The organism is Amycolatopsis sp. FBCC-B4732 (genome assembly GCF_023008405.1).
GTDB lineage: Bacteria > Actinomycetota > Actinomycetes > Mycobacteriales > Pseudonocardiaceae > Amycolatopsis > Amycolatopsis pretoriensis_A.
Window position 1 is genome coordinate 981,374 of sequence record NZ_CP095376.1, and the last position, 110,177, is coordinate 1,091,550.

The window sequence follows — 110,177 nt, forward strand, 5'->3', positions numbered from 1 at the left end:
ATGTTGGACGCGACGATGAAGTCGTCGCCGAACGTGTCGACGGTCCAGCGGATCGCTTCGTCGGCGGTGGCGTCCGCGAGCTCCTTGGACGCGCGCTCGGCGAGGGTCTTGTAGTCGGCGGTGGCGGTCATCGGGAAACCTCCGGGAGGGACAGGCCGAGGAACTTCACCGAGAAAACCCGGCGACAGGCCGAACACAGCCAGCCGCCGTTCTCTTCCGGCCGCAGATCCTCGTCACCGCAGTACGGGCAGTAGTACGGAGCCGCTCGCTCGGTCACTGGAGGGCGCTTTCCTCGGCGCGCAACGCCCACTGCGCGAACCGCTCGCCGGGTTCGCGCCCGGCCACGTAGTTGCGGACGACGCGCTCGACGTACCCGGTCAGCTCGCCCGAGGTCACCTTGTGCCCGCGCAGCTTCCGGCCGAACCCGGCGTCGAGGCCGAGGCCGCCGCCCAGGTGCACCTGGAAGCCTTCGACCTGGTTGCCCTCGGCGTCGGTGACGATCTGGCCCTTGAGGCCGATGTCCGCGGTCTGGATCCGCGCGCAGGAATTGGGGCAGCCGTTGAGGTGCACGCTGACCGGCGTGTCGAGGTCCTTCTGGATGTCCGCCAAGGACTTCTCGAGGTCCGCGACCAGCTGCTGCGCCCGCGCCTTCGTCTCGACGATGGCGAGCTTGCAGAACTCCAGCCCGGTGCAGGCCATCACGCCGCGCCGCCACGGCGACGGCTTCGTCTCCAGCCCCAGTTCGCTCAGCTCGGCCTCGAGCGTGGCGACCTGGGCCTCGGGGACGTCGAGCACGACGAGCTTCTGCTGCGGGGTGAGCCGCACGCGGGCCGACCCGGCGCGCTCGGCGGCCTTGGCGACGGCGACGAGCGTGCCGCCCGATGACCGGCCGGCGATCGGCGCGGCGCCGACGTAGAAGTTGCCGTCGACCTGCGGGTGCACCCCGACGTGGTCGAGCGGGGCGGCGGGTTCGGCCGGCGCCGGGCCGTCGATCAGCTCGCGCTTGAGGTACTCGTCCTGCAGCACCTGGCGGAACTTCTCCGCGCCCCAGTCCTTGACCAGGAACTTGATCCGGGCGCGGGAGCGCAGCCGCCGGTAGCCGTAGTCGCGGAAGATCGAGATGACGCCTTCCCAGACGTCGGGGACCTCGTCCAGCGGCACCCACGCGCCGAGGCGCTGCCCGAGCATCGGGTTGGTCGACAGGCCGCCGCCGACCCAGACGTCGAAGCCGGGGCCGTGCTCGGGGTGGTCGACGCCGACGAAGGCGATGTCGTGGATCTCGTGCGCGACGTCGGGCTGGCCGGAGACCGCGGTCTTGAACTTGCGCGGCAGGTTCGCGAACTCGGGCTTGCCGATGTAGCGGCGCTTGATCTCGTCGATCGCCGGCGTGCCGTCGATCACTTCGTCGGCCGCGATGCCGGCGACCGGCGAGCCGAGGATGACGCGCGGGCTGTCGCCGCACGCCTCCATCGTCGTCATGCCGGACTGCTCGAGCTTGTCCCAGATCGCGGGGACGTCCTCGATCCGGATCCAGTGGTACTGGATGTTCTGCCGGTCGGTGATGTCGGCGGTGTCGCGGGCGTACTGCTGCGAGATCTCGCCGAGCACGGTGAGCTGCCGGGTGGTCAGCGCGCCGCCGTCGAGGCGGACCCGCAGCATGAAGTAGCTGTCGTCGAGCTCTTCGGGCTCCAGCGTCGCGGTGCGGCCGCCGTCGATCCCCGGCTTGCGCTGGGTGTAGAGGCCGAACCAGCGGAACCGGCCGCGCAGGTCACCCGGGTCGATCGCGTCGAACCCGCGGTGGGCGTAGATGTTTTCGATCCGCGCCCGCACGTTGAGCGGGTGATCGTCCTTCTTCGACCGCTCGTTCGGGTTCAGCGGCTCCCGGTAACCGAGCGCCCACTGCCCTTCGCCGCGCTTCTGCTTCGCGCGGGTGGGTCGGGCGGGGGTCTGACGCGTGGGCGTGGCCATGGCGGCGTCCTCCGAGGGGGCTGTCCGATTTCGTGGCAGGTGGTGGCGACGGCAGTCAGCGAACGGGTGCGCAGAGGGCGCTGGCGACCCGCAGGAGGTCGACGTGGCGGCGGGCCACGAGGAAGTCACCGGCATGAGTCACGACGTGAGCGTGCCACGCGTCCACAATGTGGTCCAGGCCTGACCGCATGCTGGGAGAAGGGTCACTCACCTGCGAAAATCGTGTCAACCATGCTGCGTGCGGACTCTTGCGCCATTCAAACCACTACAGGTAGAGTACTTCGGACACAGTGGTTTGAAGAGGGGAACTGGATGCAGGTCAAGGGTTTCGGGGCGGGGTACCTGGTCGACGACGTCGCCGCGACCACCCGCTTCTACGCCGACGTGCTCGGGCTGACGGTCACCGTCGAGCTGGACTGGTTCGCCAGCGTCAACGCCGGCGCGCCGGGCTACGAGATCAGCTTCGTGCAGCGCGGGCACGCGTCGGTGCCGGCGGGGTACCGGGCGGCCGAGACGACCGGCGTGATGTTCGGGCTCGTCGTCGAAGACGCGGCGGCCGAGGCGAAGCGGCTGGCGGAGGCGGGGGTGGACCTCGTCGTGCCCCTCGTCGACGAGGTGTACGGGCAGCGGCACTTCTACGTCGCGGACCCGGACGGCGTGCTGCTCGACGTCATCGAAATGATCCCCGTCGACCCCGAGTGGGCGGCGGCGAACCTCCCGGCCTCGTAGGGGACAATCGGGGTGTGCCCGAGCTGCGTCCCGACCCCGCCACCCCGATCGATCCGGCGTTGCCGGAAAGCGCGCTGGACGGCCTCGGCAGCAGAGCGTTCGGGGTCTACGTGCACGTCCCGTTCTGCGCGACGCGCTGCGGTTACTGCGACTTCAACACCTACACCGCGGGTGAGCTGGACTCCGGCTCGTCGCCCCAGTCCTGGCTCGAGGGGCTGCGGCGCGAGCTGGAGCTGGCCGCCCGCGTGCTGGTCGTGCCGCCGGCCGCCGACACCGTGTTCGTCGGCGGCGGCACGCCTTCGCTGCTCGGCGCGGACGGCCTGGCTTCGGTGCTCGACGCCGTCCGCGACGTCTTCGGGCTCGCCCCGGGCGCCGAGGTGACGACGGAGTCGAACCCGGAGTCGACGTCGCCGGAGTTCTTCGCCGGGATCCGCGAGGCCGGCTACACCCGCGTTTCGCTGGGCATGCAGTCGGCCGCGCCGCACGTGCTGAAGATCCTCGACCGCGTGCACACGCCGGGCCGGCCGGGGCAGGCCGCCGCCGAAGCGCGCGCCGCCGGGTTCGACCACGTGAACCTCGACGTGATCTACGGCACGCCGGGAGAACGCCCGGACGACCTCCTCGCCACCCTCGACGCCGTGCTGGCCGCCGGCGTCGACCACGTGTCCGCGTACGCGCTGATCGTCGAGGAGGGCACCGCGCTGGCTCGCCGCGTGCGCCGCGGCGAGCTGCCCGCGCCCGACGACGACGTGCTGGCCGCGGACTACGAGATGATCGACGCGGCGCTCGCGGCGGCCGGGCTGCGCTGGTACGAGGTGTCGAACTGGGCGGCCTCCGACGCGGCCCGCTGCCGCCACAACCTCGGCTACTGGCGCGGCGACGACTGGTGGGGCGCCGGCCCGGGCGCGCACAGCCACGTCGGCGGGGTGCGCTGGTGGAACGTCAAGCACCCGGCGCGCTACGCCGCGCTGCTGGCCGGCGGCGATTCGCCGGCGGGCGGGCGCGAAGTGCTCACCGACGACGACCAGCACCTCGAGCGGATCATGCTCGAGCTCCGCGTCGCCGAAGGGCTGCCGCTCGACGCCCTCGACGAGCCCGGGCTCGCCGAAGCCCGCGCGGCCGCGGCGGAGGGCCTGCTCGACCCGTCCGCTTTGGACACGCGGGGCCGCGCGGTGCTCACCGACCGCGGGCGGCTGCTCGCCGACGGCGTCGTCCGGCGGCTCGCGGGCTGAGCCGGGAATTATTCCGGCCGCCCCGGTCGTTGCTTGTATTGAGCAACGACTTCCGGGAGGCCTCATGGCGCGCGCGATCAAGTTCGACGAGTACGGCGACGTGGAGGTCCTCCGGGTCGAGGACGTCCCCTTGCCGATCGCCGGACCGGGGCAGGTGCTCGTCGAGGTGCGGGCCGCCGGGATCAACCCGGGCGAGGCGGCCATCCGGCGGGGCTTCCTGCACGAGCGCTACCCGGCGACGTTCCCGTCCGGTCAGGGCAGCGACTTCGCCGGCGTCGTGGCCGAGCTCGGCCAAGGCGTCGAGGAGATCGCCGTCGGCGACGAGGTGATCGGGTTCGTCGACACCCGCTCCAGCCACGCCGACTTCGTCGTCGCGGAAGCGGAGAACCTGACGCCGAAGCCCGCCGACCTGCCGTGGGAGGTCGCCGGCTCGCTGTTCGTGGCCGGCACGACCGCGTACGCCGCGGTGGGAGCGGTGTGCCCGCGCGAAGGGGAGACGGTCGTCGTTTCGGGCGCGGCGGGCGGTGTGGGTTCGCTCGCGGTGCAGCTGGCGAAGCTGGCCGGCGCCGAGGTGATCGGCCTCGCCGGCGAAGCGAACCACGAGTGGCTGCGCGAGCTCGGCGTCGTCCCGGTTTCCTACGGGGATGGCGTTCTCGGGCGGATCAGGGAAGCGGCGCCGGACGGCGTCCACGCCTTCGTCGACACCTTCGGTTCCGGGTACGTGGAACTGGCGCTGCACCTGGGGATCCACCCCGGGCGGATCGACACGATCATCGACTTCGAGGCGGCCGCGAAGTACAACGTCAAGACCGACGGCAACGCGGCCGGCGCGTCCGCCGACATCCTGCGCGAGCTGGGCCTGTTGCTGGACAAGGGGTTGCTGACCCTGCCGGTCGCCCGCGTCTACCCGCTGGACGAGGTGCGCGACGCCTACCGCGAGCTGGAGCAGCGGCACACGCGCGGCAAGATCGTGCTGCGGCCCTAGTTTTTCGCGGCCAGCACCTTGAGGCCGGCGAGGTAGGTGTCGAGGGCGAACTCGAGGCGTTCGGTGGCCGTCTCGGCGGAGAAGAACTCGCCGATGCGCAGCATGTTCGGGAACGACTCGGCGGGCAGCGAGCGCATGTAGGCGACCATCTGCTCGCCGCGTTTCGCCGTCTCGGCCTGGTCGATGTCGCCCCAGGTCCAGCCGCTGGCTTCGTACGCGTACGCCTTGGCGTAGAGGGAAAGCGCGTCGCCCGCGAACGTCGCCTGCTTGAGCCCGAGGCCGCCGGCGCGCAGCAGGGCGAGCATCGCCTCGCCCTGCTGCAGCGAACTCGGCGTGACCGGCACGGCGATGTCCCACGCCACGCGCGCGATGCCGGGGTGGGCGACCATCACCCGGATCTGCGCGCGGACGAGGTCCTTGACCTGCGCGTCCCAGCGGGCCGGGTCCGGCTCCGGCAGCGGCACGTCGGCGAGCACGGCGTCGAGCATCAGCTCCGCCAGTTCGTCCTTGTTGGACACGTGCGCGTAGAGCGACGCGGGCCCGGTGTCGAGTTCCTGCGCGACCCGCCGCATGGTGACCGCCTCGAACCCCTCCTTCGCCAGGATTTCCAGCCCCGTCTTCACGACGAGTTCCTGGGACAGGACGGGTTTCGCGGCGCGGCGGCGCGGGGCGCTGCGCCACGGCGGCGGGGGAACGGTCACGCGAACACTGTACTTGACGCGAACGGCGTTCGTCGATAGAACAGTGTTCGTCAAACGAACAGCGTTCGTGAAGGGGATCCTATGACCACGACCACCGCCGAAGCCGACGTCCGCGCCGTGCTCGGCAAGCTCACGCAGGCCTGGAACGACGGGGACGCGACCGCGTACGGGCGGCTCTTCACCGAAGACGCGGACTACGTAACGTTCTTCGGGGCGAACTTCGCCGGCCGCGCCGGGATCGAGAGCTCGCACCGCGCGCTCTTCGAAGGACCGCTCAAGGGGATCAAGCTGACCGGGCGGCCCGACGCGGCGGCGAAGGTGCGGTTCGTCCGCCCGGACGTCGCCGTCGCCGTCGTGGGTGGCGGCTCGTCGGTGACCGGTTCGGACACGACGGACGAAGGCCGTGAATCGACCGTCACCTTCGTGCTCGTCCGCGAAGACGGCGAGTGGCTGATCACGGCATTCCAGAACACGCGCGTTTCGGATCCTCGCTCGTGAAAGCGCTTGCGGAGGCTTCGGGGGTCGTCGCGCGGCCACCCGGGGAGGTGTTCGACCGGTTGCGGGGCCTGCTGAGCGGCGGCCACCCGATGCGGATGGACGTCGACCGCGAACGCGGGTTCGTCGCGGTCCAGGGCGGCTGGTGGTACCGCGGGGAGTACCGCGTCACGCCGGATCCGGCCGGCGCCCGCGTCGAGCACCGGGTGGTCAACGCGGCTTCGCGCGGGCGGTGGGGCGTGCCGGCGGCGAACCGGTTCTTCATCGGGTTCCGGGCGCGGACCGCCGCCGGGTTCGCGCGGCTGCTCGAAGAACTGAGTACACCTGGGTAGGCACGGGCCCGATCCGGCGCGTAGGCTGACTTAGGTAAGCCTTAGTATTGGAGTGGTCGATGGCTGAAGCACCCCGGCGGTCCGGGCGTCCCGCGGTGCGCCTGCGGGTCCTGCGCACCGAGCGGCTGACGCCGCACATGATCCGGATCGTCGCGGGCGGTGACGGCATCGCCGCCTTCTCGCCGAACGAGTTCACCGACGCCTACGTGAAGGTGCTGTTCAAGGTGCCCGGCGTCGAGTACCCGGAGCCGTTCGACGTCCAGGAGTGCCGCGCGACGCTGCCGCGGGAACACTGGCCGCGGCAGCGTTCCTACACCGTCCGGGCGTTCGACCCGCAGGCCGGCGAGCTGGTCATCGACTTCGTCCACCACGGCGACGAGGGCATCGCCGGCCCGTGGGCGGCCGCCGCCCAGCCGGGCGACGAGCTGCTGCTGTCCGGTCCCGGCGGCGCCTACGCGCCGGGCACCGAGGCGGACTGGCACCTGCTGGCCGGGGACGAAAGCGCGTTGCCGGCCATCGCGGCGTCGCTCGAAGCGCTCCCGGCCGGGGCCCCGGCGCACGCGGTGATCCTCGTCGAGAACGCGGCCGAGGAGCAGCCGCTGGTCACCAAGGGGGACGTGCAGATCACCTGGCTGCACCGGGCTTCCGGCGGCGACGTCGCCGCGGCGGTGCGCGAGCTGCCGTGGCGCGACGGCGTCGTGCAGGCGTTCGTGCACGGCGAGGCGGGCTTCGTGCGGGACCTGCGGCGGTACCTGCTCGACGAGCGCGGGGTGCGGCGCGAGCTGCTGTCGATCTCGGGCTACTGGCGCGTGGGCAAGAACGACGAAGCCTGGCGCGAAGAGAAAGCGGCCGAACGGGCGCGCGAGAAGTAGCCTCGCGGCATGGCAGAACTCAAGGTGGAAGTCGACCCGGCCGAAGCCGGGTTCGACGTGGACCGGCTGACCAGGCTCGACGCGCACTTCGACCGGTACGTCGAGGACGGGCGGTTACCGGGCTGGCTCGCGGTGGTGAGCAGGCACGGCCGCATCGTCCACGTCGGCCGCGGCGGGCACCGCGACGTCGAAGCGGACCTCCCGGTGGAGACCGACACGCTCTGGCGCATCTTCTCGATGACCAAGCCGATCACCTCGGTGGCGGCGATGATGCTGGCCGAAGAGGGCTTGCTGGAGCTGGACGACCCGATTTCACGCTGGTTGCCCGAGTTCGCTTCGCCACGCGTGTTCGTCAAGGGGTCGGCGCTGTCGCCGCTCACCGAGCCGGCGACGTCGCCGATCCGGGTGTGGCACCTGCTGACGCACACGGCGGGCCTGACGTACGGCTTCCACCACGGCCACCCGGTGGACGCGATCTACCGGGCGGCGGGCTTCGAGTGGAGCACCCCGCCGGGCCTCGACCTGGCGGCGTGCTGCGAGCAGTGGGCGAAGCTGCCGCTGGTGTTCCAGCCGGGCGCGGAGTGGAACTACTCGATCGCGTCCGACGTGCTCGGGCGCTTGGTCGAAGTGGTGTCGGGCCTGCCACTGGACGAGTTCTTCTCGTCGCGGATCTTCACGCCGCTGGGCATGACGGACACGGCGTTCGTGGCTCCTTCCCTGCCGCGGCTGGCCGCGATGTACGTGCGCGACCCGGCATCGGGCCGCGCGGTCCGCAACGACGCGTTCGGCCGCGCGGGCACGTCCCGCCCGGACTGCCTGTCCGGCGGCGGCGGACTGGTGTCGTCGGCGGGCGACTACTGGCGTTTCACGGAGATGCTGCTGCGCGGCGGCGAACTCGACGGAGTTCGGCTGCTGTCCCCGCGGACGGTGTCGCTGATGGCTTCGAACCACCTGCCGGGGCGAGTGGACTTGGAGGCGTTCGGGCGCCCGCTGTTCGCGGAGATGCCATTCGACGGCCACGGTTTCGGGCTGGGGTTCTCGGTGCTGGAGGACCCGGTGAAGGCCCGGACGTTGTCATCGGCGGGGGAGTTCGCTTGGGGCGGGGCGGCTTCGACGGCGTTCTGGGTGGATCCGGATGAGGATCTGACGGTCGGGTTTTACACGCAGCTGTTGCCTTCGAGCACTTACCGGCTGCGACCGCAGTTGCGGCAGCTGGTCTATCAGGCGCTGGTGGACTGAGCTTCCGGAGGAGTTCCGGCTTGCTGTGGTGCATCTGGCTCTTCGGTCATTCGTGCCCAATCGCCCTTCGTCGCCGATCGAGGCGCCGAAGTCACTTCGGTGAGCCGGAACCCCTTGGGTGGGAACCTGGTGCGCTGCACTGAAGGAGCAACGTCCGTCCGGACCCATGGACTGCCCGCGAACTTCGCGTGACTCTCGCTTTTGACCCGGCGGAAGGTGAACTCCGCGTTGAACCTGGCTTGCTCGAAACCGGCGGTAGCGGCGAAACTGCATCCGCCGAACAGTGCTCGCCCGTTGAATCGCACGCCGTCGAACCGGGCCGTTCGGTTGAAGTGGGCATCGCCGAAATCCGCCGAGGAGGCGAAGTGGGCGCCTTGAGCCAAGACGTCGTCAAGGAAAACAGCCTCCCGGAAGGCCGCCGCTCCCTGGATCTGTGCTTGCCGGAGGTCTGTCGTTCCTCCGAAGCTGGATGAGCCGAAGTCCATGAACCCACGGGACTTGATCTCCCGGAAGTCGGCGTCCGAGGTGATCACTACGCCGCTGAACGACGCTTTCTTCTCGAGGTGGCAATGGGTGAACTTCGCCATCCCGCCGAACTGCGATCCGTCGAAATCGACGGTGTCGCGGAAATTCGCCCGGGAGAAGTCGGCGGCGACCGGGAACCGAGCGTCGCGAAACGATGTAGTGCCTTGGAACTCGGCATCCGAGAAGTCGGCGACGTCGTCTGCCGCGATGGCGGACAGGTCCGAGCTCCCGGTGAGCCGCGCACCGTGGACCGTGATCGAACGAGGGTGGCAGCCACTCAGGTCGAGGTCGACAAGTGTCGCACCGGTGAGATCGACATCGATCTCACGCCAGTACGACTGTGCGGTGCGCCCAGCGGGATCGCGCTCCTTCAAATGCCGCGCGAGGATGCGTTGCGCTTGTAGCCGTATCTGTGCCTCGCCGACCTGGACACCGTCAGGCCGGTCGTCGGCGCGATCACCGGAGGGCGTGGCCGTGGCTTCCGGTGGCATGCGCAAATAGGCGCACACCACGTTCACAATGGTCTGCCGTTGGTGCGCGTTGTCGTCGGCGAGTCGTTCGAGCGCGTACAGCCCGGCCAGTCTCACCGCCGCTTTCTCGGACCCCAACTGCTCGGCTGACTTGGTGTACAACTCCGTGATGCGGCGCGACTCGGCATCACGAGCGGTCTCCAACGTGGTGAACTCCTGGTGCCACTGCCTGCGAACGGCCAGCAGCAAAGCGAAGATCCCGCCGGTTCCCGCGGCCACTCCGAGGCCGGTCTTCACCGCGTCCACCCGTGCCGCAGCGCGATCGTTCGCACGATCGGCTTCGTTGAGGAGAACGCTGGTCGCGATCCACGTGACGGTGGCGACAACGGCGACCGCGCCGGCCAGCATCCACCACGTCAACGGCGGCACATCACGACGGGTGTCGCGATGCCGGTGATCGGTGAGGGCGCGGACGACGGCAAGCGAGATGAGCACTGCGGCGACGGTGAAAGTCGTCAGCGGAACCACATGGCCCGACACCCAGGCCCAGACGGACTTCCACTCGACCCAGCCGGTCAGCGAGGTGGCTCCGACGAGCGCGGCGAAAGCTCCTGCGGACCCCGGCGGGATCGCCGACTTCTTCCTGCCGCTGCTCGAGGAGACCATGACCGACAGTATTGCAGGCGGGGCTTCCCGATCGAGTCGCACGGCCGTGACGTCGCTTCTACTTCTGTTGCTGCCGAGCGAACGGCCCCCGGTCCGGTGCGCAGACCGTGCCCCGCGCGGGTACCGAACCGGTGGCGAAGTAGCGGTCGAGCGACGCGTCCACGCACGCGCTCTTGCCCCTCGACCCGTGTCCGTACGTGTCGAGCGTCAGCAGGCGCGCGTCGGCCAGCAGCTTCTCGGTCCGCTGGGCTCCGGCGTACGGCGTTTCGAGGTCGCCCTGGCGGTTGGCGAGCAGCAGGATCGGCGCCGTCGGGCGGTTCCACGGACCCGCGTAGCGGCCGGTGTCCGAGACGTCCCAGGTGGCGCAGGGCAGCGTCTTGTAGACGTCGTACGGCCCGAAGCCGCGGCCCACCCGGTCGGCCTTCCGCGCGTAGTCCCACCACACGGCCGGATCGCGCGGGTTCGCCGCGTCCGAGCACAGCGTCGCGCCGCCGCCCAGCAGGGAGTCGACGTCCGGCGGGCCGCCCGCTGACGCCGGGGCGCGCGACGCCGGGTCCGCCAGTGCCTGGAGGAACGCCGCCAGTTGCGGTGCGGCTTGGGCGTCGGTCAGGTAGTTGTGGATCGTGGCGATCGCGCTCTGGTAGGTGACGGCGACCTGCCTGCCCGCGGTGTCCGTCACCGTGATCGGGCCCGTCGTCAGCCGGTCCAGGATCGCGTCGTAGTCGGACGTGCAGCGGGAAGCACACGCGTCCAAAAAGGACTTCAGCGCGCGTGGGCCGTCTTCGTAGCCCTGAAGCCGGTAGCTCATCGGGCCGGTGCCGGTCGACCAGCGCACCGGGTCGTCGACCGCGTCGAGCGCCAGGGAACCCACCCGGCCGGGGAACAGGCTGGCGTACGTCTCGCCGAGGTAGGTGCCGTACGACTTCCCGTAGTAGCGCAGTTTCGGCTCGCCGAACGCCGCTCGCAGCCGGTCCAGGTCGCGCGCGATCGTCCCGGTGGAGAGGTGGTTCGCCAGCGGGCCGGCGTTCTGTGCGCAGAGATCGGTGACCGTGCGGGTGTCCGCGATCTGCTGCTGCTCGGCGGCCCGGGTGAGCGGGAAGGTGCCGAGCGCCCGTTGGAGCACTTCGAGCTGCGAAGGATCGGTGAAGCAGTGGATCTTCGAGCTGGCGCCGACGCCGCGCGGGTCGAACCCGACGATGTCGAAGCGCTCGTGCAGGAACGGCGTCAACGCGGGTGCGAAACGGCCGGACGAACCCGGGCCGCCGGGGTTGTAGAAGATCGTGCCCAGCTTGTGGGCCCGGTCGGTGGCGGGCAACCGGCCGACGGCGATCGACACGGTGCCGGCCGACGAGTCCTGATAGGACAGGGGGACGTCGAGGTGGCCGCATTGGTACCCGGTGGCGCACGCGGATTCCCAGACGATTCCGGTGGGGCTCGCCGCGGCCGCGGGCGCACTCAAGGCGACCGCACCCACGACGGCCCCCAGAGCCAGCGCAACACGGAGTTTCGGAGAATTCATGGCCCCGATCGTCCCGGCACCGGGACCGGGGGCGCGCTGGTGCGCACCCCCGGAACCGGGGTAGGGCGGGCCCTACGCGGTGAGCTTCGGGATGATCTGCGAGCCGTACGACGCCAGCGTTGCCTCGCGGTCGTCGTGCATCAGGTACAGCGAGAACTGGTCCACGCCCAGCTCGGCCAGCTCCTGCAGCCGTTCGACGTGGGCCGGCGCGGGGCCCAGCAGGCAGAACCGGTCGACGATCTCGTCCGGGACGAACTCCGTCGACGGGTTGCCCGCCTTGCCGTGGTGGCTGTAGTCGTAGCCCTCCCGCTCGCGGATGTAGTCGGTCAGCTCGCGAGGCACCGCGCTCGAAGACCCGTAGCGGGCCACCAGGTCGGCGACGTGGTTGCCGACCATCCCGCCGAACCAGCGCAGCTGTTCGCGCTGGTGCGCCACGTCGTCCCCGACGTACGCCGGGGCCGCGACGCAGATCGTGATGCCGCCGGGATCGCGGCCGGCCGCCCGCGCGGCGTCGCGCACCGCGCCGATCGTCCAGCGCGCGATCGCCGGGTCCGCGCACTGCAGGATGAAGCCGTCGGCGTGCTCGCCGACCGTCTGCAGCGCCTTCGGCCCGTACCCGGCCATCCACATCTCGAGCCTGCCGTTGCGGATCCACGGGATCTGCACGGTCTTGTCGTTCATCTCCACCGCGCGGCCTTCGGCGAGGTCCTTGACCACGCGCATGCAGTCGCGCACGGTGGCCAAAGTGGACGGTGGCTTGCCGACGACGCGGTGCGCGGAGTCGCCGCGGCCGATGCCGCAGACCGTCCGGTTGCCGTACATGTCGTTGAGCGTGGCGAACGTCGACGCCATCACCGACCAGTCCCGCGTGCCGGGGCTGGTCACCATCGGCCCCACGACCAGCGACGACGTCGCCGCGAGGATCGCCGAGTAGATGACGAACGGCTCCTGCCACAGCACGCAGGAGTCGAACGTCCAGCCGTAGCGGAACCCGGCGTCCTCGGCGTCCTTCATGAGCCGCACGACGTCCCGTGCGGGTGGGTCCGTCTGCAGCACGATCCCGAAGTCCATGCTCACCTCAGTTCAGGTACTGGTTCAGCGAGCGCGACAGGAACTTGCCGTGCGACGTGCTCCCCGAGAAGCCGGAAGGCGACACGACGACGCGCCCGCGGGAGAGCACGGTGTGCACGCGACCGGTGATCTCGAACCCTTCGTACGCCGAGTAGTCCACGTTCATGTGGTGCGTCTCGGCCGACAGGGTCTGCGTCGCCGACGGGTCGTAGATCACGATGTCCGCGTCCGAGCCCGCCGCGATGACGCCCTTGCGCGGGTACAGCCCGAACATCCGCGCCGGCGTCGCCGAGCACGTCTCGACCCAGCGCCCGAGCGTCAGCTCACCCGCGACGACACCCTGGTGCAGCAGGTCCATCCGGTGCTCGACACCCGGCATCCCGTTCGGGATGGCCCGGAAGTCCGCGCGCCCCAGCTCTTTCTGGTCCTTGAAGCAGAACGGGCAGTGGTCGGTGGACACCACGGACAGGTCGTTCGTCCGCAGGCCCCGCCACAGGTCGGCTTGGTGCGACTTCTCCCGCAGCGGCGGCGAAGCGACGTACTTGGCGCCCTCGAAGTCCGGCTTGGCCAAGTCCTCGATGGACAGGTAGAGGTACTGCGGGCACGTCTCGGCGAAGACGTTCTGGCCGTCGTTGCGCGCCTCCGCGACCGCCGCGAGTGCCTGCGACGCCGACAGGTGCACGATGTACAACGGCGAACCGGTGACCTTCGCGAGCTGGATCGCCCGTGACGTCGCCTCGCCTTCCAGCTCCGGCGGACGCGTCAGACCGTGCTGGACGGGGTCGGTGTTCCCGGCCGCCACCGCCTGCGCGGCCAGCTGGTCGATCGCGATGCCGTTCTCCGCGTGCATCATGATCGTGGCGCCGATCTCGCGCGCCTTCTGCATGGCCAGCAGGATCTCGCCGTCCGTGGAGTAGAACACCCCCGGGTAGGCCATGAACATCTTGAAGCTGCCGACGCCGCCGTCGACGCAGGCTTCCATCTCCTTCAGCGACTGGTCGTTGACGTCGCTGACGATCATGTGGAAGCCGTAGTCGATCGCGCAGTTGCCGTCCGCTTTGGCGTGCCACTTGTCCAAAGTGGACAGCAAAGACGTTCCCTTGGCCTGCACGGCGAAGTCGATGATCGTCGTCGTGCCGCCCCAGGCCGCCGCCGTGGTGCCGGTCGAGAAGCTGTCGACGGAGTGCGTCCCGCCGAAGGGCATCTCCATGTGCGTGTGCGCGTCGATGCCGCCGGGCAGCACGTACTTGCCGGTGGCGTCGATCGTCTCGTCGCCGGAGAGCGTGCCGGGCGCCCCGACGGCGGCGATGGTCTCGCCGTCGACCAGGACGTCCGCGAGCAGCGCGCCCGACGGCGAAACGACTTGGCCGCCCTTGATGAGCGTGGTCATCAGGCCTCCGTGAGGGGGCCGTAGGTGTCCGGGCGGCGGTCGCGGTAGAACGCCCACAGATCCCGGACCTCGTCGAGCAGCGTCATGTCCAGGTCGCGGATGACGACCTCGTCGTCGGTGTCGGACGCGGCGTCGCCGATCAGCTGCCCGCGCGGGTCGGCGAAGTACGTCTGGCCGTAGAAGTCGTTGTCGCCCAGGGGTTCCACGCCGACGCGGTTGATCGCGCCGACGAAGTACTCGTTGGCCACCGCGGCCGCCGGCTGCTCCAGCTTCCACAGGTACTGCGAGAGGCCGCGGCTGGTCGCCGACGGGTTGAACACGATCTTCGCCCCGGCCAGGCCCAGCGCACGCCAGCCCTCCGGGAAGTGCCGCTCGTAGCAGATGTAGACGCCGATGCGGCCCACGGCGGTGTCGAACACCGGGTAGCCCATGTTGCCGGGCCGGAAGTAGAACTTCTCCCAGAAACCCTTGACCTGCGGGATGTGGTTCTTGCGGTGCTTGCCGAGGTAGGTGCCGTCGGCGTCGATCACCGCGGCGGTGTTGTAGTAGACGCCGGGCTGCTCGACCTCGTACATCGGCACGATCAGCACGACGCCGTGGCGCTCGGCGACCTCCTGCATGAGCTTGGTCGTCGGCCCGTCCGGGATGCCCTCGGTGTAGGAGTAGAACTCGGTGTCCTGCACCTGGCAGAAGTAGGGCCCGTAGAACAGTTCCTGCAGGCAGACGACCTGGGCGCCCTGCGAGGCGGCGGTGGCGATGTGGTCGACCGCCGCCTTGATCATGGACTCCTTGTCACCCGTCCACCGCTGCTGGATCAATCCGGCTCGGACGACGCTCACTGAACTCCTCCTTCTGCGTTGCGGACACGGACAGGGCGGCGAAGACGACGAACGCGCCGACGAAGCCGACCACCCAGTTGTAGTCGTAAAGGGGCTTGAGGAACGGGATCAGGCCGCCGTCGGGGAAGGGGCCGCCATAGGCTCCGCCGACCGCCAGCACGGCTCCGACCAGCGTCGCGACCAGCGCGCGCCAGTTCCAGCCGCCGCTGAACCAATACACCCCATCGGGTGTGTAGAGGTCCTTCAGCTTGAGCTTGGTGCGGGCGATCACCCAGTAGCCCGCGACGAGCACCCCGGCGACCGCGCCGAGCAGGCCGCCGTAGAAGCCGAGCCACGCGAAGATGTAGATGTTCGGGTCGGAGTAGAGCCGCCACGGCTGGATCAGGACGCCGATGACGCCGGTGATGCCGCCGCCGACCGCGAACGTGATCTTCTTCGGGAAGGCGTTCGAGAAGTCATAGGACGGGCTGACGACGTTGGCCGCCAGGTTCGCCGAGATCGTCGCCAGCACCAGTGCGACCAGCGCGACGACGACCACGACCGGGCTGGTGAACTTGTCGGCCAGCTGCGCCGGGTCCCAGATGTCCTCGCCGTAGAGGACGTGGCCGCCCGACGTCGTCAGGATGGCCACGATCGCGATGAACGTCATCGTGGTGGGCAGGCCGAGGATCTGGCCGCGGACCTGCTTGCGCTGGCTGCCGCCGAACCGCGTGAAGTCCGGCATGTTCAGCGACAGCGTCGACCAGAACGCGATCATCGCCATCAGCGACGGCGCGAACACCTTCCAGAAGTCCGGTCCCCAGCCGAGCTTCCCGCCGTCGGACAGGATCGGGCCGAGCCCGCCCGCCTTGACCAGCACGTACCCGAGCATGATGAGGAAGCCGACGGACACCAGCGGCGCCGTCCAGTTCTCGAACCGGCGGACCGCCTCCATACCGCGCCAGATGATGAGCATCTGGCCGATCCAGAAGACCACGAAGGACAGCCACAGCGTCCAGTGCTGCCCGGCGATCACCGGCGAGTCGCGCCACCACGAGCCGAGCAGGCGCCCGAGGATGACGTAGATGGCCTCGCCGCCGACCCACGTCTGGATGCCGAACCAGCCGCACGCGATGAACGCGCGCAGCAGCGCGGCCAGGTTGGCGCCGCGCAGGCCGTAGAACGCGCGGGCGAACACCGGGAACGGGATGCCGTACTTCGTGCCGGCGTGGCTGTTGAGCAGCATCGGCGCGAGCACGATCAGGTTGCCGATGGTGATCGTGAGCAGCGCCTGCACCCAGTTCATGCCGAGGGCGATCAGCGACGCGGCCAGTGCGTAGCTGGGGATGTTGTGCGCCATCCCCATCCAGAGCGCGAAGTAGTTGTAAGTGGTCCAGGTTCGTTTTTCGACGGGGACGGGGGCCAGCTCCTCGTTGAAGAACCGGCTGCCTTCGAGAGACCCGGCGGCGGCGGTGTCGAGCTCGACCCGGCCGTCGTCGTGCACGCGCTGGTCTGCGGGTGTCGGCGCCATTGCGGCATCCTGCGCGCCTGGTCATCGCCGGGGCAACGGCAGAGTGTTCACTCTTCCACGGCCTGGAGTGCAGTCTGTCGATTGCGCGAACGGGCTCCCGAGTGCATGACCTGCGTCACACATCTCGCCGTCACGAACCGGCAAAGCGGGTGAAACGTCTCCACAGGATCTCCACACTTCACGCGGACCGTCTCCACCGGGGGTGCATAGGGTCGTGGCCATGGAACTGGGTGGGCGGCGGGTGCTGGTGGTCGAGGACGACCTCACGATCGCCGCGTCGATCGCGGCCCGGCTGCGGGCCGAAGGGTTCAGTGTGGACGTCGCCCACGACGGGCCGGCCGCGGTCGAAGCCGACGCCGCGGCGGAGCCGGACCTCGTCGTGCTGGACGTGATGCTGCCGGGGTTCGACGGCCTGGAGGTCTGCCGCCGGATCCAGGGGCGCCGTCCGGTGCCGGTGCTCATGCTGACCGCGCGCGCCGACGAGACGGACATGCTGGTCGGGCTCGGCGTCGGTGCCGACGACTACCTGACGAAGCCGTTCTCGATGCGGGTCTTGACCGCGCGGGTGCACGCGCTGCTGCGACGGGTGGAGCGGTCTTCCGCCGGCCCTTCGGGGACCCGGATCGTGCTGGGCGACCTCGAGATCGACGTCGACCAGCGGCGGGTCGCGCGGGCGGGGGTGGCGGCGCAGCTGACGCCGATCGAGTTCGACCTGCTGGTGCACTTCGCGCGGCGGCCGCGGGTGGTGCAGCCGCGGGAACGGCTGCTGTCGGAGGTGTGGGACTGGGACGTGCACGGCACGTCCGCGGCGACGCGCGCGGTGGACAGCCACATCAAGGCGCTGCGGCGGAAGCTCGGGGCGGACCTGATCCGCACGGTGCACGGCGTCGGGTACGCGCTGGAGGCGGGATCGTGAACCTCGTACCGCGGCCGCTGGACCGGATCCGGTCGATCAAGCTGAAGCTGGCGATCCTGATGGTCGCGTCCGGCGGGGTCGCGTTCGCGTTCTTCAACTGGCAGATCGGCTGGCTGCCGCCGAAGACGACGATCACGGCGATGGTGCTGGCGCTGGTGCTCTCGCAGCTGCTGGCCCACGGCATGACGCGCCCGCTGCGCGAGATGACGGCGGCCGCGCGGGCGATGGCCAAGGGCGACTACACCCGCCGCATCAGGGCGACGACCCGCGACGAGGTGGGCTCGCTGGCTTCGGCGTTCAACCAGATGGCGGGCGACCTCGGCGACGCGGACCGGCAGCGGCGCGAGCTGATCGCGAACGTGTCGCACGAGCTGCGGACGCCGATCACGGCGTTGAACGGGGTGCTGGAGAACCTGGTCGACGGCGTCGAAGAGCCGGACCCGGGGACGCTGAAGACGGCGCTGCAGCAGACCGAGCGCCTGGCGACGCTGGTGGACGAGCTCCTCGACCTGTCGCGGCTGGACGCGGGGGCGATCCCGCTGCACAGGACGTCGTTTTCGCTGTCGGAGCTGCTTTCCGAGGCGGTCTCGGAAGCGGCGCTGGTCCGCGGGGTGCGATTTTCGGTGTCGGCGCCGGACGTGCTGGTGACCGCGGACCGCGGGCGGCTGTTCCAGGTGGTGGCGAACCTGCTGGAGAACGCGGTCCGCCACGGGCCCGCGGGCGGGTCGGTGCAGGTGCTGGCCGAGGTCCGGGGGGACGAGGTGCGCATCGACGTGTGCGACGAAGGGCCGGGGATCGCTCCTGCCGATCGGGTGCGGGTGTTCGAGCGGTTCACGCGGGGGGAGCGGTCGACCGGCGGGGGGACGGGCCTCGGGCTGGCGATCGCGCGGTGGGCGGTGGAGCTGCACGGGGGGACGATCGGGGTGGTGGATCCGGCGCCGGGGACCGGGAGCCGGATCCGGGTGACGTTGCCGGTGGGCTGACTTCGGGGGCCCGCGGATGACTCATTCGCGACCTTGAGGAGTTTCTGGCCCGGGGTATTTGCAAACGTGAACGTGAGGAGTGGGTGGGATGCCGAAGAGCAGCATGGGTGGGCCGGGGAAACCTGGTGACGGGCGAGGTGTGCCGCGGGGCAAGCGGCAGACGATCGCGGACGGCGGAGGGGCGGCGGGTGCGACAGGCGGGCGAGCTGGCGGCACTGACGCGGCGGGGCCCGCGGGCGGCGGTATCGGCGAGGCGGGGCCCGGGGTCGGCGGTGCTCGGACGACGGGTGGGGGCGGCGAGGCGGGGCCAGGGGGCGATGGTGCTCGGGCAGCGGGTGGTGTCGGAGCGGCAGGGCTCGAGGCCAGTGGCGGTGAGGCGGCGGGCAGTGCCGGCGCGGCGGGACCTGTTGGTGGCCGTGTCGGCGCGAGGTCAAAGGGTGTCGGTGCTCGAAAGACGGGTGGTTTCGGCGAGGCGGGGCTTTGGGCCGGTGGTGGTGAGGCAGCGGGTGGTGCCGGCGCGGCAGGGCCCGGGGCCGGTGGTGGTGAGGCAGCGGGTAGTGCGGCTGGCGGCCGAGCCGGTGGCACCGGCTCGGCGAGGCCTGCGACCAGCGGCGCTCGGGCGGCGGGCGGCGCGAGTGCAGCGGGTGGCAGGCATGGCGCGGCTTCTGCGATGCGCGGCGACGCGGGTTGGCGCGCGCCAAGCCCTGGTGCCGGCGGCGTAGCCGTCGCGGCTCCGCCCGTGCTCCTCCGCCAGCTCCCACCGCCGAAGTCCGCAACCGTCCCCCTACCGCCGGCCGTCCTCCCCGCTGCCGCCATCGCCGGAGTCGCCGGAGCGCTCGTGCTCCCCGTGGACCGCCCCGGGATCGGGTGGCTCCTCGCCGGACTAGCCGTAGCCGTCGCCGTGACCGTGGCCAACCGGGATCGCTTCACCGCAGCCAGTGTGGGCTGGGCCGTCCTCGGGCTCGCCCTCCTCGGCGTAGGCACCTTCCGGGCCTCCGGCTGGCTCTTCGCCCTCTGCGTGCCCGCCGCCGTCGTGGCCGGGTCGCTGGCCGTTGTCGGGCCGCGGACCGTCCACAGTGTCCTCTACGACATGGTCGCCCTCCCGCTCGAAGCCCTCCGCGCCGTTCCGTGGGCCGGCCGGGGGCTCGGGCGCTTCGCCGCACGGCGGGACGGTGTCGCCCGGCGGATCGCGCTCGCCGTGCTCGGGGCCGCCGTGCTCGTGGCGGTCTTCGTGCCGCTGCTCGCCAGTGCCGACGCCGCCTTCGCCGCCGTCGTCAGCGCCGTGGTCCCCGATCTCAGTCCCGCTGTCCTCGTGCGGTGGTGCGTGGTCTTCGCCGTCGTCGCGCTGCTCGTCGCCGGAGCGAGTTACTTCTTGGCCGCGCCGGCACCGGAAGCAGAACGAGAAAGTCCGAAGAGGACCAAATACGGTCTGGAATGGACGGTCCCGCTCGTCGTCCTCATCGTGCTGTTCAGCGTCTTCGTCGCCGTCCGGCTGGTCGTGCTCTTCGGCGGCACCGGATACGTCCTGCGCACCAGCGGCCTGACGTCGGCGGAGTACGCCCGGAGCGGTTTCTGGCAGCTCTGCGCCGTCACCGTCCTCACGCTCGCCATCGTCTCCGCCGCCCTGCGCTGGGCGCCGAACACGACGAAGGCCGATCGGCTCCGGCAGCGCGTGCTGCTCGGTGCGCTGAGCGCGTTGAGCCTCGTGCTCGTCGGCTCCGCGCTCAGCCGGATGGGGACCTACCAGGAGGCGTACGGCTTCACCGTGCTGCGGCTGCTGGTCGAGGTCTGCGAACTCTGGTTCGGCGCGGTCTTCGTCCTGGTGCTGATTTCGCTGGTCCGGCTGCGCTCGTCGTGGCTGCCGCGCGCCGCGATCGGGACGGCCGCCGTCGCGCTGCTCGTGCTCGCCGTGCTCGATCCGGAACGGCTCATCGCCGGGGCCAACCTCGATCGGGCCGCCGCCGGGAAGCCGCTGGACCACCGGTACCTGGCCGGGTTCTCCGCCGACGTCGTGCCGGTGGTCGAGGCGCGGCTGCCGGAACCGTTGCGCACCTGCGTGCTGCGGCAGGTGCTGACCGGCGACGCCGCGGACGGCTGGCCCGCCTGGAACCTCGCGCGCGCCTCGGCACGTGACGTACCTCTCGGCCGCTGCGGCTGAACCGGACCGGGCGGTCAGGCGTGTTTGACGACGTGCGCGGGAGCCACCGGGCCGTCGTGGGGGCGGTCCGGCGGCTTCCGCGCGCTGCTCAGAAGGCGAAAACGTCGTCCGAGTCGCGGTCGGCGGCGCAGCGGTTCGGGTACGTCGCGCGGAACGACACCGGCTTGCCGCGCCAGGAGCCGACCACCGTGACGTCGACCGGGGCGTAGATCAGCGTGCACGCCTGGTGGCGCGCGTTGATCCGCGAGAAGTCGCCGTTCACGCCGGAGAGCACCTGGCACGCCTTGTCGCGCTTCGGGTGCGTGCCGCCGGCCGGGTCGCACGTGAGCACCACCGAGCCGATCCGGTTCGCGGTGTCGTGGGTGGTCAGCTGCAGCGTCGACGCCGGCGGCTGCGCGGGCGCGAGGCAGCTCAAGCTCATCAGGCAGGCAGCGAAGGGGAGTAGGGCCATATCGGTGTCATCGGCAGCCCCGGGGCGATCACTGTGCTCCACGTCCGGGTGAGTCTTCCTCGCTCGGACGGGTGAGGTCCGACGCCAGCAAGGCGACGTAGAGCGAGAGCATCGACTCCGGGTCTTCCAGCCGCACGCCGAGGACTTGCTCGATCCGCGCGAGCTGCTGGTAGTACGCCGTCCGGGAGGTGTGCGCGGCGGCCGCCGCCGCCGACTTGTTGCCGCCCTGCTCGCAGTAGTGCCGCAGAGCCTGGACGAGCCGGCTGCCCGAAGCGGCGTCGCGCTGCAGCAGCGGGCCCAGCTCCCGGTGCGCGAACGCCGTCACCCGCTCGTCGCCCGCCAGCAGGTGCAGCAGGCCGCGCAGGCGGACGTCGGACAGCCGGTGCAGGACGCGCTCGTCGCCCGACCCCAGCGCGGCCGCCGCGACGTGCGCGGCCTCCTGCAGCGTCCGGCGCGCTTCGGCGGGGGACGACACCGTCGTGCCGACCGCGAGCACGCCCGGCGCGCTGCCCCGGGCCTCGTGGACGTCGGTGGCGAGCCGCTGCAGCACGGCGTCGGCGTTCGCCTCCCGCGACAGCGCGAGCAGCGCCCGCACCCCGAGGTCGTCGGTGGCGACCAGCGCCGACACCTTCGCGCGGCGCGCCGCCAGCACCGTCGCCTCGGCCAGCTCGCGCAGCACCGGCGGCGTCGACAGCGCGGGGCGGTGGCCGGCCAGCCGCGGCCGGACCGCCAGCCCGACCAGCTGCCGCCCGGTCAGCGGCACGGCGAGCGCCGACGCCCGCGCAAGCAGCTCCGAGGACGGCGCGGGCGAGGCGAGCAGCTCGGTGAGCACCGCGCGGTGGGCCTGCCGCTCGAGACCGTCGGAGTCCTTGGCGACCAGCCGGTGCACGGCCAGCGCGGACGCGGCCCGCTCGCTGACCACCCGGTGGCGGTGCGGCGGCTGGTCGGCGCAGACGAGCACCAGCCGGCCCCAGTCGTGCCCGCGCGCGCCGACGACGGTGACCAGCCAGCCCGAGGCGGGGTGGTAGCCGGTCCGCTCGCCGACCTGGACCACCCGCGAGCGCGACGGCCAGCCGGCGAGCAGCTCGGCCGGGTCCGTGCCGGCCGCGTCGTAGGCGAGCACCTCGTGCGACAGCGTCTCCAGCACCACCGGCTGCTCGGTGAGCCGGGCGACCTCGCCCAGCACGACGCCGGGTTCGGCGCCCGCGACCGTCAGCGCGGTGAACGTCTCGTGCACGCGCTCGGCGGCGCGCAGCTCGGCGACCTGGGCGTCGACGATCTGGCCGTTGACCGCCTCGGTGACGCTCACGAACCGCGTCTCGCGCGAGAGCGTGACCAGCGGCAGCCCGTGTTCCTCGGCCGCCTCGACCAGCGCGGCGGGCAGCTTGTCGCTCCAGTGCCGGACCAGTTCGATCACGACGCCGGCGGCGCCGACCCCGGCCAGGTCGGCGACGTAGCGGGCCAGCGCCGGGCCGTCGTCGGGCAGCGCGACCCCGGTGGTCAGCACCAGCTCGCCGCCGCGCAGCAGGTGCGCGATGTCGGCGACCTCGGCGACGTGCGCCCAGCGCACCGGCGCGTCGAGCCCGGCCGCGCCGGCGACGACGTGCGGGCGGCCCTGGCGCAGCACCGGCAGGGCGAGCGCCTCGGCGACGGTGGGGTACATGGCTCCTCGGGGTTACCAATCCGGCCAAAAGTAGGCCGCCCCCCGAGCAGCACGTAACCGGAGGTACGACGTCATGCAGCCGTGACTGTGGTCGGATTGGTAACCATTAGCCACAGCATCGGCAGGGACAGACTGTACGGCCGAGGGGCAACTGGCGTACACGTTGCCGATGGTGCCCGCGTGGCGCCCGCCCGGAGACTCGGGTGGACGTCCCCCGAGCGAAGGAGCGCACCGCCGTGAGCGACCGCATCAGCCACTGGATCGACGGCAAGCCGTTCACCGCGACCCCCGCGCGCACCGGCGACGTGTTCGACCCCGCCACCGGCCAGGTCCGCGCGCAGGTCGACTTCGCGGGCGACGCCGAGGTCGAGGCCGCCGTCGCCGCGGCCAAAGCGGCGCTGCCGGGCTGGCGCGGGACGTCGCTGGCCGGGCGGACGCGGGTGCTGTTCGCCTTCCGCGAGCTGCTGTCGGCCCGCAAGCACGACCTGGCGAAGATCATCACGAGCGAGCACGGCAAGGTCGAGTCGGACGCGGCGGGGGAGATCGCCCGCGCGATCGAGAACGTCGAGTACGCGTGCGGCGCCGCCCAGCTGCTCAAGGGCGGCTTCAGCGAGAACGCCTCCACCGGCGTCGACGTCTACTCGATCGCCCAGCCGCTCGGCGTGGTCGGTGTGATCTCGCCGTTCAACTTCCCGGCCATGGTGCCGCTGTGGTTCGTCCCGAACGCGCTCGCCTGCGGCAACACCGTCGTGCTCAAGCCGAGTGAGAAGGACCCGTCGGCGGCGGTGTTCATCGCCGAGCTGTTCGCCGAAGCCGGGCTGCCCGCGGGCGCGCTCAACGTGCTGCACGGCGACAAGGCCGCGGTCGACGGCCTGCTGGAGCACGCCGACGTCAAGGCGATCTCCTTCGTCGGGTCGACGCCGATCGCCCGCTACGTCTACGAAACCGGCACCCGGCACGGCAAGCGCGTCCAGGCGCTCGGCGGGGCCAAGAACCACATGGTCGTGCTGCCCGACGCCGACCTCGACCTCGCCGCCGACGCCGCGGTGTCGGCCGGGTTCGGCTCCGCGGGGGAGCGCTGCATGGCGGTGTCGGTGGTCGTCGCGGTCGACCCGATCGGCGACGAACTGGTCGCGAAGATCGCCGAGCGGATGGCGCGGCTGCGCGTCGGCGACGGCCGCGATCCCGAGTCCGAGATGGGGCCGCTGGTCACCAAGGCGCACCACGAGCGCGTGGCGTCCTATGTGGACGCCGGCGTGGCGTCGGGCGCGGCGCTGGTCGTGGACGGCCGGGGCATCGAGGTGCCCGGCGACGGCTTCTGGCTGGGCCCGACGCTGTTCGACCACGTCCGCCCGGAAATGTCGATCTACACCGACGAGATCTTCGGCCCGGTGCTTTCGGTGGCGCGCGCGGCTTCCTACGACGACGCGCTGGACCTGATCAACGCGAACCCCTACGGCAACGGCACGGCGATCTTCACCGGCGACGGCGCGGCCGCGCGGAAGTTCCAGAACGAGGTCGAGGTCGGCATGGTCGGCGTCAACGTGCCGATCCCGGTCCCGGTCGGCTACTACTCCTTCGGCGGCTGGAAGGACTCGCTGTTCGGCGACAGCCACGCGTACGGGCCGGAAGGCTTCCACTTCTTCACCCGGACGAAGGTCGTGACGTCGCGGTGGCCGAACCGCTCGCACGCCGGGGTGAACCTGGGCTTCCCGCGCAACTCCTGAGCTACGCGCGGGCGGCGAGCGCTTCCCGGCTCTCGTCGTCCGCGGGGCGGCCGATCATCAGCCGCTGGCCGGTGTCCCGCAGCGGCGCGAGGACCTCGAAGTCCACGGCGATCACCCCGGCACCGGGGTGGCGCAGCACCTTGCTCCCGCCCCCGGTGCCCCGGACGTCCCGTTGGGCCCATAGCCGCGCGAACTCCGCGTTGCCGCCGGTGCATTCGGCGATGAGCGCGGTCAGCACCGGGTCGTCCGGGTGCGCGGCCCACGCGGCGCGCAGGTGGGCGATCCCTTCCCTCACGACGCGTTCGCGGTCGACGTAGTACTCGCGGATCTCCGGGTGCAGCAGGCACAGCCACATCGCGTTCCGCTGTGCGGGCGGCAGGGTGCCGAAATCCAGCAGCAGCCGCGCCATCCCGCTGTTCCAGGCGAGGATGTCGAAGCGGTGGTTCAGCAGCATCGCGGGCAGCGGCGACAGGTCCTCGACCAGCCGGGCGAGCGACGGCACCGCGGTGGTGGCGGGCTCCCCGGTGGCGCGGGGGCGCTGCTCGGTCAGGTCGAAGAAGTAGGCGCGCTCGGCGGCGGTCAGGCGCAACGCCCCGGACAGCGCTTCCACCACGGCCGCCGACGGCCGCAACCCCCGTGCCTGCTCCAGCCGCACGACGTAGTCGACGCTGACCCCGGCCAGTTCGGCGACCTCTTCGCGGCGCAGGCCCGGCGTCCGCCGCGACCGGCGCACGGGCAGGTCGAAGTCACGCGGGTCCAGGCGTTCCCGCCGCGTCCGCAGGAACGCGGCCAGCTCCACGGTGGCGGTGCTCATGCCGGGTCCAACCGGCAGGGTGGGACCGCTGTTCCCAGGAAGGTCCTTCCCTTACCTCCGGTGCGCCGCGGACAGAGGCTGGTGCTCGGAGACGATCACCGACACAGGAGGATCCCGATGGCGCTCACCCTCGACACCTACCGGCTGCTGGGCCGGTCCGGGCTGCGGGTCTCGCCGCTGGCGCTGGGCACGGCGACCTTCGGCACCGAGTGGGGCTGGGGCGCGGAAGAAGCCGACGCGCGCAAGCTGTTCGACACCTACGTCGAGCGCGGCGGCAACTTCGTCGACACCGCACCGACGTACACCGACGGCAGCGCCGAGCGGCTGCTCGGCGAATTCGCCCGCGACCACCGCGAAAGCCTGGTGCTGGCGACCAAGTACACGACGCTGCGCCGCCCCGGGGACCCGAATTCCGGCGGCCCGCACCGCAAGAGCCTGTACGCGTCGGTGGAGGCCAGCCTGCGGCAGCTGGGCACCGACTACCTCGACCTGCTCCTCCTGCACGTGTGGGACTTCACGACGCCGGTCGAGGAGATCCTGCGCGGCCTCGACGACCTCGTCCGCCAGGGCAAGGTCCGGTACGTGGGCATGTCCAACGTCCCGGCCTGGGAGGTCTCGCGGATGCAGGCGATCGCCGACCTGCGGGGCTGGACTCCGCTGATCGCGCTGCAGGTCGAGTACAGCCTGATCCGGCGCGACGCCGAACGCGACCTGATCCCGATGGCGCGGGAGCTGGGGCTCGGGGTGACGCCGTACTCACCGCTGGGCGGCGGCGTGCTGTCGGGCAAGTACCGCGCCGCCGCCACTGACGAGAGCACCCGCCGAAGCTTCAACGCCGGCCTGGGCATGGTCACCGACCGCACGCTCGCGATCGCCGACGTCGTGTCCGAGGTCGCGGCCGAGGCCGGGCACACGCCCGCGCAGGTCGCGCTGGCCTGGACCCTGCGGAACCCGGGCGTGACCGCGCCCGTCGTCGGCGCCCGCACGCTCGCCCAGCTCGAAGGCAACCTGGGGGCCCTCGACGTCGAGTTCACCCCGGACCAGCTGGCCCGCCTCGACGGGGTGAGCGCGCTCGACCTCGGCTACCCGCACGACCTGCTCGGCAGCGGGCACATCCGCGCGGTCACCCGCGGCGACCTCGAGATCGAGCCCCGGGCTACGCCGGCAGGACGGTGATCAGCAGCCGGGCCCGCGGGGTGAGCAGGACGGTGTTGTTCCGGTCCGGCTGGATCCGCAGGTCCATCGTCCGGTAGAGCTGGAACTCCTTGCCGCCCGCCTTGAGGTAGTGGTGCTCGTTCATGCCCTTGCTGAGCCGGGTGGAGAGCACGATCGGGTACTCGCGGTCCGGCCGCTGCCTGCCGAAGTCGTGGGTCCAGCCGGTGATCGCGACCAGCCGTCCGTCCCGCACGTCGGCCAGCCGGCGCCCGCAGACGAACGCCAGCCAGGCGGCCAGCACGAGGAGGGGGAGCGCCGTGCCGAGGGCCGCGGCCACCGTGGCGCCGGTGAGCCGGGCGCCGAACCGGGTGTCGATCGCCGAGACCGGCACGACGACCGCGACGACGAGCGCCGCGACCGCGACGACCGCGGCCACCCAGAACGAGCCGTCGAGCACCTTCCCCCGCTGCGCGGGGTGGAGCCGGCCCTGCCGGTTGGCCAGCTCCACCTCCGCCTGCCCGGCCGTCGTCACTCGCCTTCACCCTCCGGGTGTTCCTTTTCGTAGGCTTCTCGGCCTTCGCGGTAGCGGTCGATCTGCTCGTTCTCCTGGCGGCGGGCTTCGGCGCCGACACCGACGCCGTCCGCGAGGTTGAAGCCGGGGACCTTGCCGCCGCCTTCGCGCCACTCCTTCTGGCTGAGGAAGCTGCGGCCGTCGTCGGAGAGCTTGTCGCCGAGTCCCTCGACCTTCTCGCGGCCGGGCACGTGCTCCTTGGCGGCGTCACTCCACCCCTTGGCCGTCTCCTCGGCGGACTTCGCCTCCTTGCCCGCCTGCTTCAGCTCGTTGGCCTTCCGCTCGATGCTCGCGGCCGTGTCGACGCTCTTGTCCACGATCTTGTCGACACCCTTGCCGACCTTCTTGAGGGCGTTCGCCGCGCCTTCGAGCGCCGCCTTCGACTTGCCGGCGCCCTTGGCCAGGCTCTCGAGCTTCTCGACGATCTTCGTGATCCGCGTGCTGATCTTCTCGGCGAGGACCCCGCCCTCGACGACGGTGTCGGCGATGAACGCCGCGATCGTGCCGCCGAAGGTGCACCACGACGCCGCCAGCGCGGCCAGCGCCTTGACGATCAGCTCGCCCACGAACGACGAGATCATGTCGCGGATCAGCCCGCGCTCGGTGCCGACCAGCGCCGCGCCGACGTTCATCGCCGTCGACGCGCTGTCGGCGTGCGAAGCCGCTCCGCGCAGGACGCCGACGTAGCTCTCCGCCGTCCTCTGGTAGGCCTCGGCGGAGCCGCAGTCGCTGAAGGACTGCTGGACCTTCTTGGCCTGCTGCTCGTACTGCTCGGCGGTCTCGGTGAGCTGCTTCGAGATGTTCGTCCAGGTCACGGCCTTGGCGGTGACGGCTTCGGGCTTGCCGGCGAGCTTGTCGAGCCCGTCCTTGAGGAAGCTGATGTGCTCGATCAGCCAGCCGACGCCGGCGCTCGCCAGCGTGCCGAGCGGGTCCATCGCCGCGCCGAGCAGGTCGAGGGCGTCGGTGCCGACGTCCAGCGCGAGGTTGCCCCAGTCGCCGTTGCGGGCGTCGGTGAGCGTGGACGCGGCGTCGCTGAAGATGCCCGCGCCGCCGGTCTGGGCGTTGACGTTGTCGAGTTCGCCCTTCGACCCCTCGCCCATGCCGCTCCAGAAGCCGCTGCTCGGTTCGGCCGTCGCGACCAGCGGGTTCTCCTGCGTCTCGGTCATGCCGGCAGCTCCTTGCCGATGCCCTCGATCAGGCACTTCGTCGTCTGTTCGTGCTCGGTGAAGGCGCCGTGGGCGGTCTTCACCCGGTCGGCGACCTCGTGCCCGGCGTCGACGGCCGACCGGAGGAACTCCTCGGCCTGGCTCGTCCAGATCTGGATCGGCGCCGCGAAGACCTGCCCGACCAGCCCGAAGGCATCGAAGTCGAGCGCCTGCGCGCTGCCCGCGGCGTCGAGGGCCTGCTGGACCTTGTCCGCGATCTCGCGGATCTCGTCCTCGTGCCCGCCGAGGACGTCGAAGTCGACCTTCATCGCCATCAGAGCCCCCGGCGCAGGATCGGGCCGCCGAAGTCTTCGTCGTCGTCCGGCCGCGGCGGCCGGGCCGGACGCACGGGCGGCGGCGGTGTCTCGGGTTCGGCCGCGAATTCCCACCGCGGTGCTTTTTCTGCTTCTTCGGGCAATTCGGGCGCGGGGATCTGTTCCTGGAGGAAATGCATCGCGTCGGAGTCGGTGCCGATCACCGGCGCCATGATCGCGGTCAGCTGCTGTGCGGCATCGACCTGCGCACGCTTGGCGGCGGCGAGGACGGCCTGGGCGAGCCGGGCCCGCGGCAGCTCGTCGGCACGCGAGCCGAAGGTGAGTTCCTGCAGCGCACCGCTGGTGTTGACAGTGACCGTGACGGCCCCATCAGGACTCGAGGCGGTCGCCGAGACCCGCTCGAGCCGGGCTTTCGCCTCGGCCGCGCGCCGGGCGATTTCGGGCATTCCACCCGAATCTGGTGCAATGTGGTTCACGGCGACCTCGGAAGTCGGGAAGGGCATGCGGATGAGAGGCAGCAAACCGCTTTTCGGTTCCCCCTTCAAGCCGGGAATTCGATTCGAGAACAGCGCATGGGAATTGATTTGGACGCCCTTTACTCGGCCGGGACGACCGGGCTTGAGCACGATCGGCTCGGCTGGATGTCATGAACGACTCGTTCATGACATCCAGCGCGGTGAACGACTCGTTCATGACGTCCGGCCCCTGAGGCCTCCGCCTGGGGCTCGGTAAAGCCGGGCGGCGCGCTCGGCCGGAGATGCAGACCGCCGCCGTGCCGTGAAAGACCCTTTCACCTCGCCGGACGTCATGAACGACTCGTTCATGACGTTGCGGGACCCCGCGACCCGGCCGCGTCGAACCCCCTCCGCCGAACCCCTCTCGGCGGGCTCAGCGGCGGGCGCGCCCGATCGGCGGGACCTCCGTCCGTGCGCGACTCTGCGTCCACCACCCCGCGGACGACCGGGGTTGAGCACGATCGGCTCAGGCTTCCGTAAACTCGGGGTCGGCAGCGAACGAGGTAGGTGAGGAACCGGTGGCCAACGCGGAGGAGCGCCGCTTCGACGTGCTGCGGGCGATCGTCGCGGACTACGTCTCCAACCAGGAGCCGGTCGGGTCCAAGGCGATCGTCGAGCGGCACAACCTCGGTGTGTCCAGCGCCACTGTGCGCAACGACATGGCGACCCTCGAAGAAGAGGGGTACATCACCCAGCCGCACACCAGTGCCGGGCGCGTGCCGACCGACAAGGGGTACCGGCTCTTCGTCGACCGGCTCTCCGAGATCAAGCCCCTGAGCGCCGCCGAGCGGCGGGCGATCACCACCTTCCTCGACAGCGGCACCGACCTCGACGACGTTCTCAAGCGCTCGGTGCGGCTGCTCGCGCAGCTGACCCGGCAGGTCGCCGTCGTCCAGTACCCGATGCTGACCAACGCCAAGGTGCGCCACCTCGAAGTCGTGCCGCTCACCCCGGCGCGGCTGATGCTGGTGCTGATCGCCGACAACGGGCGCGTCGACCAGCGGACGGTCGACCTCGGCGACGTCGTCACCGAAGAAGACGTCAGCCGGCTCCGGACCGTCCTCAACGCGGCCATGGCCGGACGGCGGCTCAACGAGGCCGCGGCGCGGGTCGCCGAGCTGCCCGACAAGTCGCCCGGCGAGCTGCGCGACGCGCTCATCCGCGTCACGACGATCCTGGTCGAGTCGCTGGCCGAACACCCCGAAGAACGCCTGGTCCTCGGCGGTACGGCCAACCTCACCCGCAACGTCGCCGACTTCCCCGGCTCACTGCGCCAGGTCCTCGAAGCCCTCGAGGAACAGGTCGTCGTGCTGAAGCTGCTGGCCGCCGCGCGCAACCCCGGTGCGATCACGGTGCGCATCGGTGAGGAAAATGAAGACGAGCAGATGCGCAGCACCTCGGTCGTGTCGATCGGCTACGGGCAGGACATGGTGCTCGGCGGCATGGGGGTGGTCGGCCCGACCCGGATGGACTACCCCGGCACGATCGCCGCGGTGCGCGCGGTCGCCAACTACGTGGGGCAGATCCTGCACGGCCGCTGAGCCGGGCAGAGCAGAAGGAGAAGCGAAGACGGTGGCGAGGGACTACTACGGCATCCTCGGGGTGGCGAAGAACGCGAGCGATCAGGAGATCAAGCGCGCGTACCGGAAGCTGGCCAGGGAGCTGCACCCCGACGTCAACCCGTCGGAAGACGCCCAGCACAAGTTCGGCGAGGTCACGACGGCCTACGAGGTGCTGTCGGACCCGCAGAAGCGCAAGATCGTCGACCTCGGCGGCGACCCGATGGACGGCGGCGCGCGCGGTGGGGGCGGCGGCGACCCGTTCGCCGGCTTCGGCGGGCTCGGCGACATCATGGACGCCTTCTTCGGCGCCGCGGGCGGTGGTGGCGGCGGCGGTCGCGGCCGTGGCCCGCGCAGCCGCGTCCAGCCCGGCTCCGACGCCCTCATCCGGCTCGGCCTCTCGCTCGAGGAGTGCGCGACCGGCGTCGACAAGGAAATCGCCGTCGACACCGCGATCGTCTGCGACCTCTGCCGCGGCGCCGGCACCTCCGAGGGCACCTCGGTCAAGACCTGCGACACCTGCGGCGGCGCCGGCGAGGTCCAGTCCGTCCAGCGGTCCTTCCTCGGCCAGGTCGTCACGGCCCGCCCGTGCCCGGTCTGCCGCGGCTTCGGCGAGGTCATCACCGACCCCTGCCGCCAGTGCGGCGGCGACGGCCGCATCCGCGCCCGCCGCAACGTCACCGCCAAGATCCCGCCAGGCGTCGGCGACGGCATGCGCATCCGCCTCTCCGGCCAGGGCGAGGTCGGCCCCGGCGGCGGCCCGGCCGGCGACCTCTACGTCGAGATCGACGAGACCCCGCACGAGGTCTTCGTCCGCCAGGGCCACGACCTGCACTGCAATTTCCGCATCCCGATGACGACCGCCGCGCTCGGCGCCACCGTGCCCATCGCGACCCTCGTCGACGGCGACTACGAACTCGACATCGAACCGGGTACCCAGCCCAACGCCGAGCTCGTCCTCACCGGCAAGGGCATGCCCCGGCTGCGCTCCTCCGGGCGCGTAGACGGCCGCGGCGACCTGCACGTCCACATCGACGTCCAGGTCCCGACCAAGCTCGACGACGCCCAGCGCGAGCTGCTGGTCGAGCTGGCCCAGCAGCGCGGCGAAGAAGCCCCGACGCTGTCGTCGAACGGCAAGCACGGCGGCCTGTTCTCCAAGCTGCGCGCCAAGAACCACCGCTGACCGTGCCCGACACCACCCTGCCGGTCTTCCTCGCGGCCGCGGTGCCCACCAGCGGCACCGCGGTCCTCGACGGCGAGGAAGCCCGGCACGCGGCCACCGTCCGCCGGCTGCGCGCGGGGGAGCGGCTGGTGCTGTCCGACGGCGCCGGCGCCATGGCCCGTTGCGTCGTCGAAGCCGTCCAGCCCGGCCGGGACGCGGCCCTCACCCTGACCGTCGAGGAGAGCTGGACCGAGCAGCCACCGGCCCTGCGCGTCGTCCTCGCCCAGGCCCTCGCCAAAGGCGACCGCGGCGAACTCGCCGTCGAGCTCGCCACCGAAGCCGGCGTCGACGCCATCGTCCCCTGGCGCGCCACCCGCAGCGTCGCCAAGTGGGACGACGGCGGCCGCGGCGACAAAGCCCTCGCCCGCTGGCGCGCCACCGCCCGCTCCGCCGCCAAACAAGCCCGCCGCGCCCACGTCCCCGACGTCACCGAGCCCGCCACCACCCGCGAACTCGCCGGCCTCATCGCCACGACGTCCCTCGCGATCGTGCTCGAATCCGACGTGCCGGACCGCCTCACCGACCTCGCCCTCCCCGACACCGGCGACGTCCTCCTCGTCGTCGGCCCCGAAGGCGGCATCACCGACGACGAACTCACCACCCTGCGCGAAGCCGGCGCCCGAGCCGTCCGCCTCGGCACGACCGTCCTGCGCACCTCCACCGCCGCCGCCGTCGCCCTCGGCGCACTAGGGGCCCTGACCACCCGCTGGCACTGAAAAGATCAACCCCGAAAAAACCCGCGAATCTGCGCCCGGTTATGGCGCGATCACACTCCGACCCGTTACTCTCGTTTACTAACGCGCCACCCACCGTTTCGGCGCGCCACTGGGAAGACACGAACTCCGCCGGGCACCTCCCCCCTCGGTCCGGCGGCAGCCGCGGCAGCGGTAGATCGACCCCCAGGGTCTACCGCGCCGCGGCATCTTCCTTCGCTTCGCTTCGTCAGTTGCCGCTCTGCGTTCGTTGTGTCTTCTGGGGGTCAAACCCCCAGACCCCCAGCCGGGGGCGCGCCCCCGGACCCCCCGCGAGTTTCGCTCCGTGCCGGTTTCGATGGGCGGGTGGCGGACTGCCGCGGGTTTCGTTCGGGACTGGTGTGTGGGGCGGGTGGCGGAGTGCCGCGAGTTTCGTTCGGGACTGGTGTGTGGGGCGGGTGGCGGAGTGCCGCGAGTTTCGTTCGGGACTGGTGTGTGGGGCGGGTGGCGGACTGCCGCGAGTTTCGTTCGGGACCGGTGTGTGGGGTGGGTGGCGGACCGCCGCGAGTTTCGCTCGGTACCGGTGTGTGGGGCGGGTGCCGGACCCCCGCGAGTTGCGCTCCGTGCCGGTTTCGATGGGCGGGGTCGGTAGGGTCTGCTCATGAGTGATTCCGACGAGACGCTCTTCGAGCGGATCATTGCTGGTGAGATCCCTGCTGATGTCGTCTATCAGGATGAGACCACCTTTGCTTTCCGGGATATTCGGCCTCAGGCTCGGGTTCACGTGCTCGTCGTGCCCAAGAAGCGGTATCGGAACCTGGGGGAGTTGGCTGCCGCCGAGCCGCAGTTGCTTGCTGACGTTGCGTTGACCGCTCGTCGCGTTGCCGAGCTCGAAGGTGTGCTCGAGAGTGGGTATCGGGTGGTGTTCAACACCGATGGCGACGCCGGGCAGACCGTCTTTCACGTGCATGCCCATGTGCTCGGCGGGGAGCCGCTGGGGCTCTTCGGGGCCGGGGGGTAAACCGGCCTGCGTCTTGTCGGGGGGTGCCAGTAGCATCGGTGGGGTCCAGTCGTACTCACCGAGAAAGCAGGCCTGAGGCCACGTGGCCGGAACCGTACCGGGTGGAGCCGCCCGTCCGGACGTCCCTGGGGACGTCGCGAAGGCCGAGGATTCCGCTGTTCAGGCTGCGCAGTCCCGGTTCCCCATTCCCGACGCTGCCGCGCTGAGCCTGCTCGGGTCTCGGGATGAGAACCTGCGGGTCGCCGAAGAGCTTCTCGCCGCTGACGTGCACGTCCGGGGTAACGAGGTCACGCTGACCGGGAGCCCGGCCGACGTGGCGTTCGCCGAGCGTGTTTTCGCCGAGCTCGTACAGCTCGCCGGTGGGGGGCAGCAGGTCGGCCCGGACACCGTGCGTCGCACCATCGGGATGTTGTCCTCCGGGGATGCGTCGCCGGTCGAGGTGCTGAGTCTCAACATCGTTTCCCGGCGTGGGAAGACCATCCGGCCCAAGACGCTGAACCAGAAGCGGTACGTCGATGCCATCGACAAGCACACCGTCGTCTTCGGGATCGGGCCCGCCGGTACCGGCAAGACCTACCTGGCGATGGCGAAGGCCGTGCAGGCGCTGCAGGCCAAGCAGGTCACGCGGATCGTGCTGACCCGGCCCGCCGTCGAGGCCGGTGAGCGGCTCGGGTACCTGCCGGGCACCCTCAACGAGAAGATCGACCCCTACCTGCGGCCGCTCTACGACGCGCTGCACGACATGGTCGAACCCGAGTCCATCCCGCGGCTCATGCAGGCCGGCACCATCGAGATCGCGCCGCTCGCGTACATGCGCGGCCGCACCCTCAACGACGCCTTCATCATCCTCGACGAGGCGCAGAACACCACGCCCGAGCAGATGAAGATGTTCCTCACCCGGCTCGGCTTCGGGTCCAAGATCGTCGTCACCGGCGACATCACCCAGGTCGACCTGCCCAGCGGGCAGCGCAGCGGCCTGCGGGTCGTGCGCGACATCCTCACCGGCGTCGATGACCTCCACTTCGCCGAACTGACCAGCCAGGACGTCGTCCGGCACCGGCTCGTCGCGAGCATCGTCGACGCCTACGAGAAGTGGCAGGCCGTGCAGGACGCGCAGGGACAGCAGGGCAACGGCTGGAAGGGCAACCGGCGTTGAGCATCGAGATCGCCAACGAATCCGGCGTCAACGTCGACGAGACGTCCATCGTCTCCGCCGCCCGCTACGCCCTCGACAAGATGGAGGTCAGCCCGCTCGCCGAGCTGTCCATCCTCCTCGTCACCCTCGACGTGATGGAAGACCTCCACGAACGCTGGATGGACCTCCCCGGCCCCACCGACGTCATGGCCTTCCCCATGGACGAGCTCGACTCCAGCCGCCGCCCCGACGCGCCCGACGCGTCCCCGGCGCTGCTCGGGGATATCGTGCTCTGCCCGGCGTTCGCCAAGGACCAGGCCAAGACCGCGGGCCACGCCCTGATCGACGAGCTGCACCTGCTCACCGTGCACGGCTGCCTGCACCTGCTCGGCTACGACCACGCCGAACCCGCCGAGGAGCGCGAGATGTTCGCCCTCCAGAAGCGGATCCTCGGCGAGTACCAGGACGCCGTCGCCGCACTGGACAAGCAGAACGCCCAGCGCAACACCGACGACCGCGTCCTCGGCATCGCCGGCCTCGACGCGACCGAGCCGCCGGCCGGGGAAACGCCGTAGTGCCCGGCACCACGAGGCCGGGCCGCCGTCACCGGACCCCCGGCGCGAGACCCTAGCCGCCGGTCATGGTCCAGCTCCTCTTCGCGATCGCGCTCGTCCTCCTGGCGGGCGTCTTCGCGGCGGCCGACGCCGCCATCAGCACCGTCTCGCAGGCCCGGGCCGACGGCCTCGCCCGGCTCGGGCTGCCCGGCGCCCGCCACCTCTCCGCGGTCGTCGCCGAACGACGGCGGCACATCAACCTGCTGCTCCTGCTCCGCCTCGGCTGCGAGCTCACGGCGACGGTGCTCGTCACGGTGTTCGTGGGCACCCGCCTGGCCCCGCTCGGCCTGGCCGTGCTCGTCGCCGCCGTCGTCATGGTCGTGGTCAGCTACGTCCTCATCGGCGTCGGCCCCCGCACCCTCGGCCGCCAGCACCCCTACCGCATCGGCCGCTACGTCGCCGGGCCCGTCCGCGTGCTCGGCTCCGTCCTCGGCCCGCTGTCCCGGCTGCTGATCCTCATCGGTAACGCCATCACACCCGGCCAGGGCTTCCGCGAAGGCCCGTTCACCTCCGAAGTCGAGCTGCGCGAACTCGTCGACCTCGCCCAGGAACGCGGCGTCGTCGAGGACTCCGAGCGCGAGATGATCCACTCGGTGTTCGAGCTGGGCGACACCGTCGCCCGCGAAGTCATGGTGCCGCGCACCGAAATCGTCTGGATCGAGCGCACCAAGACCGTCCGGCAGGCACTGGCGCTGGCGCTGCGCACCGGCTTCACCCGCCTGCCGGTGATCGACGAGTCGGTCGACGACATCGTCGGCGTCGTCAACATCAAGGACCTGATGGCGGCGTACATGGACCCGGACGGCGCCAGCACCATCGTCAGCACGCTGATGAACGAAGCGTCTTTCGTCCCGGACTCGAAGCGCCTCGACGAGCTGCTCAAGGAAATGCAGCGCTCGCACAACCACATGGCGATCGCCGTCGACGAGTACGGCGGCACCGCCGGCCTGCTCACCATCGAAGACGTCCTCGAGGAGATCGTCGGCGAGATCACCGACGAGTCCGACGCCGACGAGCGCCCCGAGGTCGAGGAGCTCGACGGCGGCGCCGTCCGGGTGTCCTCCCGGATGGGCGTCGACGACCTGGGCGAACTCTTCGGCATCGACCTCGAAGACCACGACGTGGAGACCGTGGGCGGCCTGCTCGCGGAACGACTGGGTAGGGTCCCGCTGCCGGGGGCCGAAGCCGAGGTCGCCGGCCTTCGGCTGTTCGCCGAAGGGGGCAAGGACCGGCGCGGCCGCATGCGGATCACCTCCGTCGTGGTGCACCCGGCCGACGCCGACGCGATGACGGACCCGGGCGACCGGACCACCCGCCGCCGCACGCGCGTACCCCACCCCGACGAACGCGACAGGAGCGTCGAACATGCCTGACCTCGAGGCCGAGGACCAGAAACTCGTCACGCTGGCCCGGTCTTCGCGCGCGCGGATCCAGGCCGCCGAGGGCGCCGCGATCCGCGACACCGACGGCCGCACCTACACCGCCGGCACGGTCGACCAGCCGTCGTTCAAGCTCACCGCGCTCCAGGCCGCGGTCGCCGCCGCGCTGTCCAGCGGCGCCGAGGGCATCGAGGCCGCCGCCGTCGTCACCGGCGAAGGCCTGCTCAAGGAAGCGTCCGTGCACGCGGTCCGCGACATCGCCGCGACCGCGCCGATCATCCTCGCCGACCCCAGCGGCGAAGTGCTCCAGGTGCTCAGCCGATGACCGAACACCGCTCCGGCTTCGCCTGCTTCGTCGGCCGCCCCAACGCGGGCAAGTCGACGCTGACCAACGCCCTCGTCGGCACGAAGGTCGCGATCACCTCCAGCAAGCCCCAGACCACCCGGCACGCCATCCGCGGCATCGTCCACCGAGAGGACGCCCAGCTCGTCCTCATCGACACGCCCGGCCTGCACCGCCCCCGCACCCTGCTCGGCGAGCGGCTCAACGACATCGTGCACGCGACGTGGTCCGAAGTGGACGTCGTCGGCCTCTGCGTGCCGGCGAACGAGAAGATCGGCCCCGGCGACAAGTTCATCGCCGCCGAGCTGCAGAAGATCGCGAAGCGCACCCCGGTCGTCGGCATCGTCACGAAGACCGACCTCGTGCAGCCCCAGCAGGTCGCCGAACAGTTGCTTGCCCTGCAGCAAGTAATGGACTTCGCCGAGCTGGTGCCGGTGTCCGCAGTGGACGGTTTCCAGGTCGACACGCTGGCGAAGCTGCTCGTCGAGCGGCTGCCCGAAGGCCCCCAGCTCTACCCGGGCGGCGAGCTCACCGACGAACCCGAGCAGACCCTGGTCGCCGAGCTGATCCGCGAGGCGGCGCTGGAAGGCGTCCGCGACGAGCTGCCGCACTCGATCGCCGTCACCGTCGAAGAGATGCTGCCGCGCGAAGGCCGTGACGACCTCATCGACGTGCACGCGTTCCTGTACGTGGAACGGCCCAGCCAGAAGGGCATCATCCTCGGGCACAAGGGCGAGCGCCTGCGCGAGGTCGGTGCCACCGCCCGCAAGCACATCGAGCGGCTGCTCGGCTCCAAGGTGTACCTCGACCTGCACATCAAGGTGGCCAAGGACTGGCAGCGCGACCCCCGTCAGCTGCGCCGGCTGGGCTTCTGACCGGCGGGTAAGACGCCCGCGGGAATTCCTGGTCTCGATTCGGTCGCGACGGCACGAATCCCGGGGCGCGCGCCGATCCGGCCCCCTACAGTTCGCACCTCGACCACACCGCGGCCGGTCGGGGCGGCCGCTGAACCAGTGGTCGTCCATGGAGCACGACGAAGGGGACCGACCGAAATGACCGACAGCCAGGGCATGCCCAACTACCCCGGCGACCAGCCCGGCGGGCAGCCGAACTACCCCGGCGGCCAGCCGGGCGGGTACCAGCCGGGCCCGCCCCCGAGCAACAACCTGGTGTGGGCCATCCTCACCACCATCCTCTGCTGCCTCCCGTTCGGCGTCGTGTCGATCGTGCAGGCCGCGAAGGTGAACGGGCTCTGGGCGCAGGGCCAGACCGCCGCCGCGCAGGAAGCCGCCGACTCCGCCAAGAAGTGGGCGATCATCTCCGCGGTCGTCGGTGTCGTGTGGCTCGTGCTGTGGATCATCCTGATGATCGCGGGCGTCTTCACGTTCGGCGCGGGCACGACGTCATACTGACGTAGCCGAACAGCAGGAGGATCCCGGTGACCGACCAGTACCCGCCGCCGTACCCGCCCCCGGGCGGGCCGCCGCCCGGCTATGGCTACGGCTACCCGCCGCCGAACTACGGGCCACCGCCGGACAACAACATGGTCTGGGCGATCCTGAGCACGGTGCTTTGCTGCCTGCCGCTCGGCATCGTCTCGATCGTGAAGTCCAGCCAGGTCAGTTCGCTGTGGTTCCAGGGCATGCACGCCGAGGCGCGGAAGGCGGCCGACGACGCCCGCAAGTGGGCGATGTGGTCGGCGATCACGACCGGGATCCTCCTGCTGCTCTACATCGCGTTCATCGTGGTGATGATCGTGGTCGTCGGCGCCAACGCGGACCGGTACACGCCGTGATCGCGACGACCGTCTACACGGGAATCCCGGCGCGGGGCACGAAGGCCAAGCTGCGCGCGCTCGCGCCGCCGCTGGCCCTCGTGGCCGGGCTCGGCGTGTGCTGCGCGGTCGTCTGGGCCGGCGACCCGACCACCCCCGGCGGGTTCCTGCCCGTCTGCCCGACCAAGGCGCTGCTCGGCATCGACTGCCCCGGCTGCGGCGGCATGCGGATGGCGTACAGCCTGATGCACGGGGACATCCCGGCGGCGCTGCACTACAACGCCGTGTCGTTCGTGGTCGTGCTGCTGTTCGTGTGGAGCACGGCCACGTGGACCCTCGGGCGGCTGCGCGGCCGGGCGATGGACAGCTGGCTGCACTGGCGCTGGACACCATTGGTGTTTTCCCTCGTGTTCGTCGTCTGGTTCGTCATCCGCAACCTGCCGTTCGCGCCGTTCACGGCGCTGCGCGTCTGAATCCGGCGCGCCGGGGAACCGGTGCTCCGCCCGCCGCGTCGGACCGGCGCGCGGGTCACCCGGACAGCCGATGCCTGGGAGGCGCGGCCGCGACCGGAGCGAGTACGCTCCCGCGGACCGGACCGATGAGGGCGGATCCGTTTCCGCGCGTCGGGGAAGTGACCAGCGAGGGGAAGACCCAATGACCGATCCCTACGGCCAGCAGTCCTTCGGGCAGCAGCCCGGGGGCCAGCAGCCGTTCGGACAGCCGGGACCGACGCCGTACGGCCAGCCGTCGCCGTTCGGTCAGCCCGCGCCGTACGGCCAGCCGGGTACCCCCTTCGGCGCCCCGCGGAACTACGCGGACTGGGGCCAGCGCGCGATCGGCTGGCTCATCGACTTCGGGCCCATCTACGTGCTGTACCTGATCGTCATCCCGCTGTCCTTCGCCGGCGGGGACGCCGGCTCGCTCCTGGCCGTGATCGGGTCGCTCGCCTGGCTCGGCTGGACCATCTACAACCGGTGGATCCAGCAGGGCAACACCGGCCAGTCGGTGGGCAAGCGGATCGCCAAGGTCAAGCTGGTCCGCGAGGACAACGGGCAGCCGGTCGGTCCGGCCATGGCGTTCGTGCGCGACCTCGCCCACTTCGTCGACAACATCATCTGCTACGTCGGCTGGCTTTGGCCGCTGTGGGACGACAAGTCCCAGACGCTCGCCGACAAGATCGTCGGCACCGTCGTCGTCCGGGCCGACGACGCCGCCGCTCCCTCGCCCTTCGGACCGGGCGCCCAGCCGTTCGCGGGTGGTTACCCGCCGGCCGGCCAGTTCGGCCAGCAGGCGCCCGGTGGTTTCCCGCAGCAGCCGCAGTCCGCGCCCGGTGGTTTCGGCCAGCCGCAGCCGCCCTCCGGTGGTTTCGAGCAGCCGCCGTCGGCGCCGGGTGGGTTCGGCCAGCCGCAGCCGGGTGGGTTCGGCCAGCAGGCGCCCGGTGGTTTCCCGCAGCAGCCCGCCCCGGGCGGGTTCGACCAGCCGGCGCCGGGCGGTTTCGGCCAGCCGCAGCCGCCCTCCGGTGGTTTCCCGCAGCCGGGTCAGCCGCTCGCGCCGCCGCCCGGCGGGTCCCCGTTCGACGAGCAGGCCGAGCGCACCCAGATGCTGCGCCCGGACACCGGCGGCGCGTCCGCCTTCGACGAGCAGGCTGAGCGCACCCAGATGCTGCGTCCCGAGAACCAGGACGAGGCCGAGCAGACCCGCAAGATCGACCCGGGGCAGTTCGGCCGGCACTAGCTTTTCCCGCACCACCGCCGGGGTGACCCGGCGGAAAATCACGAGTAGTTGGGGTACAAGTTCATGACCGATCCCTACGGCCAGCAGCAGCCCTACGGCCAGCAGCCGCAGCAGCCGGGTTACGGCCCGCCGTCCGGCGCTACGCCCGCGCCCTACGGCCAGCCCGCCCCGTACGGGCAGCCCGCGCCCTATGGCCAGCCCGCGCCGTACGGCCAGCCGCCCACCGGTGGGTTCGGCGCCCCCGGCTACGGCATGCCCGGCGGTGGCGGCGACATCAACCAGATCAAGGACTACAAGGGCTGGGCCATCGGCTGCATCTTCCTGTTCTGGATCCTCGCGATCTTCGCGATCATGAAGTCGAACGAGGTCCAGACGTACAAGATGCAGGGCAACTACGCGATGGCGGAGCAGGCCTCGCGGACGACCAAGACGCTCTGCCTGATCGCCACCATCGTCGGCGGCCTCGGCTGTGTGATCGCGATCATCGTCTGGATCGTCGCGCTCACGACCGCCGCCACGTACTGCACGGGCTACTACTGCTGATTCCCGCGGGGCGCACCACCCCGCCATCGCCCGGAAGTGGGACGATGTCGGGGTGGTGAACCTCTACCGCGACACCGGGGTGGTGTTGCGCACGCACAAGCTGGGTGAAGCCGACCGGATCGTCACCCTGCTGACCCGGCGGCACGGCAAGGTCCGGGCCGTCGCGAAGGGCGTGCGGCGGACGTCGTCCCGCTTCGGGGCCCGGCTGGAGCCGTTCGGCCACGTCGACGTGCAGTTCTACACCGGGCGCACGCTCGACGTCATCACCCAGGTCGAGACCGTCGACGCGTTCCAGCTGCCGCTGGTCGCCGACTACCAGCGCTACACCGCGGCCAGCGCGATCGCCGAAACCGCGGACCGGCTCTCGGCCGAAGAGGGCGAGCCGGTGCTCAAGCTCTACCTCCTCGTCTGCGGCGCGCTGCGGTCCCTCGCCGCGGGCGAGCGCGACGCGTCCCTCGTGCTCGACGCGTTCTTCCTCCGCGCGATGTCCTACGCCGGCTGGGCGCCCGCGCTCACCGAGTGCGCCCGCTGCGGCCTGCCGGGCCCGCACGTCGCGTTCAGCGTCCCCGCGGGAGGGTCGATGTGCCAGGACTGCCGCGTCCCGGGGTCCGTGCACCCCGCGCCCGAGGTCCTGGACCTGCTCACGGCCTTGCTGCACGGCGAGTGGACGATGGCCGAGTCGACCCTGCCCGGCACCCGCCGGGACGCGAGCGGCCTGGTCGCGGCGCACCTGCAGTGGCACCTGGAGCGCCAGCTCCGGTCCCTTCCCCTCGTCGAGCGACGTGCCCGGGAGACCCCGATGACGTCCGGGGCTTCGCCCCGAGCCGGGGGCTTCGCCACCCGGACCCCCGAGGGATAGGTGGTGCCCGGGCAGTAAGGTCGGGCTGATCGGTTTCACCCATCCAGGGAGGCTCGCAGTGCTGCGCAGGGGACGCGAGAACAAGGCGTCGCGGTATGAGCTGCGGGCCCCCGATCCGCACCCGACCGGCGCCAAGCCGCCGGAAATCCCCCGCGAGCTGGTACCGAAACACGTCGCGCTGGTCATGGACGGCAACGGCCGCTGGGCCAACCAGCGCGGGCTGCCGCGGATCGAAGGCCACAAGCGCGGTGAGGCGGTGATGATCGACGTCGCCGCCGGCGCGGTCGAAATCGGCGTCAAGTGGCTTTCGGTGTACGCGTTCTCGACGGAGAACTGGAAGCGCAGCCCCGAAGAGGTGCGGTTCCTGATGGGCTTCAACCGCGACACCATCCGCCGCCAGGTCGACTACCTCGGCTCGATCGGCGTGCGCATCCGGTGGGCGGGCCGCCGTCCCAAGCTGTGGGCTTCGGTGATCAAGGAGCTGCAGGCGGCCGAGGAGAAGACCAAGCACAACACGGCGCTGAACATGACGATGTGCGTCAACTACGGCGGCCGGGCCGAGCTGGGCGACGCGATGCAGCGGATCGCGCGCGACGTCGCCGACGGCAAGCTCGACCCCGGCAAGGTCACCGAGAAGACCATCGGCAAGTACCTGTACCAGCCGGACATGCCCGACGTGGACCTGTTCCTGCGGCCGTCGGGGGAGCAGCGGACGTCGAACTTCCTGCTGTGGCAATCCGCGTACGCCGAGATGGTCTACCAGGACACGCTGTTCCCGGACTTCGACCGGACGCACCTGTGGCGCGCCTGCCTGGAGTTCGCGAAGCGGGACAGGCGTTTCGGCGGTGCCGTGGACCAGGCGGCTTCCTCGTGAGCGCGACCGAAGCGGCGGAGACCGCGGAACTGCTGACGCAGGCGAAGGAAGCGCTCGAGCGCTACCTCGAGGTGCGCGTCGACGACGACGGCGCGCTGACGTTCTCCCACGGCGACGTCCCGTGCGTCATCCAGGCGACCCGGCTCGGCGAGGGGCTCACCGTGCTCTCGCTGACCTGCGTGGTCGGCTGGGACCTGGCGGACGGGCCCGGGCTGTCGGTCGCGGTCGCCGAGCGGGCGGGGCAGGGGTTGTTCGGGACGCTCGGCGTCGGGCACACCGACTCCGGGGTCGACGTCACGCTGCGGTACGCGTTCCCGGCCGCGGGCCTGGACGCCGCGGCGCTGGGGACGTTGCTGATGCTGGTCGTGTCGACGGCGTCGCAGCTGCGGACGGAATTGCCGGGTATCGGGTCCGCCGGGTAACCCACAAGGGGTGGAGATTCCGCCGCGAACGGCGGATTCCGGTCGGAAACGGACCGGATCCGACCGTTCGCGACCCGTGCGGGTCATTTCGTGTCGGTGGGCACTGGCATCATCGTCGTCGTGAACATCGTTTCCACTTCCGGCACCGAGCCCGGCCGGCGCACGCGCCGCTTCCGGATCAGCTCGGTCGAGGTGCTGTGCGCGATCCTGCTGGTCGCGATCCTCGGCCAGGGCTGGCTGCAGCAGCTGTTCGACGTGCCCGCGTTGCGCACCGGCTCGACCGTGTTCGTCGCCGTGTGCGTGCAGGCGCTGCCGTTCCTGGTGCTGGGCGTGCTGATCAGCGGGGCCATCGCGGCGTTCGTGCCGGCTCGCGTGCTGGAGAAGGTGCTGCCCCGCCGGTCCGGTGCGGCGGTCGGCGTGGCCGGGCTGGCCGGGGTCGCGCTACCGGGTTGTGAGTGCGCGTCGGTGCCGGTGGCCCGCCGGCTGATGGGACAGGGCGTGGCACCGGCCGCGGCGCTGACGTTCCTGCTGGCGGCGCCGGCGGTGAACCCGGTGGTGCTGGTGGCCACCGCGGTCGCGTTCCCCGGCAAGCCGGAGATGGTGCTGGCCCGCTTCGCCGGCTCGCTGGCGACGGCGATGGTGATGGGCTGGCTGTGGGCCCGCTGGGGCAAGCTCGAGTGGATCACCGCCCGGGCCTTGCGCCGCCTCCCCGAAGTGGCGCCGGGGCAGCGGTGGCGGGTGTTCGCCGAGACGGCCCGCACGGACTTGGTGGAGGCCGGCGGCTTCCTCGTGCTGGGCGCGCTGATCTCGTCGGCGCTGAACGTGCTGGTGCCCGCGAAGTGGTTCGGCGTGCTGGGCGAGCAGCTCGTGCTCGGCGTGCTGGTGATGGCGGTGCTCGCGGTGGTGCTGGCGCTGTGCAGCGAGGCGGACGCGTTCGTGGCGGCGTCCCTGACGGCGTTGCCGCTGCTGCCGAAGCTGGTGTTCCTGGTCGTCGGCCCGGCGGTGGACGTCAAGCTGTTCGCCTTGCAGGCAGGCACGTTCGGCCGCTCGTTCGCGGTCCGCTTCGCCCCGGCGACGTTCGTGGTGGCAACGGCCTGCGCGGTCGTGGCCGGGGTTCTGGTGGGGGTGGCGTGAAGCGCGAGACGCAGAACATCCTGTTGCTCCTGCTGGGGGGAGCGCTGATCAAGATCGCGCTGAACGGCGACTACCTGAGGTACGTGAAGCCGGCCCAGCAACCCTGGATCATCACGGGCGGCGCGGTGATGGTGCTGCTGGGCGCGGTGGCGATCGTGCGCGACCTGCTGTCCGTCCGCACCTCCCGCCCCGACGGCGAGGCGCACCCGGCCGTCGTCGAGCCGGGTTCCCCGGACGACGGTCACGGCCACGCGCACTCGGCCCGCCCGGCGTGGCTGCTGCTGGTCCCGGTACTGGCGGTGTTCCTCGTGGCACCCCCGGCCCTCGGCGCCGATTCGGTGATCCGCACGGAGTCCAGGGTCCCGGCGAGCGCGGCGGCGGCCAACGCGGCGTCGTTCCCGCCCCTTCCGGCCGGCGACCCGGTTCCGTTGGCGGTCAACGAGTTCGTCAGCCGCGCGGGCTGGGACGCGGCAGGCACCCTGAACGGCCGCACCGTCTCCCTGACCGGGTTCGTCGTCCACGCCGACGGCGGAACCCTGCTGGCCCGCCTGGTGATCAGCTGCTGCGCGGCCGACGCGTTCCCGGTGACGGTCCGCCTCCGCGGCGGCGAAGCGGACCACCTGGCGAGCGACGCGTGGATCCGGGTGACCGGCCAGGTGGTCCCCGGCACGGCCACGAAGGCGAACAGCTACACCCCCGACTTGACCCCGTCCTCGCTGACGACGGTCCCGGCCCCCAAGGATCCTTACGAGTACTGACATTCGTCCAAGACGGACGGCCGGCGGCGGCTTGGATTCCGGCACATGGGAGTTCGCGGCAGTACGCACGGGATGCACGTCGTCCACGACGGTCCGAAGCAGGCGCCACCCCTGCTGCCCATCCACGGATCGGGTGCTTCGGGCGCGTCCTGGGGTCCGGTCGCCAGGATCCTCGCCGCCCGCCACCACGTCATCCGGGTCGACCTCCCGGGGTGCGGCCAGTCGCCGCCCGCGGCGTCGTACGCCGTGCCCGGGCAGGCTGCTCGCGTGGCCGCGCTGCTCGACGACCTCGGGCCGGCGCAGGTCACCGTGGCCGGGCACTCCAGCGGCGGCTACGTCGCGACGGCGCTGGCGGAACAACGTCCCGACCTGGTGCGGTCGCTGGCGCTAATCAGCACCGGCCCGAGCCTCGACGCGCTGCTGCCGCAGCCGTGGGTGATCCGCGCCCTGCTGGCCCCGCCGTTCGGCCCGCTGCTGTGGGCACGGCGGTCGGACGCGGTGATCCGCAAGGGAATCCGCGCGACGACCGCCCGCCCGGTGGACGTCCCGGACGACGCCGTCGCCGATCTGAAGAACATCGGCTACCGCACGTTCCGGCGGATCCTGCGCGACTACTCCGCGTACGTCGCCGAACGGAGCGTCCCCGAGCGCCTCGCCGGCGTCGGCCGGCCCGTGCTGGTGGTGTTCGGCGCGGCGGACCCCCGCTGGGACCCGCGGTCGGCACACCAGTACGAGGCGGTGCCGGGCGCGCGCGTCGAACTGCTCCCCGGCGTCGGGCACATCCCGCTGTTCGAAGCCCCGGAGCCGACTAGCGAGCTGCTTCTGCACTTCGCGACGGCCGACGCCGCCCCGGCCTAAGCTGCGTACGTGCTGCCGACCGGCTGGAAGTGGGCGGACGTGGAGGTCGCCGTCCCGCGCCCGGCCACGCGGCTGCCGGGCGTCGTGATGGCGGGATTCCGCCAGCGGATCCGCGCGGACGTCGGGATCGCGATGGTCGCGCACCCGTCCGTCACGCTGTTCCTCGACCTGAGCGAAACGGGCGGGATCGTCCGCGAAGCCGGCGGCACACGCCGGCGCGGCAGCTTCGTCGCCGGTCTCCTCCCGGGCGCCATCCGAACCGGCGGCCAGGAGGGCACTTGCCTCCAGATCCGGCTGTCCCCGGTGATCGCGTCCGCGCTGCTCGGCGTCTCGGCGGAGCTGACGGGCGCCGTGGCCACCCTCGAGGAGGTCTGGGGACGCGACGCCGAGCGAGTCGAGGAGAGGCTGCGCGCCGCTCCGTCCTGGGACGAACGCTTCGCCGTCGCGTCGGACGTCCTCGCCCGACGGCTGGCGACCCGCCCTCGCGTCGAGCCGGAGGTGGTCCAGGCTTGGCGCCGGACCCTCGCCGCCCGGGGGCGCATCAGGGTCGACGGCCTGGCCGAAGAGCTCGGCTGGAGCCGCAAGCGCCTGTGGTCCCGTTTCGGATCCCAGCTGGGACTCACGCCGAAGAGAGCGGCCCAGCTGGTGCGCTTCGACCACGCGGCCCACCTCCTGGCCACCGGCCACACCGCGGCGACGGTCGCCGCGCGAAGTGGTTACGCCGACCAATCCCACCTGCACCGCGAAGCGAGGGCGATCGCAGGACTGACCCCGACCGAGCTGGCCGCGGCTCCCTGGCTGGCCATCGACGACGTAGCTTGGCCGACCGCCCCACGAGCGTGACGCGGCCTCGCAACGCGACCCGGCCGCCCGGCGAACGTGCCACCGCCAGTGCACCGGCGGCGGCCCATCGCGTCGTGCGGGTCCGCGCCCGGGCGACCCGTGACCGGGCTAGTGCTCCGCGCAGGTGCCGGTGATCTCCACCGTGTGCGAGATCTCCGAAAACCCGTGCTCCGCCGCGATCTTCTCCGCCCAGCGCTCGACCGCCGGGCCCTCGACCTCCACCGTCCGGCCGCACAGGCGGCACACCAGGTGATGGTGGTGGTGCGCCGAGCAGCGGCGGTAGATCGCTTCGCCGGAGTCGGTGCGCAGCACGTCGATCTCGCCGGCCTCCGACAGCGACTGCAGGGTGCGGTACACCGTCGTCAGGCCGATGCCGTCGCCGCGTTTGCGCAGCTCGTCATGCAGTTCCTGGGCGGAGCGAAAGTCGTCGACGGTGCTCAGCAGCTCGACCACCGCGGCTCGCTGCCGGGTCGATCGGCGGCCGGGCACCGGGGCTTGGCTGCGCGGCGCGGCGGGGTTCATCACTTTCCTTCCTGCACGTGGGCCACGGCGTCGACCACGATGTGCGCCAGGTGGTCGTCGGCGAGCCGGTAGACCACCTCGCGGCCGCGGCGTTCGCCCTGCACCACCCCGGCCGTCTTCAGCACCCGCAGGTGCTGGCTGATCAGCGGCTGGGCGACGTCGAGGGCGTCCACCAGCTCGTGCACGCACCGGTCGGCGGCCCGCAGCTGCAGGACGATCGCGATCCGCACCGGCGCGGCCAGCGCGCGCAGCAGGTCGCCCGCGTCCGTCAGCACCGATGGCGCCGGGTGGACCGGCTCGGCCGCCGGTGCGCAGTCCGCGAGGCCCGGCTGGGCGCCACTCCCGGTCACCGTCGCCATGCCCGCCTCCACCCTGCCCGTCCGGACCATGAATTCCGTAGTCATTGCCGATAACGGCGCCGCCCATCCTAGTGTTCCCCCGGACGGGAGCCCCGCCCCGGCGCCGAGCTGCGAAGTACGGCTGGTCGTATTACCCCGTTCGGGTGAGTTCGTGGGATATTGGCTCTTCGGCTTCGCATGTAGTGGCCGACGGTGCAAGGTTGTCGCGGAGCGTTTTGCCGCTTCTCGCACAGCCGGCGCCGCGCCCAAGCACACCAGTGGGGAGACATGACCCGTTTCGCAACCAAGGCAGCAGCGCTGACGGCTGTCGTGTTCCCGCTGGTCGGAGTGGGTTTGGCCGGGGCTCAGACGCAGGCTGTCGACGAGAAGTCCGGGCCGGTCTCGTTCGCGAACATCGCGTCGGTCCGGATCGGCGGGGAAGGTCAGCGCGGCGGCGCCCTCATCACGGAGACGCAGCGCTCGCCGTTGCTGCCCGGTCAGTCGAAGCTCGGCACGGACCGCGTCACCGTCCCGAAGGACGACGGCGAGCGCGCGACCTTCGGTGGGCACTACCAGATCGACCTGGGCCGCTACAGCGCGTCACAGAACCCGTACCCGCCGGGTGTCGCGAGCCGCGACCACAACGTCGTCGCCGCGCTGCAGGCCACCACCGTGCCCACGGCCGTCGCGGAGACGAACTACGCGCTGCGCGACGTCTGGCAGGGCGCGGCGAAGGCGGCCGACAACACCGTGCTCGTGCTCGAAGGCGCGAAGTCGGCCGTGGACTGCACCGGCCCCGCCAAGCTCACCGCCACCACGTCCGTCGCACGGCTGTGGGTGCGCCAGGCCGACGGGTCGCTCGGCATCGTCCCGGTGCCCGGCGGCAACGCCGGCCTCCAGCTGGCCAACCTGCGGCTCGGGCCGCCCGGCGACATCGCGAACGCGGACAGGGCCACGACGGTCTCCGACCTCAAGCTGACCCGCGTCGGCGCGTTCGACCAGCTGATCCGGCAGGACGGCTGGCGGGGTGGCGACTTCACCGCCGTCGCCGGCTGGCGCGTCGAGATCACCACCCACGTCAAGGACGCGCAGGGCGCCGCGGTGCAGGACGTCGTGACGAACATCGTGCTCGGCGGCGTCAGCTGCTCGGTCCCCAAGGGGTTCGTCGCGAAGGCGGGCAACCAGGCGGGCGGCACGAGCGCGTCGCAGGCGGCGGTCCCGACGCAGGTCCCGGCCGGCTACCTCGGCGCGGCGGCCCCCGCGACCGACGGCGACGGCTCCCGCGTCCCGCTCGGCATCGGCCTGCTCTTCGGCGGCGTGTTCTTCGCGGCGGTCGCGCTGCTGCTCGGGCGGCGGCGCAAAACCGGGACGGACTAGGTGCTCCGCACCGCGCTGGCCGCCGTCGCGGCCGCGCTGGCCGTGGCCGCTTTCGCGGCCGGGATCGTCCTGCTGACCTGGCTGCCGCCGACGGCAGCCCCGCTGGCGGCCCCGCCGCCCGGCTCGCTGCCGGGGGAGAACGCGGCCCCGGCGGTGCTGCCCGCGGACAGCGAATCGGCGGCCCAGCAGCGCCCGGGCACGGTCCGGCTCCCCGACGGCGCGACCGCGCGGCTGGTCCGCACGGAACTGACCGACACGGGCGTGCTGCCGATTCCCCGCGGCCTCGGGGACGCGGCCTGGTGGGGCGCGAAGCTGGGCGCGGACCGCGGCACGGCGCTGCTGTCGGGCCACGTCAACTGGGAGGGGCAGCGCGGCCCGTTCGACGAGCTGTGGCGCACCCGCGCCGGCGACGAGGTCAGCATCGTCGACGCCCGCGGCGGCCGCTGGGTCTACCGCGTCGACCAGGTGGTGACGCTTGCGAAGGAAGCGCTCCCGCAGCAGGCCCAGAGCTGGTTCAACCAGAGCGGCCCCCACCGCCTGGTCCTGGTCACCTGCGGCGGCGACTACGTAGGCGGCACCGAGGGCTACGACGAGAACCGCCTGGTCACGGCGAACCTGGTGACCCGCCCGCCCGGCTGACCCCGAGCCGGGTCGCTCACCGCATCCCGCCCGCGGCCTGCCCGGGCCCGCCCGAGTCCTACGGGTGGGCCGGGCCGGGCCGGGCCGGGGTGGCGGTGGCGGTGGCGGTGGCGCACGCAGTCCTGCTCGCGGCCGCCGGCCCGCCCGCCGGTGGACCCCGCCCGTCGGTGGCCCCCGTCGGACCCGCGCCCGGGTCCCGGCCGCGCCCAAGCCACGCCGTGTTGTGCCATGACGAGCCCGCTCCGCGAAGGCGAGCCGGGCCCAGTCGAGCCGGGCCCAGTCGAGCCGTGCCCAGTCGAGCCGGGCCAAGCCGGGCCGGGCCAAGCCGGGGCCATGCCGAGCCCGCTCCGCGAAGCCGAGCCGGGCCGAGCCCGAGTCGAGCCGAGTCGAGCCGGGTCGAGCCGGGCCGGGCCAAGCCGGGGCCATGCCGAGCCCGCTCCGCGAAGCCGAGCCGGGCCGAGCCCGAGTCGAGCCGGGTCGAGCCGGGCCGGGCCAAGCCGGGGCCATGCCGAGCCCGCTCCGCGAAGCCGAGCCGGGCCGAGCCCGAGTCGAGCCGGGCCGGGCCAAGCCGGGGCCATGCCGAGCCCGCTCCGCGAAGCCGAGCCGGGCCGAGCCCGAGTCGAGCCGGGTCGAGCCGAGCCGAGCCGGGGCCATGCCGAGCCCGCTCCGCGAAGCCGAGCCGAGCCAAGCCCGGGCCAGGCCGGGCCGGGTCGAGCCGGCCGGGCCAAGCCAAGCCGGGCCGGGCCGGGCCGGGCCGGGCCAAGCCGGGCCGGGCCAAGCCGGGCCGGGCCAAGCCGGGCCGGGCCAAGTCGGGCCGAGCCCGAGTCGAGCCAAGCCGAGCCCAGGCCGGCCCGAACCGTGTCGAGCCGCGATCCCGGTGCAACCTCCCGCACCCGCCACTGCATGTGTTCCTTCGCCGAGTCACCCGAGCGAAGGAGCCAGACCCCATGCAGGAGCAGAACCCGGCGGAGCGGAAGAAGGGCTCCGGCCGCTGGTGGATCGTCGGCGTCGCCGGCGCTTTCGTCGTCGCCGCGCTGGTCGCCACCCTGCTCATCTTCACCGGAAAGGATGAACCCGCGGTTGCGAACGGCACCGGGACGCCCGCCACAACGAACCAGCCCGCCGAACAAAAGGACCCCGGCCGCGCCCCGGTGCACCTGAGCCTGCCCGGCGGCGGCACCGCGAAGCTCGTCCAGGAGGACCTCGACGCGAACGGCGCGCTCAAGATCCCCGAGGGCCTCGACGAAGCTGCCTGGTGGGGCGCCGAACTGGGCGCCGACCACGGCGTCGCCCTGCTCTCCGGGCACGTGAACTGGAAGGGCAAGAAAGGCCCGTTCATGGAACTCTGGCAGGTCGAGCAGGGCCAGGAGGTCAAGCTCACGGACACCGCGGGCGGCGCCTGGGTCTATCGGGTCGACGCCGTCGAGACCGTCCACAAGACCGACCTCGCCGGGCGCTCCGAGCAGCTCTTCGACCCCGATGGCCCGCACAAGCTGCTGCTGGTCACCTGCGGTGGCGAATACGTCGGCGGGACCGAGGGCTACGAGGACAACCGCGTCGTGACGGCGTCGCTGGTGTCGCGGCCGTAGCCTGCGCGATAACCGCTGGGCCCCGGCGGATACCCTGGACGTTCTAGTCCGATAACCGTCCCCGCATGCTTCCGGAGCGTGGAGTGCCCACGAACACCATTGAGACCGTAGTCCGCCTGTGCAAGAACCGTGGTTTCGTCTTCCCCAGCGGGGACATCTACGGCGGTACCCGCTCGGCGTGGGACTACGGCCCGCTCGGGGTCGAGCTGAAGGACAACATCAAGCGCCAGTGGTGGAAGACCGTCGTCCAGGGCCGTGAAGACGTGGTCGGCCTCGACTCCTCGGTGATCCTGCCGCGCCAGGTGTGGGTGGCTTCGGGGCACGTCAACGTCTTCACCGACCCGCTGATCGAGTGCCTGTCCTGCCACAAGCGGTTCCGCGCCGACCAGCTCGCCGAGGAGTACACCGCGCGCAGCGGCAAGGAGACCACCGAGGACGACCTGTCCGACGTGCCCTGCCCCAACTGCGGCACCCGCGGCAAGTACACCGAGCCGCGGGACTTCAACATGATGCTGAAGACCTACCTCGGCCCGGTGGAGTCGGAGGAGGGCCTGCACTACCTCCGCCCGGAGACCGCGCAGGGCATCTTCGTGAACTTCTCCAACGTCCAGACGACGTCGCGGAAGAAGCCGCCGTTCGGCATCGGCCAGATCGGCAAGTCCTTCCGCAACGAGATCACGCCGGGCAACTTCATCTTCCGCACGCGCGAGTTCGAGCAGATGGAGATGGAGTTCTTCGTCGAGCCGGGCGAGGACGAGCGCTGGCACCAGTACTGGATCGACGAGCGCACGAAGTGGTACACCGACCTCGGCATCAAGGCCGAGAACCTGCGCCACTTCGAGCACCCGAAGGAAAAGCTCTCGCACTACGCGAAGCGGACCGTCGACATCGAGTACCGCTTCGCGTTCAACGCGGGTCAGGAGTGGGGCGAGCTCGAGGGCATCGCCAACCGCACCGACTTCGACCTGACCACGCACTCGAACCACTCGGGTCAGGACCTGTCGTTCTTCGACCAGGCGTCGGGGCAGCGCTACCGGCCGTTCGTGATCGAGCCGGCGGCCGGTGTCGGCCGGTCGATGATGGCCTTCATGGTCGACGCCTACCACGAGGAGCAGGTGCCGAACGCCAAGGGCGGCACCGACACCCGTGTGGTGCTCAAGCTCGACCCGCGGCTTTCGCCGTTCAAGGTCGCGGTGCTCCCGCTGTCGCGCAACGCCGACCTGACGCCGAAGGCGAAGGAGGTCGCCGCGGCCCTGCGCAAGCACTGGAACGTCGACTTCGACGACGCGCAGGCGATCGGCCGCCGCTACCGCCGCCAGGACGAGATCGGCACGCCGTACTGCGTCACGGTCGACTTCGACTCGCTCGAGGACCAGGCCGTGACCGTGCGCGAGCGCGACTCGATGTCGCAGGAGCGCGTCGCGATCGACAAGCTCGAGTCCTACCTGGCGGCCCGCCTCATCGGCTGCTGAACCGTGCCCGGGCCCGGGCACCCCTGACACCTGTCACGGCGAGGTCGTGACGCACGGTCTGGGATCCCGGGCCCGCCGGGCGGCAGCCTGGGGGCATGCGAGAAACAGACATCCAGGCGGTGGCGGCGGGGGCCGCGGTCCACCTCACCGGCCTGCGGAAGCACTACGGCGACGTCCACGCGGTCGACGGCCTCGACCTGACGATCGCCCCGGGCGAAGTGGTCGCCCTGCTCGGCCCGAACGGCGCCGGCAAGTCCACCACCGTCGACATGGTCCTCGGCCTGACCAGCCCCGGCGCCGGCGAAGTGCGCGTGTTCGGGCGCAAGCCGATCGACGCCGTCCGCGCCGGGCTGATCGGCGCGATGCTGCAGGGCGGCGCCCTGATGGACGACCTGACCGTCGCCGAGACCGTCGGCATGGTCGCGGCCCTGCACCGCCGCCCGCTGCCGGTGGCCGAAGCTCTGCGCGCCGCCGGCGTCGAAGAGCTGGCCGGCCGCCGCGCGAACAAGCTGTCCGGCGGGCAGAAGCAGCGTGTGCGCTTCGCCGTCGCCCTGGTCAGCAACCCCGATCTGCTGATCCTCGACGAGCCGACGGCCGCGATGGACGTCGGGACGCGGCGCGAGTTCTGGCAGTCGATGTACGCGTTCACCGAGTCCGGCCGCACGGTCGTGTTCGCGACGCACTACCTCGAAGAAGCCGAAGAGTTCGCCGACCGGGTGGTGCTGATGCGCCGCGGCCGGATCGTCGCCGACGGCAGCGTCGCCGAGGTCCGCGCGCTCGCCGGCGGCCGCACCCTGCGCGCCGCCGTCCCGGGCGCCACCGAGGCGCTGATCGCCGCGCTGCCCGGCGTCAAGGAGTTCGAGCTGCGCGGCGACCGCGTCGCCATCTCCAGCGCCGACTCCGACGAGACGCTCTGGGCGCTCAAGGCCGCCGTCCCGGCCGTGCACGACGTCGAGATCGGGGCCGTCGGCCTCGAAGGCGCCTTCCTTTCCCTGACCGCCGACGAGACCGCGGAGCCCGTCCGATGAACGCCACCTACCTGGTCACCGAGATCCGCCGCAACTTCCGGGCGCCGCGGTTCCTGATCTTCGTCGTCGCCTTCCCGGTGCTGATGTTCCTGTTGCAGGCCAACGTCTTCACGAAGGCGGACGCGCCGGACCACGTCGCGATCGCCGCCGTGATCATGATCAACATGATGACGTTCGGGACGTTCGCCGCGGCCACGAACAGCGGCGCCCGGCTCGCGCTCGAACGCGCCGCCGGCTGGCAGCGCCAGTTGCGCCTGACGCCGCTGACCGGCACCGGTTACCTGGCTGGCAAGGGCATCTCCGGGATGCTCGTGGGGCTGCCCGCGCTGGTCCTGGTGCCGCTGCTGGCCGTGACGGTCGAGGGCGTGCACCTCGACGCCGCGGGCTGGGTCCGGATCTTCGCCGGCGTCTGGCTCGGCACGATCCCGCTGGTGCTGCTCGGGCTGCTGCTCGGCCAGTTCGGCACGCCCGATTCGATGCAGCCGGTCAACATGATCGTCACCCTCGGCATGGGTTTCCTCGGCGGCCTGTGGATCCCGATCGAGTCGATGCCGGGCTGGATGCACGACGTCGCCCAGATCATGCCGACGTACTGGGTGCTGCAGGTGGCGCGACCCGCGGTGACCACCGACATGGTGGTGTCCCTGCCGACCGCGGCCGGCGTGCTCGGGGCGTGGGCGGTCGTGCTCGGAGCGCTCGTGATCAGGCGTTACCGTAAGGACAGCGCCCGCGTCTGAGGGCCGGAAGAACGAGGAACGGCGATGGCGAAGCGCAAGTTCGGGCTGGACAACAAGGAATCGTGGTGGGAGGACCCGCTGCCCGACGCCGGGCGCCGCGGCGGTCCGAAGGGCCTGCGGTGGTCGGTCATGTCGGTGGTGTTCCTGCTGCCGTTCCTCCTCCCGGTCACGCGGGGTCTGCTGGCCGAGCCCGGCGTTTCGGCCGAGGCCGTGCTCACCGGCGTGCTGATCTACACGTACGCGTTGTGCTACGCGATCTTCCCGTTCTTCTTCCAGCGGGAGCGCCGGGTGAAGCTGGCCTTCGGGATCACGATGAACGTGCTGGGGGTCGCGACGCTGGCGACGACCAGCGCGAGCGCGTTCGTCCTGCTCTACGGCACGGCGGTGCTGGTGTTCCTGCTCCCGGCCGCCTGGTCGGTGCTCCTGGACGTCGGCGCGCTGGCCGGCGGCGCCCTCGTGCTGCTGGTCGAGGGCCGGTTCCTGGCCGACTACGGCGACCTCATCACGGTCGGTTCGGTGACGCTGGCGATGTTCTTCATGGCCAACCTCGTCCGCGCGGTCCGGCGGCTGGAGCGGGCCAACGAGGAGATCGCCACCCTGGCGGTGGCGAACGAGCGCCAGCGCGTCGCGCGCGACCTGCACGACCTGCTCGGGCACAGCCTCACCACGATCACCGTCAAGGCGGGGCTGGCCCGGCGGGTGCTGGAGAGCTCCGGCGACATCCCGCGCACGGTCGAGGAGATCCGCGAGATCGAGAGCCTCACGCGCAGCGCGCTCTCCGACGTCCGCGCGACCGTTTCGGAATACCGCGAAGTGTCTCTGTCGGCGGAGCTCGTCGGCGCGCGGGCGGCGCTGCGGGCCGCGGAGATCGACGCCGACCTGCCGCACGCCGTCGACAACGTGCGGCCGGAGCTGCAGAACACCTTCGGGTACGTGCTGCGTGAAGCCGTCACGAATGTGCTGCGGCATTCCGGGGCGAAGCAGGTGACGGTCCAGCTGGGCGACACCTGGCTGGAGATCGAGGACGACGGCCGGGCCACCGAGGTCGTCGCGGGCAACGGCCTGCGCGGGCTTTCGGAGCGGCTCGCCGCGGTGGGGGGCGCGTTGCGGACGTCCGTCCGGCCCGGGGGAGGATTGCTGGTGCGGGCGGAGATCCCGCGCCCCGAACCGCACGCGGCCGCCCCGGCCGTGCGCGCCGAACCCGCGGGAGGATTCGCTTGATCCGGGTGCTGCTGGCCGACGACCAGGCCATGGTGCGCGGGGCGCTGGCCACCGTGCTCGGGCTCGAAAGCGACATCGAGGTGGTCGGGCAGGTCGGCTCGGGCGACGAGGTCGCCGCCGCCGCCCGCGAGGCGAAACCCGACGTCGCCCTGCTGGACGTGCAGATGCCGGGCAAGGACGGCCTCGAAGCCGCGGCCGACCTGCGGGCCGCGCTCCCGTCGTGCCGGGTGATCATCTGCACGACGTTCGGCAGGCCCGGCTACCTGGCCCGCGCGATGGCGGCGGGCGCGGCCGGGTTCGTCGTCAAGGACGCCCCGCCCGAGCAGCTCGTCGAAGCCGTCCGGCGAGTCCACAGTGGACTGCGGGTGGTGGACCCGGCGCTGGCCGCGGAATCCCTCGCCACCGGGGCGAGCCCGCTCACCGGACGCGAGCTGGACGTGCTGCGGGAGGCCAAGGACGGCAGCACGGTGGCCGACGTGGCGCGCGCCCTGCACCTGTCGGAGGGCACCGTGCGCAACCACTTGTCCGCCGCGATCGGCAAGACGGGCGCGCGGACCCGGGCCGAGGCCGTCCGCGTCGCCGAGGAGCGCGGCTGGCTCTGAGCGGGCGGCGGCGTTCTGACAAGATGGGGCGGGTGGGTACCGCTGAACGCACCAAACCGTCGCTCGCGAACTGGGCGCGCCGGATCGCCTTCGGCGTCGTGCTCGTGGTGGTCGCGCTCGTCGGCGGTACGGCGTTCCGGGTGTGGCAGGTCGCCCGCGAAAACGACCGGACGCCCGCCGACGTCATCGTGGTGCTCGGTGCGGCCCAGTACAACGGCCGGCCGTCGGACATCTACGCGGCCCGGCTGGTCAAGGCCAAGCAGCTCTACGACGCGGGCGTCGCGAAGACGATCGTCACCGCGGGCGGCAAGAAGGCCGAGGACAACTTCACCGAGGCGCGGGCCGGCCAGCTCTGGCTGACCCGCCACGGCGTGCCGTCGTCGGCGACGCTGGCCGTCGGCGAGGGGAGCGACACGCTGCGGAGCCTGCGCGCGGTCGCCCAGCAGGTCGAGGCCCGCGACTGGCACACGGCGGTGCTCGTCAGCGACCCGTGGCACTCGTTCCGGGCCCGGACGATGGCCGGCGACCTGGGCCTGGACGCGTGGACGGCGCCGACGCACAGCGGGCCGATCGTGCAGGAGCGCGTCACCCAGGTGCGGTACATCGTCCGGGAGACCGGCGCGCTGCTCTACTACCGGCTGACGAAGACGCCGGCCGACGACCTGTTCGCCACGTTCCTGGGGTGAGCTTTTTGTCGGTGCGCCCGCTTAAGCTGGCCGGGTGGGTTACACCGAACACGACACCGCCCGCCTGCTGCCGGAGCCGGCGAAGGGCGCGGTGCTGCCCGGCGCCCGGGCGGACGGACGCAGCGCGTTTTCCCGCGACCGGGCCCGGGTGCTGCACTCGGCCGCGTTGCGGCGGCTCGCCGGCAAGACCCAGGTGGTCGGGCCGGGGGAGGGCGCCGAGGTCACCGGCGTCCCGCGCACCCGGCTGACGCATTCACTGGAGGTCGCGCAGATCGGCCGCGGCATCGCCGAGGAGCTGGGCGCGGATCCGGACCTGGTGGACACGGCGGGCCTGGCGCACGACATCGGCCACCCGCCGTTCGGCCACAACGGCGAGCGCGCACTCGACCAGGTCGCGGCGGCGTGCGGCGGCTTCGAGGGCAACGCGCAGACGATCCGCATCCTGACCCGCCTGGAGCCCAAGCTCCTCGGTCCGGACGGCGGCCCGGGGGGCCTCAACCTGACCCGCGCGTGCCTGGACGCGACGACGAAGTACCCGTGGCCGCGGAAGCCGGGCAAGGCGAAGTACGGCGTGTACCCGGACGACGCGGCGGTGTTCGCGTGGTTCCGCGAGGGCGCGCCGGAGGAGCGCACGTGCCTGGAGGCCCAGATCATGGACTGGGCGGACGACGTGGCGTACTCGGTCCACGACGTCGAGGACGGCGTCCTGGCCGGGCGCATAAAACTGCGCGTACTGGCCCACCCGGACGAGCGAGCGGCGGTGGCGGAGGCGGCGGCCAAGCACTTCTCGGCCCAGTCGGTGTCCACATTGGAGAACGCGGCGACGGAGTTGCTCGCGCTTCCGGCGGTGGCGGCCCTGGCCGAAGCGGAGCCGGACGGATCGCCGGGCGCCCAGGTGGCGCTGAAGAGACTGACGAGCGAACTGGTGGGCCGCTTCACGACGGCGGCGGTCACGGGCACCCGAGCGGCGTTCGGCACGAGCCCGCTGACCGGTTATGACGCCCGCCTGGCGGTCCCGGAGCAGGTGGCGGCCGAGGTGGCGCTGCTGAAGGCGCTGGCGCTGCGGTACGTGATGAGCGACCGCCGGAGGCTGGCGATGCAGGAGGGCCAGCGTGAGTTGCTGGCTGAGTTGGTGCATGCGCTGGCTCGGCGGGCGCCGGAGTCTTTGGACCCGTTGTTCGTACCGGCCTGGAACGCGGCGAAGGACGATGCGGGGTTGCTGAGGGTGGTGATCGACCAGGTCGCTTCGCTGACGGACGCGCAGGCCCACGTGTGGTACTCGTGGCACGTGACCCGCTTGCACCGCTGAGTGGAGTGAGCGCTGGGGCGGTTCGCGGCTCATCCGGCCGAGCCGGATGCTGCGGCGGACCGGGGTGCGGTCGCTTCGGGCGAGTTCCTGGGCGCGCGGGCCGTGCCGGATGGTGCGGTGGGCTGGGGGCGGCCGTTGCGGACGGGCTCTTGGGCGCGCTTGCCGGCCGGATGCTGCAGTGGTCGCTTTCGGCGAGGTGCCGGCGCGCGGGCCGCACCCCTGGGTGCGGGTGCGAGTTGCCTCCCCAGGCGCCAGCGGCTTCCCCGCGTTGAAGTGACCCCTCTGGGTGCGGGCTGTCTTCTGGCTCGAGCCGCTCGCCTGGGTGCGTGTTGCCTCCCTATGCACCAGCGGTCTCCCCGCGCTGAAGTTGCCTCCCCGGATGCGGGCTGCCTTCTGGCGTGACCTGCCTCCCTAGGCGTGGGTTATCTGCAACGCGAGCCGCTTCCTGGGTGGGAGCCGCCTTCTCCGGCGGGCGCTGCCTACTTGAGCGCGAGCCGGCTCGCGCTCATGCCGGTCTTGTCGTCGCGAGTCCGCCACTCGCGGCGAGGACCACTCTCGCGAGCCCTGCGCTTGGCCGGCCGCCGAGGCGGGCGGCGTGGCCCGGGTGGGCCGCCTGCCCTGGCAGCTTGAGTTGAGCTCCGGCGGGCGGGTGGGCGGGCGGTGGTCGCCGGTCAGGCCCGGCGGGTCGGCGCCCGAGATCACGTACGCGGCGGTGGGCGGGCTCGGCGCCGGGGTCACGCGCGGGCCGGTCGGCCTACCTGTCTGCGCCGGGATCACCTGCGCGGGTCCCGAGCGTGTGCCGGTCTTCCGCTCACCGGCGGTTACCCCGGCCCGGCATTCGGGGGAGCGGCACTAGCACCCGGCTCTGCGTCGGCCCGTGGGGGATTTGTCACCGGTGGGCGGAGTTCTGCGTGGGGGCCCGGTGGGGTTACCCGGTCCGGTAGTCTCGCCCGCATGGCCACGGACAGCCACCTCCGGTTCGCCCTCGCCGTTCACCGGGCCCTCGGTGCCGAGGGCGGGAACAGCTGTTTCTCGCCTTATTCGGTGGCCAGTGCGCTCACCCTCGCCGCGATCGCCGCGCGGGGGCGGACCCGGGACGAGCTTGTCGGCTTGCTCGGGGACGTCGGGGCGCAGGCCGGGTTGCTGCGGGAGGCCGCTCAGCTCGGGGAAGAGCGTGGTGAGCAGCCCGAACTGGCCGTCGCCAACACGCTGTGGGCCGATGACCGGCTGCCGCTCGAGGACTCCTTCAAGGCCGAGCTTGCCGGGTGGCCCGGGGCCGCTGTGGCCAGTGCGCCCTTCGAGAAAGAACCCGAAGCCGCGCGGGCGCTCATCAACGACGATGTCGGGCGGACCACGCGGGGGCTGATCCCGCAGCTGCTGCCGCCCGGGTCGATCGATCGGGACGTCGCCGCCGTGCTGGTCAACGCGCTGTACCTGAAGGCCGCCTGGCGGCTGCCGTTCCGTGAGGCCAACACCGCCGACGCGCCCTTCCACGCGCCCTCCGGCACCCGCGACGTGCCGACCATGTGGCTCGGCGAGAGCCTCGGCTACGCGCACGCGGACGGCTGGCAAGCCGTGCAGCTGGTCGCCGGCGGTGGGCTGCAGGCCGTCGTGCTGCTGCCCGACGGCGACCTCGCCGACGCCGAAGCCGCGCTCGACCAAGCGAAGCTCGCGAGCCTGCTCGGCGAGATCCGCTTCAAGCCGGTGGAGCTCGCGCTCCCGAAAGTTTCGCTCGACGTGCCCAGCTCGCTGACCGGTGTGCTGCGCGGGCTCGGCGTGCACACCATGTTCAGCGACGAAGCCGATCTTTCCGGGCTTTCGCCGGACCCGCGGCTCACCGTCTCCGAGGTGCTGCACCAGGCCGTGCTGCGCGTCGACGAACAAGGCTTCGAGGGGGCCGCGGCGACCGCGCTGACGATGCGGCTCACCTCGATGATCATCGACGAACCGGTCGCCGTTGCGGTGGACCGGCCGTTCCTGCTGCTGGTCCGGCACGCCGCCACGGGTGCCCTCTACTTCTTCGCCAGGGTGGTCGAACCGTGAGCTTGAAGTCCGAAGCCGTCCCCGAGCTCATCCCGCCCGCCCCCGAAGCACCCACCGGCCCGAAACGCTGGGCGTGGCAGGACACCGCGATCGGCGCCGGCTTCCTGCTCTTCACGATCCTCCTCTACAACGGGCTGTGGTTCGACCTCGACCGCGGCTACCTCTGGAACGGCGCGTCCGACCAGAGCCAGTGGGAGTGGTACTCCACGGTCGTCGCTAAGTCCGTGCTGCACTTCCAGAACCCGTTCACCACCGACCTGCAGAACTACCCGCTCGGCGTGAACATGGCCGCCAACGCGGCGATGTTCGGCCTGAACATCCCGCTCGCGCCCATCACGCTGACCTTCGGCGCGACGCTCACCTGGGCCATCGTGCTGACTGCGGGCCTCGCCGGCACCGCGTTCGGCTGGTACTGGGTGTTTTCGCGTCACCTGGTGCCGAACCGGACGGCGGCCGCGATCGGCGGTGCCTTCTGCGGCTTCGCCCCGCCGATGATCTCGCACGGCAACGCTCACCCGAACTTCGTCGTGCTGTTCGTGATGCCGTTCATCGCGCTCAAGACCATCCAGATCGCGCACGGCGAACGCCCGGTGCGCAACGGCATCGTGCTCGGCGTCCTCGTCGCGTGGCAGATCCTGCTGGGCGAGGAGCCGCTGGCGATCTTCGCGCTCACCTTCGTCGTCTTCGCGATCTGCTACCTCATCCCGCGCCGCGCGGAAATCCGCGGCATGCTGGCGCCGCTGGGCAAGGGTGTCGGCATCGGTGCCGTGGTCGCGCTGCTCATCGCCGGATTTCCGCTGTACTGGCAGTTCTTCGGCCCGTACAGCTTCCATTCGCTGCTGCACGGTGCGGCGGGCAACGACACCGCGGCGCTCACGCGCTTCGCGACGCAGTCGATCGCCGGCACGCCGGAGGCCGCCGCGGACGTGTCGATGAACCGCACCGAGGAGAACGCGTTCTTCGGCTGGCCGCTGGTCGTGCTCATGGTCGTGCTCACGATCTGGCTCTGGCGCGACGTCGTTTCGCGAGCGCTCGCGATCTCGATGTACGTGATGGCCTTCCTTTCCCTCGGTGTCGAGATCACGGTGGCGCACCAGGACACCGGCGTCCCGGGGCTGTGGAAGTGGCTGGGTCAGCTGCCGCTGCTGGACTCGCTGATCGAGTCCCGGCTCGCGATGGGCTGCATCCCCCTGGTCGGCGGGCTCCTCGCGATCGCGACGCACCGCGTCTGGACGGCGGCGGCCGAGCTGCCGGACCCGCTCGAAGACAAACCTCGCTTCCCGTTGAAGATGCTCTGGGTCGGCGCCGTCATCGCCGTGCTCCTCCCGATCGCGCCGACGGAACTGGTGACGCACCAGCGCCCGCTTTCGCCGCCCTTCTTCGCCGACGGCATCTGGCGCCAGTACATCGCCCCCGGCGGCTCGCTGGTGCCCGTGCCGCTGCCGAGCACCGGCGAGGCCGAACCGCTGCACTGGCAGGTCGACGCCGGCCTCGGGTACCCGATGCCGGAGGGCTACTTCGTCGGCCCGACGTCGGCGGACGACCGCCGCGGCCGGTACGGCGCCGTCCCGCGGCCGACGTCGGACCTGTTCGCGGAGGTCGAGCGCACCGGCCAGGCCGCGAACGTCACCGAAGCGGACCGCACCCAGGCCCTTGACGACCTGCGCTACTGGAAGGCCGACGTGCTCGTGGTCGGCCCGCGGCAGAACCAGGAAGCCCTCAAGTCCACAGTGGAACTGCTGCTGCGCAAGCCCGCCGAGTTCGTCGGCGGCGTGTGGGTCTGGGACGTGCGCCCGCTGACGCCGTGACTCCTCACGAAGCCGCCGCCAGCAGGATCCGGGCCAGCTCTTCGGGTTGCGAGAACATCGGCCAGTGACCGGTGTCGAGCTCCACGAGCTCCCACAGGTCGCTCTCCAGCAGTGAGACGACGTCCGGGCTCGGCGTGTCCCCGTCGAGGAGGCACTTGAGGTACGTCGCCGGGAGTTCGCCGAGCGGACGGGAAAGCACGGCCGGATCGGTCAGCGACGCCGCCGGGTGCGGGGTCGAGCCGCCGACGATCCGGGCGATCGCCTCGCCGGAAAGCCCTTGCTCCGCATAGTCTTCCGCCGTCAAGGCCGGCCAGAACCCCCGCGCGGTGAGTTCGGCGACGCGCTCGGCGGACCAGTGGGAAGTGAAGGACTCGCCGTCGGCGGGCACGTTCGAGTCCACGAACACCACCCGTTTCAGCCGGTCGCCGATCCGTTCGGCCGCTTGGCCGGCCGGGATCCCCGAATAGCTGTGCCCCACCACGACGACCTCCCGCAAGTCGTTGCGCGAGACGACATCGACGATGTCCTGGACGTGCGTTTGCCCGCCGACCGGCGCGTCACGCCGCTCGGCCAGGCCGGACAGGGTCACCGCGTGGGCGCCGTGGCCGGCCTCGCGCAGGCGCGGGACCACCTCGTCCCACGCCCACGAACCGAGCCAGGCGCCCGGAACCAGTACGAATTGAGCCATGACCGGAACCTAGCGGAGGGGTCCGACAATTTCGGTAGAGTCGGCGTCCGTGACCTCTGTGGACGACCAGGGCCGGCCCGAACCGCCCTACGACGGCGACGAAGCCGCGACCCTCCTCGGTTTCCTCGACTTCCACCGCGCGACGCTGGCCTGGAAGTGCGCCGGCCTGGACGCGGCCGGTCTGCGCGCCACGGTGCCGCCGTCCACGATGACCCTCGGCGGACTGCTCAAGCACCTCGCCTACGTGGAGGACAACTGGTTCTCGTTCGTGTGGTCCGACCACGACCGGATGCCGCCGTTCGACGCGGTCGACTGGGCGGCGACCCCGGACTGGGACTGGGATTCCGCCGCGGACGACACCCCGGAGCAGCTTCGCCTGCTGTGGGAGGAAGCGGTCGAGCGGTCGTGGACGGCGGTGCGGGCGGCGAACGGCGACCTGACGCGGCGGGCCCGGCGCTCGCTGCGGGACGGCGGCACCCCGACCCTGCGCTGGATCCTCGTGCACATGATCGAGGAGTACAGCCGCCACAACGGCCACGCCGACCTCATCCGCGAGTCGGTCGACGGCAGCACAGGCGAGTAGCTCACCGGCTCTTGGCGGGGGTGTCGGAGTCGACGCACAGCTCGCCGTCGCGCATCGCGAGCCCGAGGACGTGCGTTTCGGTGGTGGCCGGGCGGCCGTCGCGGTAGTGCAGCCGGATCCGCGCGGTCACCGTGCTGCCCTCGACCGCGGGCGTCCCGACGACTTCGGCGCCGCTGAACCTGCTCCAGAACTTGTCGTAGCTGTCGCGCGTCCGCAGCCGCAGGTTCGGCCCGATCAGCGCCCAGCCGGCGTCGGTGTCCGGCAGCAGTCCGTAGTAGTGGACGACGAACCCGGCGAGATCGCCCGGTGCGGGCCGGCTCGGACCGGCCGTGGTCACCGCGACCGGCACGGTCGTCTCCGCGGCCGGCGTGGTCGTGCGGACCGGCACCGGAACCGGTGCGGCGAGCGGCGCCGACGTCGGGGTCCCGGCCGGGGTCCGTGCGAGCAGGGCGGGCAGCGCGATCACCGCGCCGGCCCCGCCGAGCAGCAGGACCGTGACGATCGTGAGCGCGACCAGCAGCCCGGTCCGGCTCCGCGGCGCGACCTCCGGTCCGACCCTCGTGAAGGCCCGGGTCACCGCGGGCGGGGGAGCGGATTCGCGCGGCGGGCCGAGGGCGGCGCGTGCACCCGCCGCGAGCGCCGCGGTGGTCGGGTACCGGTCGTCCACGCTCTTCGCCATGCCCCGGGCCACGACGCCGTCCAGCGCCGCGGGGATGCCCGCGCGCAGCAGGCTCGGGCGCGGCGGCGCCTGGTTCAGGTGGGCGTGGAGCAGGGACGCGGCCGTCGTCGCGGCGAACGGCTTGGTGGCGGTCAGGCACTGGTGGAGCACGCACGCCAGCGCGTAGACGTCGACGCGCTGGTCGGGCCGGGCGCCGGTGAACCGCTCGGGCGCCATGTAGTCGAGCGTGCCGATCGCCGCGCCCGCGCCGGTCAGCCCGGTCGCCGACTCCTGCGACCGCGCGATCCCGAAGTCCACCAGGTAGGCGAAGCCGGTGCTGGTCAGGAGGATGTTCGACGGCTTGACGTCCCGGTGGACCAGGCCTTCGGCGTGCGCGGCAGTGAGGGCCTGGGCGATCTGGCCGACGACGTCGACGGCCTCGGCCGGGTCCATCGGCCCGCGCGTGCTCAGCCGCGCCGCCAGGTCTTCGCCTTCGACGAGCTGCATGTCCAGGTAGAGGCGGCCGTCGATTTCCCCGAACGAGTGAATCGGCACGATGTGCGGCTCGCGCAGCCGCGCCGCGGCGTGCGCTTCGCGGCGGAAGCGTTCGCGGTACTCCTCGTCGGCGGCGAGGTGGGGCGGCAGCACCTTCAGCGCCACGACCCGGTCCAGCCGGGTGTCGCGGGCGCGCAGGACCTCGCCCATGCCGCCGCGCGCGATCGGCCGTTCGATGAGGTACGGCCCGAATTCCGGGTTCACGGGGCTCCTTCGCAGGCGGACTACGCCACGGAGTCGCCGCGCGACCGGCGCCGCGTTACAAGGTCAGCTGCGGCGCTGGGCGATCTGGAAGACGTTGCCGAAGGGGTCGCGGACCACCATCCGCGGGAGCACTGTCGGGTGAGCCGGGTCCATACCCGCCCACCGAAGCCGCTTCGCGCCGTGATCACGAGCCGGTGGCCGGTCTCAGCCGAGGACCTCGCCCGCGAGGCGGCTCAGGTAGCCCGCGAACCGGTCGCGGTCCTCGGCCGGCCAGTGCCCCACCAGCGCCTCGAACGCCTGGCGCTGGTGGGCCTGAGACGCCGCGAGGAACGCCCTGGCTTCGTCGGTCAGCGTCAGCACCGCCCGGCGCGCGTCGCGGGTCGACGTCGAGCGCGTCACGAAGCCGTCGCGGGCCGCTTCGGTCGTCATCCGGCTGGCCACCGAGCGGTCGATGCCCAGCTGGCGGGCCACGTCCGCGACGGTGACCTCGTCGGCCGCCGCGCCGTCGACCGCTTGGATGACGAAGAGGTTCGGCACCGTCCACGTCGGTGGCGCGTCGGCGGCGAAGCGCTCGACGACGTCCGGCGCCCACTGACGGGCCCAGTGGCGGACCAGGCGGAAGAGGGCGGGGCCGCCGTCGCTTGATGTGTGCACAAGGCACGTTATAACGTGTGCTTTATGCACGCATCTCGGAACCTCGCGTTCGCCGGCCTCTTGCTCGGCATGGCCATGGCCCAGCTCGACGGCCTGATCGTCACCGCGGCCCTGCCTTCGATCGGCGCCGACCTGCACGCGCGCACCGGCCTCGTCGCGGTGACCGCCGCCGGCCTGCTGACGGTCACCGTCGCGACGCCGCTGCACGGCAGGCTCGGCGACCTCCACGGCCGCCGGACGTCCTTCGCCGTGTCGGTCCTCGTGTTCGCCGCCGCGTCCGCGTGGTGCGCCGCCGCCCCCGACGTCGGGTCGCTGATCGCCGCCCGCGCGCTGCAGGGGCTGGGCGGGAGCGGCCTGATCGTCACGGCGATGAGCGCGCTCGGCGAGCTGTTCGAACGCGACGAGCTGCTGCGCCGCCAGGGCCGGCAGACCGCTGTCTTCGCGGCCGCGACCCTGGGCGGGCCGCCGCTGGGCGGGCTGCTCGCGGCCGGTCCCGGCTGGCGGTGGATCTTCCTGGTCAACCTGCCGCTGTGCGTGCCCACCCTCCTGCTCGGGTGGCGTGGGCTGCCCGCGAAACCCCCTGGCACCAGGGAGAAGTTCGACGTACCGGGCAGTGTGCTGCTGGCCGTCGCGGGCTCCGCGGTGGTCGCGCTCGGCACGTTCGAAGGGCTCGCTCGGAGTCCACTGTGGACACCGCTGCTGGTCGTGGCCGCCGTCGGAGCCGGTTACTCGTTCGTCCGCAGGCAGCGTCGCGCGGCCAGCCCGTTGATCTCACCGAAGGTCTTCGCGGACGCCGTCCTCAAGCGCGCGGTGGTGGTCAACGGCCTGGCGGGCGCCGCGCTCTACGGCACCTTCACCTACGTAGCGCTGGTCGCCTCGCTCGGGGCCGGGGCGGCCGGTACCGGGCTGCTGCTCGTCGCGATGACCGCCGGGCAGCTCACGCTCTCCGCGTCCTTCGCCGCACTGGCGCGGCGGCACCCGGAAATGACGGCGTGGGGCCGCTTCGGCTGCCTGCTCGGCGTGCTGGGCCTCGCCGCGATCGCCGTCGCGGCCGCGTTGGATGGTGCACCGTGGCTGCTGGTCCCTGGGCTGTTCGCGACCGGCGCCGCGTTCGCCGTCTGCACGTCCGCTTACACGGTGCTGGGCCAGACGCGGGCGGACCGCGCACTGCTGGGCGTCACACTGGGCTCGCTGACCTTCGCGCGGCAGGCCGGCGGCCTGGCCGGCGCCGCGGTGTTCGGCTGGCTGGCGCTGGCCACGACCGGCGGGCTGGCCGCGCCGGGCCTGACCGCGGTGTTCGCCGGCGCCGCCGCGGTCATGGCCGTGGCCTGGCTCACCTCGCCCGGTGTCACGTCTTCCGAAGCCGTCTCGTCCCCCTCGTGACCGAGACGAAGGAGAACGGACATGCCGCGCATCACCGCGAAAAAGACCACCGAAGCCGGGCCGGTCCTCAAGCTGTTCTACCGGATCGCCGGCCGCCGCTACGGGGCCGTGCCCGAGCCGATGGCCGTCGTCGCGCACCACCCCGGCCTGCTGCGCGCGAACATGGCACACGAACTGCTGGTGGAGCGCGCGTCCAAGAAGCTGCCGGTGAACGTCCGGGAACTCGCCGTCTACCGGGTCGCGACCCGCATCGGCTGCTCGTGGTGCGTCGACTTCGGCACGATGCTGCAGAAGCACGACGGCCTGGACATCGAACGGCTCAAGCAGATCGACGACTACGCGACGTCGCCCGCGTTCAGCCGCCAGGAGCGGCTCGCGATCGCCTACGCCGACGCGATGTCCGCGGCGCAGGTGACGGTGACCGACGAGCAGGTCGCCGAGCTCGAGCGCGAATTCGGCCGCGAAGGCGTCGTCGAACTGACCTACCAGATCGCGCTGGAGAACTCCCGCGCCCGGATGAACAGCGCGCTCGGCATCGTCGACCAGGGTTTCACCTCGGGTGCCGCCTGCCGCATCCCGCTCCCGTAGGACACCGGGAATCGGACCCCGGTCGGACGCGCCGCCGGGGTCCGCCGCGGGACCGTTCCCGCATGCACCTCGTCGCCAGTGAACGGATCAAGCTCTTCAGCATCGCCACGCCCTGGGTGTGCGGCCTCTTCGCGCTCGTCGCCCTGGCGTTCCCGGCCGCGCTCACGGCGCTCACCGCCACCGAGTCGCGGCTGCCACCCACCGTCGCGAGCACCCAGTTCGGGCACCAGCTCGCGCTGGTCTCCGTGCTGGTTCTGGGCGCGCTCGCGGTGACGAGCGAGTACCACTCCGGCACGATCCACGGCACCTTCCAGGCGGTGCCCGGCCGGACGCCGGTGCTGGTGGCCAAGGCCGCGCTCGTCGCCGGGTACGCGTTCGGGATCGGCGAAGCGGCCGCGTTCGCGGCCTGGCTGGTCGCGCGGGTGCTCGCCCCGGACGCCGACCTGGCGCTGGACAGCGTCGCGGACTGGACGATCGTCGCCGGCACCGGCCCGGTGTTCGCGCTGGCCGCGGTCTGCGGGGTCGGCGTCGGCCTGCTCGTGCGCCACACCGCCGGTGCGGTCGCGGTGCTCGTCGCCTACCCGCTGATGGCGGAGAACGTCGTCCAGCTGATCCCGCGGGCCGGGCAGGCGATCCACCGGTGGCTGCCGCTGAACGCCGTCGCGAAGTTCCTGAGCGGTTCCGGCGAGGCGAACGCGGGCCGCGACGGGGGCAACGCCGCGGTGCTGTCCGACTCGCCGCTGCCCCCGGGCTGGGCCTTGGCCTACTTCGGCGCCTTCGCCGTCCTCCTGCTGGCCGCGGGGATCATTCGGGCGCGGCGGCGGGACGCGTGATGCGGGCCAGCTTGTCCGGGTTGACGACGTCGTAGATGGCCACGATCTTCCCGTCGCGGATGCTGACCGACTGCACGTGCTCGTCGAGCGCGAGGAAGCCGTCGCGACCCGGCATCGGCGGCAGGTACATCCCCAGGTCGCCGTTGACCAGCACCGGAGCGCCGCGTTCGGCCATCCCCGGGGCGTACTTGCGGGTGAGGCCGACGAAGAACCGGGCGATCTTGTCCGGGCCGAGGATGAGCTGGCGGGCGGTGCGGCCCTTGCCGTTCGAGTCGCCGATGAGCACGACGTCCGGGGCCAGCAGCTCGGTCATCGCCCGGATGTCGCCGGCCTGCAGGGCGATGACGAACTTCTCGAGGATCTTCGCCTGGTCGTCCAGCGGCACGCGCGGCGCCGGGTCGGCGTCGGCGAGGGCCTTGCGGCCGCGGGACGCGTGCTGGCGCGCGGCCTCGACCGAGACGCCGAGCGCGTCCGCGATCTCGGCGAACGGCACCGAGAAGGCGTCGTGCAGGACGAAGGCGACACGCTGCTCCGGGGTCAGCTTGTCGAGCACGACCAGCGCGGCCATCCGCAGCCCGTCGTCGCGGACCGCGATGTCGAGGGGGTCCTCGCTGACGACCTGCCCGAACGGCGTGACGACCGGTTCCGGGAGCCAGTTGCCGACGTAGCGCTCCCGCTGCGCGGCGGCCGACTTCAGCCGGTCGAGGCAGATCCGGCCGACGACGGTGGTCAGCCAGCCCCGCAGCTCGCGGATGGCGGCGCGGCCGGCGTCGTCGAGCCCGGCCAGCCGCAGCCACGACTCCTGGACCGCGTCCTCGGCGTCGGCGCGCGTGCCGGTCAGCCGGTAGGCGACCCCGATCAAGTGATCGCGGTGCGCGGCGAACTCCGCGGCGAGGGTGTCCTGGGCGGTGGGCGTGGAGGCCATGCCCCGAGTGTGCCGCAACCGGCACGACTAGAGTGGATGACGTGGCAGGACGGATTCGGGAGAGCGACATCGCGGAGGTGCGCGAGCGGAACCGGATCGACGAGGTCGTCGGGGAGTACGTGGCGCTGCGCCGCGCCGGTGGCGGAAGCCTGAAGGGCCTCTGCCCGTTCCACAACGAGAAGACCCCGTCGTTCAACGTCCGCCCGACGCACGGCACCTTCCACTGCTTCGGCTGTGGCGAGGGCGGCGACGTGATCAAGTTCGTCCAGAAGATCGACCTCATCACCTTCGTGGAGGCCGTCGAGCGCCTGGCCGACCGGGTCGGCCTCCGGCTCACCTACGAAGGCGGCGGCGCGACGATCCAGCGCGACCGTGGCAGCCGCAGCCGGCTGATCGAGGCGCACCGGGCCGCGCAGGAGTTCTACGCCGAACAGCTGGTCACCGACGAGGCGCGCGCCGCGCGGGACTTCCTGTCCGAGCGCGGGTTCGACGCCGCCGCGGCGAAGACGTTCGGCTGCGGGTACGCCCCCGGCGGCTGGGACAAGCTCACGAAGCACCTGCTCACGCGCGGGTTCGAGGTCAAGGAGCTGCTGACGGCGGGGCTGTCCAAGGAGGGCCAGCGCGGCCCGATGGACCGCTTCCACCGGCGCCTGGTCTGGCCGATCCGCGACGTCGGCAACGAGGTCGTCGGCTTCGGCGCGCGGCGGCTGTTCGACGACGACCGGATCTCGGCGAAGTACCTCAACACCGCCGAGTCGCCGATCTACAAGAAGTCCCAGGTCATGTTCGGCCTCGACCTGGCCAAGCGCGAGATCGCGAAGCGGCACCAGGTGGTCGTCGTCGAGGGCTACACCGACGTGATGGCGATGCACGCGGCCGGCGTGCCGACCGCGGTCGCGTCATCCGGCACGGCGTTCGGCGAAGACCACATGAAGGTGCTCCGCCGGCTGATGATGGACGACGACGCCTTCCGCGGCGAAGTCATCTTCACCTTCGACGGCGACGAAGCGGGCCAGAAGGCCGCGTTGAAGGCGTTCGAGGGCGACCAGACGTTCGCCGGCCAGACGTACATCGCGGTCGCGCCGGACGGCATGGACCCGTGCGAGCTGCGCCTGGCCAAGGGCGACAGCGCGGTGAAGGACCTGGTCGCGCGGCGCACCCCGCTGTTCGAGTTCGTCATCCGCAGCACGCTCAAGAACTACGACCTCGACTCGGTCGACGGCCAGGTCGCGGCGCTGCAGAAGACGGTGCCGATGGTCGCGTCGATCAAGGACCGCGCGGCCCGCGACGGCTACGCGTCGAAGCTCGCCTGGTGGGTGGGCTGGCAGGACGTCGCCCAGGTGGTCAACCGGGTGCGCGGCAGCGCGGGCGCGACCGACAAGCGCGGTGGTGCGCCCCTGCGCCAGCCCGCGCGCGGCGCTCAGCAGGCCGCCCCGGCCGCGCCGAAGCAGGACCTGGCGCGCCCGGCGCCGAAGGACCCACGGTTCGCCGTCCAGCGCGAGGCGCTGAAGGCGGCACTGCAGCAGCCCGCGATCGCCGGGCCCGAGTACGACGCCCTGCCGCTGGAGGCGTTCACGCACCCGGTGTACGTGGCGGTCCACGAGGCGGTGTTGAAGGCCGGCGGCGCGGGTTCCGGGCTGACCGGCCCGGCGCTGCTGGACGCGGCGGCCCCGCACTGTCCGGAAGGGACGGTCCGGCGGGTGCTCTCGGAGCTGGCCGTGGAACCGTTGCAGGCCAAGGACGAAGTCGACTCGCGGTACATCTCGTCGATCCTCGCGCGGGTGCAGGAGAGCCTCGTCGGGCGGCAGATCGCGGAGATCAAGGGCAAGCTGCAGCGGCTCTCGCCGGTCGAAGCGCCGGACGACTACCGCGCGCTGTTCGGCGACCTCGTCGCGCTGGAGCAGTACAAGAAGTCGCTGGGCGAGCAGGCGGCCGCCGGCGCGTGGGGCTGAGATGAGCTTCCTGCGCCGGTTGCTGGGCGACCGCACACCGCCGGACTTCACCGGTGCCCTGGACCCGGGCGAAGACGTCGTCGACAGCGCTCCGGTGGAGGGCGGCGGCTACCTGGTCGTGACGGCGCTGGGCCTCTGGATCCCGGACGGCGACGGCGCGCGGCGCGTCGGCTGGCACCTGGTCGCCAAGGCGGCCTGGTCCGACGGCGTGTTCACGCTGACCGAGTCGGCCGAGGTGCGCACGGCGGGGGCGGCCGTCGTGCTGGCCGACCGGCCGCCGGTCCGCTTCCGGCTGGCCGAGCCGGGCAAGGTGCCGCGCGAGGCCTACCAGCGCGTCGAAGGTTCGATCCGCTCGCGGCACCGGCAGGAGATCGGGTCCGGGGGAGCGTGGTTCGTCCAGCGCAAAATCCCCGGCCGCGACGGCGCGGTCCTGCAGGTCCGCCCGGACCCCGGCACCGACGCCGCAGTGGTCGAGGCCATCGCCGAGCAGGCCGCAGCGAAGCTGGTCAACCCCGCCGAATAGCAGTACGCTCGTACTCAGTACAAGCGTACTGTTTGCTGGAGGCGACCGTGTGGGATCCCGCGAAGTACCTCGACTACGCCGACCTGCGAGCCCGGCCGTTCTATGACCTCGTCTCGCGCGTCGGCGCTCCTGCGCCGCGCCGGGTGGTCGACCTCGGGTGCGGCCCGGGCAACCTGACCGTCTCGCTACGGGAGCGCTGGCCCGACGCAGCTCTGGAATGCGGTGATAGTTCACCCGAAATGGTGACCGCCGCCCGCGCTCGCGGCCTGGACGCCCGGGTGCTCGACGTCCGCGACTGGACGCCGGCGCCGGACACCGACGTCGTGGTGTCGAACGCCGTCCTGCAGTGGGTGCCGGACCACTCTTCGTTGCTTCGCCGGTGGGCCGAGTCGCTGCCTGCGGGCGCTTACCTGGCGGTTCAGGTGCCGGGCAACTTCACTGCGCCCTCGCACGCGCTGACGCGGGAACTGGCGGCGTCCCCGGCCTGGTCGTCACGCCTGGCCGAGGTCGTCCTGCGCGAAGACGACGCCGTCTCGAGCCCCCTCGAATACGCGAACCTCCTGGCCGACGCGGGCTGCGCCGTCGACGCCTGGGAGACGACGTACGCGCAGCCGCTGCGGGGCGAGAACCCGGTGGTGGAATGGATCACCGGCACGGCGTTGCGCCCCATCCGCGCAGCTCTGGCGGACGACGAATGGGACCGGTTCCGCGCGGAACTGGGTCCGCTCCTGGCGTCGGCCTACCCCACCCGCGCGGACGGGACCACGTGGTTCGAGTTCCGCCGCGTGTTCTTCGTGGCCCAGGTCAGCGCCGCACCTTCTCACTGATCTTGGCGCGCGCCACCCCGGCGGCCCCTTGCACCATGGGGTGATCGACGACCCGGCGGTAGGTGCGCACGAGCTGCTCGTACCGCCCCCGGCCTGCCTTGGCGCCCAGTACGTACCCCAGGCCTGCCCCCAGCAGGAACTTCTTCATCCGCGTCCACGCCTTCCGTCGATAGGTCGTCCGACTGTCCATTGTCCAGGAAAACCGCGCCGCCGGTGGCGGTTGCGCCAAGTGGGGGGTGGTGTGAGACGGGGTCGGGGCATGGGCTAAGGTTTCTCTTGTCGGTCGGAGAGACCGGCACCGGAAGTGAGCAACATTCCCCTGTAGCTCAACTGGCAGAGCATTCGGCTGTTAACCGGAGGGTTCTTGGTTCGAGTCCAAGCGGGGGAGCAAAGCCCAGGTCGACGACCTGGGCTTTTTTGCGTCTGGGGGCGTGGGTGAGCAGGTGGCGACAGGAGCACCCGGTGATGCTGACCCGTTGTTCTGACTGGGCGGCGGAAGTAGAGCGGCTGCTCCCGGCGCGTGGCCGGGTGGCGGTCGAGCTCGATCCCGGGTCGGAGCCTGGGGCCGGGATCTCTTGGAACTGGTTCGTGACCCTGGCGGTCGGGGGAAACGACCTCCGAGCCTTGGTCGCCGAAGACTTGACGGTTGCGGCGTTCGAGGGTCGAGACGGCCGATTCGAGGACGACGTGGAACTCGACGATGTTCCGTCGTACGTCGTCGGCCGCGCCCGTGCCGCCACGTGCGGCGGCGGGTCGGCCATGCGAAGTTGAGGAACAGTTCCGGGACGTTCTCCGTGCTCCGGCGGCAGCTGATCGATCCGGAAGCACGTAGCCGTGCTCGACCGGGAAGCCGACCTGGTCCAGGACCGTCGCGACCCGTTCGACGCACCGGTACTCCTCGGTGGTCCACGACTCGAACGGCTTGCTCACGGGTCCGTACGGGCGGCCCGGTTGTCACGCGGTCTCTGTGCGCCCGACCACCACAGCATTCGTGAGCAGCTCTGCCGAGCGCTCCCTCGGCAGAGCCCGCCTGGGGCAGCAGGCCGCTGTCAGCCTGCTGTGCGGGCCCGGCCGTTGATCGTGATCTCGCCGTAGAACCGGCTGCAGCAGCTGTTCGCGCCGGCCACGTGGAGTACGTACCGGCGCGTCGCCCAGCCGTCTTGCCGGAAGTTCAATCTCCAGCCTCACCGGCGAGGTCGTCGTCCACGCGGGCGCCGGAGAACGGGACGTGCCGCCGGCGGAGTGGACAGATCAGGGACAGTTGCCGTCCATTGTGGTCCGGTGGGCAACTTCCCTCGCTGGCGGTGCGTTGACGCGGTGCGGCGAGGGGAGCTTGCGTGGCGGAACAGGGTCGCTGGATCACGAAGGACGGGCGCCGGATCTTCATCAAGGCCGGTGGGGGGAAGGGGAAAGGGGTGGTGGTCGCGGCCGTGGCCGCGCTGGCTGTTGCGGGTGGGGCCGGGGGTGTCGGGGCGTTCGGTGGGGCGGCCGGGGGAGGTGGCGCCGCCTCGGAGGCGCTGGCCGGGAACGCTGCCGGGGACGTCGTCGACTCGCTGCCGGGGCGCTCGCTCAAGACGCGGCGGGCCGAGGCGCGGGAGTCGGCGAAGCGGGGGAAAGCAAAGGAAGCTTGGAGCCGCCTGAAGTTCAAGGAGCTCAAGCGGGAAGTGCGGCGCCTCGAGCGGGAAGGGGACTGCGTCGCGGCCGCGACGGACAAGGTGCGCGAGTTCCTGACGCGGACGCCGTGCACGTCGCTGGACCGGATGGTGCTGGCCGTCGGCGACGGGCACCGCAACGCCGCGGTCGTTTCGGTGGTGCGGGTGGGTTTCCGCTCGAAGAAGCAGGCGAAGGACTTCGAGGCGGTCGAGGCCGTGCAGGGCAGCGGTGACGTGCGGCCGCTGGACATCGCGGCCGTTCTCGGGATCGCGGGACTGCGGATGACCGGGCTGCACTACGAGTCCCGCGCGGACGGCAACGGGATGGTGGTCGCCGAGGCGGACGTCGCCGCCCGGCACGTCGACCAGGGCACCCTGGACGCCCTCGCCGACGTCGCCGCCTACCTGCCGGTCAAGTAGTCACCGTGTCCAGGCGCGGGGTTTCGCCGGGGCCGGCGGGGAAGTGGGCCACGAACGTGACTCCCTCGCCCTGCGCGTCGAACCGTGCGATCCGCGTCGCTTCGGGCTCGTAGAAGACGTCGCCGCGGGTCAGCAGCATCGGGGGTTCGCCCTCGATCTGGTACACCGCCGAACCCTTCTCGATGCTGCCGAACACCGGTCCATTGTGGACGTGCAGCCCCGTGCCGCCGCCGGGGGCGATCGAGATGCGGCGGATCTCGAAGTGGTCGATCACGCGGGGTTCCGGGAGGTGCTGCTCCAGCACCAGGGCGCGGGTCGCGACGGGGAGCTCGCCGGGTTCCGGGAACGAGCCGAGTTCGGTCTCGGTGCCGTCGGCCGGGAGTTCCTCGATCGCCAGGTGGGTCAGCGGTGTCGTATCGGTGGCGCCGTGCCAGTGCCACTCGCCCGGTGCCACGCGGACCGTGTCGCCCGGGCGGATCAGCTGGGCCGGGGCGCCGCGGCTTTGGACGTGGCCCATCCCTTCCGTCACGACCAGGACCTGGCCGAGCGGGTGGCGGTGCCAGCGGGTGCGGGCGCCCGGGGCGAAGTGCACCCGGTCGACTTGCGTGCGCGAGGCGCCTTCGGGGGTGGCCAGTGACGTGATCCACGCGCTGCCGGTGACCGCGTCGGCGGGGGCGGCGGTGGCGGCGGGGGTGTGGCGGAGCTCCATTCCGAGCACCGTACATACTAGTAGGTACAGAGAGCAAGTGATCCACGTCATGCTCTGTCACAACGGCCGCTTCCGCGGTGTCTTGAGGCCGAACCAGCCGAAGAAGGAGACCGCCATGGACCTGGCGCTGTGGATCGCCGCCGGAACTCTCGCCCTCGTCGCGCTCGCCGGGGGTGTCAGCAAGGCCTTCGTGCCCCAGGCCAAGCTGGCCGCCGCGCGGGGCGGGGAATGGACCGCCGATGCCCAGCCCTGGTTCGTCAAGGGGCTCGGGGTGCTCGAACTGCTCGCCGCCGCCGGGCTGGTGCTGCCCGCGGTGACCGGGGTCGCGCCCGTGCTCGTGCCCGTCACCGCCGTCTGCTGGGTGCTGCTGATGATCGGTGCGATGATCACCCACGTCCGGCACGGCAGCGCGAACCTGGTGGTCCTCAACCTCGCCTACCTCGCCGTGGCCGCGTTCGTCGCCTGGGGGCGGTTCGCGGCCTGACCGCGGCCGGGAAAAGGAGACGCCCATGAACGCCACCGACACCTTCGTCGCCCACCGGAACCTGCTCTTCACCGTCGCCTACGAGATGCTCGGGTCCGCCGCCGACGCCGAGGATGTCCTGCAGGAAACCTGGCTGCGGTGGGCGGACGTCGACCCGGCCGGGGTGCGCGAGGAGCGCGCCTACCTGGTCCGGATCACCACCCGCCTGGCGCTCAACCGGTTGCGCACCCTGAAACGCCGCAAAGAGGCCTACGTCGGCCCGTGGCTCCCGGAACCGCTGCTCACCACACCGGACGTCGCCGAAAACGTAGAGCTCGCCGAGAGCGTGTCCATGGCGCTCATGCTCGTCCTCGAAACGCTGGCGCCGACCGAACGCGCGGTGTTCGTGCTGCGCGAGGTCTTCGACTTCGGGTACGACGAAATCGCGGCCGCCGTCGGCAAGACCCCGGCCGCCGTCCGGCAGATCGCGCACCGCGCGCGGCGCCACGTCGACGCCCGGCGCCCGCGCGAGACCGTCTCCGCGCGGGAGACCCGGGCGGTGCTCGAGTCGTTCCAGCGCGCGCTGGAAAGCCGTGACCTGCAAGGACTTCTCGACGTCCTCGCGCCGGACGTCGTGCTGATGAGCGACGGCGGCGGCGTCAAGCAGGCCGTGCCGCGGCCGATCACCGGGGCCGACCGGCTCGCGCGGCTGGTTCTCGGCGGCCTGGCCAGGAACGCCGCCGCGCTCACCACCGAGGCCACCGTCGTCAACGGGAACCCGGGCCTCACCCTGCGCCTCGACGGCGAGCTCGACGGCGTCATGGCCGTGCGGGTCGAGGGCGGGCGCATCAGCGGCCTCTACTACGTGCGCAACCCGGAAAAGCTGACCCGCGTCGAGTCCGAAACCCCGCTGACCCTGCGCTAGACGTGCGTCGAGCTCACCGCTTGGTGCGGACGGACTTGAGCGTCTGGGCCGTAGCGGGCGACCACGCCGGTCAGCGCGGCGATCGCGGTGCGGGAGCGGCGGGGGCGGACGCGCACGGCGAGCTCGGTGTGCACCGTGCCGGCCATCGCCGACACGTCGGTCTCGGTGAAGAACCGCGCCCAGTCCGGCCCGCCACCACGAACTCCTCGCCGGCCCGGCCGAGCAGGTCGAGTGCGAGCTGCTCGTCGCCCTTTTCGGCGTACGCCCACGCCTGGTTCGCGCTGAGGATGCTCGCCGCCTGCCTGCCGTGCTGGAACTGGGCCGGCGCCTCGTCCGCGGCGCCGTGGTGCAGGTGGATGCGGCCGTGCCGGTCGCGGAGGTTGGCGGCCAGGTCGTCCTGCCGCAGTGCTCGGCCAGGCTCAGCGCCAGGTCGAGGTGGTGGTGCGCGGCACCGACGTGCCCGCTGTGGCTCGGCCACGGACGCGCGGAGCAGCTCGTGCCCGCGGTGGATCCGGGCGAGCACGGCGTCGCGGCACATGCCGCCGCGACTGCGTGAAGTAGTCCCGCGGGTGCGCTGGGTGATCCGGGACAGGTATGGAGTCGGGTACTTGTACGGGTGTGGTGCGCGGCCGGGCGGAGCAGTCTCGGACGTGCCGCAGAAGTCCGCAGGAGGTTCGGAACCCATGGTGCACGGCCGGTCGCGTCCCCTCCTCCGGGTCGTCACCCCCTCGGACGTCCCGGAGGCGCGGCCGGCCCCCTCCTCCCGCGGCCGCGACCGCTACGCCGAGCTCCTCGACCGGCGGCTCGCCGCGATCCTCGCCGCCGAGGACACCGCCGAGGAGCACGGCCTCAACCCGCACATGCGCAGCACCTGCTACGTCCACCGGTGCTGGACCCACCAGTGCGTCGGCGATCCGCTGCACGTCCTGGTCGCCACCGGGCACCGCTGGTGCCGCCGCTGCGAATGCCCGGTCGACGTCGCCGTCGACGAGACCCCGCCGGGCGCGGTGCACCTGTTCTGCCCGCGCTGCGGCCAGGCCGGTTCGGCGGCGAACCGCGACGTCCGCCAGGCCTGCCGGACGAGCCTGGCCGCGATGCACGGCGGGGACGCGCCGACGTTGTACGGGATCCCGGACGCCTGACGCCCGGGCGTTGCAACCTCCGAGGGACGCGCACCCCCTCGCATTGACCGGCCCGTGAGGCCCTCCTACGGTGCACGGGTGGGTACAGGGTGCGAGAGGGGCAACCTCCCCGCGGACACCACGAGTTTCGTGGGACGCAAGACCGACGTGGCCGAGGTCAAGCACCTGCTGACGCGGGCGCGGCTGGTCACGCTGACCGGCGTGGGCGGGGTCGGGAAGACGCGGCTGGCCGTGCAGACCGCCGCCGGGCTGTCCCGCGCGTTCCCCGACGGCGTCTGGCTGGTCGAACTCGCCGGGCTGCAGGACCCCGCGCTCGTGGCGCACACGGTGCTCGAGGCGCTGCGCGTGCACGACGAAACCGGCCGGAGCCCGGCGGCCGTGCTCGCCGAGCACCTGCGGGAGCGCCGGACGCTGGTCGTCCTGGACAACTGCGAGCACCTCCTCGACGCCTGCGCCGCACTGGCGCACGACCTGCTGCGGGCGGCGCCCGGGCTCCGGCTGCTCGCGACGAGCCGGGAACGGCTCGCGCTGGCCGGCGAGCACCTGTGGCCGGTCTCGCCGCTGCCGGTGCCGGAACCGGGCCGCCCGCTGGCCGGTGGGGCGTGGCTGCGCTACCCGGCGCTGACGCTGTTCGCCGAGCGCGCGGCCGCGGTCGACCCGGAGTTCGCCGTCACGGAAGAGAACCAGGAGCGCGTCAGCGCGATCTGCCGCCTGCTGGCCGGGATCCCGCTGGCCATCGAGCTGGCCGCGGTCCGGCTGCGGGTGCTGACGCTGGCGGAGCTGGAAACCGGGCTGGGCGACTGCTTCCGCCTGCCCGGCACGGTGAAGCGCGGCGGCGAGCCGCGGCACCAGACGTTGCGGGCCGCCGTCGAATGGAGCTTCGCGTTGTGCCGCCCGGCCGAACGGCACCTGTGGGCGCGCGCGTCGGTGTTCGTGGGCGGCTTCGACCTGGCGGCGGCCGAGCGCGTCTGCGCCGGCGACGGCCTGCCCGCCGGGGAGCTGCGGAACCGGCTCGCCGGCCTGGTGGAGAAGTCGGTGCTGATCCGCGAGGCCGACGGCGACCGGCAGCGGTTCCGGCTGCTGGAACCGCTGCGGCAGTTCGGCCGCGACAAGCTGACCGAGTCGGGCGAGACGGCGGTGGTGCTGCGGCGGATGCGCGACCACTACCTCGACGTCGCCGAGCGGAGCGAACGGGCGTGGTTCGGGCCGGAGCAGGCGGACATCTTCCGGCGGACCCGCGTGGAGCACGCGAACCTGCGGGCCGCGCTCGACTACAGCCTGACCGAACCCGGCGAGCTCGGCACCGGCCTCCGGCTGGCCTCGACGCTCTGGTTCTACTGGGCCGGCTGCGGGGTGTTCGGCGAAGGCCGCCACTGGCTGGACCGCGCGCTCGCCCTCGCCGCCGAACCGGACGCGGAACGGGCGAAAGCGTTGTGCGTCAACGGGTACGTCGCGACGCTGCAGGGCGACAACGCCGCGGCGATCGCGATGCTGGAGGAGTGCCGCGCCTACGCGAAGCGGACCGGCGACGAGGTCGCGCTGGCGTACGCGACGCACCGGCTCGGCTGCAACCTGCTGGTGGGGGACGACGTCGGCGACGCGAAGACGCTGTTCGAGGAGGCGCAGGCCCGCTACCGGCAGCTCGGCGAGCTCAACAGCAACGTGATGCTGGCGGGCATCGAACTGGCCATCGCGTCCATCTTCCTCGGCGACCTCGACCGCGCGGGCCGCCTGTGCGAGGAGGCGTGCGCGACCGGCGTCGCCCACGGCGAGCAGTGGGCGCACGCGTACGCGATCTACGCCCAGGCCTTGGTCGCGCTGGGCCGCGGTGAGCTGGACCGGGCGGCCGAACGCGGGCGGGACTGCCTGCGCGTGAAGAGCACGTTCCACGACCTGCTCGGGATCGTCCTGGCGATCGAGGCGCTGGCGTGGACCGAAGCCGCGCGGGAACGCTGGGAGCCGGCGGCGGTCATGCTGGGATCGGCGCAGCCGATCTGGCAGGCGGTCGGGTTCCCGATGTTCGGTTCCCGGTATTTCGGCGCCCCGCACGGAGAGTGTGAGAAGCGGACCCGACGCGCGCTGGGCGACGGCTCGTTCGAGGCGGCGTTCCGGCGGGGGCGTGAGTTCGGCTTGCCGGAAGCGATCGCTTACGCGCTGGGGGACCTGGGCCCGGCCCGGCCGGAGGTGGTGGCGGCTTCGCAGCCGACGCCGTTGACCGACCGGGAAGGGGAAGTGGCGACCCTGATCGCGGACGGCCGCTCCAACCAGGAGATCGCGGACCGGCTGGTGATTTCCCGCCGGACGGCGGAAGGCCACGTGAACCGGATCCTGCGGAAATTGGGCTTCGACTCGCGTTCGCAGGTGGCCGCCTGGGCGGCGCGGAATCCGCAGGTGCCTACGCCACAGGCGTGAGGGGGAAGAATCCCGGTTCCCGTAACGGAGTTCCGGGTGTCTCGTGAACGATCCTCCGGTGCCGCGGACCGCGTCGGGAACTGCGACCCTGCCCTACGCGGTTCTCGACTCCGCGTTCGAGTTTCATGCAGCGCGAGGACTGGCCGCGCGGAACGCGGCAGTTCATCGAACACGGCCGCGGGGTCGACGTCGACACCTCGGTCACACCGCCGTGGCCATTGAGTGGACCGGTGCCGTGCCGTCCGATGTGGACGGTACGGCACCGGCGTCGTCAGCCCAGGCGTTCGCCCCAGTTCTCGAACGCCGTCACGACCTCGGCCGGAGCGTCGGTCTCGCGCAGGCGCTTCGCCTCCGCCTCGATGTAGTGGCGGTACAACGGAACCAGTCCCGCGAGCAACTCGGGCCGCGCCTCCGCCGCCTCGAGCGGGTGCCCGGCCCGCACCCGCTCCGCCAGCTTCACCAGCGACGCCGCCGGGGTGTCCGGTTGGGACAGGAACCACTCGATGGCCTCGTCGTTGTTCGCCGCGCGGCCTGTCGGGAGTGTTGCCGAATACAGGAAGCGGACCGGGAACAGCACCGCCTTCGTGAACCACACCTTGTCGGCCAGCAGGCGGCGGGGCTCGCGGAACTCGGCCGCCACCTCGTCGGTCGCCAGGACCGCGATCGCGAAGCGGGCGCTCTCCAGCAACATCTCCGAAGCCGCCGGCCGGGCGACCTCGGCGAGGACGTCCTCACCGGCCAGCAGGACGCCGTGGTCGGCCAGCTGCAAGCGGTCCTGGGCGGGGAAGCGGCCGTCGTCGCGGCCTTCGCGCAGGGCCGGGAGGGAGGCCCAGAACACCGACAGCTTGCGGTGCAGCGGACTCCGCTCCTGCAGCGCCGCCGTCACCGGGGCCACCTGGTCGTCCTCGGGGACGTCGGTGAGGACGAGGGCCAGGTCGATGTCGCTGGCCGCCGCGGAATAGCCGCCGTAGGAAAGGCTTCCCAGGAGGTACGCGCCGATCAGGCGCTCTCCCAACGCTTCCCGGTAGGCGTCGGCGGCTTCGGCGGCGATCGCGCGGGCCGCGTCGGCGGGTTCAGGTGTGGTCATGCCGCCACCGTATCGCGGCGGGCGCACTCGGCGATGCGGTCGGAAACCACGCCGATGACCTGCCACGCCCGGTCGAGGACCGCGAGCACCGACTCCTCCGTCCAGTCCCCGCGCTGCCGCAGGAGTTCGTAGCCCATCTCGAGGTGCTCGACGTCGGCTTCGTCGTGCAGCTCGAAGTATTCGTCCTCGGGGAACGCGCGGATGCCCGCCTGGCTGAACACGAGGCTGCCGGCTTCGAGGGCCAGGTGCGCCAGCACCGCGCGCTGCACGCCGGGCAGGATCGCGAACTGGTCGACGAACCAGGAAGCGCCCATCTCGATGACCGGGTCCCAGACCAGCTGCCGGTCCTCCGCGCGGCTGCGGGCCAGGATCTTGTCGTGGCCGACCTCTTCCTGCTGGTGCTCCAGCGCGAGCGCCCGCAGCTCCGGGTCGCTCTCGAAGCTGACCCGCGCGCTGATCATCCGCTGGAAGGCGTTCGACCACGGCTGCAGGTACGTGAGCACCGCTTTCCTGGTCTCCGGCGACGTGGTCTCGTCGCTCAGCAGGCGGATCAGTTCCGAGGACTCGTATTCCCGTTGCCGCTGCTCGTTGTGGCGGGCGATGCGCTCGACGTCCTGCTGGGTCACGATCGGCTCCTTACCGTGGTGCTGCGGGAGATCATCCTTCCGGGGACCGCTATCCGAGGTCGACGGGCGCGAGCGCCCGGTCGTAGACGGGGAACCGGAAGTACGTGGTCACGTCGCCGCGGCGACCGGCGGTGCGGTAGCTCACCAGCTCCAGCACGCGCGTCTCGGAGAGCGGGCCCGGCGCCAGCGCGGCGGTGAGGAGGCGGAACCGGCCGGGGTCGACGCCTTCGCGGTGCAGCAGTTCCGCCGTGCGCTCGACGGCTTCTTCGTCACCGGACGTGAGATCGGGCAGCCGCAGGTACGTCGTGGCCTCCGCGGCCCGGTCCACCCCGGACCGGAAAGCCAAGCAGCTCAGCGCGGCTTCACCCGCGTCGAGCCGGTCGCCCGCGAGGGTGCGGTACGCGGCCGCCGCGGTTTCGGCGTCGTGGCTCAGCGCCACCGAAGCGACGTCGTTGACCTCGGCGAGGCCGGCCCCGTGGTTGCGGTAGTAGATCTTGACCCGGGCTTCGGCCTCGTCGCCCAGGTCCACCGCGAAGAACTCGATTTCCCGCACCCCATCGACGGTTTCGACCCGGCGGCGGGCGTCGTCCCAGGCCGCGCCCATGCCGAGCCGCTCCATGGCCTCGGTGACGGCGCCCTCGCGGTGGGCGGGCGGCCAGGCGTAAAGGCCGAAGTACGTCTTGTGGACGACCCGCGACGGCGGGCGCCAGGCGATCGAGTGCCACACCGGCGCGGGGGACGGGCGGCCCGCCCGCGGGGTGAACGTCTCGTGGACGCGGTCCAGCCTGCCGGTGACGGGATCGCCGTCCCCGGGCCAGACGACGTCGTGGCCGAGGCTGTCGAACAGCACGCGCAGTTCGGGGTGGCCGCCGGACCAGTTCACCGACATCTCGGCCGGGAAACCGTCGGCCGCCACATAGGACGGGTGGACGGGCGCCGGCCCGATCCGCTCGTGCGCCCAGCGGGGCAGCGCGGCGCGCAGCATCCGCGTGGTCCGCACGGACTGTTCCAGCGGAACCCCGAGCGCTTCACAGGCCGTAGCCCAAAGCCCGCACAGAAAGTCACCGGACAGCCGACCCGATGCGGGGTAGTTTTCCCTTATATATTCAGGAAAGTCCGGCATTCGATCGGTCACGAGCGGATGCTATCAGTTGGATGCTTGCTCAACTAAAAAGCTGCACCCGGGTGGTGCAACCAATTGGGCCATGTGGGTACGCCGGTGTCCGGGGTGGACACGGAGGGACACATCGGACACCGGCGAGTCCTGACCGGACACGAAGCGGACAACGCGCAGGTCTCAGACCCGCGCGGGCACCACCGTCATCGCGTGCTTCACCAACCGGATCAGCGCGAGCTTGCTGGAATCCCTGTCACGCGCATCACACATGACGATCGGCACTCGATCCGGGACCACGAGGGCCTCGCGGATCTCGTCGGCGGTGTAGCGCGGCGCGTTGTCGAAGCAGTTCACCGCGACGACGAACGGGATCTTGCGGCGCTCGAAGAAGTCGATCGCGGCGAAGCTGGTCTCCAGCCGCCGGGTGTCGACCAGCACGACCGTCCCGATCGCCCCGCGCGCGAGGTCGTCCCACATGAACCAGAAGCGCGCCTGCCCGGGCGTCCCGAACAGGTACAGCACGTGCCGCGGCGAGATGGTGATCCGGCCGAAGTCGAGCGCGACCGTCGTGGTCGTCTTCCGCTCCACGCCGGACAGGTCGTCGATGCCGGCGCTCGCCTCGGTGAGCACCTCTTCGGTCGTCAGCGGCGGGATCTCGCTGACCGAACCGACCATCGTGGTCTTCCCGGCGCCGAACCCGCCGGCGACGATGATCTTGACCGGCGTGGGGACCAGGTCGGCCCCGGTCCCGTCAGTACTTGATGAGGCCATCGAGAACCGCCTGGAGAGTTTCGAGGTCCGGCGACTGCGCCGGGTGGTGGGTGGGGGAGCGCGTGATCACGAGGCCGCGTTCGATCAGGTCGCCGACGAGCACGCGCACGACCCCGAGCGGGATCTTCACGTAGACGGCGATCTCGGCGATCGAAACCGGGTGGCGGCACAGCTGCACGATCGCCACGTGCTCCGGGCCCAGCCCGACCGGCTCCTGCTCCGAGCGCAGCGTCATCACCTGCGTGGACAGGTCCAGCCGCGCGGTGTCGGCCGGCGTCCGGCCGCTCGTGATCGTGTATGGCCGGACCAGTGGTCCGGCGGCCTCGTCGTACCAGCCGTCTTCCGCGCTCACGTGGCCTCCCGCAGGACGTGCGCCGCTTCACGCGGCGCGGACGCCATGTAGTCGCCGACGCGCTTCACCAGCCGGCTCATCTCGTAGGCGATCATCTCGACGTCGACGCTGTCCGCGGCCAGCACGGCGAGGCAGGCACCCTGGCCCGCCGCCGAGACGAACAGATAACCGCGTTCCATCTCGATCATGTTCTGCAGCACCGGGCCGCGGTTGAACTGCTTGCTCACCCCCTTGGCGAGGCTCTGCAAGCTGGAGGCGATGGCCGACAGCTGGTCCGAGTCGTCCTTGCTCATGCCTGCCGACTTGCCGATGAGCAGCCCGTCGGCGGACAGCACGATGGCGTTCTGCGCGCCGACCACGCGGCTCACCACGTCGTCGAGCAGCCAGTTGAGATCGGGTTTGGGGTTCCCGTACTCGTTCATTCGACGTCAGACCCTGACTTTCCTGTGTGGACTTTCCGGTGTGTGGTCGGGAACTAGGCTTCGTCCGGCCCGCGGCCGCGGCGGGTGCCCTTGTGGAACGCCGCCAGCGTGCGCGCGGTGCCTTCGCCCGGCGTCACGACGTCGTCGTCGCCGTTGTCCGGTTCGGCTTCGAGCTGGGCGACGAGGTTCTGCTGGGGCTCGCGCCGGGGCAGCCGCGGCCGGTCGTCGGTCGGGCGCTGCGCGGCGGCCGGCTCCGCGGCGGGCCGCGGCTCCGGTTCCGGCGCCGCGGCCGGTACGGAGGGCAGCGCTTCGGGCGGGGTGAGCGCCCGCACCGGGTACGGCCTCGGCTTGGTCTCCCGCTTCATCGGGATCTGGCCGGTGAACGAGCTGGGTGAGTCCATCGAACCGGGTGAGCTTTCTGCGGCCCGCGCGGCGGGCGCGCCCACCGGGGCCAGGACCGCGGTCGTTTCCGCCGGGGAGCTGCCGGGCTCGTCGCCGCCGGCGCTGTCCTGGCCCGCCAGGTGCTGGACCGGGATGAGGACGGTGGCGCGCAGGCCGCCGTAGCGGGACGGGTCGAAGGTGACGGTGATGCCGAGCCGGGCCGCCAGGCGCGCGACCACGAAGAGGCCGAGGCTGGAGTCGGCCCGCAGCGCCATCGCGTCGAACTCGGGGGCCTCGGCCATCATCGAGTTCGCCCACTCGCGGACGCCGTCCTTCATGCCGAGCCCCTGGTCCGACACGTCGACGACGACGCCGCGCGCGACCATGCGGCTGGTCACCTCGACCGGCGAGCCGGGCGGGGAGAACGACGTCGCGTTGTCGACGAGCTCGGCGACGAGGTGGATGGTGTCGGCCACCGCGGCGCCGACGATGGCGACGTCGGCGACCTGCTCCACCTGGACCCGCGCGTACTGCTCGGTTTCCGAGACGGCCGCGCGCAGGACCTCCATCAGCGCGACCGGCTTGCGCCAGCGGCGGCCGGGCTGCTTGCCGCCGAGGATGATCAGGTTCTCGGTCGTGCGCCGCGCCCGGGCGGCGAGGTGGTCGAGCTGGAACAGCGACGCCAGCTGCGTCGAGTCGTCCTCGCGCGCTTCCATCTCGTCGAGGATCTGCAGCTGCTGGTGGACCAGCACCTGGTTGCGGTGCGCGATGCCGAGGAACACGTTGTGCACGCCGCTGCGGGCCTTCGCCTCGCTCGCCGCGGCGTTGACGGCGGTCAGCTGGGCGGTGTTGAACGCCTCCGCCACCTGGCCGATCTCGTCGCGGCCGTGGTCGAGCTGCGGCAGTTCTTCCTTGAGGTCGACCGATTCGCCGTTCTTCAGCCGCTCCACGATGTTCGGCAGCCGGTTGCGAGCCAGGTCGAGCGAGTCGTTGCGCAGCCGCGCGAGGCGCGTCATCAGCGCGCGGTCGACGAGCGAGCGGGACACCCGCACCGCGACGATGATCGCCGCCAGCGACGCGAGCAGGGCCAGGATCGACCCGATGATGACGTTGCGCAGCTGGGCGTCACCGGAGTCGATCGCGGCCGCGGAAACCTTGTCCGCCTGGGTGATCGCGAGGTCGTTGAGGCCCTGGGCGACCTGGGTGGTCGCGTTCAGCCAGTCCGTTTCGGACACCGGCACGGAGTTCTGCTCGCTGGGCGACCACGGGCCGTGCTTGACGATCGCCTGCTCGGCGGTGGCCAGCTGCTGCCACGCGGCGCTCTTGGCCAGCGCCCGGTAGCGGTCGCGGACGCCCGGGTCGAGGAACGGCTCGATCTGCGCCAGCTGCGCGCGGTAGGTCCCGGACAGCTGCGCGAACTGGGCGAAGTCGTCGGGGGCGAAGGTGCCGGCCGAGAAGGCCGTCGACACCAGCGACGTCTCGCGCGACATCGCGTCACCGGCGCGGAACACCGAGGTCGCGGTGATGCCGCCGGTCGCGGCTTCGGCGTCCGGCACGATCCGGGCCTGGGTGTCGAACAGGTTGGACGCCGTGTCCATCACGCCGTTGTAGTAGCTGTTGACCTGCGCGCGGTCGATGCTGCGGAAGCTGACCTGCGAGCGCAGCACGGGCAGCTGGTCGAACTGGGACTTCAGCGCGTTGACCTTGGTCGCGATCTCGTCCGGCGCGGTGGAGATGGTCGCGGCGAACGCGTCCTTCAGCGTGTCGAGCTTCTCGTCGGTGACCTTCTGCTGCGCCTGCAGCCGGGCCGGGCCGAGGGCGGGGTCGTCCAGGTACTGCAGCGCGCTTTGGCGTTCCTTCTGGAATTCGGCCAGCGCGGTGGCCGCGGGGATGGACACCTCACGCACCGAAGCGGCGACCAGCCGGACGTAAACGCCGTTGAAGAGGAAGTACGAAGAGACCGCGATCCACAGCACCAGCAGGGTCACGCTGGGAATGAGAACGGTCCTGGTCAGCCTTTTGCGGATCGACTTGTCGTACGGCTTGTCCGACTCGTCCTTGGCGTCTTTGTTCAGCACGGCGGTTCACGAACTCCTGAGTGACGGTCGGCGAGAAAAGGGGACCCGGACGAGGAGGTGGACACGACGATGGGACACAGCGGCGGCCCTCACCCGTCTTCGCCTCACTCTCCGTGTTGCCGCGGAATCGATCAGGGTCCGTTTTTTACCACGAACCACTGAGGGCCGGTGGTGCTGGCCCGGCTGGCGGACGCTTGTCCGACCAGTGTTGAACGGTGTTTACCGAGTGCATCGGGGTGGTTACCGCCATTTCCTCTGGTAACGGACCCGCGACGGTTTTCGGCGGCTTGCACGCTGGGCCGAACGGGTGAATGTGAATTCGGCCGATGCGGCGGACGGGGTGTTCACGTTGCGGGAAAGAAGGGGCGGCGGTAATGCCCGCGCGTACCCGGCGGAGGCCGTCGCGGCGCACTTGATGATCTTGACCACAGGACGCCGTCACGGCGTGTCGCGGGAACCCGTGTCAGTGCTCGCCGTAGCCGGGTTCTTCCCGGACCTCCGGCAGTGGCCGCCGGGGCTCGCGGACGCCGCTGGGGTCGCCGCCGCCGGCCACCCACACGGTCACCGCGCCCCACCGGTCGAGCCGGGTACCGGCGATCGGGAGCTGGGCGACGACCAAGCCGTTGAGCAAAGGGTGGGGACTGTCCGGATCGGGTCCCTGCAACGTCAAGCCCGCGTCGTGCCCGGACAGCCACGCGTCGAGCGCCTGCCTGCCCCGGAAGTCCGGCACGACCACCGGTCGCGGTTCATCCGCCACTGCTCCTCACCCGCTGTCCAATTTACCGGGGCAGGCGAGACTGGTTTGACAAAAAAGCAGCTCTTGTCAAACCAGTTTTACATCACGTACGGTTTCGTAAATCACTCGAGGAGGCGTGATGAGCGAAGTGACCGGAACCGTCCCCGCCGGGTCGACCGAGCTGTGGCGAGACCGCAAGCGGTACCTGTGGCTGATCGGCCTGGTCGTGCCGTCCCTGGCGTTCCTCGCCATCGGGCTGCACGCGGCGACCGGCTGGAGCGCCTGGTTCTGGATCGGCCCGGTCGTGATCCTGGTGATCGTCCCGCTCGTCGACCTGGCCGCCGGCCTGGACCGGAGCAACCCGCCCGACGACGTCCTCGAGCGGCTGGAGCGGGACCGGTACTACCGCTGGATCACCTTCGCGTTCCTCCCGATCCAGTACGTCGGCTTCGTCGCCGCGTTCTGGCTGGTCGCGCACGGCGGCCTTACCGTCGTCGACAAGATCGGGCTGGCCGTCTCCATCGGCTGCATCGGCGGCATCGGCATCAACACCGCGCACGAGCTGGGCCACAAGAAGGAGAGCCACGAGCGCTGGCTGTCGAAGATCGCGCTGGCGCAAAGCTTCTACGGCCACTTCTACATCGAGCACAACCGCGGCCACCACGTCCGCGTGGCCACCCCGGAGGACCCGGCGAGCAGCCGCCTCGGCGAGAGCTTCTACCGCTTCTGGCCGCGCACGGTCTTCGGTTCGCTGAAGTCGGCGTGGCGGTTGGAGCGCAAGCGCTACGCCCGCCGGGACAAGCACCCCTTCCGGCTCGGCAACGACGTCCTCAACGCGTGGCTGATGTCCGCGGTGCTGTGGGCGGCGATGATCGCGTGGCTCGGCGCAGGGATCCTGCCGTACCTGGTGATCCAGGCCGTCGTCGGGTTTTCGCTGCTGGAGGTCGTCAACTACATGGAGCACTACGGGATGCTGCGCCGGCGGGTCGGCGTGGCGGGGAAGCGCCGCTACGAGCGCGTGGATCCCAGCCACAGCTGGAACTCCAACAACATCGCCACCAACGTCCTGCTCTACCACCTGCAGCGGCACAGCGACCACCACGCCAACCCGACGCGGCGCTACCAGACCCTGCGCGACTTCGCCGAATCGCCGGTGCTGCCCACCGGGTACGCCGGGATGATCGTGCTGGCGCTCGTCCCGCCGGTGTGGCGGCGGGTGATGGACCCGCGGGTGCTCGCGCACTTCGAGGGGGACGTCTCCCGCGCCAACATCCAGCCGTCGAAGCGCGAGAAGATCCTTGCCCGGTACGGAACCCGGGTCACGGCCGCCGAAACCGCGCCGGCGGACACCCACGGCGACGCGAGCGAAGGCGGCATGTGCCCGGGCTGCGGGTACGTCTACGACGAGCAGCTCGGCGACCCGCGCGAAGGGTTCCCGGCCGGCACGCCGTGGTCCGCGATCCCGGACTCCTGGTGCTGCCCCGACTGCGGCGTCCGCGAGAAGGTCGACTTCGTCGCGCCGGGCCGGGTGGGTGCGTGATGCGGATCGAAGCCGACCGAGGCAAGTGCGACGGCCTGGGCATGTGCGAAGCGATGGCGCCCGACTTCTTCGAGGTCGGTGCGGACGGGACCGTCGTCGTGCTCGACGAGCAGCCGGGCGAGGAGCACCGGCAGGACCTCGCCGCCGCCGTGGACGCCTGCCCCGTGCTGGCTTTGAAGCTGACATGACCCTCGTCGTCGTGGGCGCGTCGCTGGCCGGGCTGCGTGCCGTGGAAGCCGCGCGCCGCACCGGGTACCGCGGCCGGATCGTGCTGATCGGCGCCGAGGAGCACCTGCCCTACGACCGGCCGCCGCTGTCCAAGGCGTTCCTCGCGGCGGACGGCCCGCGGGTGGTCGAGCCGTTCCACTCCGAGGCGGTGCTCCGCGAAGAACTCGGGGTCGAGCTGATGCTGGGCGCGCCGGCCGAGGGGCTCGACACCGAGGCGCGCGAAGTGACCGTCGCGGGCGCGGGCGTCCGCTACGACGCCCTGGTCATCGCCACCGGCGCCACTGCCCGCACCCTGCCCGGCGCCCGCACGCTGCGCACCGCCGAAGACGCCGTCGCGGTGCGCGGCGCGCTCGATCGGGACGCGCGGACCGTCGTGGTCGGCGCCGGGTTCATCGGCTCGGAGGTCGCGTCCGCCGCCCGCGCCCGCGGCCTGCCGGTGACGATCGTGGAAGCGGCCGCCGTCCCGCTCGTCCGCGCGGTCGGGGAGACCGCCGGGGCGATGCTGGCGGAGCTGCACCACGAGGCCGGCACCGAGCTGCGGCTCGGCGCCGAGGTCACCGCCGTCACCGCCGACGGCGTGCACCTGGCCGGGGGCGACGTGCTGCCCGCGGACCTCGTGGTCGCCGGCATCGGCGCCGTCCCGGCCACCGGCTGGCTCGAGGGCAGCGGGCTGGTCCTGCACGAGCGCGACCGCGGCGTCGTGTGCGACGCGACCCTGGCCGCCGGGCCACCGGGCGTCTACGCGGCCGGCGACGTCGCGCACGTCGCGAACCCGCTGTTCGACGGCCTCCTGCGGCTGGAGCACTGGACGAACGCGGCCGAGCAGGGCGCGGCCGCCGCCCGGCACGCGCTCGACCCGGCGTCGGCACGGCCCCTCGAAACCGTGCCGTACTTCTGGTCCGACTGGTACGGCCACCGGATCCAGTTCGTCGGCACGCCGCACGCCGACGAGGTCGTGACCGCCGGGGACACCACCCTCTACCGCCGCGGCGACCGGCTCGCCGGCGCCCTGACCGTCGACCGCCCGCACGAGATCATGAAGCACCGCAGGCGGATCGCCACCCGCGCGCCCTGGGCTGAGGCGCTCGCCTTCGCGGGCACGGCCTAGAATGACGATCATGAGCGGGGCACCTCCGGCGCCGCCCGAAGGTGGTCAGCACCGGCGGCCGATCATCAGCGCGGCGATCGAGCTGACCGCGCGGTCCGGCTGGCCGTCGGTCACCATGGCCCGGCTGGCCGAAGTGGTCGGGATCAGCCGCCAGACCGTGTACAACGAAATCGGCTCCAAGGCCGCCCTGGCCGAAGCGATGGTCGCGCACGAGCTCGACCGGTTCCTCACGGTCGTCGACGCCGCTTTCGAACACCACCCGGACGACCTCGTCGAGGCGTTCTACGAGGCCGTCCGCTCGGTGCTCGAACTCGCCGAGGACAACGTCCTGCTGCGGGCGATCGTGTCGGCGTCCCACGGCGCCGCCCCGGAGCTCCTCCCGCTGCTGACCACCGACGCGGGCGCGCTGCTCGCCCGCGCGAAGGTACTGCTCGCCGCGCGCGTGCGGCCGTACCGGCTGCCGCTCACCGACGACCAGGCCGACGTGGTGATCGACCTGGTCGTGCGCGCGGTCCTCAGCCACGTCATGCAGCCGTCGGACACCCCGGCCCGCACGGCGGATTCGCTGGCCTGGGTGGCGACCCGCGTGCTCGGCGTCGAGGCGGCGCGGCCGCTGCGGCACACCTGACGCTCAGCGGAGGCCGTGCCGGTCGAGCCACGCCGAGAGCTCGGTGGCGATCTCCTTGGGCCGGTCCTCCTGGGCGTGGTGCCCGGCCTCGCCGCCCGCGACGACGTCCAGCGCCGCGATGTTCTCGGTGCACCACCGCGCCATCTCCGCGCCGATGAGCAGGGTGGGGGAGCCTTCGAAGGTGAGCAGCAGCTTGGGGACGTCCGCGCTGCCGGCGAGCCACCGGTCGTAGGCCTCGACGCGCTCGACGAGCTCGGCCGGCTCCCCGCCGAGCGGCAGCTGACGGGCCCAGGCGAGGACCGGGCGGCGGCTCTCCGGCGTCGGGAACGGAGCCAGGTAGGCCGCGAGGTCGCCGGCGCTGACCGGCGTGCGGACGCCGCCGGTGAACGCCTGCCGGATGAAGAGGTCCTGCGCCAGCACCAGGTCCTCGCCGACGCCGGGCGTGCGGATCCTGCGGGAGCGCTCGGCCGCCTGCGGGGACAGGTCGGCCCACGCCATCGGCTTCACGATCGTTTCGAAGAACGCGAGCCCGCGGACCCGGCCGGGGTGGCGGGCGGCGTGGTCGAAGGCGAGGGCGCCACCCCAGTCGTGGCCGACGAGGACGACGTCGTCGAGGCCGAGCTCGTCGAACCAGGCGTCGAGGTACCGGGCGTGGTCGGCGAAGGTGTAGGCGAGGTCGGGCTTGGGGGAGCGGCCCATGCCGATGAGGTCGGGCGCGAGCAGCCGCCCGGGACCGGCGTCGGGGAGGACGTGGCGCCAGCCGTGCGCCGAGCCGGGGTTGCCGTGGAGGAAGACGATCGGGGTGCCGCTGCCGGTTTCTTCGTGGTGGAGGACGGGCATTTCAGGTCCCTTCGAGAGGGGTGTCGAGCAGCAGGGTGAGCTCCCGGGTCAGCGCCGCGGTGCGGTCCCCACGACGGCCGCCGAGCGGCGCGAGCATGCGGTCGAGCAGCGCGCCGACGGTGGCGATCGCCGGCTCGACGACCTCGTGCCCGCGCTCGGTGAGGGCCAGCCGGACGGTCCGCGTGTCGGCGGGGTCGCGGGTGCGCTCGATCAGGCCGTCGGCGTCGAGGGTCCGGGCGAGCTTGGAAACGTAGAGGGCTTCGAGGCCGGTGTGGTCGGCCAGTTCCCGCTGGCTCGGTGCCTGTTCGCGCTGCAGGTCGAGCAGTGAGGCCAGGAAGACGTACTGGGCGTGGGTCAAGCCGACCGGGGCGAGCGCGCGGTCGACGGCCACCCGCCACTTCATGGAGAGGCGCCAGACCAGGTGCCCGGGAGTGCTCATGCCGAGTAATGTACATGGCTATAGTAGCCACGGCTACTAATTTGGGCCGGTGGTTCGCACTGTCATGAACGAGTCGTTCACCTCGCCGGACGCGGTGAACGAGTCGTTCACGTCAGCCGGCGAGCTCCCGGATCCGGGCCAGCGCCGCCCGGACTTCGGTGAAGCCGGTCGTGAGCGGGCTGAGCCCCACGCGGATGCCGTCGGGACGGCGGAAGTCGATCAGCACGCCGTTTTCGATCAGCACGCGGGACAGCCGCTCGGCGTCGGGGTGGCGGAGGGTGACGTGACCGCCGCGGCGGTCGTCGTCGCGGGGCGAGGCGACCTCGAACCCGAGCGGGACCAGCCACTCGTCGGCGAGGGCGAGCACCCACCGGCCCAGTGCCACGGCCTTGGCGCGCACGCGGTCGATGCCCGCCTCGGCCAGCAGCGCGACGCCTTCCTGGACGCCCACCATGCCGAGCACCGGCGGCGTGCCGGACAGCGCCCGGCGGATCCCCGGCGCGGGGACGTACTCCGCGGCCATGCCGAACGTGTCGGCCGCGCCCATCCAGCCGGTGATCGGCTGGCCGAACTCCGCTTGGTGGCGCGTGTTGACGTAGAGGAACGCGGGCGCGCCGGGCCCCGCGTTGAGGAACTTGTACGTGCAGCCGACGGCGAAGTCGGCGCCCGCCGCGTCGAGCGCCACCGGGATCGAGCCGACGCTGTGGCAGAGGTCCCAGACGGTGAGGGCGCCGCGTTCGTGCACCAGCCGCGTGATGGCGGCCAGGTCGGCGATCGCGGCCGAGCGGTAGTCCACATGGGACAGCACGACCGCCGCGGTGCGCGGCCCGGTCACCGCCGCGACGTCTTCGGGGCCGACGTCGCCGGCCTCGATCCACCGAACCGTGCGCCCGAGTTCGGCGGCGACGCTCTCGACCAGGAACCGGTCGGTGGGGAAGTTCGCGGTGTCCGTGACGATCTCGTCGCGCCCCGGCCGCAGCGCGACGGCCGCGCGCAGCACCTTGTAGAGGCACACGGACGTCGAGTCGGCGACGATCGTCTGGCCGGGCGCGGCGCCGATCGCGACGCGGCCGAGCTCGTCCCCGATCGCTTCGGGCAGCGCCAGCCAGCGCTCTTCCCACGACCGGATCAGCCGGCCGCCCCACTCTTCGGCGACGAGCTGCTGCAGCCGGTCCGCGGTGGCGCGCAGGGGACGGCCGAGCGAATTGCCGTCCAGGTAGGCGACGACGCCGGGATCGGTGATCGGGACGAACCGCTCGCGGAAGGCCGCCAGCTCGTCGTCCGCGTCGAGGCGCGCCGCCTCCGCCCGGGTGGTCAGCGGTTCTTCTCCTTCACCCGCACGGTTTCCTTGCGCACTTCGGCCTGCGTGGCGCGTTCCCGCACCAGCCAGTCGGGGCTGTCCGCCTTCAGCGCGTCGATCTCGTCGGTGGTGAGCGCTTCGGTGATGCCGCCGCGCGTGAGGCCGCCGATGGAGACGCCCAGCTTCGCCGCGACGACCGGTCGCGGGTGCGGCCCGTTCCGGCGCAGCTCCTGCAGCCATTCGGGCGGGTCGGCCTGCAGCGCGTTCAGTTCGTCGCGGGAGACGACACCCTCCTGGAACTCCGCGGGGGTGGCTTCGAGGTACACGCCCAGTTTCTTCGCCGCCGTCGCGGGCTTCATGGTCTGGGCGGTTTTGTGCGACGTCATGCCGTCCAGGGTAGCCAGCCGGGTGCCCGGTAACCTGACCCGGTGACCTCGTTCCGCCTCGCCTACGTTCCCGGAGCGACCCCCGCCAAGTGGGTGCGGACCTGGGCCGAGCGCGTGCCGGCGGTCCCGTTGACCCTGGTCCCGGTGGCCGCGGCGGACGCGACGGCCCTGCTCCGCGCGCGCGAAGCGGACGCGGCGCTGCTGCGCTCGCCGATCGACCGCGAGGGCCTGCACGCGATCCCGCTCTACACCGAGACGACCGTGGTCGTGGTGGCCAAGGACCACCTGATCGCGGCGGCGGACGAAGTGTCCACCGTGGACTTGGCCGACGACGTGGTGCTGCATCCCCTGGACGACACGTTGGAGTGGTCTTCCTTGCCGGGCCGCCCCGCGGTTTCGCGCCCGGAGACGACGGCGGACGCGATCGAGCTCGTGGCGGCCGGCGTCGGGGTGCTCGTCGTCCCGCAGTCGCTGGCCCGCCTGCACCACCGCCGCGACCTGACCTACCGGCCGCTCGCGGACGCGCCGCAGTCGAGCGTGGCGCTGTCGTGGCTGGAGGACGAGACGACCGACCTGATGGAGCAGTTCATCGGCATCGTCCGCGGCCGCACGGTCAACAGCACGCGCGGCCGTGCTCCGGCTCCTGCTGCGGCTCCGGCGTCGGCTGAGCGCAAACGTCCGGTGCGGAAGCCGTCGCCCCCGAAGCCGGCCCGGCGCACCGGCGGCGGCGCGGGCAAGCGGCGCCGCCGGTCCTGAAGCTCCCCGGACCCGCGCGTGCGGCGTCAGGCGGTCGTGCAGACGCAGTTGCCGTCGGCGCGGTCGGCCAGGTCGGGGTCGTCGAACCAGTGGCCGTCCTCCCCGAGGTAGCGGAAGTGCAGCACCGTGCCGGGGGTGACGTCCACCGACGCCGAGCGGCGGCCGTTGGAGCGCGGGGTGAGGTGGTGGCGGCCGGGCGTCCAGTCGTTGAACGATCCCACGACGCTCACCCGTCCGGGCGGTGCGGCGAGCGGGAGACTGAAGGTGACGCGCTGGGTGCCGGCCCGGCTCTTGCTGATCTTGATCACTCGGTGGCGGCCTTTCGCGGAGGGCGGTCGGGAGGGGCGTGCTCGGCACTGAGCGCCGACATGGTCGCACAGCGGTGACGATTCGGTCACGTGGAGTGCCCGATGGAGTTACCGGGCCGCTCAACGGTTCGCCACCGTCCGGGTGGTCCTCGGGTGAACCATGATCATCTCGGGTTCATCGCGGGCCCCCGGTGGGAAACTGGCTGCCGTGACTGTCGTCGTCGATCGTCAAGTCAAGGATCCGTGTGCCTGGCTCAGCGCCGTCACCCACGAGCTCGCCGTCGCCTCCCCGGCGGACAGACGCGCGGTGCTCCTGACGGTGTGGGACGGGCTGGCCGCCGCCCGGCTGGCCGGGCTGTTCGCGGCCGCGGCTTCGCCCCGGTGGCGAGCCCGGCAGCGCCACGCCGAATCCGTCGAGTTCGACCTCGCCCTGCAGCTGGCGCGCGAATGCACCATCGCCACGGGCTTGGCCATCCCGGCCCGGCTCCCGAGAGCCGCGGTCACCTGGCCGGAAGAGCGAGCCGACGCGGCGATCGCGGCGATCGTGTCGTTCTGCGGCACGGCCGAAGCGGTCCTGCGCCGGGCAGGCGAGCTGACGCCGGTGTGGGAGGACAGCCTGCTCGGGCCGGTGGCCCTGACGAGCTGGCTGGCGGAGTGCTGGACGGGCCGCCACGCGGGTTGCCCGCTGCAGCTCCCGGTGCCTCGACCGGCGTGGTGGCGCTGACGTGTCCGTCAGGTCAAGTCTGGGCCGCCGGCGGTGTGCCGGGGCGGTGGAGAGGAGGCCGGGGTGACCGAAACGGCCCCGCTCAGAAGAATCCCGGACCCCGCCCGTGCGGCGATCCGCGCGCTCCTGCTGGCCGAACTGACCGCCGCCCACCGGCGAGTCGAGGCCGCGGGCTGCCCACCTGAGGTGCTGACGCGCGTGTTCGAGGCACGCCGGAGCTGGCTGACCGAGCTCGGCCGGACGGCCCCGCCCAAGTCGGCTTAGGTGCCCGGGTCCGGTGTCCCGACGCGCGGCCGGCTCGGCCCGATCCGACGTGCGCCGCACAGCCGGCCCGCGCTGGCAGCCGACTTGCGTTGGGCGGGCGACCTGGGCCGGGCAGGCGACTTGCGCTGTGCGGCCGACCTGCGCCGCGCAGGCGGACCCGCGCCGTGCGGCCGATTTGCGCCGGGCGGGGGACCTGGCCGGGGAGGCGACTTGCGTTGTGCATCCGGCGTGCGCCGCGCAGGCGGACCCGCGTCGTGCGGCCGATTTGCGTCGGGCGGGGGACCTGGCCGGGGAGGCGACTTGCGTTGTGCGGCCGACCTGCGCCGCGCAGGCGGACCCGCGTCGTGCGGCCGATTTGCGTCGGGCGGGGGACCTGGCCGGGGAGGCGACTTGCGTTGTGCGGCCGACCTGCGCCGCGCAGGCGGACCCGCGTCGTGCGGCCGATTTGCGTCGGGCGGGGGACTCGCGTCGGGCAGCCGACCTGCGTCGGGCGGGGGACTTGCGCCGGGCGGCCGACCTGGGTCGGCCAGGCGACTTGCACCGCGCAGTCGAGGTGCGTCGAGCAGGCGACTCGCGTCGGGCCGGCGACTTGCACCGCGCAGGCGACCTGTGTCGGGCGGGCGACTCGCGCCGCGCGGCCGCCCCGGACCAGGCAGCCGACCCGGACCGGGTAGTCGACCCGCGCTGCGCAGTCGCCCCGGACCACGCAGCCGACCTGTGCCGCGCAGCCACCCTGCGTTGGGCAGCCGACCTGCGTCGGGTAGGCGACTTGCGCCGCGCGGCCGCCCTGGACCACGCAGCCGGCCTGTGCCGCGCGGCCGCCCCGGACCGCGCAGCCGATCTGCGCAGGACAGCCGCGCCGGACCACGCAGCCGACCCGAGCCGCGCAGTCGACCCGGACGGTGCGGCCGATCGCCCTCAGCGGTCCAGGATGGCCAGCACCGTCGCCACGATCCCGTCGAGCCGCTCCCGGTCCGCGAGTGCGGTCGCCAGCCAGTCGTCGCGGGTGGAGTCGCCCACTCCCGCCGCGCCGAACAGCACGCGGAGCACGGCCGTGACCACCTCCTCCGGGGGGTCGCCGCGGGCCAGGCGGGTCTCGATCGCCGCCAGTGCGCGCTCGGCCAGTTCCACCAGCTGCGCGTCCTCGATCTCGTCCGGGCCGACCAGCTCCAGCGCCGGCAGCTCCGCCGCGTTGTCCGCCGGCATCGGGGCCACCGGGGCGCGCTTGTGGCCCAGTGGCCGCTCGACGTGTTCGGCGTACCACTTCGGGTGGGAGCGCATCGCCGTCAGCACCTTCCGCACTTCGCGGTCGATCGTGTCGCGGTCGGCCACCGCCTCGCCGGTCACCTCGGTGCGCCGCGCGGCCCACGCGTCCAGGGGCCACAGCTCGGCGCCCGCCGTCGTCGGGACGCCGGCCCAGGTCAGGACCTGCACCGCCAGGTCGCACAACCAGGCGTCGCCGGCGAGGGCGTCGCCCAGCCAGGACGGGAGGCGAGGGCGTTGCAGGGCCCCGATTTCGCCGCGCCGGCGCCGGTGGGCGTCGACCGTCGCCGGGTTGAGGCGGGTGGCCAGCCAGCCTTCGAGGTTCTCGATCGGGTCGGTCGCGCGCCGCAGCGCGTGCTCCACCACCGCCTCGACGTCGTCGTGGAAGCGGTCGAGGCAGTCGGGGCGCAGCCACTCGAGGCCGCGCGCGCAGTCCGGGTGCCGCCGGCGACGTTCCAGCGGCTTGGTGATCCGCGTGAACACCAGCGGCCACGCCACGCTGTAGACCGCGCCACACAGCCGGGCGCGGACGCCGGGCGTCGCGCCGGCGGCCGAGCCGGCGAGCAGGCCGTCGCGGGCCAGCCGGCGGACCCCCGCGACGTCGGTGCTGTCGAGCAACCCGTCCTCCCGATGTCGTCGACGGGAAAATGGTCGGACAGGCGGCGAACCGGAAAGGGCCGCGCGCAGGCCGAATCACAGCGGAAATGGCCAGGCACTGGCCAACCCGGAATCACCTGATCGGCGCATCGAGTACGCCCGATCGCCCGGAAGTCCGCGTGCCACAATCGAATTCCCATGGCACACGAGGACGGTTTGCTCCGGGAACTCACCACTTTGCGGCGCGGCTGGGGATTGGAAGCCGATCGGCTGCGGAGCCGGCTCGGGCCGCTCGTCTCGGGCTGGTGCGAAATCCACCGGACGGCGAGCGACCGCGACGCGCGGCGAGTTCTCCGTGAAATGATTTCGGCCGCGATCGCGGATTTCCCGGAAGCCGACCGGCTGGCGGTGAACGTCGCGCTCGGCATCGCCACCGGAACGCAGCACGCCCGGCTCAGTGACCGGGTCACCATCCTCGCCGAGCGCCTCCAGGTCTCCGAACGCACGGCGCGGCGCCGCATCGACCGCGCCTTCGTCCGGCTCGCCGCCGAAATCCAGGCCGGCTCGCAGCCCGGCGAAGGCGCACCCGATCCGGACCGGGGCTGGTTCGTCAAACGGCTCAAGGCGCTCCTGCGGCTGGACACCGCCGAGCCGGAGCTGATCGAGGAACGCGTGATCGTGGCGACCCAGGACGGGCTCCGCCGGATCTCCGCGCAGTTCACCGTGCCCCGCGCGGACGACGGCCTGGACGGCGAGCGGCACGTCGCCGCCGACGCCCAGCACGGCGTCCGGATCAGCGACCGGAGCCGGGAGGGCCAGCGGCACTTCCGCTGGCTGCTCGACCTGCCGCGGCCGCTGTCCCGCGGCGACAGCCACACGTATTCGCTGGTCCTGCGGGTCCAGGACGGCCGCCCGATCCGGTCGTCCTACACGTTCGTGCCGCTGGTGACGTGCGAGTCGTTCACGGTCCGCGTGCGCTTCGACCCGGACCGGCCGCCGCGGTCGGTGTGGCGCCTGGACCGCGTCGCGCCCTCGGTGCTCGCCGACCCGCCGCAGCCGGGCGCGCCGCTGGACCTCGACGGCGCCGGCGAGGTGGCGCAGGACTTCGCCGCGCCCCAGCTCGGGTACGCCTACGGGCTGCGCTGGCTACCCGACCAAGATATTCCTTGACATGAATATTCTGCTTGGTGAATACTCTGCTGCATGGACGGGATCGCAGCAGCACTCGGGGACGCCGCGCGGTGGCGCATCGTCGAACTCCTGGCCGAGCGCCCCCGCTCGGTCGGCGAGCTCGCCGAGCTGACCGGGCTGCGGCAACCGCAGACCACGAAGCACCTGCAGACCCTTGCCCGGGCCGGTCTCGTCACCGTCTTCCCGCTGGGGCAGCGCCGCGTCTACGCCCTCGAGGCGGAGCCGCTCGCCGCCTTCGCGGGCCGGCTGCGAGAACTGGCCGAGGCCACCGCGGGCCACGCGGGTGAGCGGGACGTCGTCGCGCGCTACCGGGCGGCCATCGAGGCGGACTCGGCGGCCGCCGGCCGGGACCGCTGGGCGGACGGGCGCGAGTTCGCGTTCGACCGCCTGCTGCCCGTGTCACGCGAGACCCTCTGGCGGTACTGGACCGACCCGGACCTGCTGGCGTCGTGGTGGGTTCCGGCGCCGTTGACGCTCACCGACTGCGGCATCGAGCCGCGGCCGGGCGGGCGGGCCGTGATCGCCTACCGCGACGCCGACGGCGAATACCGCTCCGAAGGGAAGGTCCACGTCGCCGACGAACCCCGGCACCTGGCGTTCGACCTCGCGGTGCCGGGCCCGGCCTCGTTCACCGGCCACTACGACCTGACGTTCACCGAAGTCCCCGAGGGCACCCGGCTGCGCCTCGGCCTGCGCATCACCGCCACGACCACCGAGGCCCTGTCCGCCATCGCCGGCATCGAAACCGGCTGGGGCCAGGTCCTCGACAACCTCACCGCAGTGCTCATCGAGAAGGGCTGACCACCATGACCGACCGCAAGGTGACCGCGAACCTGAGCATCACCCTCGACGGCCGCTACCACGGCCCCGCCGGGCCCGCCGACATGGGCGCGATCGTCACGTACGCGATGACCGACGTCGCGCGCCGCCACCTCACCCGCATCTGGGAAGGCGCGACGACGGCGGTGCTCGGCCGCCGCAACGCCGAGGGCTTCCTCGGCTTCTGGCCGACGGTGGCCGCGGACGAGAACGCCGACCCGCGCGACCGCAGCTACGCGAAGTGGCTGGTGGACGTGGAGAAGGTGGTCTTTTCGACCACGCTGGCCGAGGCCCCGTGGGAGCGCACCCGGCTGGTGAACGCGCCGGCCGCGGACGTCGTCGCCGAGCTCAAGGCGTCGGGGGCGGGCGAGATCCTGGTCAACAGCAGCGCGAGCGTCATCAAGGCGCTGCTCGAGGCGGACGCGCTGGACCGGCTGTACCTGATGGTCTGCCCCGAAATCGCGGGCGGCGGGCCGAGGCTGTTCGACGACGGCCTGCCCGCGTCGAAGTGGCGGCTGACCCACCACGAGACGGGTGAGCTGGGGGAGACGGCGGTGGTCTACGACCGGGTGCGCTGAGGAGTCCGGAGTGGACGGTTCGGCGCAGTGGGGAAATGGTGGGGCGGGCGGGGCTCGAACCCGCGGCCAAGGGATTATGAGTCCCCTGCTCTAACCAACTGAGCTACCGCCCCCTGACCCCGGCACGCGGATTTGCTTCCGCACAGAAGTCTCAGTTCGCTTCAAGTTATCACAGCGGCCATCCGGGCAGATCCGGTAGGCCAAACAGGTTGAAGTGGCCGCCGACCGGCGCACGCTCGTCTAGGTTGCAAGGGCGTCACCGCTGAACGGAACGGCGGGAGGGACCGATGGCGGCAGCCACCCCGCCCGACCGCCGGGCGTGCCGGCTGGCGCTGCTGGACGCGTTCACGGCGGGGGCGGGCCTGGGCTTCCTCGCACACCAGTACCGGGAGGCGCTCGTGGCGAACCCCGTGGTCGTCGGCCTCGTGCTGGTCTTGCTGTGCGCACTCGGATTCTTGATCCGCGCCGCCGCGCGAGCCCTGTTCCGGGCGGGCTCGCGCGTCGACGCGATACTGGCGGAGGAACTGCGGGACAAGCCTTCTCCGCACCCCCGGTGACGGAAGTCGTTGCGGAGCAAGGCCAAGGCCGCGGATTCCGCTCAGGTGCCGCCGCCGGAGGTGGTGGGGGTCGGCGGTTCGGTGGGGGTCGTGATGGGCGTGGTGGTCGGCGGAGCGGTCGTCGTCGGCGGCTTGGGAGTCGTGGTTGGCGGTGCCGCCGCCGCGCCGTAAGCCGCGTAGGTGAACCAGATCTGGCCGAACGTCTTCGGCGCGGTCTGGGTGAACATCGCCCGCACCTGGAACGTGGTCGCCGTGAACGAGCCCTGCACCGTGTTGAGCATGAACGCGTTGAAGGGCCCGGGCGTGTTCGCCGACACCACGACCGCCTCCGGCACCTTGCCGAGGGTGTGGGTGACCGTGCAGAAGCCGTTGCCGTCGGTCACGCAGGTGGCTTGCGCCGCCTGGACGGTCGGAGCCGGTGCCGGGCCGACGGCGGCGGACGCGCCCGCGAAGGCGACCGCGCCCGCGGTGACCACGAGCGCGCCGCCCAGCGCGGCGAGTGCGGTTCGAACCTGAAGTGCCATGGTGGATCCTCCCCTGGGAACGTCGCCACCGGGATCGCTCCGCCGCCTGCCGCCGTTACGCTCGACTGTCCACAACGGACCCGACCCGGTACCGGAACGTCCCGAAACCCCCGGCCGTGCTCAGCTCCACCGGCTGCAGGCGGATCTGCGTGCCGCCCGGGTGGTCGAAGAGCCGGACCCCGTCGCCGAGGAGGATCGGGGCCACGTGGACCAGGACCTCGTCGAGCAGGCCCGCCTCCAGGCAGCGGCGGGCCGTCGTCGGGCCCAGCACCGCGACACAACCGTTGCCCGCCGCCGAGGACGCCGAAGTGACCGCCGTCCGCAGGTCCGGCTCGAAGGTGAACCCCGGCTCGGCCGAAGCCGGGTCGTCGCGGGTCACCACGAAGACCGGGACCCGGACGCGCCCGCCGTAGACCTCGCCCTCCGCCGTCGTCGCCGGGGCGTACGTGTTGTGTCCCATGACGACCGCGCCGAGCTCGCCCAGCAATCGCTCGACGACCGGGTTCGGGCCGGTGGGCAAACCCCGGAGCCAGGACATGTCGTCGGCGGGGCCGGCGACGAAGCCGTCGAGGGACATCGTGATGTGGAACAGGACCTGGGCCATGCGTGCCGCCTTCCGGTGGGTGACACCGGTACCGACGAGCGGGGCCGGCGGAACTCATCGGTCAGGCGGGCACGAGTTCCCGCTCTTCCGAAGCGGCGTAGCGCCGAGCGAGCGTCGCGCAGACGATCAGCTGGATCTGGTGGAACAGCATCAGCGGCAGCACGATCAGCCCCACCTGCGCGTGCCCGAACAGCACCGTCGCCATCGGCAGGCCGCTCGCCAGGCTCTTCTTCGACCCGCAGAACACGATGGTGATCCGGTCCGCGCGGGCGAAACCCAGCAGCCGGGCGCCCCAGCCGGTCGCGGCCAGCACGACCGCCAGCAGCACGCCGCACACCGCCACCAGCACCAGCAGGTGACCGAGGTCGAGCCGGTGCCAGATGCCTTCGACCATGCCCGCGCTGAACGCCGTGTAGACCACCAGCAGGATCGACCCGCGGTCGACCAGCTTCAGCGGCGCCGCGTGCGCGGAGATCCAGCCGCCGATCCAGCGCCGCGCCAGCTGGCCCGCCACGAACGGCGCCAGCAGCTGCAGCACGATCCCGAGCACGGCCGAACCGTCGACGCCGGCGCCGTCGCCCGCGAGCAGCAGCGCCACCAGCAGCGGCGTGAGCACGATCCCGGCCAAGTTGGACAGCGACGCGCTGCAGATCGCCGCCGCGACGTTGCCGCGGGCGATCGAGGTGAACGCGATCGACGACTGCACGGTCGAGGGCAGCACCGCGAGGAACAGCACCCCGGCGGCCAGCTGGGCGGGCAGCACCGACGACGGCAGCGCGAACAGCGCCAGGCCGAGCAGCGGGAACAGCACGAACGTCGCGCCGAGCACGACCGCGTGCAGCCGCCAGTGCCGCAGCCCGTCGAGGGCTTCCTGCGTGGACAGCCGGGCGCCGTACAGGAAGAACAGCAGCCCGACGGCGATCGTGGTGGCGGTGCCGAAACCGGCGGCCACCGCGCCCGAAGCGGGCAACAGCGTGGCGACGCCGACGGTGGCGAGGATGGCGAGGACGAACGGGTCGAGACGCAACCGGGACATGGATCTCCTTCCACGGCCATTGTCGGCGGCCCCGCGTTCATTGTGAACCCCGATGACCGGACTGACTGTCATCGCGAATCACGATAAAGTGCTGCCGTGCTGGACCCGCGCCTGTGCCGCTCCTTCCTCGCCGTCGCCGAGACGCGCAGCTTCACCGCGGCCGCGCGGCGGCTGGGCGTCGGGCAGCCGACCGTCAGCCAGCACGTCCGGCGGCTCGAGCGCGACTCGGGCGGGCTGCTGTTCGCCCGCGACACCCACACCGTCGAGCTCACCGCGCGCGGGCAGGCGATGCTGGGGTTCGCGCAGACGGTCGTCGACACCGAAGAACGCGCGGAGCGGCACTTCCGCGGCGCCGAACTGCGCGGCCGCGTCCGGTTCGGCGTGTCCGAGGACTTCGCGCTCGGCGAGCTGCCGGAGATCCTGCACCGGCTGCGCCGCAGCCATCCGCTGGTGGACGTCGAGCTGACGGTCGAGCTCTCGGACGTCCTCGCGCAGCGGCTGCGCGCCGGGCAGCTGGACCTGGTGCTGGGCAAGCGCCGCCCGGGCGCGCACCACGGGCGGCTGCTCTGGCGGGAGCCGCTGGTCTGGATCGGCTCGGCGGCCACGGTGCTGGAGCCCGGTGAGCCGGTGCCACTGGTGCAGTACCCGATGCCGTCGATCACGCGGCAGCTGGCGGTGGAGTGCCTCGAACGCGCCGGCCTCGAATGGCGCGCGGCGTGCCAGACGTCGAGCCTGACCGGTCTGCGCGCCGCGGCGGCGGCCGGGCTCGGCGTCACCCTGCACGCGCGCAGCCTCGTCCCGGCCGACCTCATCGAGCTCGACGGCCTGCCCGAACCCGGCGACATCGAGTTCATGCTGCTGGCCAGGGAGTCGATGGCCGGTCCGGCGGCGGCGCTGGCGGAGTTCGTCCTGGAGCGGGTGCGGCGCTGAGTCAGTCCTCGTCGCCCAGGAGTCTTCGGAGGCGCCCGAGCGCGCGGTGCTGGGCGACGCGGACGGCGCCGGGGGTCGAGCCGACCGCCGCGGCCGTCTCCTCCGCCGACAGCCCGACCACGATCCGCAGCACGACGATTTCGCGCTGCTTCGCCGGGAGCACGTCCAGCAGCTTGGCCAGCCGCTCGTTCAGCTCGAACCGCAGCGCCCGCTGCTCGGGGCCGACGGCTTCGCTGACCCCGTCCGGGATCTCGGGGACCGGGTCGGTGCGGTTGCGCGCCGCGGCGCGGTGGGCGTCGGCCACCTTGTGCTGGGCGATGCCGTAGACGAACGCGAGGAACGGCCGGCCCTGGTCGCGGTAGGAGGGCAGCGCGGTGAGCACGGCGAGGCACACCTCCTGCGCGACGTCGTCGGCCGAAGCGAACGAACGCTCGTGGCGCCCGACGCGGGCCCGGCAGTAGCGCACCACCAGCGGGCGGATGGTGGCCAGCAGCCGGGCGGTCGCGGCGTCGTCGCCGGCGATCGCGTCCGCGACCGGCTCGTCGTGCCGTCGCCAGTGCGACGGGAACGCGTCGGCGGGCTGCGCCGCGGCGATCTCCCGGACGAGCACCCTGCTGCGCACCCGCAGCAGGGTGCCTTCCACGTCGAGGCCGGCCCGCAGCGAGTCGTGCAGCGCGGTGTTGGACTCCCGCAGCAGCTCGGTGATCGCCCGGTCCCCGTACTCGGTTGCCGGCATGGTGCTCACCTTTCCCTGTCCCGCTGGTCACCGGGTCGGGCGACCCGGAGGCGCCGGAGGCGCTCCCGCACGTGCCGGAGGGTGGACCGGACGGTCGCCGGTGCGATCCGCAGGGCCTCCGCGATCTGCGCCGGGGAGAACCCGTCGAGGGACCACGCCAGGACCATCCGCTGCCTGCCGGGCAGCGACGCGAGCAGCTCGATGAGCCCGGCGTGCTGGTCGACCAGCCCGGTGAGCTCGTCGTCGTCCCGCGGATCGCCCGCCAGGGTCCAGTCCGCCCGCGCGTCCCCCACGCCGTCGAGCAGCCGCCCCGCGACCCGGCGGACCCACGCGCGCGGGTCGTCGACGGTCGGCCACGCCTCCAGCGCGTGGACCATCGCTTCGGCGGCCGCGTCCCGCGCGGTCTCGACCTCGAACCCGGCCTTGCAGAGGAACGCCACCAGCGGCGCGAAGTCGGCGCGGAAGAACGCGTCGAAATCGTCGTGACCGCCCACGGACCCCTCACCACCCCTCGCCTCCACAAGGACAGGTGCGCCGAGGTGACCGCTACGTGTAACGATTCGATCAAGACTCCCCGGTAGGAGTAATGGCGCGCTTCTCCTTGGTGACACCTCGTGACGAATGACGACGGACAAGTCGGGTACCCGGGCTCGATGACCCACCGAGACGTGATCGAAAACCCGGTGCGGACGTCCGCGCGCCCGGGCGCCGATCGGCACCGGCCGGGTCCGCGAACGGCGGATTCCGGTCGCCGCGCCCCCGCCGGGAGCCGGGGCGCCGCCGACGACGGCACCGCACAGGCCGGCCGGCCGTGTTTCGGCCGCGCCTGGGGTGGAAAGCCGTGTGGAGCAAGGAAGAGACCCGTCGGCCGCAGCTGCTGACCGAGGCGATGGCCGGCACCCACCGGCGCCGGAGCGGCCGGCTCGCGCGGGGCGTGGCCGCGCCGATCGGGTGACGTGATCGACATCGAGATCCCGGGAAGAAGGGCGTACTCTCATGTGTTGCAGTCTTGGTTGCCCGGAGGGTGAGCCGGGGACCGAAGCCAAAACCCCTTGACCGATGCGGATATGCTCGCGCGTCCGCGGCGGTCAAGTCGGTTGACGCGCGATGACAATGGGAAACAGAAGAACCGAAGGAGGTGACTGAAGGAAATGGAAGCCACGATGACGGGCTGGGCGGAACTCGCGGCCTGCAAGGACGAGGACCCGGAACTGTTCTTCCCGATCTCCGCGGTAGGCCCCGGCGCCCGGCAGACAGTGCAGGCCAAGGCCGTGTGCGCACGCTGCCCGGTGCGCGCCGAATGCCTCGGCTACGCGCTCGACAACGGGCTCGACCACGGTGTTTTCGGCGGGACCACCGCCGAGGACCGACGCCGGCTGGCGCGCACCGCGCCGCAGCGGCACCGAGTGGCCTGACCGCCGCCCGGTGACCTCTCCCGGCGGCCTCGAGCAATAACACCGAATCCGGAAGAAAATGGATCCGGGAGTGTGCGTGCCCGGGCGGGTGATTCCTGTGCGAATCACCCGCCCGGGCTTTTTCACGTCCGCGTTCGGGTCGCTATTCGCTGCGCACCGGGATCGCGTTCACCACGACGCGTGCTCACCCGGCCACGTTTCGGGCAGGTCCCAGGCGGCGGCCGGCACCGACTCGAACGCGGCCATCGCCGTGATCAGCCCGTCTTCGACCGTCAGCACGCTGATCCCGAACCACCGGAAGCCGTCCTCGCCCGGCCGCCGCAGGTAGGTGGCCACGGCCGGGCGGCGGTTGGCGCGGACCGGCCGCATCCGGAACCGCCCGATGCAGTGCGGCGACGCCGGGTCCATCGAGAGCGACAGCGCCCGGATGATCGACGCGCGGTTGTCGAACCAAAGCGTGTACGGCGGCATGATCGCCTGGGCGTCTTCGCGCAGCAACTGCGCGACCGCGGCGGGGTCGCCGTTCTCGTACGCGGCGATGAACCGCTTGAGCAGCGCGGCTTCCTCGGCCGTCGGGTCGCCGGCCGTCCACTCGGCACGGCGCGCGGGCAGCCGCTCACGCAACGTCGTCCGCGCGCGCTGGAGCGCGCTGTTCGCCGAAGCCACGCTCGTCTCCAGCGCCGCCGCCGTCTCCTTCGCCGGCCAGCCGAGCACGTCGCGCAGGACGAGCGCCGCCCGCTGCCGGGGCGGCAGGTGCTGGAGCGCGGCCAGGTAGGCGAGCTCGATGGTCTCCCGGTCGACGACGGCGTCGTCCGGCCCGGCCCCGTCGAGCAGCCGGTCCGGGTACGGCTCGAGCCACGGCAGGTCGGCGGCCGCGATCGGCCCGTCCGGCTCCCCGGCCGGCCCGAGCTGATCGGGCAGCACCCGCCGGGGCCGCCGGGCGAGGACGTCGAGGCACGCGTTCGTCGCGATCCGGTACAGCCACGTGCGCGCGCTCGCCCGGCCTTCGAAGCCGTCGCGCGCTTTCCACGCCCGCAGGAACGTCTCCTGCGCCAGGTCCTCGGCGTCGCTCAGCGAGCCGAGCATCCGGTAGCAGTGCACCTGGATCTCCCGGCGGTGCCGCGCGACGAGCGTCTCGAAGTCCGGAGTGCGACCCACCCGGGCACGCTAGCGCACCCGGGCTGCAAGACTGCTGCCGTGAGCGGAACGGTGCTGGTGCTGGGCGGACGCAGTGAAATCGGGCTGGCCCTGGCGAAACGCCTGGTCAGCGGGGACACCCGGCGGTTCGTGCTGGCCGCGCGGCCGGGCGCGGACCTGACCGCGGAGGTCGCCGCGCTGCGCGAGGCCGGCGCCGAAGCCGTCGAGACCGCGGACTTCGACGCCGACGACCTCGCCGCGCATGGCCCCTTCCTGGAGAAGGTGGCGGCCGAGCACGGGCCCCTGGAGACGGTGGTGCTCGCCTTCGGCATCCTCGGCGACCAGTCCCGCGCGGAAACCGACGCCGCCCACGCCGCGGCGGTCGTGCACACCGACTACGTCGCCCAGGTCGGCGTGCTGACCCACGCCGCGAACCTGCTGCGCGCCCAGGGCCACGGCACTCTGGTGGTGTTCTCGTCGGTGGCCGGGATCCGCGTGCGCCGCGCGAACTACGTCTACGGCTCGGCGAAGGCCGGTCTCGACGGCTTCGCGAGCGGCCTCGCCGACGCCCTGCACGGCTCGGGTGTCCGCCTGCTGCTGGTCCGCCCGGGCTTCGTGGTCGGCCGGATGACCGACGGCATGGCGCCGGCACCGTTCTCGAGCACCCCGGACCAGGTGGCGGAGGCGACGGCGGCGGCGTTGCGGCGGGGCCGCGGCGTCGTGTGGGTGCCGGGCGTGCTCCGCCCGGTGTTCTTCGCGATGCGCCTCCTGCCGCGCGCGATCTGGCGCCGCATGCCCCGCTGAGCCGGCCGCTGTGGCCAGCGCCACAGCACTTTCCCGTGCGCGCGCCGGTGCGGTCCGTAGCGAAAACCGACCGATCGGCTCGAACCGGCTCGGCCGATCGGGCAGCGTCACGACCTTCCTACAATTTTCTCAGGTGATTCCCAGCTAACCCGGTGATCCTCGAAGGAGGGGATCCACCCGAGGGAAGCAAGGGGAAGTGTCGTGCTGCTGTCGTCCCGGGGGCGCCGCATCGGCGGGCGCGTGGCCATCGGCGTCGTGTCGACGCTGGTGCTCGCCGCCACCGGGTACGCGTGGACGCAGCTGAGCAAGCTGGACGCGGGCATCGTCACCGCGGACGTCATCCCGCCCTCGGCGCAGATCGACGAGCAGGACGCGATTCCCGGCGAACCGCTCAAAGCGGCCCAGAACATCCTGCTCGTCGGGATCGACGCGCGCACGGACGCGTACGGCAACCCGTTGCCGCAGAACGTGCTCGACGCGTTGCACGCCGGCAGCAGCGACGACGGCGGCGACACCACCGACACGATGATCGTCGTGCACATCCCGGCCGGCGGCGCGGCGGCCACCGCCATCTCCATCCCGCGCGACTCCTATGTGGACATCGCGGGCGGGTACGGCAAGCACAAGATCAACTCGGCGTACAGCCGCGGCAAGAACGCCTCGATGTCCGGTCTGCGCGCCGAAGGCCTGAGCGGCGCGCAGCTGGAGGTCGCGGCGAACGCGGCGGGCGCGAAGACGGCGATCCAGACCGTCGAGAAGTTCACCGGGCTGACCATCAACCACTACGCGGCGATCAACCTCGCCGGGTTCGACGCGCTGTCGCAGGCGGTCGGCGGCGTCGAGGTCTGCCTCAAGGCGCCGGTGCACGACAGCTACTCGGGCGCGGACTTCGCGGCCGGACCGCAGACGCTGTCCGGGGCACAGGCGCTCGCGTTCGTCCGGCAGCGCCACGGCCTGGCCAACGGCGACCTCGACCGGATCGCGCGGCAGCAGGCGTTCCTGTCCGGGATGGCGAAGAAGGTGCTGAACGCGGGCACCTTCACCGACGTCTCGAAGCTGAACTCGCTGGTCGGCGCGGTGCAGGGCGCCGTGGTGCTGGACAAGGGCTGGGACGTCCTGAGCTTCGCGCAGCAGCTGCGGGGGATGACCTCGGGCGCGATCGCGTTCGCCACCATCCCGGTGCAGAGCCTGTCGCTGCAGACGCCGTCCGACGGCGACGCGGTGAAGGTCGACCCGGCGCAGGTCCAGCAGTTCGTGCGCACGGCGATCAGCACGCCCGCGGTCCAGGCCTCGGGCGACGACACGACCGGCGGCGTCAAGCCGGTCGCGGCGACCACCACCCGGACGCCGGACAGCAAGCAGCCGGCGACCAGTACGGCCGCCGGCTGCGTGAACTAGCCCGTCACACGAACGCGGACTGCCCCGTGATCGCCTTCCCGACGATCAGGGTGTTCATCTCGCGCGTGCCCTCGAACGAGTAGATCGCTTCGGCGTCGGCGAAGAACCGCGCGACGTCGTATTCGAGCACGATCCCGTTGCCGCCGAAGATCTCCCGGCTCCAGGCGACGACCTCGCGCATCCGCGAAGTGACGAACGCCTTGGCCAGCGACGACTGCTCGTCCTTGAAGATCCCGGCGTCCTGCAGGCGGGCGAGCTGCACCAGCATGCCCCACGACGCGGTGATGTTG

Annotated in this window: 123 protein-coding genes and 2 tRNA genes (2 of these 125 running past the window's edge); 75 read left to right on the plus strand and 50 right to left on the minus strand. The window is 71.9% G+C overall.

All coding sequences use genetic code 11. The features are described from left to right. The 4 genes in view from MUY14_RS03650 to MUY14_RS47215 are tightly spaced (at most 55 nt apart) and all read right to left on the minus strand, a layout consistent with a single transcriptional unit that may run on beyond the window. A protein-coding gene (locus tag MUY14_RS03650; RefSeq protein WP_247020782.1) for a phosphoadenylyl-sulfate reductase crosses the window boundary here: on the minus strand, window positions 1–131 show its 5' end (the start). Its footprint begins 565 nt before the window's first position; the window shows 131 of its 696 coding nt (coding positions 1–131); it begins with the start codon at window positions 129–131; its stop codon lies off the left edge, out of view. Then, window positions 128–277, minus strand: a complete 150-nt coding sequence (locus MUY14_RS03655) for an Insertion element protein (protein WP_086860657.1) — start codon at window positions 275–277, stop codon at window positions 128–130. The genes MUY14_RS03650 and MUY14_RS03655 overlap by 4 nt, the downstream gene beginning before the upstream one ends. Next, window positions 274–1,968 carry a nitrite/sulfite reductase gene (locus MUY14_RS03660; protein ID WP_247020784.1) on the minus strand — a complete coding sequence of 565 codons (1,695 nt, stop codon included), beginning with the start codon at window positions 1,966–1,968 and terminating at the stop codon, window positions 274–276. The genes MUY14_RS03655 and MUY14_RS03660 overlap by 4 nt, the downstream gene beginning before the upstream one ends. Window positions 1,969–2,023: 55 nt before the next feature. Continuing rightward, window positions 2,024–2,158, minus strand: a complete 135-nt coding sequence (locus MUY14_RS47215; RefSeq protein ID WP_360769618.1) for a putative leader peptide — start codon at window positions 2,156–2,158, stop codon at window positions 2,024–2,026. Between the two features lie 122 nt (window positions 2,159–2,280). On the opposite strand from MUY14_RS47215, the gene MUY14_RS03665 reads away from it, so the two are divergent. The 3 genes from MUY14_RS03665 to MUY14_RS03675 all read left to right on the plus strand — a co-directional run bounded on the left by MUY14_RS03665 (window position 2,281) and on the right by MUY14_RS03675 (window position 4,914). Next, complete coding sequence (locus MUY14_RS03665; RefSeq protein WP_247020786.1) at window positions 2,281–2,697, plus strand: VOC family protein; 417 nt, start codon at window positions 2,281–2,283, stop codon at window positions 2,695–2,697. Between the two features lie 14 nt (window positions 2,698–2,711). Then, window positions 2,712–3,929, plus strand: coding sequence for a radical SAM family heme chaperone HemW (hemW, locus tag MUY14_RS03670; RefSeq protein ID WP_247020788.1), 1,218 nt, complete (start codon window positions 2,712–2,714; stop codon window positions 3,927–3,929). 64 nt (window positions 3,930–3,993) lie between these two features. Continuing rightward, the gene (locus tag MUY14_RS03675; protein ID WP_247020790.1) at window positions 3,994–4,914 is read left to right on the plus strand and encodes an NADP-dependent oxidoreductase; all 921 of its coding nucleotides are present in this window, start codon (window positions 3,994–3,996) and stop codon (window positions 4,912–4,914) included. On the opposite strand, the gene MUY14_RS03680 is transcribed toward MUY14_RS03675, so the two are convergent. After that, entirely contained in the window at window positions 4,911–5,615 is a 705-nt protein-coding gene (locus MUY14_RS03680) for a TetR/AcrR family transcriptional regulator (RefSeq protein ID WP_396126709.1), read from the minus strand. The genes MUY14_RS03675 and MUY14_RS03680 overlap by 4 nt on opposite strands. 81 nt (window positions 5,616–5,696) lie before the next feature. On the opposite strand from MUY14_RS03680, the gene MUY14_RS03685 reads away from it, so the two are divergent. The 4 genes from MUY14_RS03685 to MUY14_RS03700 are packed head-to-tail and all read left to right on the plus strand — an operon-like array spanning window position 5,697 to window position 8,553. After that, entirely contained in the window at window positions 5,697–6,113 is a 417-nt protein-coding gene (locus MUY14_RS03685; protein WP_247020792.1) for an SgcJ/EcaC family oxidoreductase, read from the plus strand. Continuing rightward, window positions 6,110–6,442 carry a hypothetical protein gene (locus MUY14_RS03690; protein WP_247020794.1) on the plus strand — a complete coding sequence of 111 codons (333 nt, stop codon included), beginning with the start codon at window positions 6,110–6,112 and terminating at the stop codon, window positions 6,440–6,442. The genes MUY14_RS03685 and MUY14_RS03690 overlap by 4 nt, the downstream gene beginning before the upstream one ends. A gap of 59 nt (window positions 6,443–6,501) precedes the next feature. Continuing rightward, window positions 6,502–7,314: a siderophore-interacting protein gene (locus tag MUY14_RS03695; protein ID WP_247020796.1), complete on the plus strand. Its 813-nt coding sequence runs from the start codon at window positions 6,502–6,504 to the stop codon at window positions 7,312–7,314. A gap of 9 nt (window positions 7,315–7,323) precedes the next feature. Beyond that, window positions 7,324–8,553 (plus strand): serine hydrolase, encoded by a 1,230-nt coding sequence (locus tag MUY14_RS03700; protein WP_247020798.1) that lies wholly within the window; start codon window positions 7,324–7,326, stop codon window positions 8,551–8,553. On the opposite strand, the gene MUY14_RS03705 is transcribed toward MUY14_RS03700, so the two are convergent. From MUY14_RS03705 to MUY14_RS03730, 6 genes are all read right to left on the minus strand, one after another. After that, entirely contained in the window at window positions 8,535–10,214 is a 1,680-nt protein-coding gene (locus MUY14_RS03705; protein WP_247020800.1) for a pentapeptide repeat-containing protein, read from the minus strand. The genes MUY14_RS03700 and MUY14_RS03705 overlap by 19 nt on opposite strands. Before the next feature lie 58 nt (window positions 10,215–10,272). Further along, window positions 10,273–11,733, minus strand: coding sequence for an alpha/beta hydrolase (locus MUY14_RS03710; RefSeq protein ID WP_247020802.1), 1,461 nt, complete (start codon window positions 11,731–11,733; stop codon window positions 10,273–10,275). A 72-nt stretch (window positions 11,734–11,805) separates the two neighbouring features. Continuing rightward, a complete protein-coding gene (locus MUY14_RS03715) occupies window positions 11,806–12,804 on the minus strand; it encodes a TIGR03842 family LLM class F420-dependent oxidoreductase (protein ID WP_247020805.1) in 999 nt (332 codons plus the stop codon). A 7-nt stretch (window positions 12,805–12,811) separates the two neighbouring features. Next, window positions 12,812–14,194, minus strand: a complete 1,383-nt coding sequence (hydA, locus tag MUY14_RS03720) for a dihydropyrimidinase (protein ID WP_247020807.1) — start codon at window positions 14,192–14,194, stop codon at window positions 12,812–12,814. Continuing rightward, entirely contained in the window at window positions 14,194–14,976 is a 783-nt protein-coding gene (locus MUY14_RS03725; RefSeq protein WP_247025045.1) for a nitrilase-related carbon-nitrogen hydrolase, read from the minus strand. Before MUY14_RS03725 ends, hydA begins: the two co-directional genes overlap by 1 nt. A 10-nt stretch (window positions 14,977–14,986) precedes the next feature. Then, window positions 14,987–16,543 carry an NCS1 family nucleobase:cation symporter-1 gene (locus MUY14_RS03730; RefSeq protein WP_247020809.1) on the minus strand — a complete coding sequence of 519 codons (1,557 nt, stop codon included), beginning with the start codon at window positions 16,541–16,543 and terminating at the stop codon, window positions 14,987–14,989. A 241-nt stretch (window positions 16,544–16,784) separates the two neighbouring features. Between MUY14_RS03730 and MUY14_RS03735 the strand changes: the two genes are divergently transcribed. From MUY14_RS03735 to MUY14_RS03745, 3 genes are all read left to right on the plus strand, one after another. Then, window positions 16,785–17,459: a response regulator transcription factor gene (locus MUY14_RS03735; protein ID WP_360770362.1), complete on the plus strand. Its 675-nt coding sequence runs from the start codon at window positions 16,785–16,787 to the stop codon at window positions 17,457–17,459. Beyond that, window positions 17,456–18,442: an ATP-binding protein gene (locus MUY14_RS03740; RefSeq protein ID WP_247020813.1), complete on the plus strand. Its 987-nt coding sequence runs from the start codon at window positions 17,456–17,458 to the stop codon at window positions 18,440–18,442. Before MUY14_RS03735 ends, MUY14_RS03740 begins: the two co-directional genes overlap by 4 nt. Window positions 18,443–19,280: 838 nt before the next feature. After that, window positions 19,281–20,600: a DUF4153 domain-containing protein gene (locus tag MUY14_RS03745; RefSeq protein WP_247020815.1), complete on the plus strand. Its 1,320-nt coding sequence runs from the start codon at window positions 19,281–19,283 to the stop codon at window positions 20,598–20,600. Window positions 20,601–20,688: 88 nt separating this feature from the next. On the opposite strand, the gene MUY14_RS03750 is transcribed toward MUY14_RS03745, so the two are convergent. Both MUY14_RS03750 and MUY14_RS03755 read right to left on the minus strand, forming a co-directional pair. Continuing rightward, on the minus strand, window positions 20,689–21,021 hold the full coding sequence (locus tag MUY14_RS03750) for an SSI family serine proteinase inhibitor (RefSeq protein ID WP_247020817.1): 333 nt from the start codon (window positions 21,019–21,021) through the stop codon (window positions 20,689–20,691). Window positions 21,022–21,079: 58 nt separating this feature from the next. Then, the gene (locus MUY14_RS03755; protein WP_247020819.1) at window positions 21,080–22,714 is read right to left on the minus strand and encodes a PucR family transcriptional regulator; all 1,635 of its coding nucleotides are present in this window, start codon (window positions 22,712–22,714) and stop codon (window positions 21,080–21,082) included. Window positions 22,715–22,950: 236 nt separating this feature from the next. On the opposite strand from MUY14_RS03755, the gene MUY14_RS03760 reads away from it, so the two are divergent. Continuing rightward, the gene (locus MUY14_RS03760; protein ID WP_247020822.1) at window positions 22,951–24,441 is read left to right on the plus strand and encodes a CoA-acylating methylmalonate-semialdehyde dehydrogenase; all 1,491 of its coding nucleotides are present in this window, start codon (window positions 22,951–22,953) and stop codon (window positions 24,439–24,441) included. Between the two features lies 1 nt (window position 24,442). Here the strand turns inward: MUY14_RS03760 and MUY14_RS03765 are convergent, their stop codons facing one another. Beyond that, window positions 24,443–25,255, minus strand: coding sequence for a helix-turn-helix domain-containing protein (locus tag MUY14_RS03765; RefSeq protein WP_247020824.1), 813 nt, complete (start codon window positions 25,253–25,255; stop codon window positions 24,443–24,445). Window positions 25,256–25,372: 117 nt separating this feature from the next. On the opposite strand from MUY14_RS03765, the gene MUY14_RS03770 reads away from it, so the two are divergent. Beyond that, the gene (locus MUY14_RS03770; protein ID WP_247020826.1) at window positions 25,373–26,431 is read left to right on the plus strand and encodes an aldo/keto reductase; all 1,059 of its coding nucleotides are present in this window, start codon (window positions 25,373–25,375) and stop codon (window positions 26,429–26,431) included. Here the strand turns inward: MUY14_RS03770 and MUY14_RS03775 are convergent. Genes MUY14_RS03775 through MUY14_RS03790 form a run of 4 tightly spaced genes read right to left on the minus strand, consistent with a single transcriptional unit; the run spans window position 26,412 to window position 29,087 of the window. Further along, the gene (locus MUY14_RS03775) at window positions 26,412–26,942 is read right to left on the minus strand and encodes a hypothetical protein (RefSeq protein ID WP_247020828.1); all 531 of its coding nucleotides are present in this window, start codon (window positions 26,940–26,942) and stop codon (window positions 26,412–26,414) included. The two genes, MUY14_RS03770 and MUY14_RS03775, sit on opposite strands and share 20 nt — an antisense overlap. After that, window positions 26,939–28,147, minus strand: a complete 1,209-nt coding sequence (locus MUY14_RS03780) for a hypothetical protein (protein ID WP_247020830.1) — start codon at window positions 28,145–28,147, stop codon at window positions 26,939–26,941. Before MUY14_RS03780 ends, MUY14_RS03775 begins: the two co-directional genes overlap by 4 nt. Next, window positions 28,144–28,461 carry a type VII secretion target gene (locus tag MUY14_RS03785; protein ID WP_247020832.1) on the minus strand — a complete coding sequence of 106 codons (318 nt, stop codon included), beginning with the start codon at window positions 28,459–28,461 and terminating at the stop codon, window positions 28,144–28,146. The genes MUY14_RS03780 and MUY14_RS03785 overlap by 4 nt, the downstream gene beginning before the upstream one ends. Then, complete coding sequence (locus MUY14_RS03790; RefSeq protein ID WP_247020834.1) at window positions 28,461–29,087, minus strand: YbaB/EbfC family nucleoid-associated protein; 627 nt, start codon at window positions 29,085–29,087, stop codon at window positions 28,461–28,463. Before MUY14_RS03790 ends, MUY14_RS03785 begins: the two co-directional genes overlap by 1 nt. Before the next feature lie 407 nt (window positions 29,088–29,494). Between MUY14_RS03790 and hrcA the strand changes: the two genes are divergently transcribed. The 21 genes from hrcA (at window position 29,495) to MUY14_RS03895 (ending at window position 46,740) form a co-directional block, all read left to right on the plus strand. Continuing rightward, a complete protein-coding gene (hrcA, locus tag MUY14_RS03795; protein ID WP_247020836.1) occupies window positions 29,495–30,517 on the plus strand; it encodes a heat-inducible transcriptional repressor HrcA in 1,023 nt (340 codons plus the stop codon). Window positions 30,518–30,548: 31 nt separating this feature from the next. Continuing rightward, on the plus strand, window positions 30,549–31,718 hold the full coding sequence (gene dnaJ / locus MUY14_RS03800) for a molecular chaperone DnaJ (RefSeq protein ID WP_247020838.1): 1,170 nt from the start codon (window positions 30,549–30,551) through the stop codon (window positions 31,716–31,718). 2 nt (window positions 31,719–31,720) lie between these two features. Next, window positions 31,721–32,473 (plus strand): 16S rRNA (uracil(1498)-N(3))-methyltransferase, encoded by a 753-nt coding sequence (locus tag MUY14_RS03805; RefSeq protein ID WP_247020840.1) that lies wholly within the window; start codon window positions 31,721–31,723, stop codon window positions 32,471–32,473. Between the two features lie 637 nt (window positions 32,474–33,110). Then, the gene (locus MUY14_RS03810; protein ID WP_247020842.1) at window positions 33,111–33,470 is read left to right on the plus strand and encodes a histidine triad nucleotide-binding protein; all 360 of its coding nucleotides are present in this window, start codon (window positions 33,111–33,113) and stop codon (window positions 33,468–33,470) included. A gap of 82 nt (window positions 33,471–33,552) precedes the next feature. Further along, window positions 33,553–34,626, plus strand: coding sequence for a PhoH family protein (locus tag MUY14_RS03815; RefSeq protein WP_247020844.1), 1,074 nt, complete (start codon window positions 33,553–33,555; stop codon window positions 34,624–34,626). Continuing rightward, window positions 34,623–35,180 carry an rRNA maturation RNase YbeY gene (gene ybeY / locus MUY14_RS03820; protein ID WP_247020847.1) on the plus strand — a complete coding sequence of 186 codons (558 nt, stop codon included), beginning with the start codon at window positions 34,623–34,625 and terminating at the stop codon, window positions 35,178–35,180. The genes MUY14_RS03815 and ybeY overlap by 4 nt, the downstream gene beginning before the upstream one ends. A 65-nt stretch (window positions 35,181–35,245) precedes the next feature. Further along, window positions 35,246–36,592, plus strand: coding sequence for a hemolysin family protein (locus tag MUY14_RS03825; protein ID WP_247020848.1), 1,347 nt, complete (start codon window positions 35,246–35,248; stop codon window positions 36,590–36,592). Further along, a complete protein-coding gene (locus MUY14_RS03830; protein ID WP_247020850.1) occupies window positions 36,585–36,923 on the plus strand; it encodes a cytidine deaminase in 339 nt (112 codons plus the stop codon). Before MUY14_RS03825 ends, MUY14_RS03830 begins: the two co-directional genes overlap by 8 nt. Continuing rightward, window positions 36,920–37,816, plus strand: a complete 897-nt coding sequence (gene era, locus MUY14_RS03835; protein WP_247020852.1) for a GTPase Era — start codon at window positions 36,920–36,922, stop codon at window positions 37,814–37,816. The genes MUY14_RS03830 and era overlap by 4 nt, the downstream gene beginning before the upstream one ends. A gap of 177 nt (window positions 37,817–37,993) precedes the next feature. Then, window positions 37,994–38,353 (plus strand): CD225/dispanin family protein, encoded by a 360-nt coding sequence (locus MUY14_RS03840; protein ID WP_247020854.1) that lies wholly within the window; start codon window positions 37,994–37,996, stop codon window positions 38,351–38,353. 26 nt (window positions 38,354–38,379) lie between these two features. Then, window positions 38,380–38,736, plus strand: coding sequence for a CD225/dispanin family protein (locus MUY14_RS03845; RefSeq protein WP_247020856.1), 357 nt, complete (start codon window positions 38,380–38,382; stop codon window positions 38,734–38,736). After that, window positions 38,733–39,188, plus strand: a complete 456-nt coding sequence (locus tag MUY14_RS03850) for a DUF2752 domain-containing protein (RefSeq protein ID WP_247020858.1) — start codon at window positions 38,733–38,735, stop codon at window positions 39,186–39,188. The genes MUY14_RS03845 and MUY14_RS03850 overlap by 4 nt, the downstream gene beginning before the upstream one ends. A gap of 181 nt (window positions 39,189–39,369) precedes the next feature. Next, on the plus strand, window positions 39,370–40,449 hold the full coding sequence (locus MUY14_RS03855) for an RDD family protein (protein WP_247020860.1): 1,080 nt from the start codon (window positions 39,370–39,372) through the stop codon (window positions 40,447–40,449). A gap of 63 nt (window positions 40,450–40,512) precedes the next feature. Then, on the plus strand, window positions 40,513–40,992 hold the full coding sequence (locus MUY14_RS03860) for a CD225/dispanin family protein (protein WP_247020862.1): 480 nt from the start codon (window positions 40,513–40,515) through the stop codon (window positions 40,990–40,992). Between the two features lie 52 nt (window positions 40,993–41,044). Continuing rightward, a complete protein-coding gene (gene recO / locus MUY14_RS03865) occupies window positions 41,045–41,851 on the plus strand; it encodes a DNA repair protein RecO (RefSeq protein ID WP_247020864.1) in 807 nt (268 codons plus the stop codon). Between the two features lie 58 nt (window positions 41,852–41,909). Then, on the plus strand, window positions 41,910–42,725 hold the full coding sequence (locus MUY14_RS03870; protein WP_247020866.1) for an isoprenyl transferase: 816 nt from the start codon (window positions 41,910–41,912) through the stop codon (window positions 42,723–42,725). Next, window positions 42,722–43,147, plus strand: coding sequence for a YbjN domain-containing protein (locus MUY14_RS03875; protein WP_247020868.1), 426 nt, complete (start codon window positions 42,722–42,724; stop codon window positions 43,145–43,147). The genes MUY14_RS03870 and MUY14_RS03875 overlap by 4 nt, the downstream gene beginning before the upstream one ends. A gap of 126 nt (window positions 43,148–43,273) precedes the next feature. Next, window positions 43,274–44,281, plus strand: a complete 1,008-nt coding sequence (locus MUY14_RS03880; RefSeq protein WP_247025046.1) for a permease — start codon at window positions 43,274–43,276, stop codon at window positions 44,279–44,281. Beyond that, window positions 44,278–45,039 carry a TIGR03943 family putative permease subunit gene (locus tag MUY14_RS03885; RefSeq protein WP_247020870.1) on the plus strand — a complete coding sequence of 254 codons (762 nt, stop codon included), beginning with the start codon at window positions 44,278–44,280 and terminating at the stop codon, window positions 45,037–45,039. Before MUY14_RS03880 ends, MUY14_RS03885 begins: the two co-directional genes overlap by 4 nt. A 72-nt stretch (window positions 45,040–45,111) precedes the next feature. Next, entirely contained in the window at window positions 45,112–45,897 is a 786-nt protein-coding gene (locus MUY14_RS03890; protein WP_247020872.1) for an alpha/beta fold hydrolase, read from the plus strand. A 9-nt stretch (window positions 45,898–45,906) separates the two neighbouring features. Next, window positions 45,907–46,740: an AraC family transcriptional regulator gene (locus MUY14_RS03895; RefSeq protein ID WP_247020874.1), complete on the plus strand. Its 834-nt coding sequence runs from the start codon at window positions 45,907–45,909 to the stop codon at window positions 46,738–46,740. A 108-nt stretch (window positions 46,741–46,848) separates the two neighbouring features. Here the strand turns inward: MUY14_RS03895 and MUY14_RS03900 are convergent, their stop codons facing one another. Both MUY14_RS03900 and MUY14_RS03905 read right to left on the minus strand, forming a co-directional pair. Beyond that, complete coding sequence (locus MUY14_RS03900; RefSeq protein ID WP_086858947.1) at window positions 46,849–47,262, minus strand: Fur family transcriptional regulator; 414 nt, start codon at window positions 47,260–47,262, stop codon at window positions 46,849–46,851. Continuing rightward, window positions 47,262–47,621 carry a helix-turn-helix transcriptional regulator gene (locus MUY14_RS03905; RefSeq protein ID WP_247020875.1) on the minus strand — a complete coding sequence of 120 codons (360 nt, stop codon included), beginning with the start codon at window positions 47,619–47,621 and terminating at the stop codon, window positions 47,262–47,264. The genes MUY14_RS03900 and MUY14_RS03905 overlap by 1 nt, the downstream gene beginning before the upstream one ends. A gap of 267 nt (window positions 47,622–47,888) precedes the next feature. Between MUY14_RS03905 and MUY14_RS03910 the strand changes: the two genes are divergently transcribed. From MUY14_RS03910 to MUY14_RS03965, 12 genes are all read left to right on the plus strand, one after another. Further along, a complete protein-coding gene (locus tag MUY14_RS03910; protein WP_247020877.1) occupies window positions 47,889–48,977 on the plus strand; it encodes a hypothetical protein in 1,089 nt (362 codons plus the stop codon). Beyond that, a complete protein-coding gene (locus MUY14_RS03915) occupies window positions 48,978–49,616 on the plus strand; it encodes a class F sortase (RefSeq protein ID WP_247020879.1) in 639 nt (212 codons plus the stop codon). Window positions 49,617–50,563: 947 nt separating this feature from the next. After that, the gene (locus MUY14_RS03920) at window positions 50,564–51,205 is read left to right on the plus strand and encodes a class F sortase (RefSeq protein ID WP_247020881.1); all 642 of its coding nucleotides are present in this window, start codon (window positions 50,564–50,566) and stop codon (window positions 51,203–51,205) included. An 83-nt stretch (window positions 51,206–51,288) separates the two neighbouring features. Beyond that, a complete protein-coding gene (locus MUY14_RS03925) occupies window positions 51,289–52,677 on the plus strand; it encodes a glycine--tRNA ligase (RefSeq protein ID WP_247020883.1) in 1,389 nt (462 codons plus the stop codon). Window positions 52,678–52,772: 95 nt separating this feature from the next. Continuing rightward, window positions 52,773–53,705 carry an ABC transporter ATP-binding protein gene (locus MUY14_RS03930; protein WP_247020885.1) on the plus strand — a complete coding sequence of 311 codons (933 nt, stop codon included), beginning with the start codon at window positions 52,773–52,775 and terminating at the stop codon, window positions 53,703–53,705. Beyond that, window positions 53,702–54,442 carry an ABC transporter permease gene (locus MUY14_RS03935; protein WP_247020887.1) on the plus strand — a complete coding sequence of 247 codons (741 nt, stop codon included), beginning with the start codon at window positions 53,702–53,704 and terminating at the stop codon, window positions 54,440–54,442. The genes MUY14_RS03930 and MUY14_RS03935 overlap by 4 nt, the downstream gene beginning before the upstream one ends. Window positions 54,443–54,466: 24 nt before the next feature. Then, complete coding sequence (locus MUY14_RS03940) at window positions 54,467–55,663, plus strand: sensor histidine kinase (protein ID WP_247020890.1); 1,197 nt, start codon at window positions 54,467–54,469, stop codon at window positions 55,661–55,663. Then, window positions 55,660–56,265: a DNA-binding response regulator gene (locus MUY14_RS03945; protein ID WP_247020892.1), complete on the plus strand. Its 606-nt coding sequence runs from the start codon at window positions 55,660–55,662 to the stop codon at window positions 56,263–56,265. The genes MUY14_RS03940 and MUY14_RS03945 overlap by 4 nt, the downstream gene beginning before the upstream one ends. A 32-nt stretch (window positions 56,266–56,297) precedes the next feature. Then, entirely contained in the window at window positions 56,298–56,951 is a 654-nt protein-coding gene (locus MUY14_RS03950; RefSeq protein WP_247020894.1) for a YdcF family protein, read from the plus strand. A 34-nt stretch (window positions 56,952–56,985) separates the two neighbouring features. Beyond that, window positions 56,986–58,260 (plus strand): deoxyguanosinetriphosphate triphosphohydrolase, encoded by a 1,275-nt coding sequence (locus MUY14_RS03955; protein WP_247020896.1) that lies wholly within the window; start codon window positions 56,986–56,988, stop codon window positions 58,258–58,260. A 954-nt stretch (window positions 58,261–59,214) separates the two neighbouring features. Further along, window positions 59,215–60,303, plus strand: a complete 1,089-nt coding sequence (locus tag MUY14_RS03960) for a serpin family protein (protein ID WP_247020898.1) — start codon at window positions 59,215–59,217, stop codon at window positions 60,301–60,303. After that, a complete protein-coding gene (locus MUY14_RS03965; protein WP_247020900.1) occupies window positions 60,300–62,111 on the plus strand; it encodes a glycosyl transferase in 1,812 nt (603 codons plus the stop codon). Before MUY14_RS03960 ends, MUY14_RS03965 begins: the two co-directional genes overlap by 4 nt. Before the next feature lie 4 nt (window positions 62,112–62,115). On the opposite strand, the gene MUY14_RS03970 is transcribed toward MUY14_RS03965, so the two are convergent. Next, the gene (locus tag MUY14_RS03970) at window positions 62,116–62,799 is read right to left on the minus strand and encodes an alpha/beta fold hydrolase (RefSeq protein WP_247020902.1); all 684 of its coding nucleotides are present in this window, start codon (window positions 62,797–62,799) and stop codon (window positions 62,116–62,118) included. Between the two features lie 49 nt (window positions 62,800–62,848). Between MUY14_RS03970 and MUY14_RS03975 the strand changes: the two genes are divergently transcribed. Next, on the plus strand, window positions 62,849–63,382 hold the full coding sequence (locus tag MUY14_RS03975; protein WP_247020904.1) for a DinB family protein: 534 nt from the start codon (window positions 62,849–62,851) through the stop codon (window positions 63,380–63,382). Window position 63,383: 1 nt separating this feature from the next. Here the strand turns inward: MUY14_RS03975 and MUY14_RS03980 are convergent, their stop codons facing one another. After that, window positions 63,384–64,799 carry a serine/threonine-protein kinase gene (locus MUY14_RS03980; protein WP_247020906.1) on the minus strand — a complete coding sequence of 472 codons (1,416 nt, stop codon included), beginning with the start codon at window positions 64,797–64,799 and terminating at the stop codon, window positions 63,384–63,386. A gap of 204 nt (window positions 64,800–65,003) precedes the next feature. Continuing rightward, window positions 65,004–65,453, minus strand: a complete 450-nt coding sequence (locus tag MUY14_RS03985; protein WP_247020908.1) for a MarR family winged helix-turn-helix transcriptional regulator — start codon at window positions 65,451–65,453, stop codon at window positions 65,004–65,006. 24 nt (window positions 65,454–65,477) lie between these two features. Here MUY14_RS03985 and MUY14_RS03990 point away from each other — a divergent pair, with 24 nt between their 5' ends. The 3 genes from MUY14_RS03990 (at window position 65,478) to MUY14_RS04000 (ending at window position 68,257) form a co-directional block, all read left to right on the plus strand. Continuing rightward, window positions 65,478–66,836, plus strand: a complete 1,359-nt coding sequence (locus MUY14_RS03990; protein ID WP_247020910.1) for an MFS transporter — start codon at window positions 65,478–65,480, stop codon at window positions 66,834–66,836. A 21-nt stretch (window positions 66,837–66,857) separates the two neighbouring features. Beyond that, entirely contained in the window at window positions 66,858–67,424 is a 567-nt protein-coding gene (locus tag MUY14_RS03995) for a carboxymuconolactone decarboxylase family protein (RefSeq protein WP_247020912.1), read from the plus strand. A gap of 62 nt (window positions 67,425–67,486) precedes the next feature. Beyond that, window positions 67,487–68,257, plus strand: coding sequence for a hypothetical protein (locus MUY14_RS04000; RefSeq protein ID WP_247020914.1), 771 nt, complete (start codon window positions 67,487–67,489; stop codon window positions 68,255–68,257). Here MUY14_RS04000 and MUY14_RS04005 read toward each other — a convergent pair. After that, window positions 68,229–69,182, minus strand: coding sequence for a sigma-70 family RNA polymerase sigma factor (locus MUY14_RS04005; RefSeq protein WP_247020916.1), 954 nt, complete (start codon window positions 69,180–69,182; stop codon window positions 68,229–68,231). The genes MUY14_RS04000 and MUY14_RS04005 overlap by 29 nt on opposite strands. A 41-nt stretch (window positions 69,183–69,223) precedes the next feature. On the opposite strand from MUY14_RS04005, the gene dnaG reads away from it, so the two are divergent. From dnaG to MUY14_RS04020, 3 genes are read left to right on the plus strand one after another with little or no spacing between them, the layout of a single operon-like run. Then, window positions 69,224–71,134: a DNA primase gene (gene dnaG / locus MUY14_RS04010; protein ID WP_396126719.1), complete on the plus strand. Its 1,911-nt coding sequence runs from the start codon at window positions 69,224–69,226 to the stop codon at window positions 71,132–71,134. Window position 71,135: 1 nt separating this feature from the next. Further along, complete coding sequence (locus MUY14_RS04015) at window positions 71,136–71,657, plus strand: hypothetical protein (protein WP_247020920.1); 522 nt, start codon at window positions 71,136–71,138, stop codon at window positions 71,655–71,657. A 47-nt stretch (window positions 71,658–71,704) separates the two neighbouring features. Beyond that, window positions 71,705–72,484: a trans-aconitate 2-methyltransferase gene (locus MUY14_RS04020; protein WP_247020922.1), complete on the plus strand. Its 780-nt coding sequence runs from the start codon at window positions 71,705–71,707 to the stop codon at window positions 72,482–72,484. On the opposite strand, the gene MUY14_RS04025 is transcribed toward MUY14_RS04020, so the two are convergent. Then, a complete protein-coding gene (locus MUY14_RS04025; RefSeq protein ID WP_166641722.1) occupies window positions 72,462–72,632 on the minus strand; it encodes a hypothetical protein in 171 nt (56 codons plus the stop codon). The genes MUY14_RS04020 and MUY14_RS04025 overlap by 23 nt on opposite strands. A gap of 167 nt (window positions 72,633–72,799) precedes the next feature. Between MUY14_RS04025 and MUY14_RS04030 the strand changes: the two genes are divergently transcribed. After that, window positions 72,800–72,872 (plus strand) — tRNA-Asn (locus MUY14_RS04030). 74 nt (window positions 72,873–72,946) lie between these two features. Continuing rightward, window positions 72,947–73,255, plus strand: a complete 309-nt coding sequence (locus MUY14_RS04035) for a hypothetical protein (protein ID WP_247020924.1) — start codon at window positions 72,947–72,949, stop codon at window positions 73,253–73,255. A 278-nt stretch (window positions 73,256–73,533) separates the two neighbouring features. Here MUY14_RS04035 and MUY14_RS46760 read toward each other — a convergent pair whose 3' ends face one another. After that, window positions 73,534–73,659: a hypothetical protein gene (locus tag MUY14_RS46760; RefSeq protein WP_281506251.1), complete on the minus strand. Its 126-nt coding sequence runs from the start codon at window positions 73,657–73,659 to the stop codon at window positions 73,534–73,536. Between the two features lie 162 nt (window positions 73,660–73,821). On the opposite strand from MUY14_RS46760, the gene MUY14_RS04040 reads away from it, so the two are divergent. Beyond that, window positions 73,822–74,556, plus strand: coding sequence for a hypothetical protein (locus MUY14_RS04040; RefSeq protein WP_247020926.1), 735 nt, complete (start codon window positions 73,822–73,824; stop codon window positions 74,554–74,556). On the opposite strand, the gene MUY14_RS04045 is transcribed toward MUY14_RS04040, so the two are convergent. Beyond that, window positions 74,549–75,265, minus strand: coding sequence for a cupin domain-containing protein (locus MUY14_RS04045; protein ID WP_247020928.1), 717 nt, complete (start codon window positions 75,263–75,265; stop codon window positions 74,549–74,551). The genes MUY14_RS04040 and MUY14_RS04045 overlap by 8 nt on opposite strands. A 115-nt stretch (window positions 75,266–75,380) precedes the next feature. Between MUY14_RS04045 and MUY14_RS04050 the strand changes: the two genes are divergently transcribed. Further along, the gene (locus MUY14_RS04050) at window positions 75,381–75,749 is read left to right on the plus strand and encodes a DoxX family protein (protein ID WP_247020930.1); all 369 of its coding nucleotides are present in this window, start codon (window positions 75,381–75,383) and stop codon (window positions 75,747–75,749) included. A gap of 25 nt (window positions 75,750–75,774) precedes the next feature. Next, window positions 75,775–76,653, plus strand: coding sequence for an RNA polymerase sigma-70 factor (locus tag MUY14_RS04055; protein ID WP_247020932.1), 879 nt, complete (start codon window positions 75,775–75,777; stop codon window positions 76,651–76,653). Here the strand turns inward: MUY14_RS04055 and MUY14_RS04060 are convergent. Further along, on the minus strand, window positions 76,650–76,799 hold the full coding sequence (locus MUY14_RS04060) for a hypothetical protein (RefSeq protein WP_247020934.1): 150 nt from the start codon (window positions 76,797–76,799) through the stop codon (window positions 76,650–76,652). The two genes, MUY14_RS04055 and MUY14_RS04060, sit on opposite strands and share 4 nt — an antisense overlap. Window positions 76,800–76,960: 161 nt before the next feature. On the opposite strand from MUY14_RS04060, the gene MUY14_RS04065 reads away from it, so the two are divergent. From MUY14_RS04065 to MUY14_RS04075, 3 genes are all read left to right on the plus strand, one after another. Continuing rightward, window positions 76,961–77,209, plus strand: a complete 249-nt coding sequence (locus tag MUY14_RS04065) for a hypothetical protein (RefSeq protein ID WP_247020936.1) — start codon at window positions 76,961–76,963, stop codon at window positions 77,207–77,209. Between the two features lie 127 nt (window positions 77,210–77,336). Continuing rightward, entirely contained in the window at window positions 77,337–77,795 is a 459-nt protein-coding gene (locus MUY14_RS04070) for a hypothetical protein (protein ID WP_247020938.1), read from the plus strand. A 129-nt stretch (window positions 77,796–77,924) separates the two neighbouring features. Then, entirely contained in the window at window positions 77,925–80,207 is a 2,283-nt protein-coding gene (locus tag MUY14_RS04075) for a LuxR C-terminal-related transcriptional regulator (protein WP_247020939.1), read from the plus strand. Between the two features lie 271 nt (window positions 80,208–80,478). Here the strand turns inward: MUY14_RS04075 and MUY14_RS04080 are convergent, their stop codons facing one another. From MUY14_RS04080 to MUY14_RS04115, 8 genes are all read right to left on the minus strand, one after another. Further along, window positions 80,479–81,294 (minus strand): hypothetical protein, encoded by an 816-nt coding sequence (locus tag MUY14_RS04080; protein ID WP_247020941.1) that lies wholly within the window; start codon window positions 81,292–81,294, stop codon window positions 80,479–80,481. Next, a complete protein-coding gene (locus tag MUY14_RS04085; protein ID WP_247020944.1) occupies window positions 81,291–81,920 on the minus strand; it encodes a hypothetical protein in 630 nt (209 codons plus the stop codon). The genes MUY14_RS04080 and MUY14_RS04085 overlap by 4 nt, the downstream gene beginning before the upstream one ends. A gap of 49 nt (window positions 81,921–81,969) precedes the next feature. After that, window positions 81,970–82,920, minus strand: a complete 951-nt coding sequence (locus MUY14_RS04090; protein WP_247020946.1) for a hypothetical protein — start codon at window positions 82,918–82,920, stop codon at window positions 81,970–81,972. A 297-nt stretch (window positions 82,921–83,217) separates the two neighbouring features. Further along, window positions 83,218–83,808: an ATP/GTP-binding protein gene (locus MUY14_RS04095; protein ID WP_203612585.1), complete on the minus strand. Its 591-nt coding sequence runs from the start codon at window positions 83,806–83,808 to the stop codon at window positions 83,218–83,220. Beyond that, window positions 83,789–84,160, minus strand: coding sequence for a DUF742 domain-containing protein (locus MUY14_RS04100; protein WP_247020948.1), 372 nt, complete (start codon window positions 84,158–84,160; stop codon window positions 83,789–83,791). Before MUY14_RS04100 ends, MUY14_RS04095 begins: the two co-directional genes overlap by 20 nt. Beyond that, window positions 84,157–84,582, minus strand: coding sequence for a roadblock/LC7 domain-containing protein (locus MUY14_RS04105; RefSeq protein ID WP_155545909.1), 426 nt, complete (start codon window positions 84,580–84,582; stop codon window positions 84,157–84,159). The genes MUY14_RS04100 and MUY14_RS04105 overlap by 4 nt, the downstream gene beginning before the upstream one ends. A 53-nt stretch (window positions 84,583–84,635) precedes the next feature. Beyond that, window positions 84,636–87,041: an ATP-binding protein gene (locus MUY14_RS04110; protein WP_247020950.1), complete on the minus strand. Its 2,406-nt coding sequence runs from the start codon at window positions 87,039–87,041 to the stop codon at window positions 84,636–84,638. Between the two features lie 463 nt (window positions 87,042–87,504). Further along, the gene (locus tag MUY14_RS04115; RefSeq protein ID WP_247020952.1) at window positions 87,505–87,798 is read right to left on the minus strand and encodes a PASTA domain-containing protein; all 294 of its coding nucleotides are present in this window, start codon (window positions 87,796–87,798) and stop codon (window positions 87,505–87,507) included. A 118-nt stretch (window positions 87,799–87,916) separates the two neighbouring features. Between MUY14_RS04115 and MUY14_RS04120 the strand changes: the two genes are divergently transcribed. From MUY14_RS04120 to MUY14_RS04135, 4 genes are read left to right on the plus strand one after another with little or no spacing between them, the layout of a single operon-like run. Continuing rightward, window positions 87,917–89,317: a fatty acid desaturase gene (locus tag MUY14_RS04120; protein WP_247020954.1), complete on the plus strand. Its 1,401-nt coding sequence runs from the start codon at window positions 87,917–87,919 to the stop codon at window positions 89,315–89,317. Beyond that, the gene (locus MUY14_RS04125) at window positions 89,317–89,505 is read left to right on the plus strand and encodes a ferredoxin (RefSeq protein WP_247020956.1); all 189 of its coding nucleotides are present in this window, start codon (window positions 89,317–89,319) and stop codon (window positions 89,503–89,505) included. Before MUY14_RS04120 ends, MUY14_RS04125 begins: the two co-directional genes overlap by 1 nt. Continuing rightward, complete coding sequence (locus MUY14_RS04130; RefSeq protein WP_247020958.1) at window positions 89,502–90,653, plus strand: NAD(P)/FAD-dependent oxidoreductase; 1,152 nt, start codon at window positions 89,502–89,504, stop codon at window positions 90,651–90,653. The genes MUY14_RS04125 and MUY14_RS04130 overlap by 4 nt, the downstream gene beginning before the upstream one ends. 1 nt (window position 90,654) lies before the next feature. After that, window positions 90,655–91,281, plus strand: a complete 627-nt coding sequence (locus tag MUY14_RS04135) for a TetR/AcrR family transcriptional regulator (protein ID WP_247020959.1) — start codon at window positions 90,655–90,657, stop codon at window positions 91,279–91,281. Window positions 91,282–91,284: 3 nt separating this feature from the next. Here the strand turns inward: MUY14_RS04135 and MUY14_RS04140 are convergent, their stop codons facing one another. From MUY14_RS04140 to MUY14_RS04155, 4 genes are all read right to left on the minus strand, one after another. Next, window positions 91,285–92,121, minus strand: a complete 837-nt coding sequence (locus MUY14_RS04140; protein WP_247020961.1) for a haloalkane dehalogenase — start codon at window positions 92,119–92,121, stop codon at window positions 91,285–91,287. A 1-nt stretch (window position 92,122) separates the two neighbouring features. Continuing rightward, window positions 92,123–92,560, minus strand: coding sequence for a MarR family winged helix-turn-helix transcriptional regulator (locus tag MUY14_RS04145; RefSeq protein WP_247020963.1), 438 nt, complete (start codon window positions 92,558–92,560; stop codon window positions 92,123–92,125). A 112-nt stretch (window positions 92,561–92,672) separates the two neighbouring features. Next, a complete protein-coding gene (locus MUY14_RS04150; RefSeq protein ID WP_247025047.1) occupies window positions 92,673–93,878 on the minus strand; it encodes a kynureninase in 1,206 nt (401 codons plus the stop codon). Further along, the gene (locus tag MUY14_RS04155; RefSeq protein ID WP_247020965.1) at window positions 93,875–94,246 is read right to left on the minus strand and encodes a DUF5997 family protein; all 372 of its coding nucleotides are present in this window, start codon (window positions 94,244–94,246) and stop codon (window positions 93,875–93,877) included. Before MUY14_RS04155 ends, MUY14_RS04150 begins: the two co-directional genes overlap by 4 nt. A 42-nt stretch (window positions 94,247–94,288) precedes the next feature. On the opposite strand from MUY14_RS04155, the gene MUY14_RS04160 reads away from it, so the two are divergent. Further along, window positions 94,289–95,002 carry a LysR substrate-binding domain-containing protein gene (locus tag MUY14_RS04160; RefSeq protein ID WP_247020967.1) on the plus strand — a complete coding sequence of 238 codons (714 nt, stop codon included), beginning with the start codon at window positions 94,289–94,291 and terminating at the stop codon, window positions 95,000–95,002. A gap of 26 nt (window positions 95,003–95,028) precedes the next feature. On the opposite strand, the gene MUY14_RS04165 is transcribed toward MUY14_RS04160, so the two are convergent. Next, on the minus strand, window positions 95,029–95,310 hold the full coding sequence (locus MUY14_RS04165; protein ID WP_247020969.1) for an isoamylase: 282 nt from the start codon (window positions 95,308–95,310) through the stop codon (window positions 95,029–95,031). 208 nt (window positions 95,311–95,518) lie between these two features. Between MUY14_RS04165 and MUY14_RS04170 the strand changes: the two genes are divergently transcribed. Together MUY14_RS04170 and MUY14_RS04175 are read left to right on the plus strand one after the other, a co-directional pair. After that, window positions 95,519–96,034, plus strand: a complete 516-nt coding sequence (locus MUY14_RS04170; RefSeq protein ID WP_247020971.1) for a hypothetical protein — start codon at window positions 95,519–95,521, stop codon at window positions 96,032–96,034. A 63-nt stretch (window positions 96,035–96,097) separates the two neighbouring features. Beyond that, window positions 96,098–96,298 (plus strand): hypothetical protein, encoded by a 201-nt coding sequence (locus tag MUY14_RS04175; RefSeq protein ID WP_247020972.1) that lies wholly within the window; start codon window positions 96,098–96,100, stop codon window positions 96,296–96,298. Between the two features lie 918 nt (window positions 96,299–97,216). Here MUY14_RS04175 and MUY14_RS04180 read toward each other — a convergent pair. Further along, window positions 97,217–98,179 carry a hypothetical protein gene (locus MUY14_RS04180; protein ID WP_247020974.1) on the minus strand — a complete coding sequence of 321 codons (963 nt, stop codon included), beginning with the start codon at window positions 98,177–98,179 and terminating at the stop codon, window positions 97,217–97,219. 177 nt (window positions 98,180–98,356) lie between these two features. Between MUY14_RS04180 and MUY14_RS04185 the strand changes: the two genes are divergently transcribed. From MUY14_RS04185 to MUY14_RS04195, 3 genes are read left to right on the plus strand one after another with little or no spacing between them, the layout of a single operon-like run. Further along, entirely contained in the window at window positions 98,357–99,328 is a 972-nt protein-coding gene (locus MUY14_RS04185) for a hypothetical protein (RefSeq protein WP_247020976.1), read from the plus strand. Between the two features lie 33 nt (window positions 99,329–99,361). Further along, window positions 99,362–100,150, plus strand: coding sequence for a metalloregulator ArsR/SmtB family transcription factor (locus MUY14_RS04190; protein ID WP_247020978.1), 789 nt, complete (start codon window positions 99,362–99,364; stop codon window positions 100,148–100,150). Window positions 100,151–100,155: 5 nt separating this feature from the next. Then, window positions 100,156–100,746, plus strand: coding sequence for a dihydrofolate reductase family protein (locus MUY14_RS04195; protein WP_396126724.1), 591 nt, complete (start codon window positions 100,156–100,158; stop codon window positions 100,744–100,746). Window positions 100,747–100,782: 36 nt separating this feature from the next. Here MUY14_RS04195 and MUY14_RS04200 read toward each other — a convergent pair. Then, window positions 100,783–100,859, minus strand: a tRNA-Ile gene (locus MUY14_RS04200). A 174-nt stretch (window positions 100,860–101,033) separates the two neighbouring features. Here MUY14_RS04200 and MUY14_RS04205 point away from each other — a divergent pair. Then, on the plus strand, window positions 101,034–101,303 hold the full coding sequence (locus tag MUY14_RS04205; RefSeq protein ID WP_247020980.1) for a hypothetical protein: 270 nt from the start codon (window positions 101,034–101,036) through the stop codon (window positions 101,301–101,303). 41 nt (window positions 101,304–101,344) lie between these two features. On the opposite strand, the gene MUY14_RS04210 is transcribed toward MUY14_RS04205, so the two are convergent. The 3 genes from MUY14_RS04210 to MUY14_RS04220 form a co-directional block, all read right to left on the minus strand. Next, the gene (locus MUY14_RS04210) at window positions 101,345–101,827 is read right to left on the minus strand and encodes a hypothetical protein (protein WP_247020982.1); all 483 of its coding nucleotides are present in this window, start codon (window positions 101,825–101,827) and stop codon (window positions 101,345–101,347) included. A 55-nt stretch (window positions 101,828–101,882) separates the two neighbouring features. Beyond that, entirely contained in the window at window positions 101,883–102,431 is a 549-nt protein-coding gene (locus MUY14_RS04215; protein ID WP_247020984.1) for a dihydrofolate reductase family protein, read from the minus strand. A 61-nt stretch (window positions 102,432–102,492) separates the two neighbouring features. Further along, window positions 102,493–103,467: a bile acid:sodium symporter family protein gene (locus tag MUY14_RS04220; protein ID WP_247020986.1), complete on the minus strand. Its 975-nt coding sequence runs from the start codon at window positions 103,465–103,467 to the stop codon at window positions 102,493–102,495. Window positions 103,468–103,563: 96 nt separating this feature from the next. Between MUY14_RS04220 and MUY14_RS04225 the strand changes: the two genes are divergently transcribed. Next, the gene (locus MUY14_RS04225) at window positions 103,564–104,397 is read left to right on the plus strand and encodes a LysR family transcriptional regulator (protein WP_086865023.1); all 834 of its coding nucleotides are present in this window, start codon (window positions 103,564–103,566) and stop codon (window positions 104,395–104,397) included. A gap of 1 nt (window position 104,398) precedes the next feature. Here MUY14_RS04225 and shbA read toward each other — a convergent pair whose 3' ends face one another. Then, entirely contained in the window at window positions 104,399–104,992 is a 594-nt protein-coding gene (shbA, locus tag MUY14_RS04230) for an RNA polymerase sigma factor ShbA (RefSeq protein WP_247025049.1), read from the minus strand. A 146-nt stretch (window positions 104,993–105,138) separates the two neighbouring features. Further along, the gene (locus tag MUY14_RS04235) at window positions 105,139–105,627 is read right to left on the minus strand and encodes an RNA polymerase sigma factor (RefSeq protein WP_247020988.1); all 489 of its coding nucleotides are present in this window, start codon (window positions 105,625–105,627) and stop codon (window positions 105,139–105,141) included. Window positions 105,628–106,284: 657 nt separating this feature from the next. Between MUY14_RS04235 and MUY14_RS04240 the strand changes: the two genes are divergently transcribed. Beyond that, window positions 106,285–106,548: a WhiB family transcriptional regulator gene (locus tag MUY14_RS04240; RefSeq protein ID WP_247020990.1), complete on the plus strand. Its 264-nt coding sequence runs from the start codon at window positions 106,285–106,287 to the stop codon at window positions 106,546–106,548. Between the two features lie 168 nt (window positions 106,549–106,716). Here MUY14_RS04240 and MUY14_RS04245 read toward each other — a convergent pair whose 3' ends face one another. Further along, complete coding sequence (locus MUY14_RS04245) at window positions 106,717–107,706, minus strand: RNA polymerase subunit sigma-70 (RefSeq protein WP_247020992.1); 990 nt, start codon at window positions 107,704–107,706, stop codon at window positions 106,717–106,719. 39 nt (window positions 107,707–107,745) lie between these two features. Between MUY14_RS04245 and MUY14_RS04250 the strand changes: the two genes are divergently transcribed. Continuing rightward, window positions 107,746–108,489: an SDR family NAD(P)-dependent oxidoreductase gene (locus MUY14_RS04250; protein ID WP_247020994.1), complete on the plus strand. Its 744-nt coding sequence runs from the start codon at window positions 107,746–107,748 to the stop codon at window positions 108,487–108,489. A gap of 201 nt (window positions 108,490–108,690) precedes the next feature. Beyond that, on the plus strand, window positions 108,691–109,887 hold the full coding sequence (locus MUY14_RS04255) for an LCP family protein (protein ID WP_247020996.1): 1,197 nt from the start codon (window positions 108,691–108,693) through the stop codon (window positions 109,885–109,887). Between the two features lie 4 nt (window positions 109,888–109,891). Here MUY14_RS04255 and MUY14_RS04260 read toward each other — a convergent pair whose 3' ends face one another. After that, window positions 109,892–110,177: the 3' end of an acyl-CoA dehydrogenase family protein gene (locus MUY14_RS04260; protein WP_247020998.1), read on the minus strand. The gene runs 905 nt beyond the window's last position; only the last 286 of its 1,191 coding nucleotides appear in the window; its start codon lies beyond the right edge, outside the window; its stop codon occupies window positions 109,892–109,894.

Excerpts from the sequence above, each read along its gene's own strand:
- MUY14_RS04220 (WP_247020986.1), bottom strand. The coding sequence starts at position 103,467 with ATGTCCCGGTTGCGTCTCGACCCGTTCGTCCTCGCCATCCTCGCCACC.
- MUY14_RS04095 (WP_203612585.1), bottom strand. The coding sequence starts at position 83,808 with ATGGCCTCATCAAGTACTGACGGGACCGGGGCCGACCTGGTCCCCACG.
- MUY14_RS04055 (WP_247020932.1), top strand. The coding sequence starts at position 75,775 with ATGAACGCCACCGACACCTTCGTCGCCCACCGGAACCTGCTCTTCACC.
- MUY14_RS03830 (WP_247020850.1), top strand. The coding sequence starts at position 36,585 with ATGCCTGACCTCGAGGCCGAGGACCAGAAACTCGTCACGCTGGCCCGG.
- MUY14_RS03930 (WP_247020885.1), top strand. The coding sequence starts at position 52,773 with ATGCGAGAAACAGACATCCAGGCGGTGGCGGCGGGGGCCGCGGTCCAC.
- MUY14_RS04155 (WP_247020965.1), bottom strand. The coding sequence starts at position 94,246 with ATGACGTCGCACAAAACCGCCCAGACCATGAAGCCCGCGACGGCGGCG.
- MUY14_RS04190 (WP_247020978.1), top strand. The coding sequence starts at position 99,362 with ATGGACGGGATCGCAGCAGCACTCGGGGACGCCGCGCGGTGGCGCATC.
- MUY14_RS03685 (WP_247020792.1), top strand. The coding sequence starts at position 5,697 with ATGACCACGACCACCGCCGAAGCCGACGTCCGCGCCGTGCTCGGCAAG.
- MUY14_RS04045 (WP_247020928.1), bottom strand. The coding sequence starts at position 75,265 with ATGGAGCTCCGCCACACCCCCGCCGCCACCGCCGCCCCCGCCGACGCG.
- MUY14_RS03700 (WP_247020798.1), top strand. The coding sequence starts at position 7,324 with ATGGCAGAACTCAAGGTGGAAGTCGACCCGGCCGAAGCCGGGTTCGAC.
- MUY14_RS03695 (WP_247020796.1), top strand. The coding sequence starts at position 6,502 with ATGGCTGAAGCACCCCGGCGGTCCGGGCGTCCCGCGGTGCGCCTGCGG.
- MUY14_RS04015 (WP_247020920.1), top strand. The coding sequence starts at position 71,136 with ATGAGCTTCCTGCGCCGGTTGCTGGGCGACCGCACACCGCCGGACTTC.
- MUY14_RS03860 (WP_247020862.1), top strand. The coding sequence starts at position 40,513 with ATGACCGATCCCTACGGCCAGCAGCAGCCCTACGGCCAGCAGCCGCAG.
- MUY14_RS04000 (WP_247020914.1), top strand. The coding sequence starts at position 67,487 with ATGCACCTCGTCGCCAGTGAACGGATCAAGCTCTTCAGCATCGCCACG.
- MUY14_RS03675 (WP_247020790.1), top strand. The coding sequence starts at position 3,994 with ATGGCGCGCGCGATCAAGTTCGACGAGTACGGCGACGTGGAGGTCCTC.
- MUY14_RS03710 (WP_247020802.1), bottom strand. The coding sequence starts at position 11,733 with ATGAATTCTCCGAAACTCCGTGTTGCGCTGGCTCTGGGGGCCGTCGTG.
- MUY14_RS04120 (WP_247020954.1), top strand. The coding sequence starts at position 87,917 with ATGAGCGAAGTGACCGGAACCGTCCCCGCCGGGTCGACCGAGCTGTGG.
- MUY14_RS04205 (WP_247020980.1), top strand. The coding sequence starts at position 101,034 with ATGGCGGCAGCCACCCCGCCCGACCGCCGGGCGTGCCGGCTGGCGCTG.
- MUY14_RS04195 (WP_396126724.1), top strand. The coding sequence starts at position 100,156 with ATGACCGACCGCAAGGTGACCGCGAACCTGAGCATCACCCTCGACGGC.
- MUY14_RS03840 (WP_247020854.1), top strand. The coding sequence starts at position 37,994 with ATGACCGACAGCCAGGGCATGCCCAACTACCCCGGCGACCAGCCCGGC.
- MUY14_RS04080 (WP_247020941.1), bottom strand. The coding sequence starts at position 81,294 with ATGACCACACCTGAACCCGCCGACGCGGCCCGCGCGATCGCCGCCGAA.
- MUY14_RS04125 (WP_247020956.1), top strand. The coding sequence starts at position 89,317 with ATGCGGATCGAAGCCGACCGAGGCAAGTGCGACGGCCTGGGCATGTGC.
- MUY14_RS03770 (WP_247020826.1), top strand. The coding sequence starts at position 25,373 with ATGGCGCTCACCCTCGACACCTACCGGCTGCTGGGCCGGTCCGGGCTG.
- MUY14_RS04050 (WP_247020930.1), top strand. The coding sequence starts at position 75,381 with ATGGACCTGGCGCTGTGGATCGCCGCCGGAACTCTCGCCCTCGTCGCG.
- MUY14_RS03960 (WP_247020898.1), top strand. The coding sequence starts at position 59,215 with ATGGCCACGGACAGCCACCTCCGGTTCGCCCTCGCCGTTCACCGGGCC.
- MUY14_RS04145 (WP_247020963.1), bottom strand. The coding sequence starts at position 92,560 with ATGAGCACTCCCGGGCACCTGGTCTGGCGCCTCTCCATGAAGTGGCGG.
- MUY14_RS03730 (WP_247020809.1), bottom strand. The coding sequence starts at position 16,543 with ATGGCGCCGACACCCGCAGACCAGCGCGTGCACGACGACGGCCGGGTC.
- MUY14_RS03905 (WP_247020875.1), bottom strand. The coding sequence starts at position 47,621 with ATGGCGACGGTGACCGGGAGTGGCGCCCAGCCGGGCCTCGCGGACTGC.
- MUY14_RS47215 (WP_360769618.1), bottom strand. The coding sequence starts at position 2,158 with ATGCGGTCAGGCCTGGACCACATTGTGGACGCGTGGCACGCTCACGTC.
- MUY14_RS04240 (WP_247020990.1), top strand. The coding sequence starts at position 106,285 with ATGGAAGCCACGATGACGGGCTGGGCGGAACTCGCGGCCTGCAAGGAC.
- MUY14_RS03660 (WP_247020784.1), bottom strand. The coding sequence starts at position 1,968 with ATGGCCACGCCCACGCGTCAGACCCCCGCCCGACCCACCCGCGCGAAG.
- MUY14_RS03995 (WP_247020912.1), top strand. The coding sequence starts at position 66,858 with ATGCCGCGCATCACCGCGAAAAAGACCACCGAAGCCGGGCCGGTCCTC.
- MUY14_RS04060 (WP_247020934.1), bottom strand. The coding sequence starts at position 76,799 with ATGGCCGGCACGGTGCACACCGAGCTCGCCGTGCGCGTCCGCCCCCGC.
- MUY14_RS03920 (WP_247020881.1), top strand. The coding sequence starts at position 50,564 with ATGCAGGAGCAGAACCCGGCGGAGCGGAAGAAGGGCTCCGGCCGCTGG.
- MUY14_RS03755 (WP_247020819.1), bottom strand. The coding sequence starts at position 22,714 with ATGTACCCCACCGTCGCCGAGGCGCTCGCCCTGCCGGTGCTGCGCCAG.
- MUY14_RS03940 (WP_247020890.1), top strand. The coding sequence starts at position 54,467 with ATGGCGAAGCGCAAGTTCGGGCTGGACAACAAGGAATCGTGGTGGGAG.
- MUY14_RS03855 (WP_247020860.1), top strand. The coding sequence starts at position 39,370 with ATGACCGATCCCTACGGCCAGCAGTCCTTCGGGCAGCAGCCCGGGGGC.
- hydA (WP_247020807.1), bottom strand. The coding sequence starts at position 14,194 with ATGACCACGCTCATCAAGGGCGGCCAAGTCGTTTCGCCGTCGGGCGCG.
- MUY14_RS03990 (WP_247020910.1), top strand. The coding sequence starts at position 65,478 with ATGCACGCATCTCGGAACCTCGCGTTCGCCGGCCTCTTGCTCGGCATG.
- MUY14_RS03785 (WP_247020832.1), bottom strand. The coding sequence starts at position 28,461 with ATGGCGATGAAGGTCGACTTCGACGTCCTCGGCGGGCACGAGGACGAG.
- MUY14_RS03890 (WP_247020872.1), top strand. The coding sequence starts at position 45,112 with ATGCACGTCGTCCACGACGGTCCGAAGCAGGCGCCACCCCTGCTGCCC.
- MUY14_RS04070 (WP_247020938.1), top strand. The coding sequence starts at position 77,337 with ATGGTGCACGGCCGGTCGCGTCCCCTCCTCCGGGTCGTCACCCCCTCG.
- MUY14_RS04005 (WP_247020916.1), bottom strand. The coding sequence starts at position 69,182 with ATGGCCTCCACGCCCACCGCCCAGGACACCCTCGCCGCGGAGTTCGCC.
- MUY14_RS03705 (WP_247020800.1), bottom strand. The coding sequence starts at position 10,214 with ATGGTCTCCTCGAGCAGCGGCAGGAAGAAGTCGGCGATCCCGCCGGGG.
- MUY14_RS03935 (WP_247020887.1), top strand. The coding sequence starts at position 53,702 with ATGAACGCCACCTACCTGGTCACCGAGATCCGCCGCAACTTCCGGGCG.
- MUY14_RS03780 (WP_247020830.1), bottom strand. The coding sequence starts at position 28,147 with ATGACCGAGACGCAGGAGAACCCGCTGGTCGCGACGGCCGAACCGAGC.
- MUY14_RS04025 (WP_166641722.1), bottom strand. The coding sequence starts at position 72,632 with ATGAAGAAGTTCCTGCTGGGGGCAGGCCTGGGGTACGTACTGGGCGCC.
- MUY14_RS03825 (WP_247020848.1), top strand. The coding sequence starts at position 35,246 with ATGGTCCAGCTCCTCTTCGCGATCGCGCTCGTCCTCCTGGCGGGCGTC.
- MUY14_RS04105 (WP_155545909.1), bottom strand. The coding sequence starts at position 84,582 with ATGAACGAGTACGGGAACCCCAAACCCGATCTCAACTGGCTGCTCGAC.
- MUY14_RS04185 (WP_247020976.1), top strand. The coding sequence starts at position 98,357 with ATGGCACACGAGGACGGTTTGCTCCGGGAACTCACCACTTTGCGGCGC.
- MUY14_RS03970 (WP_247020902.1), bottom strand. The coding sequence starts at position 62,799 with ATGGCTCAATTCGTACTGGTTCCGGGCGCCTGGCTCGGTTCGTGGGCG.
- MUY14_RS04215 (WP_247020984.1), bottom strand. The coding sequence starts at position 102,431 with ATGGCCCAGGTCCTGTTCCACATCACGATGTCCCTCGACGGCTTCGTC.
- era (WP_247020852.1), top strand. The coding sequence starts at position 36,920 with ATGACCGAACACCGCTCCGGCTTCGCCTGCTTCGTCGGCCGCCCCAAC.
- MUY14_RS03715 (WP_247020805.1), bottom strand. The coding sequence starts at position 12,804 with ATGGACTTCGGGATCGTGCTGCAGACGGACCCACCCGCACGGGACGTC.
- MUY14_RS03910 (WP_247020877.1), top strand. The coding sequence starts at position 47,889 with ATGACCCGTTTCGCAACCAAGGCAGCAGCGCTGACGGCTGTCGTGTTC.
- MUY14_RS03765 (WP_247020824.1), bottom strand. The coding sequence starts at position 25,255 with ATGAGCACCGCCACCGTGGAGCTGGCCGCGTTCCTGCGGACGCGGCGG.
- MUY14_RS03810 (WP_247020842.1), top strand. The coding sequence starts at position 33,111 with ATGAGTGATTCCGACGAGACGCTCTTCGAGCGGATCATTGCTGGTGAG.
- MUY14_RS04140 (WP_247020961.1), bottom strand. The coding sequence starts at position 92,121 with ATGCCCGTCCTCCACCACGAAGAAACCGGCAGCGGCACCCCGATCGTC.
- MUY14_RS04130 (WP_247020958.1), top strand. The coding sequence starts at position 89,502 with ATGACCCTCGTCGTCGTGGGCGCGTCGCTGGCCGGGCTGCGTGCCGTG.
- MUY14_RS03725 (WP_247025045.1), bottom strand. The coding sequence starts at position 14,976 with ATGATCAAGGCGGCGGTCGACCACATCGCCACCGCCGCCTCGCAGGGC.
- MUY14_RS03900 (WP_086858947.1), bottom strand. The coding sequence starts at position 47,262 with ATGAACCCCGCCGCGCCGCGCAGCCAAGCCCCGGTGCCCGGCCGCCGA.
- MUY14_RS03750 (WP_247020817.1), bottom strand. The coding sequence starts at position 21,021 with ATGAGCTTGAGCTGCCTCGCGCCCGCGCAGCCGCCGGCGTCGACGCTG.
- MUY14_RS04210 (WP_247020982.1), bottom strand. The coding sequence starts at position 101,827 with ATGGCACTTCAGGTTCGAACCGCACTCGCCGCGCTGGGCGGCGCGCTC.
- MUY14_RS03665 (WP_247020786.1), top strand. The coding sequence starts at position 2,281 with ATGCAGGTCAAGGGTTTCGGGGCGGGGTACCTGGTCGACGACGTCGCC.
- MUY14_RS04135 (WP_247020959.1), top strand. The coding sequence starts at position 90,655 with ATGACGATCATGAGCGGGGCACCTCCGGCGCCGCCCGAAGGTGGTCAG.